This window comes from Roseiconus lacunae (genome assembly GCF_008312935.1).
GTDB lineage: Bacteria > Planctomycetota > Planctomycetia > Pirellulales > Pirellulaceae > Stieleria > Stieleria lacunae.
Genome location: NZ_VSZO01000022.1, coordinates 1 through 115343 on the forward strand (window position 1 = coordinate 1; position 115343 = coordinate 115343).

Genomic DNA, 115343 nt, shown 5'->3' on the forward strand with positions numbered 1-115343 from the left:
TGACTCAACAGGAAGCAACGCTTCAATTTCACCACCAAAACATCACGAAGACCCGCAGCGGACTGTCGCCAGCCGCTGCGGGTTTTTTCGTGCGCTTCTCCCGTAGCCGAATGCGCCGAGCGTTTCGGTCGGCCTGCCAAATCAATTGGCGTTCTCAGCAGACGCGTCAATGCGTAATTCTTTCAGTACCGCTTCAGCCCTGAGTCGCGTCAACCCTTTGCTCGTACCGATCGCCTGTCGCAAATTCTTTTCTGCGGCGGATCGCGCAAGCTGTCGAAAATCAGAATTTTCCGCTTGCCGAGAAAAAGTCACCCACTGCTGAGCCACCGAGATCCGTGCCAATGGATCAACTCCGGCATCAAGATCCTCCGCCGCAAGAGTTGCAATCGATGGATATGGCGATCGGCGTAAATGAACCAATCCTTGGCGCCAGTCTTTGTCCTCCAAACACATTTTTACCCCGCGTGCGTGGTGCACAGACGGCGACATTTGCTGATCCACGGCATTCGGAAGCAGCGGCACCAGGTCCCAGACACACAGACGTGTGATGGACTCGGTTTCCGCGACCGTTCCAACCAATCGCTTCGGGGAATCCAACACCAAAAACTGAGGTGTTGCCAACTGGGGACGTGCAATGATCGTGACCGACTTCTCGTCAAGATTGATCCACACCAGCTGCGAAGTTCCGACGGTCGCCAAAAGGTGATCGTTTCCGACGAATCGGTACTGATGCACGTGGCCGCCGCAATTGATCGAGCCCTCTAGAGTCATCGTCGTCATGTCACCAAGATCCAATCGCCCATGAGGTCGACAAGCAACGAATCTGGTTTGATCGGGGGACAGCCGAATCTCGGTGATTGAACGTAGCGGTAAATCCGAAAGGAGCGTCTCGTCGAGTTCAAACCCGGGAAAACGATGGATCGCAAGCGATTGCTTGCCGCCTCGATTACCAACGACCAACAACCGCGTTCCATTCTGGCAAAACCGCAGACGCACGACTCGATCGTATGGCGTTTCAATCTGGCCGATCGGTACTGGATTACCCGGTTGCCAGCGTTCGATCAACCGCTGCCCACCGTTGGATATCACCTCAGCCCGGCGGGGGTGAAACTGCCCCTGCCAAACAAGATGCCCCTCAGGAAGGGTGCTCGATCGGCGGTGCCGTGCAGCGTCCCAAATCTGAGCCCCGTAATCGATACCGACAGCGAGCAAGTTTCCATCGGGAGAAAAACTCAAGCTACCGGTACGGTTCTTCGAGCCAATCGGGCTCGGTGCCATGACCGATTGAAACGTCGACGTATCAACCAGTTGGAGCTGACGTGTTTTTTCGCCACCCGTATTCTCACCAAACCAGGCCAAGGCGATTGAGCTGCCTTCGGGGGAAACCTCCAGAAGCTCAAGCTGCCCGGAATACCGAACCGAATCGGCAAGCTTGGCCAGTTCGTGCTGCCCTACTCCATTTTCAGCGGAGGCTTGCCTTAGCACCCCGGTCGTATCGCCTAACGCGATGATCAAAATCACCAGAATTGGAACACAAACGCGCATTCCGCCCTCCCACTTCAGAGCAATGGCAAAGTTATTTTCAAACCACTTTAGCTCTTTGCGGCAACCGCTGCGCTGCGAAACGTCGCGACTGCTCCCTTGTGAAGACCGCTCAGCGATTGCGAGTAGGAGAAAACACAATCGGTGGCCGACAGTCCGACACAATCGCTAACTTTGTTGCCGGACTTCCTCAATCTTTCCTGTCAAACGCCACACTACTGAAAAGATTCTTTCCAGCGTCGTCGTAACAAAAGGGCAGATGGTTCGACAAAACTAGGGTATCGTTCCATTTGAAATTACCGGTTCGGCTCATCAGCCAACGGGCATTAGCTCCGGTGATTGCAACGAAACCGTGGCTAACGCCATGCGGCTAATCCTTATTTTGAAGGTTGACGAAGCACTAGCCCCCATGTCATGGTGACTCCACGGCACCGAAAGCCTCGGCGGCTTCCGCTACGATGGTGTGAACCATTCATCGATATCGCCAGCACCAACTGCTGATCAATTCCGAAACGAAGGCCAAGTCATCGGGATTAGATGCCAACAGATGATCCGCTCCAGCCAGGGCGACCAGGCTAACCGGCTTTGCTGCTTCCCGAGTCGAACCGTAGTACTCGGCAGAGGGCGGCTGCGAGAGAAGCGACATCAGGCGGACGGCATGGTCAAACGCGACCGTCTCATCAACCGGCGAATGCAGCAGCAACACCGGGCACTGAATTGTTGGCAAGACATCGGCCACCTGATACGAACGAAAATCGTCGATCATCTGCTTGGTGATCATCCATTCGATGCCACCGATCGAGACCTTCCCGGAACCTTTGCTGACGATCTCGGGATTCATTTTTTCGAGTAGAACCGCCAAGTGCGCCGAGTCACTCGGTGCGGCCAGCGTCGCGACCATCGACAAGTCAACTAATTCGGCAAGATGATGCTCGCTCGCTTGGTGTGCCCGCGCCGCGGTGACCAACGATGCGATCCCACCAAAGCTATGCCCGATCAGGCCAGTGACTGTCCCCAATTCATCGCGGGCAAATCGAATCGCTGAGGCGAGGTCGGCGAGATTGGTCGTGAAATTCGACTGAGAGAATTCGCCTTCGCTTCCGCCAAGCCCGGTCATATCGAATCGCAGCACCCCGATCCCGGCCTTTGCCAATGCGCGACTAATCCGAACGGTTGCTTTTAGATCTTTGCTACAGGTGAAGCAGTGTGAAAAAACCACCGCTGGCGGCAAAGATGCATCACCACGTGAATCGATCGACCAATCTTTGGGACGATCAATAATGCCGGCTAATTGGTGCGTCCCCAAACCACTCGAAAACTTCACGCGGTACGAAGTCGTCTCTTTCCCTGTCGTCCGCACGATTTAATTCATCCGAGTTGAATCGGAAATCCGACCGGCGCGAAACGCTTCGGCCATCGCGCGAGGCACTTCGGCTTCGGCAAGGACGAGCGCGGATTTGTTGCTGGCGACCTTAGCCCGCATCTGCTGCTCTTCGGCGACCGCTTCTGCGCGACGGCGCTCTGCCTGTGCTTGTGCCACACGGGTGTCCGCTTCCGCTTGATCGCTTTGCAGTCGGGCGCCGATATTTTCGCCAACATCGATATCGGCGATGTCGATGGAGACGATCTCAAAGGCAGTTTGTGCGTCCAACCCGCGTTCCAAGACGACCCGAGTGATCATGTCGGGATTTTCGAGGACCTTAAAGTGAGTTTCGGCTGACCCAATCGAACTAATGATTGCCTCGCCGACCCGTGCGATCACGGTGTCTTCGGTCGCACCACCGATCAATTGCTCCAAGTTTGTCCGTACCGTCACTCGGGCGCGAACTCGTAATTCGATCCCATTCTTGGTGATCGCACTGAGAGTCGTTTTGCCACTGCGAGATGGATCGGGGCAATCGATGACTTTCGGGTACACGCTGGTTTGGACGGCATCGAGCACGTCGCGTCCGGCCAAATCGATCGCCGCGGCCTGATCAAAGTCCAAGGGGATTTCGGCTCGCGCGGCGGCGATGATCGCGTGGATCACGTTCATGATGTTCCCGCCGGCAAGGTAGTGTGCTTCGAGCCTTCGGGTACTGATCCCACTTTTACGCCCGATGTCCAAACCGGCTTGGGCGGACATCACTTTTGCTTGGACAATCACGTTGGGATTGACCTTTGTGAAATGCATCCGAATCAGACTCGGTGCACTCACGTCGGCTACCGACATGTACGCTTGAATCCAGAGCTTGCCGTAGCGGAGCACAAAGAATCCAAAAATCATGCCGAACACGACCAGCATGATCCCGATCAAGATGATCACCAAGCCCGATACCGTGGACGTGTCGGCTAACAATCGTGCGTCAGCAAGTAACATCGAGCGTTCCAGTGATCCAACGGCAGCTTCGGTCATAACAGTCCTTCGATCAACATACAAACAACCTTCAACAGACATCAGCTCTAGTGTAGAGCCTTCGAGAAGTGATCTGCAACCTAATGGGCCGAATCCAAACACGCATCGAGACTTCAATCCAGCAGAATCGCTGGTAAAAATTTCGCCGGTGCTTCGTCAACCTTTGAAATCAGGATTGGCCGCATGGCGTTTGCCAAAGTTTGGTGCGATAACCGGAGCGAACGCCCGTCGGCTGATGAGTCGCCCCCCAATATTTGGCCCAGACGGAGCATTAGTGGCATCACGTTTGCAAAGAAACCGTGAAACTAACGTTGAAATGCAGTTTTCAACATGTTTTCAACTGTCCTACGCCCAAGTTTGTCTCTATGGTTGAATTGATCCCCCCCGGGATTGACCAGACGCGATGGTGGAGTGGACTTGATGTTGGATGTTGTTTTCTCGGTTCAATGTTGGGTCCGGATCGTGGTGGGAGCTACGAAAGCTTTCGATCACCTGGGGTGACAAACCGGCACACTCGGGGAATTTCCACCGCCCCAGAATCGAACGTAGACGCGGCACAAATGCATTGTTCGAGTTCGGTACCAGGTTGAACGCCAATCGGCAGTTCGACGAACTCCGAAGCTTTGGCCGCAGAAGAGTGCTGGGGCTGGGTTTCGGACGACAGATTGAAATTTGGACTGAGTCGAATCAGGAAAGTCAAATCAGGAAACTGAGTAGAAGATAGGAACTTGACCTATGCAGGCTAATTGGCGAGAAGGCGATTGGGCCGTTTATCGAAAGAGCAAACAGGGGGCGACACCGGGGCGTCGTGCGTCCCAGGTCATTGCGTCCAGTAAGGGCGAAACGTATCGCTACGTCGTCGACAAATTTTGGGTTGTCGACGAGGTTCTACCTGACGGACGCCTTCGCCTGATCACTGCTCGCGGAAAGGTACATACGATCGAATCTGACGACCCGAATCTACGTCGCCCGGGATTCCTGCAAAAGCTTTTATGGCGAGAACGCTTCGCAGTTGTCGAAGCAAGTCGAGACAATGTGTCGCACAGCGAGCGCCAGACAGGTGCGGTTGGGGCCTGAGTCGAACACGACGATCGATCGTGCACTTCACATTCGAATCACCGAACGGAAATGCCAGCTTGCACGTCAATCGTGCAAGCTGGTTATTTTTTGCGCACCGAGAGGCGATCGATGGCCTTTCGGAAATCGATTGAACAAGAAAATAAAAAATCGACTGACTCGATCGCAACGCAGCCTCAACTTGCCATCGCAGTGCGAGCTTTCTCCATCGACTTTTCCATGTCATCAAACATTTGTCGGGCACCATCGTGAAACACACGACCGATTAACACATCCGTTAAACAACTGCGATGTTCGGGGTGCTCTTTCATGAATCGGCCGATACTGAACTCATCGCTATAGAACGCGTGCACGAGCTTTCGAACCCATAGCGCGCCCTCTAGAAAGTCTTCCGTCCAGCAGCCGAGTTGGGCCCCCGATAAATCATTTTTACGAATGCCCTCGACGATCGCATCACCGGCACGCACGCCCATTTCGAGCGCGAAATAAACGCCGGAAGAATACACCGGGTCGATGAACCCCAATGCGTCACCGACGAGCACCCAACCATCGCCGGCGTGCTGAGTGGACATGTAAGAAAACTCTTTTGCCGTTCGCAAGCCACCAAGCTGAGTGGCATCCTTCAACCGAGATTGCAAGCCGGGGCAAATTGCTAGTTCTTCTTGATAAGTCTGCTCTTGTGGGCCACGTCCCTTGAGTAAGTAATCGTTGTCACCAACGCAGCCGATGCTTGTGATACCGCGAGAAAGTGGAATGAACCAAAACCAAGACTTCTTCGACTCGGTTTGCATGATGATCGTCGCACCTTCGTTGTCGCCGTCACCACGAATAGCGTCTCGGTAGTAGCCCCAAATCGCAGCTTTCTTCAGATCCGGATTAACTTTCTTGAGCCCAAGCTTATTTGCGAGAAACGATTGTTGCCCGGTCGCATCGACGACTACTTTTGCATTGATCTGACGAACGTTCCCATCTCGATCACGAACGGAAACGCCGATGGCGCGTCCCGATTCATCGAACATCACATCCGACAAGCGAGTTTCATCGTAGCACTCTGCACCTAACTCGGCGGCGCGATCGAACAGCATCTTGTCAAACTCGCTTCGCTCGACCTGCCAGGTATCGGCGCACTCGCGTTCGTCATGCTTTCGGAAAAAGAATGGGGCAGACTCTTTCCCATTGCCGGAAACGAACTGAACGCTTTTCTTCACCTGCCAGCCAGATTCCTTGACCTTTTCATTCAGCTGCAAACGTTGTAGTGGCCAGTAAGTTTCAGGCATCAGCGACTCGCCGACGTGAAACCGTGGCACGTGTTCGCGTTCGATCAACAGGGTGCTCAATCCGCCTTCGGCCGTGATCGAAGCGGTAGCTCCACCGCCAGGGCCGGCACCAATGACAACGCAATCGTACGCTGACTTCATCGATTCAAAATCCTGTCAATCCGAGTGCTAAATCCACAAGTGTGAGCAATCCGCCGCAGCAAAATCTATTCTTCTGCGACGTTCTCGCCGATACGAGGGTAACCGTGAATGAGGGTGAACCGCAACGCGCTTTCCTACCTTCGTTTTCCCATTCTACCAGCTCGAAAAGCTCCCGCAGTACTGCCCTAAATGACGAAACCAGCCCACCATTGCGGTGTGACAATTCGCCTATCCGTCATGACCTGTCCCACCGATGACGCTTTCCCAACGATGCCGCCACCAGAGCCATGTTTGCGACCTAGGGTGTTGCGAGACTGATCGTGTCAGGCCACGTCGGTCTGAACGCCACGTTGCAATCGAGAAACCGGACTTATTACCCATCACAGGCACAATTTCGATCGCTCATTGATTGATCTTGTTCAAGAACATGAACTGTCGCTCTATCGTTCTGGCCACGATGGTCGCCATCTGTTTGCTGGTGCCTTCGGGATGCAAGGAAGTGTCACAAGCCTTTGTCCATTTGGATAACGGACACGATCGCCCCGTCACAATCTTTGTCGACGGAATCTACGCGGGCAGAGTCGAATCAGGCCACTCGCGGCGACTGACGTTGCCACTCGGACACCATGAATTCTTCGTCAAAGACGACCAACGAGTGGTCTACTCGGCCGCACACCGTCTGGACTCAGGAGACCGCCCATACCGCACGCCGGTTTTTATCCTGAACCCCGATGGAAACAATCGGTACTGCGAACTGCAGCTAGCGATGCGTCCGATCGAGACCGGCCATGAAGACGGCTTGGTGACATTGACCAGTCACCAAGAGCCCCCACTCGATGACCAATGCATCCCAACGCAGGTCATCAAGACGCTGCCTGAGAAGACACTGCCTGAGAAAATACTGCCTCACGACATCACCACGGAGACACTTTCTGCCGCCGAAGTTAGGGCCCAATACAAAGCGATCCTGCGACGCTTTAATCTTCGATCACCGACAACGTTCTTTCAAGTTGAGCACGCCGAGCACCAATTCAGCCCGATCCCCATCGCCGCATTTCCCACCGAAGAGACGGAGCCTTCGCCGAGTGCACTGGCACGGATTCCTCATCCTCTGCATCGCTACTTGAGTGAAGCGTTCGCGGTGGATCACCCCACGAGGCAAGACTTAGAAATGCTTCAAAAAGCCGAGTCTGCTGCGATCGCCTGCGTTCCCGTTCGATAGTGCATACCTTGCGACAAACGTTTTCGCCGGTCTCGTGTCCTCCCACCATCGGAATTCAGGCTGGGTCAAAACCGACGACGGACGTTTGCCCCGGTTGTTGCCCGGGAACCGTCGCAAGCTCCATTCCGCAAACAACCACTTGAAAGGTTGACGAAGCGTCAGCGAAGCTCCAAGCCAATCAAAACCGGGTCATGGTCAGAACATCGAAACGCGTCCGGCCGGTAATAAACACCCTGTCCGTACTCGGTGTTGTAATCCAAACACCGTGGCTCATCTGAATTAATGTGCCAGTCGGCGATCCCGGTAACCTTAGTCGCAAGTGCCGGTGTTGCGAAACAGTGATCGAGCGATCCAGCTTGGCCAAAATAAACGTACGAGTAGGACTGACCGGTTGACTTCGTTTGACTGACATCGACCAAACCACCGGCTCGCAGGGTATCAATCGGATCTTCTTGGCTGTACGCGTTTAGGTCGCCAATCACCAGCGTTTCGATTTTACGATCGCGGAGGTAGTTAACGAGTGCCTGTGCCTGTGACTTTCGTGAGTCGTTGTACGAACCTTGGCCATCACGTTGATCGCGATTGGCGCCGGCCGCTTCGTTTGATCCTTTGGATTTAAAATGGTTGACGATTACGCTGAACGACGCTTCTCCCTCAGTGGCGCGAAACGTTTGGAGTAACGGTGTCCTGGCATTGGAAAACGCGCGGTCAACGATCATCTCGGGAGCTCCGACTGCATTTAAACGATCACGTCGATAGATCATGCCGACACGAATTCGATCGCCACCGCCGGGGGCATCTCGAAAACCGTCGGGCAGACCGCAGCCAACATAGACATCCTTGCCAAGCTTTCGATTGATCGCCGCCACCAGCGATTGTTCGGACTTGAGGTTGTTTTCCAGTTCCATGAGCCCGATTACATCCGCGTCGAGTCCGACGATCGCGGCGACTAACTTTTCTGTTTGCCGTTCGAACTCTTTACGATTGTCGGCGCCTCGAGCTCCATTAGACCCATCATCGAGTGTCGTGAAGTAATTCAGGACGTTAAAACTGGCGACAGTCACATCGGCAGCACCGACATCCGGACGTGCGGGACGCTCTGCCGGGACGAGGTCAAGCGGCAACTCCGGAATCAAATAGTACCGCCCACGTTCTTCCGTGATGGTCCCCACCAAGTTTTTGACTTTGGAACCAAGTCGGAGCGTTGGCAAATCCGTCCCGAACGCAGGAACTAATGGGACCGGATACTGGTTACTTCGCTTAACGCCGTCTTCGATCACGATCCAGTTGGCGTTGTTCGTTCGCTGCAGTTGGTTGACTGCTTTGGCATTCGTCTTGCCGGAAACACTATTCCCTTCGGCCGACGCATCGTTGGGATCGATCGTCTCGGTCGGGACGAACAGCCGCCGCGGCGCGACGCTGATTTGTCCGTTGCGGGCCAAGTTGTAGTTGTCGACCACCACCAATTCTCCCGGCAAACGAACCTTTTGGCCGATGTAGTCTTTCCAACGGATATCACTCAGTTGCCGTGTCAGATGGACAACATCACTACGTTCGACGGGCGGATTCGAAGCGGGATCCCCTGACGCTTCGATCGGCGTATTGGCGGGCCGTGTTTCAAACTCCGGAGCCGCAGTGACGTTGCTATCGGCCAACCCACTATCACCGGCACCGCCATCGTGTTCGACTTCATCGACATCACGAAGCAACAACGTGGCCAACGCGACCACTGCTACCGCAAGCACGGCGATGATCGAACGTTCGGCGGCACCGCGATGTAGAATCCCAAAACGAATTCGCGTGGACATGATCAGACAATTGGTGGAGAAGTGGTGACTTGGACGTGAAACGTGACGGCTAATTCAAGATGCGAATACTCTCACGAATCACGTCTGGTTTGTCAGTCGTAATCGAGACGACACCGAGTTCGGCGAAGCGACGTGCCTGTGCGGGGTCATTGACCGTCCAAACATGAAGCTGACCTCCGGACTGATTAATCTTCTCGACAAAAGCTTCGTCGATCACCGAAAGGTCGCCCTTGCTTCCCAAGCCGGATGCCTTGGTTCGCTGCAACGTTTCGACAACCGATGCGATCGTCGGCTTACCATTTTTATAGCTGGTCAGCCAATTGACACGGTACTGAGGCATCAACTTGCGAGCTTCGGTCACCACCTGCTTGTCAAAACAGATGATCGCGATTTGATCATCCTTTAAGCCCGAGTGCTCCAAGATGGGTTGCATCAGTGGCAAAATCTCGACGCCACACTTGATCTCAACAAAGATTTGCTTTCCTTCGGGAACCGTCCCCAAGACATCTTGCAGGGTCGGAATTCGTTCACCGGCATACTGTGGATCTTTCCATGAACCGACATCCAACTGTTGCAATTGTTTGAGCGTCGAATCGGCGACCTTCAATTCGGGTGAACCGGGAGCGGTACGTTTGGTCGTCTTGTCGTGGATACAAGCGATCTGATTGTCTTTGGTCACATAGAAATCACCTTCGATCGCATCGGCGTTCAATTCCCAGGCGCGTTTGAACGCTGAAATCGTATTCTCCGGCGCGACAAAGGACGCTCCCCGGTGGGCGACGATGAACTGGGCATTCGCGGAATCGGCAACCATGATGGTCACAATTAAGGCGAGGAAAACGGTCGAGAATTTCAAGGGTCTGTCCTTTAAAGTCTTGCGAGCAAGTTGTGATTCAGGAAGTTTTTTTTTACCGGCGGCTCGTATTCTGGTTTGCAGGTTTGGCGTCCTTAAAACCCTGCGAGTTGTTGCGTCGAATCGCCGAATTCGGTGATAGGCACTCCCATCCGATTCATCAACGACAAATACAAGTTGCAAAGTTTGCGTTCGTCATCGGGCCGATCGCTATAGTCAAGCGTTCGTCCTGTTGGCACCGTCCCAGCCAATCCGCCGACTTGGATTAACGGCACCTTGGAACTGTCATGATTTTTGCCGCTCCACATGTTGGACATGAACATCAGCATCGAATGATCCAAAACTGTAGAATCGCCTTCGGGCATCGCTTCGAGCTTGCCAGCCAAGTAGGCAACTTGTTCGATATAGTAACGGCAGATTCGCAAATAATCGTCAGTCGTATCACGGTGGGACGCCAAGTGGTGCGCCAGACGGACGTCCAGGAACGGATAGATCAAGCCGGAGATATCACGGCACAACAAGAGTGTCGCGACGCGCGTTTTGTCAGTTTGAAACGCGGTCGCGATGATGTCACACATCAGACGCATGTGATCGCGAATATCTTCGGGCAGGCCACTGTCGGGACGCGAAAGCTTCGCCGCTGCCTGTGACTTATTGCGAGCGTTTTCGGCGGCCTTGTCGCTCAGTCGTCGCATCCGTTCGATACGTTTCTCGATCTCACGGACGCTGGTCAAGTACTCGTCCAGCTTCGCTTGATCGCTATGGCTGACACGTCGCTGCAAGCTGGCGGCGTGTTCACGGACACGGTCAAGCACACTGCGGTTTCGCATCGCACCGCGATTTTCAAACAGGCTATCGAATGCGAGTGCGGGATAGGTTTCCATCGGCACCGGTGACGTCGCATCATGCCAAGAGATGTGCGAGCTATACGCCATCGAGAAATTGGTTTCGTGGTACCCCGTTGTCGGCTGCTCGCATCCCAACACCAAACTTGGCTGCAACGTTTCGGCGCCAACATGTTTGGCCAGCAATTGATCCATACTGACTCCGCCGCGAAGCTCGGCGCCTTTTTGCAGCTTTGCCCCCGACAACAAATTCCCCGTTTGACCGGGGTGAATCCCAACGCCAACAGCGGCCGGATTGTACAGCCCCTTGATGAAATTCAGCTTTTGTTTGAATGGTTCCAGCGGAGTCAAGCAATCGCCCAACTCCATCTCTGCGTCGTTACCTTTGGCCCACCAATGGTTGTAAGCGACACCGTTGGCCATGAACATGATCGCCAAACGTTGCGGGCATGCCGATGCGTCGTCGGAGTCTTCCTCACCCCAAACGGCGACGGACTCCAACCAAGGCAATGCCATCGAAACGCCGGTGCCTTGCAATAGCAATCGACGCGAAAGCCGCTGGTCGCTTGTGGTTTGATCGTGCATGGTGGTTGGTCTCATTTTTGGATACGGAGTCAAACATCGCTTCCTGACGCGAAGCGAAAACCGAGCGGGACGACGAAACGCCACAACCTTTGATTGCCGTGACTGAAAACGTCATCATCAATGGCCTCGGCGAAACAGAAACTGCTCGCTGGTGACAATGGTTTCGACCATTGTCGAAAAGGCAAACTGCTGTTCTTGCAATCGGTGTTTCATCGATTCGATCAGCGGCTCGTCGGACACGATCAGCGATCGCCCCAACGCGTAAGCGAGGAGTTTGCGACAAAGGTTGTCAACAAATTCTCCCTGCCGCTCTGATCGAATGTAGTCCTTCAGTCCGTCGACTCCGGAGTGCTTCGAACCATCGGGAAAGTCCGCAATGACGTCGACAGGATTACCTGCCAAATCAGTGTCCCGACGTTCTCCGATCGGCCCGTAGCCCTCGAAAACCAATCCGACCGAATCGAACTTTTCATGGCAACCGGAACAACTCTTGTGTTCACGATGTTTCGCCAAAACTTCGCGCAGCGTTAGCTCACCTAGCTTGGATTCGTCTTCGGGTAATTCCGGGACATTCGGCGGCGGGGCCGGAATATGTGTCCCCAATAACTGTCGCACGACCCAAAAGCCACGTTTGACCGGACTGGTCCGCAGCCCTGGCGAGTTCTTGGTCAAGAAAACACTCATCGGTAAAATTCCGCCGCGACCGAATCGCGACGCGTTATCGACCCGCACCCACCGGTTTGCGTCGATCGCTTGGTCGATGCCGTAGTGTTTCGCGAGCGTCGCGTCGACAAAGGTATGATCGGCGTACAAAAAGTCGAGCACTTGCCCATCTCGTTTTAGCAAGTCGGCGAAAAACGTGATCGGCTCTTCGAACATTGAGCGTTGTAGCTGGTCGTCGAATTGACTGAAGCGTTGGCGGTCCACACCGGTATGCGATTCGAACTGGCGGAAACCTAACCAATTACCGCCAAACTCAATCGCAAGGCGTTCGGCCTTGGCATCTCGCAGCATCCGTTTGCTTTCGGAACGAAGCACCGCGGGATCAGTCAATGTTCCGGCGGCGGCCAAGTCGAGCAACCTCCGGTCGGGAAGACTCGCCCACAGGAAATAACTCAATCGCGAAGCCAGCTCGTATCCGTCAAGCCGGACCAAGTCGCCCACCTGTCGCGGTGGGTGTGCCCGATAACAGAAGTGCGGCGAAATCAAAACGCTGACAACCACATCGCGGACCGCATCTTCGTGGCTCAGTCCGTCGACTTCGACGAGGTGCTGATAAAACTGCTGGATGTCCTGTCGCTCGGCGGATTGCAACGGTCGACGAAATGCGCGTTGTACCAATCGCAACAAGTGCCGTTTTTGGGCCTCGACCGCGGCAGCCTTAGCGTCAGTAACGGAGAGAACTTTTCGTTTGGTTTCGTCGAAGTGAAACCGCATCGCATCAAGGGCTTCGTCGCCGGCACCGATTCGCTCGGCCTTGGCAATGTAGACCTCCGCCAACGCCTCGATCATTTCGGGCGATGTCGCCTGTCGGTCGGCGGATCGAAAGGCGTCAAATTCCGAGTCGACTAGGTAGCGTCCTTCCGCCCGCTCAAACCAAATGAACCCCGAGTGCTGTCGTGAAGGAACATCGGCAACAAAGTTCAACTGAAACCACAAGCGATCGAGTTTGTCCTGCTGTGATGCGTCGAGCACAAGCTCTCGGAGAGGTTGGTCATCGCGAAAGTATCCCATCATGCTATGGAATCCGGCGCTCAACAGCCGGTACTCACTTTCTCGATTGAAATCATTGGGCTTTCGATTGACGTACTCGCGGCCACGACGATCGACGTAATAACGATCTGGAAACAAACGGCAAAAGGTTTCAAAGTCTCGCCGCAGCGTCTTGCTTGATTGACCGGAGGCCGTGTCTTCTTCAGCGGTCTCCTCGACTTTCCCAGCGCCGGCCACCAAAGCGATCTCGCTAAAACGCTTGGCTCGCAATCGATCATAGGCTTCGGGGTTCATCGTCATCCGGTGCGACGCCTTTTGCCGATTTCGCCACAACACTAACGGTTGGGACCCCTTGTTGATCCCCGAGACTTGCAAGTGCGGAAACTCAAACGTTAGCGAGTCTCGAAGCTTCGCAATGTCGTCGGCCAATTGTTTCGCCCCCGGCCCAAGGTCGTCTCCGGGTAATGATCGGATACGGTTAGCGATTTGAGCCAGTGGGCCTGCGGGATGCTTTTCTTCGATCCCGATGGCCGTCCACAATTGCGTCAGGTATTTGGCACTCAAACCATACCGCTTGGCGATTGCGGTGACGTCGCGATCGCCGATGACTTCACTTCCGGATCGTCGATCGAAATCTTCGAATAAGCTCCGCAGTGCCATCAGGTAGTCGGCGACCTCGGTATTCTGTGACTCATAGAAATCAACGATTTGCCGCACGCAATACTTATCGCGATCGGTATCGGTCACCACCGGATGCGGAGCGAACGCCAGCCCGTCCGGTAAGAACAGCAAGTGATCGGTGACCATTCGAGCCGCATCGATGTACTTGGACATCAATGACGGGGTCATCATCAGTGACTCACCCGAATTATCAAAGCCAGCGGTGTTGGAAGGATCAACCGGGAAGCTATCGGCCGGTCGCAAATTGACACCGGTCAAGTCTGCGATCGTGTAGTTGTATTCTGCCGCACTTAACCGGTGGGCCAGCACCTCGCCGGGGTCGCCTGCATGTCGACGGATAAAATCGTCGCGACGCTGCCCCAACCACATCAGGAATTGCGTTTTCTCTTCCGGTTCGAGTTCGTATCCCGAGTCTTCCGGGGGCATCTCACCGTCGGCCACCCGCTGGCGGATCAAATCCCACACGGCGAAGTGAGATTCGATCGGCGTGCCTGCATCAAACGCGGTCAGATCCAAGGCGCCGTCCGGATCGGTCGGTCCGTGGCAGTCGACACAGTAGGCTTGCAAAACGGGCTCGATGACGTCGGCAAAGCTCGCATCCGATTGCTCGGAGGTTTCCGGAACATCATGTCGCGCGTTTGACTGTTGCTCGCCTGTTTTCTGTGCGGCCAGCGGCAACGCCCCCAAGGCGGCTAAACAAATCAGACAGACGACCGAGCGTGAATGAGCGAGCGACCGCAGACCGAACGGCAAAACGTTCAACAACGTCGGCGAAACCAGCCTCCGGCGATAGGTTCGCGGGGCCAAGGGGCGTTTTGATCGCAAGGGCATAGGACAGGTGGGATTTTGGGTGGTGGGACCGCCATTGTAGTCCTATTTCGATGCTGGCAAGCCGGACAATTCTAGCGAGCTATCCGTACTAACGATTTGGCCACATGATTCCGAGAGTGAACCCCGCAAGGCGGTCTCTTGTGTTTTCGTGTAGGATGCGTAACGATCAGGTTTTCGATAGTTCCCCGAACGCTTTTCCCGTATGTCCGACGCCGCTCCCGCCAGCGAAAAAGATTCTTCCTACGTCGTCGTCGCCCGCCGCTATCGGCCGCGAAATTTTGGCGAATTGGTCGGCCAGGAACATGTCGGCCGGGCACTGGCAAATGCGATCGAAACCGGGCGTGTCGGCCATGCGTATTTATTCACCGGTGCCCGAGGGGTGGGGAAGACCAGCACCGCCCGCATTTTCGCCAAGGCGCTCAACAACCCCGACGGCCCGAGTGCCGAATTTGACGGTTCAAGCGACATCGCCCAGGCGATCGATGTGGGCGAAGATATCGATGTGATTGAAATCGACGGTGCCAGCAACCGCGGCATCGACGAGATCCGTTCGCTTCGCGCCAATGTGGGGGTCCGCCCCAGTCGATCTCGTTTCAAGATTTATATCATCGACGAAGTCCACATGCTGACGCAGGCGGCGTTTAACGCGCTGCTGAAGACGCTCGAAGAGCCCCCCGAGCATGTGAAGTTCATTTTCTGCACCACCGATCCGGAAAAGATGCCGATCACGGTGCTGAGCCGCTGCCAACGGTTTGATTTTGCCCCGGTCGAAGTGGCGAAAATCGTTGGACGACTGCGGGAAATTGTCACCGCCGAAAATGCCCAGGCGGACGATGAGGCGTTGGAATTGGTGGCCCGGCGTGCGGCCGGTTCGATGCGTGACAGCCAATCGCTGCTCGAACAAGTGCTCAGCTTCAGCGATGGTCATCTGACGGCGGACCAAGTCCATTCAATGTTAGGCACCGCCGACGATGAGCGACTGCATCGATTGGCGACGGCGATGTGTGATCGCGACGCCGCCTCGGCACTAAAACAACTCGACGCTGCGATCGATGCCGGTGTCGATGCGGGACGGATCGCCGAACAATTGCTCGGTTACTTTCGTGACTTGATGGCCGTTTCGGTCGGCTGTGATCCATCGCTGCAACGGCACACTGCTGCTTCGATGCACGACGAATTAAAAAAATTGGCTGACTCGTGGGGACTTCAAACGGTCCTCGCGGTCGTCGGGTTGATCGACCAAACGTTGGTTCGAATCCGGCACAGTGTCTACGGGCGCGTGCTGCTGGAATCGACGCTGATTCAGATTTGTAATCTTCCCGACTTGCAATCAATCTCCGACTTGGCGGCGGCCGCGAAAAGTGGACAAAGCCTTTCCGGTGCCGCTCGGCCTGGTGGCGAAAAAAAAAAGCTAACCAATAGCCCCCCCGTCACTGCCGAACCGGCACCATCACCGGCCGCAACGCGCGATCCGGCGCCGGCCAAGACGACGCCGAGTCCTGGTTCTGAAACGCTTGCGGACACCACGCCGCAACCGGCTGTTGCGGCACCAATGCCGCCTGCCGAAACGGCTGCGACACCGGCCCCTGCCGCCACAAACGGAACAACTTCGCCCCCAAGATCACCGGACGCTTCACCAGCGAATGATCCGCCAAACAGCGAATCAACCGGCACGGCGACCGCCACCTTGCCACGAATGGCGTTGGGAGCTCAAAACGTCGAGCAAGTATTTTCAGAAGCTCTCAAACACGTGCCGCAAATGACCGCGTCAATCGCTTCGATGGCGGATCTTCGGTACAGCCACGATGAAAAGAGTGGTAAACCAGTCATCGAGTTGGTGTTCCCATCGGACTCGGGGATGGCAATGCGGCGGATGAATTTGCCAGAACACCGCGGCACCGTCACTGAAGTTTTGGCCAACATTACCGGTGACTCCGTCAATCTGACACTGGTCGAAGGTGCGGCGCGACAAAAGGCGAAAAAAGTTGCTCCGGCATCCCCCAAAGCCACCGCGAAAGAGCGCATGGAACGGATTCGTGAGATCGAATCGCACCCCTGGGTTCAATCGGCTTTGAAAACGTTCCAAGCGGAATTGGTCAAGATCGATCCGAAGAGCTAATGATCACGGCCTGTGGATATAATCAGCCGCATACGCGATAGCGTGCGGTTCTTCGGCCGATCGTTGAACGCTCCATGGATTTAAATCAACAGGCCGATCAGCAACGCCGCCATTCTTTCCGCGAACGGGAGGCCCCAACGCACACCTCTCCGAGCCCATGAGACGAACGCCTAGCGTCGGGCCTGCGTCGCTAGAAGCCGGTCCAAACCAACGAAAAGCCGGGCACTCTGTTAGCGCGCCCGGCTCATGTTTTGGCTCCGATCACATTGACCGAAGTGTCTGGGTGTCACCCCGCCGGACTACTCCACGTCGTCAGCTCCGCGAGGATCGACTTGCAGACTTGACAGGTAAGCCACCAGGTCACGTAACTCGCGGGCGGTCATTTGCTTGATCAAGTCGGCCGGCATCGACGACTTGCCTTTTTTGCGGACCTCGATGTCATCCTGGGCAATCGTTTTTAGCGTCCCATCGGCCAGCATCAGTTCCAATACGTCATCATTTTCCACTCTGACGATCCCGCTATGAACGCGTCCATCGATATCGATGATGACGGCCGTTTCAAAGCCCTCGGCAATCTTGGCGTCGGGCAGGCAAATCGATTCGAGCAAGTAGCGAGGATCGCGTTGCTTGCCGATCACTGTCAGGTTCGGACCTACCTGGCCGCCGGACCGACCGACCTGATGGCAACGAACGCACGACAGTTCTGTCTTTCCAAAGAATAATTTGCCGCCAAGCTCAGGATCACCACCGGCGAGCGAGTCCAGCCAAGGTCCGAGCGGGTCGTCTTTGCCGAGTGATTCTCGATAGGCGGCGAGTTTCGATTGCAGTTCCGGATTGAGTTTCTCGCTCGCAGCCTCGATCACATTCAAATGCACACGCGGATCGAGCTTGCCATCTAAGTATTTCGCGACGGCGTTTTCGATCGCTTGTTTGGCTTGTGGGACAGATTGCTTCGCGAGGATGTCCCACGCCTTTTGTTGAACCCTAACGTCAGGGCTTGTCGAGGCCGCGACGAAGATATCGATCGAATCGGCGGGCGATCGCTGCGACAACACCGTCAACTTGGCCAATCCCATGTCACCAACGGTTGCTTCACCGGAAATACTCTTGGCGATCTTGACCGCGACCGCAGGATCTAGACGCGACAGCGCGACGAGTAACTTCGATCGTGACTCGACCGAACGCGCGGGATCTTGGACCTGCTTCTCGAGGACTTGAGCGATTTTCGCGATCCCCAGTTCCGACGCGGTGTCGATCGCTTTGAGACGCACTTTTTCGGGCGCCGCCATGAGCAGATCGATATGCGGCGTCAATGCGGTCTGGGCGACGATAGAACTTCGAGATGAGATCGGTCGATAGTCACCGATCACGCGATCAAGCGGATCCGGTTCGGCCCATTGGTTTAACATGTCCAAAGCTTCGATTCGCATTTTCGGATCGATGTCATTCCGCGTCGCAAATGTGGCCAAGGCAGAGGCCTGATCCGGCCCACCGAGTCGATAGTTTGCGTTGATCACCCGCCACGTGATCGCTTCCTGATCCAGGTTGCCGGAAATCAATTTTGCGAGAGCCGGCATCGCGACTGCGATCGGCTTGTCGTGAATCGCACGTGCGGCTTCGAGCACGACTTGAGGATCTTTGTCTTTCAAGAACGCGGCAACTTCGCCGCTGGATTGACGCCGGAGGGCGACGACGGCCAACCGGCGAACTTCGACTGACGGGTGTTTGGCCAAGGCGACTAGTTTCGCGCCGTCGGCGGCACGAGAAAGGTACATCGCTGCGGCATGCCGGATCGCGGCGTCTTTCATGTCGTCGCCGGTAATGCGATTTAACACGTCACTAATCGCATCGGTGGCTTTGATCCGACCGAGTGCATCGATGGCGGCATATCGCAAGCGAGCGTCGGACTCGCCGACCATCACCTGCGCGGCTTTGGCAATCTCGGTCCAGCCCTGCTCGCCGGCGATCGTCAGTACGGCAAATCGGACGTCCGCACTTTGATCAGAGAGCGACTTCAACAACGCCGATTTCGCTGCCGCGTCTTTGCCATTCTTACGGGCAATCTCGCCGAGTCCCCAAACTGCGTGCAAACGCGTCCTCGCGTCTGTGGCCCCGCCGGCCACTCCGGCAAGCGTCGGTACGTCGCCTCGCGCGGCCAATTCCCACTGGCTTTCCAATCGAACGCGTCGGTCAACATGCCCAAGAAAACTTGCCAACGAATCACTGTCAACGGTCGTCAGGTTGCTGGCCAGAATCTCTTTCACTTCGGTAACGATCGGAGTTTTTTGGTGCTCCGGATCGGTGATTCGATACAAGCGGCCTTTGCCCAAACCGTCCCAACCGTTAACCCAGTCGCTGACGTACAAACCGCCATCACTACCAAAGGCGACATCGGTCGCCAAGCACGTCCAAACCGGTTGCTCGTTTTCACCGAGCTTGTACGTCGCACCGTTGGGTTCCAACTTGAAGCTACGGATACCGCTGTTGCTAGGACCGCCGCGAAAATCACAAATCAAAAACGTATCGTTAAGGCGATCGCCGAATCCGGTCCCCGGGTAATACACCAAACCGCTGGGTCCGTCGGTAAAGTTTTCGACCGGCGGAACGATTGCCGCGGGTTGGTCGTCGTTCTGAGGATGCCAGATTTTCTCGCGATTGAATGGCCCACGATCGGGCAAGTACTGGTAGTACATCCGCCATCCGGTGTCGCTGTCTTGCAGCAAGTGCACGATCCGAGCTTGGTCGCCGCTGTCACTGTTATTGTCAACGGTGAACCAATCGCCGCGATCGTTGAACGCGATTTCTTGCGGGTTGCGAAGCCCACGGGCATAAACCTCAAGGCGACTGCCATCGAGTTCGCAGCGGAACATCGCGCCGCTGGCCGGATCGGACAGCATTTCGCCCTCTTGATTGCGGAGGTGGTAACCGCGATCGCCGATGGTGAAATAAAGTCTGCCGTCGTAGCCACGAATTAACCCGTGCATGTCATGACCGCGAAAAGCCACCCGCACGCCATATCCGTCGCTCAGCACGACACGTTCGTCGGTCCGGCCGTCACCGTCTTGGTCGACCAACTTCCAAAGCTTAGGGATGCAGGTGTAATAAACGTCGTTTCCGATCGCCAACACGCCCGCCCCGGTGCCTTCTTCGAGATGGTTGAACCCATCGGCGACAATCACACTTTCGTCTGCTTTGCCATCGCCATCGGTGTCCGCTAAACGACGAATTCGATCGTCGTGCTGGGCGTACGTGACTGCCCCATCGCCGAGTAGCCGCTTGTGATACTCGATTCGATCCTGGACCGTTTTGGCAGCCAAATCGGCCAACAGCCAATTTCGATCGTGCCCACGGTTGTCCGTGACGCCACGGTTTTGCCGAAACGTTTCGCAGACATACACGCGGCCTTGCCGGTCAATATCAAAGGCAACAACGTTGGCCAAATTCGGCTCTGCGGCCCATAAATTGATGTCCCAGCCTTCTGCCAATCGAATCGCCGCCATCGCTTCGGCAGGTTCGTCGGACGCTTCTGCGATCTCTGGTTTTAAGGGCTCGATCGCGTTCAAATCGACCGCGGAGGCGGTTTGCAATCCACCGGTGAATGCCAAAATCAACGCCGAAAAATGCAGACGTCGACGTGCCCCCGTCACGAGAGCAGCCCCCAACGAGAACGACGGACATTCAGACGAAAGAAGAGCTTGAAAGGATGTCATCAGCGATCAAATACAACGACGAAAAGTGATTTCCACTGGTTCAAACATTAGAATAGTCGCACCGGCATCGAATCAGCGAGGTCGGATTGCCAAACACAGGTGAAAAGTTTCCGACATGAACGGGCCCAACAGCGAAAGCAGCGACCAATCGATTCCCCCCCAAGTCGATCAGTCGAATGTATCCAGCGATCAAGCTCCCCCGTTTGTGGCCAAGCTGGTCGCGCAGCCTAACGAACCGGAAAGTCATGCCCGGCATGCCGGCGAAGAATCCGGCGGCGAAGAAATTCGTGTCGGATCGCCATTTCGTGTCGACCCGCCGCCTAGCACCACCGGACGTTCGCCGCGAACAGGTTCCGGAGAAGCTGCTTATGCAGACTTCGGGCCATTCCTCTACACCTCCATGGGTGCCGCGACGGCAGCGTTGACGATCGTGATCTTCGCCGCACTGGGCTACTTTTGGTTCCCAGCCGGCGGCGTGCTGGTCACCATGTTAGGAACCGGACTTTCGCTGATCGGACTGTTTTCGAACAAGCGTTTCCGCTTGGCAGCACTGGCAGCGCTGCCGATCCATCTCGGACTGTTCTTTCTGTGCTATAGCCAAGCGCTCGTTTAGCACGGGCAGGTGCCTGGCTAGTGCTTCGCCAACCTTTGAAAATTGGATTAGCCGTATGGCGTTTGCCACGGTTTCGGTGCAATAACCGGAGCTAACACCGGTCGGCCGATGAGCCGAACCCAAACATTCGGTCAAACGGAGCATGAGACGCACATGTCGGCGGAAGGCGCCGGGACAGCGTCTCTACGAAGCGAAGACGACGTTTTGCTAAATCGTGCTCGCGGTCACTCGGCTTTGATTTGGAACGTCATCGTGACACTGGCCGAAATCGTTTGCTCCCCCGGTGCGACCGGAACTGATCTTGCCTGAGCCATCATCATCATTTCGGGGCGTCGTGGTGATGGGCCGGCGCCGGCTTCATGGATTTCGATGACGTTGCCAAGCTCTGCACCCGCTGTTTCACACAACAATTTCGCTTTTGCCTGAGCGTCCTTGACGGCTTTGACACGAGCTTCACGCATCGCCGCTTCGTCATCCTCAACCGAAAACGAAATCCCATTGATTCGGTTACTACCACCCTGAATGACTGCGTCCAGGATTTCTCCGACCCGCGAGATCTCACGCACCTTCACACGAACATCGTTGGTGACCTGATAGCCGATGATTCGTGGTTTGTTGGGATCGACCGACCGACCGGGCTGTGGACGTTGATGATCATATTGTGGTGAAACGTTGAAGTGGGCGGTCTGGCGATCGCGTTGGTCGATGCCAAGTTTGTCGAGCTGAGCGAATAGATTTCGCATCGCCTCGTTATTAGCCGCCAATGCTTCCTTAGCCGTCTTGGCTTCGCTAACGACGCCGACGTTGACCATCGCCAAGTCAGGATCGGCAGACACCTCGCCTGTCCCGCTAACGGTGATACTGGGCCCGCGCACACTGTCGGCGTGGTTGTCCGCAAAAGCGGCAGGGGAGTTCACTATTGACGCAGTCAACATGGCGAAAGTGACGGCGGCAATCATCGGCAACCTCATTTTCGAATCGGTTGTCTTGTTCATGGATAGGTTCCTGAGAGAAAAAGTTGTCCTCGCATCTGTGGTTTTCCATCCGCCACGAGCAAGGATCGCCGGTGAATCATGGTTACAATAGTCTCCCCCGCCTCTCTCAAATTCAACCGGAAATAGTCACGCAAGGTCCCACCGATGCCCCAAGATCGCCCGGTTCCCCGATCGTTCAGCCCACGATCCGTTTGGCTGTTTGTTTTGTCATTCGCCTGTCTGGCTTTGCCGTCCGTCCGCAATGGCCACGCCGATGACCAAATTGATTACGTCAATGACGTTCTGCCGATTTTCGAAACTCATTGCATCGGATGTCATAATGCAGATGGTCCCGAGGGCGGATTTGCGATGGACTCTTTCGAAACATTGCTCCGAGGAGGCGAGTCGGGTATCGCGATCACGCCCGGCACGTCAAGCAGCAGTCGCCTGTTGTTGCTGGTGACCGGCAAGATGAACCCGATCATGCCGCCGGATGGCGAAGACGGCCCCAGTGAAAAAGAAGTCGAAACGCTGACGCGCTGGATCGATCAAGGGGCCCCCGGCCCACAAGGCGATCTTCCGATCAAACGAAAACTTCGCACCCCGGATATCAAAGCCAGTGAGAACGTCGCCAAGCCAATCACCGCCATCGCGGTCGCTCCCGATCAATCACGAACCGCATTCGCAACGTTCCAATCGGTTGAGATTCGGACCGATGATGTTACCACATTCACGATCGAGGACGATGATCTTGGCAAAGTCAATTCGCTTGCCTTTTCCAAAGACGCAACGCGAATCCTTGTCGGCAGCGGCTTAACCGGAGCCTACGGTCGCGCGGCAATCTATCGCACCGATGACGGGACGCTGGAGCAAGAATTTGTCGGCCACCGCGACACACTGTATGCCGCCGTGTTTTCACCGGACGAGTCACTGATCGCGACCGCCGGATATGACCAAGCGATTGTGCTTTGGGATGCCCGTAACGGTGAAGTAAAACGTGAATTAAACGGACACAACGGAGCGATCTTTGACCTCGCGTTTTCGCCTGACGGCAAAGTCCTCGCGAGCGCATGCGCCGACGAAACGGCAAAACTATGGAATGTCGCAACCGGCAAACGACTCGATACGCTCGGCCAACCCGAAGGCGAAGTCACCGCAATTGATTTTTCGCGTGACGGCCGATTCGTCATCGCTACTAGCGCCGACAACCGATTGCGTGTCTGGCAACTGCGTTCGATCGAACAACCGCAAATCAATCCTCTGATCGCGACCCGATTCATTGATGAAACGCCGCTGACAAACTTTGCCCTCTCGCCCGACGAACAGCTTCTGGTCGTTTTGGTTCAATCCGGAAACATCAAAGTCCTATCAACGAAAAATTGGCAGACGGTCGCGTCACTCGAAAGCCTTTCCGCCATGGGCACCGACTTGGCGTTCGCCGCCGATGGCGATTCTATTTCTGTCGCGACGATTGATGGCAACATCGTCCGGCGTAATCTGCCGACCCGACTCACGACACACGACTCAACACACTCCGTCGGCATGGCGGAGAAAATTTACCTGGACCTACCGGCTCCGACGTCGGTCAGCGAGCGCAAACTGCGAGACCTAGCCGGCGAGAACGTTCGGATTCTGGACGTCGGGCGCAGTGTTTCAGTTGAGGGCGAAATCAGCGATACCGGTCAAGCCGACTTTTATCGTTGGCCTTGCCACCGCGGCGAAGTCTGGGCGATCGATGCCGATGCGGTTAGCGACAGCCGACTTGATCCAATCGTCACAATCTTTGACGAAGACGATCGACCGGTGCAACGCGTTCGCCTGCAAGCAATCCGCGATTCGTACTTTACGTTCCGAGGCAAAGACAGTGAACAGAGCAATGACTTTCGTGTCTTTAACTGGCAGGAAATGGATCTGGGGCAGTATTTTTATGCCGCCGGTGAAGTGACCCGGTTGATGATGCACCCACGTGGTCCCGATTCGGGATTCAACGTTTACCCCGGACAAGGACAGCGATGGACGTATTTCGGAACCAGCGGGACCACCCATGCGCTTGGCGAACCGGCCTACATCGTGCGTCCACTTGGCACCGACGAACCGCCGTTGGCAAATGGCTTACCGGTCTTCGAGTTGACTTATGAAAACGATGACGACCCGATGCGATCAGCCGGAAAAAACAGTCGGCTAGTGTTCGTCGCGCCCCGCGATGCAACCTACACCGTCAGGATCACCGACACACGTCTCGAAGGAGGAGAGAACTACGCGTATCGACTGACGCTTCGCGCCGCTTCCCCTGGTTTTCGTGCCAGCACCGGCACGATCAAGAAACCACTTCGTCCGGCAACCGGTCGTGAATTTAGCGTGAACGTCGATCGGCTCGATGGCTTCCAAGGACCGGTGACATTCGAGATCGAAGGACTGCCGGATCAACTGGTCAGCAACTTCCCGCTTACGGTAGAAGCAGGACTCAAGTCAGCCAACGGCGTTGTTTGGGCGCCTCCGGGACTGCCCCACAATGAATCCGATCAAGAATCCATCCAAGACTCCGATGGTGAGGTTGCGTGGAGTGGCCTTGTCGAACCCAAAATCACAGCCTGGGCGATGATCAACGGGAAACGAGTCGAACGCCCCGCCGGGACGATCGGTAAACTAAGCGTGGAAGCATCGACGCCCCAAGTAATCCCTTCCATCCATCCGATCGATGGTGAGATCACTAAGTACGAAGACTGGGTCTTGCCAGTCAAACGTGGGGAAACGGTATCCGCCAGAGTTCAACTTGATCGCAAAGCCAGCTTCGTCAACGAAGTTTCGTTTGGCAAAGAGTTTTCTGGACGCAACGCGACCCAAGGAGTTTATGTCGACAATATCGGGCTGAACGGGCTATTGATTGTGCGCGGTGCGTCGCAGCGCGAGTTCTTCATCACCGCCGACCCAACCGCCAAACCAGGTCGGCGTTCGTTCTTCCTGACCGCCAATGTCGACGGCGGCCTGTGCTCACACCCGATCATCGTTGAAGTGAAGTAGCAATCGGTCACAACTTTCATCGACTTGCCTCGCCCAATCATGTTTCGCATTTGGCAGCACAATTGGCGTTGGGTTAGTGCTGGTGCGTGTATACCCAACCCTTCGATGCTGGCTAATGACGCAAACGGTTGCGAGCAAGACGATTTCAGTGAAGCTCAACAGCCCCTCCTCCCGGAAAAGTTGTTCCTGTCTAGCTTAACGGGCAACTCAGTTCCCTTGTGAAGATCCCCTCCAAGTCCACCGAACGTTCTGTTCGGAGAAACTTTGGCTGCGAAAGCGTGTTTGCGGGTCGAAACAGATTGAACGACGATTCATTAATCCCCCACTTGAATATTCAATGACTGTGAATAGACTCAATACTGCTCGTTGATGAGAATAACTCTCAACGGCATTCTCCCGCCAGCCAAGAACTATAGCGTCGCCCATCAGTGGTAGTTCGCTTATCCGGTTTTGTAGCCAGCCCATTTGACCATTAATTTGTAGGTTCAATGTCTCGCTGGCGCAAGACAGTTGGTTTCACATTGATTGAGTTGCTGGTGGTGATTGCCATCATCGGCGTACTCGTCGCTATTCTGCTGCCCGCAGCGCAGTCGGCGCGAGAGTCGGCGCGTCGGATGTCTTGCAGCAACAACCTTCGTCAAATCGGGCTGGCATTACACAACTACGAATCGGCTTACAAGAAGTTGCCTGTGGGATGGTCGATTTATTCACGCCCTCCCGTCGCTCCGATTTCGGTCAATGGGCTGTTCATTTCTTTGGCACCCTATTTTGAGAAGGGTGATCTCGTTCCCGGATACGATGAGATCAAGGGCTGCTATCACCCGGACAACCAAGAGATCGTCCAAAAGACGATTCCGACGCTTGCTTGTCCCTCCAACCCCGAAGCAGACCAATTGGTGGAACTCGAGGGCTTGGGCGTGCTGCACCCAAACATGCGGGGTGCGATTACCGATTACTTCGGCGTCCGTGACGTTCATGACAGCACCTATAGGCGCGAAAAAGGAATCATGCAGGAGATTTGGGGTCTGTCGAATCCTCCTGACGGCCACTACAGAGGCTTTCAGGACGTGATGGATGGACTAAGCACAACGATTTTCTTGGTCGAGAAAGCCGGTGGCGACTCACTTTGGCACCGAGGGCGTTACGTCGGCGAGCAACCTTATGCTTATTCAGCATGGGCGGGTCCGAATGGAGCGCAGTTCTATAGTGTCGTTTGCGATAGCAATCCCTTGTCGCCCTTTCCGTCCGGTCAGGATTTCTTGAACTGCCGCAACAATCACACGCCCTACAGCTTTCATCCCGGCGGCTTGCATATCCTTAACTGCGACGGTTCGGTCCATTTCATCACTGAGTCGATGGACTTTGATACTTGGTGGCGGTTAGCTCGTCACGACGATCGTGAAGTTGTCACGGAGGAGTTTTGATGTTGTCCAGATCCAAGACGCCCTGTTCATGGTTTGTAGTGCTGCTGATCGCGATCGTGTTGTCGTCGTCTGAGGGCTGCGGCGGTCGAGGTAACGAGCGAGTTGACGTCTATCCGGTAAGTGGCACCGTAATGTTCGAACGCGTTCCGGCCGCGGGAGTCGTACTCCAACTGATCCCTGAAGATGGATCCATTGCTGCGAAAGAAAACTTGAAACCCGGTGGCGTCACGGACGAGCGAGGTCACTACGACGTGATGACCTACGCTACCGGGGATGGAGCCCCAGCGGGGTCGTACAAACTGATCTTGTTTTGGCCACCCGAGATGGATGCCGATCCGATGGCGGAATTGACAAACAATACAGGTCGCGGCAAAGCCAAGACGCCTCCCATGATTCCCGATGGCCCGCCTGATCGATTTGCCGGGAAGTACTTCGATGCAAAGAAAACAGAGTGGAGCGTCAATGTCGCTGAACAAGAAGTGAACGAGATCCCTACGATTCAACTTTGATTCTTGCGCTAGGTATCTCAGTTTAGAGGATAAAGAATGAAACGATTTTTGATGGCGTTCGCAGTTACCTATGTGCTGATAGCTTTCAGCAGTCCCGCCATAAATGCGGAGACTGTTAGCCTTGCTAGTTCCATGAATCCAGCGGGGTATTTGGCTGAAAACCAAGTGACAGGTTCGTACTGGCGAATCAACAATGGCGATGGGACGCTGGGGACAGCCACGTCCACCGGAGACCGTGACGGCCCTGGCAACTACGCAGAACGAGAGAATCCATCGGACACAGGCACGGGCTTTGGCGATCCAATGGATATGTTCCCACGGGAAGCGAACTTCTTGATCGGCTCGTTTTCGTTTGACGAGACGGGGCTTACAGGAGTCGGTACGGAAACCAGGGTGATCACCAATCTGAATCCAAGCGAATTCTGGAAGAACGACCCGAATCGTACCAACCCCAGCTTGGGTCCGTCCGTGTTAAGCGACATCTCCGATCACGCCTTCGGATTAGCGTTCTTTGACGGCGATGGCGAGATCAAATTTGGCGGAATTGATGCAACGGATACGGTGACCTTTACCGATGGCGTTTTGACCAGCGTGGATTTTAACGTCACGACAACACTGTCATTCTCCGCGTTTACAGAAACGGTCACCTACGATGGTATCTTCTCAGCGACCGGCGACTCGATTAGCTATCAGATCGACGATACCGAGCCCATTGCAATTCTTGGTGGATTGCCGTCGACGTTCCAAGCGAACCTGAGCGGTACGATCAACCAGGTGGGAAGCTACTCAATCAGCGCGGTCCCCGAGCCCAACAGCCTTGTCATGCTTGTTGTTGGTACCGCAGCGGTTGCGTTCCGCAGAAGACGTCGGGGAGATGCGATACCGAAAGGTCCATAGTCGACGAATCACGATCAAATCCGTTTTTGTTAGCAGCAAGCCAATCCCAAGTGTTGAGATTTTTCTGGGACCAGCCAGCGAGTTGAAGTCTTTCTTTACACGAAGGTGAACCAGATGAAGAAGTTATTGGCTGCGGCCACCGCCGCGCTGTTAGTGAATATCACGGGCATGGCCGTCGCCGAGACGATCATTGAGCTTGGAGGGCCAGCGACGGGCTATTTGGCTATTTCAAATTTCAAGACGAGTGGCACACAAAACGGAATTGAAGGGAAAGACTCAATGGGCAATCCCGATCCGTCTCACAACGGGTTGCCTGACTACGCCAACTATCGCATGGCCGATGGCAGGTACTCCGCGATCATTGCTTCGCCGCAGTCCACGTCGTCGGACTATAGTGCTTTCGCTAATTTTGCTTCAGGCACATTTAATGGTGCACCAATCTCGATCAATAATCAAAACATCACCGACTCAAATTTCTCAACGATGAGTGCGGGACAGATTAGTTTTGATAGTTCGTTGATCACAGGATCTGGAATCGAGAATGTCGACGTTGGGGCACTGACATTTAATTTTGACACTTATAATTGGGACGGGACGACGAACGGTGACGGCGGACCCTATACGGTAGGTGGGGTCCCCAGTAATCCATTCCCTATTTCGCCGTTTTCAACGGTGTACAGCGAACACAACGATGGTTCCGGTGCGGGGAATGCATCCACGATCTACAACGTATCGCTATCAAATGTCACCGGCACGGGACTCACGTTTGAAGATGGAATCCTTACGTCCATGGACTTGGACGGCGACTTGTCGGTTCTGATGCGAATCGGGAACATACCGTTTCAAGATCCCCCCAACGCATTCACATCGACAACCTTCACTGGCGACTTCACCGCTTCGGGTTTGAATTACGCGTTCAATGTCGAGCAAACCCAAAGCGTAGCGATTTTCAGTGGCATCAACATGGTCTTCAATCGCAGTGGTATCGCCTCTGTGTCGGCCGTTCCCGAGCCGTCGTCGCTGGTTTCGTTGGGCTTGATCTTTGGGGTTGTTGGTTTGCGTCGTCACCGTCGCAAAGCCCCGATGAATTAGGTTTTGTACTTCCCGTACCGACGGCCTCTCTGCGGTTGAACATGATGCCGGCAGGCCCGGCCTGGGTCACCGAAAACGCGGAAGAATATACATCGAAAGGTATCACCGTGATTATGCAGTTGAACACGAATGATTCGGCTGAAGTCATTTCACTCTCCCACTGGGAGAGTCGGGCCTTCAGGCCCGGAGAGGGCCCCTCCCCGGCCGTTTGCTCGTCCGACCCTCCCGCAAGCGGGAGGGTGCTTTCCAGATGTTTAAACCTAAAGACTCGTGTTGACCTGCTTAAAACTCATGCCCCGACTATCGTTCGCACACGCCTCACCAGCGGATTCACGTTGATTGAACTGCTGGTTGTGATCGCAATCATCGGTGTGCTGGTCGGATTGCTATTGCCGGCGGTCCAGGCGGCTCGCGAGGCGGCGAGACGGATGCAGTGCAGTAACAACTTGAAACAGATTGGACTTGCCCTGCACAACTATGAGTCAACCTTCAAAAAGGTGCCGGTAGGTTGGTCTGTCTATTCTCGACCGCCGGTCGCGCCCATTTCAGTCAACGGAATGTACATTGCCTTGGCCCCCTACATTGAACAAGGCAATTTGTTGTCCAAATACGACGAGATTAAAGGCTGCTACCACCCAGACAATCAAGAGGTTGTCCGCAATCATGTTCCGACACTTGTTTGCCCATCGAACCCCGATGGTGATGGCACGATCGAATTGTCGGGCATCATGGGAGTCGTCGGAGGCGACATTCGTGGCGGCATCACCGACTATTTCAGTATCGCTCAAGTTCACGATTCGTCGTACACGCGAAAGTACGGTTTGATGCAATGGATTTGGGGACTGACGGATCCGCCACAAGGTCGCTATCGTGGCTTTCAAGATGTTCTTGATGGGCTAAGCAACACCATCTTTCAAGTCGAAAAAGCAGGTGGCGATTCGCTTTGGCACCGGGGCCGATACTTGGGCGAATCTCCTTACGCCTATTCTGCTTGGGCTGGCCCAAACGGCGCCCAATTTTACAGCGTGGTTTGTGATAGCGACCCGAATAACTTTTGGCCATCGGGGCCGGACTTTTTGAACTGTCGAAACAACCATACGCCCTACAGCTTTCATCCGGGCGGATTACACGTTTCGATGCTGGACGGTTCGGTCCGCTTCATCAGCGATTCCATGGATTTTGAAACCTGGTGGCATCTCGCGCAACATGATGACCGTCAAGTCGTTTTCTTGGATGACTAATCAGTGTCGGTTGTTTCGACAGTGCTCACCCGTTTCTTATCATTCATCCTATTTCCACCTACAACTAAGAAGCTACTACATGATCAAGAACGCCGGAAAATCGAGTGCATTGCTGTCAGTCGTATTCGTTTTACAGCTTGCGGTGAACACGGTTCGTGCAGAGACGACCGTGAGTCTCGCTAGCACGATGGATCCGACGAGCCATCTATATGATGAGCACCCTTTTTTATTCGCCTACTACGAGGTGGGGCGTCCTTGGAACGGAAGCCAGGTGGAAGACGGAGCATTTGATGCGACGAACGGTTTTGCTGAAACTGGAGGCGGAATCGATATTTGGCCGCGTGAGACGGCGTTTCAGGTTGGGAGTTTCTTTTACGACGAAACATCAATTGTTGGATCGGGAATCGAAACGACAATGATTACAGGGCTGGACACGAGCGGCTTCTGGACGCATGACCCGAACGGAGACGGAATAAACCCGGCGGGACCATCGGTCGAGTCAGACTTGTCCGATTACGGACTTAGTCAATACTTCAACACAGACGTGTTGATCACTTTCGGAGGACTCGATGCAAACGATACCGTCACGTTCACTGACGGCGTTCTTTCTAGCATCGATCTGAATGTCCTGACAACGATGTCGTTCTACGGCGTTGACTATGACGGTACATTTGGTGTCTCGGGAAATCAACTGAGCTATCAAATCGATGATACAGAACAAATCTTTGGTTTCGACGGAAGAATCGTCGCAAATATGACCGGTACGGTAAACGCAATCTCAGCGGTGCCTGAACCTTCAAGTTTGGCTTTTCTTGGGTTCGTCGGCTTTGGCTATGTGGTTACACGCAGGCGCGTGCGAGCATACGGGTAACAAACCAACCTAGCGGTCGGTCGCTCTAAAAGAGAATAGGCGGCTGAATTATAAACCGCGAGAAGCAACATCGACTTGGGTTGGTCGTCGTTAAAGAGTCTCAAGTTGATTTTCGCGATTAACGACCGGTGACAAACGATGGTTAAGAATCGGCATTTGGACGCCCGTTTGAAACGTTGGTTTTGGGCATGGCATTTCTGGATCGGGCTTGTCGCTAGTCCGGTCTTGGTTGTGCTAGCAGTGACCGGGGCGATCTACATCTTCAAGTCCGAGCTTGAGATTTGGTGGTACGCTGACCAAGTCGCGGCGGAAACCGAATTGATGACGCCCTCTGGGACTTCGATCGCGGTTCAACCCGTGGTCGACCAAGTCATGGAGTCGCTGGGTGACCAGTATTCCGCCTACGGAATGGAGATCGAAACGGGATCTGGTCGTGCGCCCGCGGTTTTGGCGATGAGCGACGATGGCAAACACGATCTGGTACGCCGTCACTTCGATCCGGCCGACGGCCGGTTGATGGGCGAGATTCCATCCAATCACTTTTTTGATTTCGTTCTCGATTTGCACCGGCGGCTAATGCTCGGGACCATCGGACGTGTCTTGGTTGAACTGACGACTGGCTGGACGATCGTCGTGGTCTTGATGGGGATCGTAATCTGGTGGCCTCGGTCATGGAAACAGGCGAGCGGAGTCTTTTGGCCTCGACTTCGCGCAAAACGCTATGTTCAACTGCGTGACTTGCATAGCGTTGGTGGCGTCTGGGCAGGAATCTTGATCGTATTGATCTCGCTCACCGGGCTTTTGTTTTCGATTGTCTGGGGCAGCAGCTTTCACGCGACTGCGTTTGTTACGGGGCAGTATGATGCTGCGTTATCACCACCTCAATCGGTAAGCTCGCCCGATCGCGATCACTTGGATGCCGATCGGATCTTGAAGATCGCCCGGAAACTTGAAATCCCGACCGGCCGCATGTCAGTCGACTTTGCGCGTACCGAAACCGACTCGATCAAGATCACCGCAGGTCACAAGTACGGTGCACAATCGACGCGCCTCGTGATCCTCGACCGAGCAAGCGGTGATGTGCTGAGCGATCATTCTTTATCGAGCTTGCCGCCGATGGCCGTTTACACGCAAATCGCTTATCCGCTGCACATTGGCACGATCGGAGGTCTGCCGACGAAGATACTTTGGTTGATTGCTTCGCTGATTTTGGTGGCCCTACCGTTTCTTGGGATCGCAATGTGGTGGACCCGTCGAAAACCGGGGGCTTCTGGTGCTCCGAATCGTCCCGCAATCAATCGACCGTGGTGGGTGACCGGCGCCGTGATTGTGTTGGGCATTAGCCTTCCCGTCGTGGGCATTTCGATGATTGCAATCACGATCATCGATTCCTTGATTCAACGCTTTCGTCAGAGGCCAATCATTCCTGATTCCAAGGGTTGATCAGGTCAATCGATGAATGATACAAATCGGCTTCGTCGGCGGCGAAACATTACCGAACTTGCCAGTCCCACCAGGAAGGCGAGCGACGAGGGTTCCGGGATGGCTGATACGTTGCTTACGTTGCCATGAACATCCCATCCCAAGCCGTAGAGTCCAAAGCCGTTCAGATCATCTTCGTCAACAACATTTAGATTCCATTGATCGCCAGAGAATGCGATGGTGCCATCGTAGTTGAGTTCATCTGCCAAACCAAAAACGTTGTAGTTAAAGTTGACGTCGGCGCCACCATCGATCGACATGACCTGGCCATCGAGTAGCGTGACCGATCCCCAAGCATTCGAAGCGGTCGAGACGTATGGACCGCTGATGTAGCCGAAGATTGGATCATCGTCCGCAACATCATTCACGAAATCCAATTGAAACCCAACGATTCCGGCAACCTCCATTCCACTGCCGATCAGGCTCGAATCGTCATACTCGACGGAATAGCTGTTGGAGAACGTGGTCTCTGAGCCATCATCACCGGCAAGAAAAACATCCCCGGTTTCTTCGTCGTATCGGCCCGTTTGTTCTGCGTACGCAGATGGAGAAAACGTTGCAGAGTCAAACTGGCTAAGGTCCGTTTGACCGGCCTGCGGGTCACCAGCCGGATGGGACGCGACACCTTCGTCCGCCAGGGAGTACATACCGTCACGTCGAGGCGCCCAGTCTTCGATCAACTCTCCAGTCGTTCCGTCACGCTGCTCATACGCGGGAGCACTTAACTCTGCGAACGTGTGGGCTCGGAAATCAAACCAGCGGCTGTCGCCGTCAGCGCGTAACTGCAGGGTAAACGTTTCCGCCGCCGATAGCGAATGGCTACCCACATCGACATTGACACCGAATAGGATGACACAGCAAACGATAGGAATATATCGACACATGGCGGGGACCTTATTGGACGAGTGCTCCGTCGAGACCCAATGTTTGGGTTCGACTCATTAGCCGACGGGCGTTAGCTCCGGGTATTGCAACGAACCCGTGACTAACGCCGTTCGGCTAGTCCTAATTTCATCTCTTGACGAAGCACTGGCTTGTTTTTTCTGGCAAGAAGGAAGTCTACGTGAACTGGGTCCCGTTTCTAGTGACGGCGGAAGTTTCACCACCGCTGATGTTTTTTTGACCGCGCCATCTATGTCTGCCCCACGGGCATGCGTTCGGCGATCTGACCGTCTTCCAAGGTCAGGACTCGGTCCGCATAGTCGGCGACAGCGGGATCGTGCGTGACAACAACTGTCGACCGTCCGGCGGTACTTGCGACGTCGCAAAGAAGCTCACAAACAGCATGTGTGTTTTTTCGGTCAAGACTACCGGTCGGTTCATCGGCCAGGATGAGCTTGGGTTGATTCACCAACGCGCGTGCCAAGGCGACACGCTGCTGCTCTCCGCCAGAAAGCTGAGCCGGTCTACTTCCCATTCGATGCGACATTCCCACATCATTTAAGCAATCCCGTGCAATCGGAACTGCCGTGCGCCGGCCCATGCCTGCCAATAGCAAGGGCAACGCGACGTTGTCGACGGCATCCAAGGTCGGCATCAGGTTGTAGGCTTGAAAGACCACGCCCATCGATTGACGACGAAGTGAAACGATGGCCGAATCAGACATGCGACAGATGTCGTTTCCTTCAAAATGGATGCTTCCCGAATCCGCCCGCTCTAGACCACCGAGCAACTGCAACAGCGTCGACTTCCCAGACCCCGAAGTACCCATCACGGCGATAAACTCTTCCGAGCTCGCCGTCAAATCCACCCCGCTAATCGCTTCAACGAACGCATCGCCACGGCCGTATCTCTTGTGCAACGCGGTGGCCACAATCACCGGAGATTCGCTGTCTGTATTCGTGGTCATGCGATGTCCTTGATCTTCAAGTTGAGCTTTCCCGACATCAGGCCTGCCGGTGTTCGCCGGCTGATCCGCCAGCCAGCGATTAATGCTGTGAAAACACAAACAAAAATCGTCATTACCCACCCGGGCCACAGCCACTGCCAGGGGACGAAAAATGAAGGACGAATTCCGGCGAAGTCTAAGCGGAACCCCACAATGCTGCTCACTTCCAACAGGATGAAAGCCCCCGTGACACCTACCAACGATGCAATCACCACCGCGGCGATTCCGATCAGCAGGCTTTCGCCCAATACCAGCCGCAACAGTCCAAATCGAGTGAGTCCGCAGCTTCGTAATACTCCAATTTCAAACGCGTGGGCGCGAAGCGATTCCTGGAGCGTTGCGCTAACGGCGATCAGACTCAGCAACAGAACCATCAATGGCCCCCATCCCATGCGTTTCGCAACTCCCGCCCCCCAATCACCCATCAATTCAGAACGTGTGCGATCAAGGTCGTCGACTTGAACGATTCGCTGTGTCAGTCGAACGGCAGTCCCACCATCGGGTTGGTACATGATGGGGCGATGTAGATCGATCCTCTTCGACAGAGCCGATTCCACCGCTTCGCGCTGGCGCGAGGCCAATTGATGGGCTTCAGCCTTTGGAAGGTCACTGCGGTAGCGTGAGATCGATCCCTCGGAGTCGGGCTTGGGCGAACCCAGTAAGTAGTTCGCATAGGCGACGGGGAAATCACCGCGAACCGTCTCGGCATCCAGGACGACCATCGCCTGATGTTTGTCGCCACGCAAACGGACTTTGTTGAGTTTCGTCATCATTCGCCAGCCACTCATTTCGACGATCGCCGCGACGGTGTACCGGCGCGATGTGGGACCGTCGATGTCGGGAACATCAATGGTGATCATATCGCCGACCTTCACGTCAGCGCTCCTGGCATACCAATCACTCAGCAAACAATGATGGCGATCGATCAAGTCCGAAATTGACTTCGAATGGTCGCCGTCGATCAGACGAATCGGTAATTCGGTCACTTCGTCTTGCAGTCGTTCCGAATCGATCCCCATGACGAGTGTCGGCACCGTGGATTCGTCTTCGCTCCGAATCCGGGTATCGAATAATGTCAGCGGTTGAAACCCTTGGAACTCTGATGCGGCGAGTATCTGTTCGGTCTCGTCTTGATCCAACCCGAAAGGATGGATTGAAACGAACCACCGGGGAATCGCTGGATCAATCATAAATGAATGAAGCATGGACGCCCCCCAGCACATCAACCACAAGAAGGCACCTATGCCGACGGAAATCGACAACACCGCACCTGCGCTTCGAGAACCATCACCGGAAACTTGGTTGGAAAGGACAAGGGGAGGCATACGGGTCAGCCAAGCGATCGGCACGACAAACACTCGGCAAACCAGCCAAATCACCAGTGGTGTCACGAGCACCGCGGCGATTACAAGTGTGGGTATCCCGGCCCATGCGGCAGCTCGTGCCCGATCAAGAGTCCCCGCGGGAGTCATCGAAATCGCGACAAACGAGATCAATCCGATTCCGATCGCAAAGGAAGCCAACTTACTCGCGAGACGAAGATTGGTTCTCGGATCAGAGTCGCTCGCCGTTCCCCTGACCGAACTCGTATAGCTCGCAACGAGTGCCGGCCTGGCACTTCCGATCAAGGCGCTTGCAAAGACCACGCCGCCCGTTTGGAAAACACTAAGCAAGTCCGGCTCGGCGCCAAGTTTTAAAAATGGAAGGTAGGAATTAACCAGTGCCAATAAGCCCCAACAGATGGCAACCGCTCCGGTCAATCCCGCTACGGAAAGCAGCCCAGCTTCGGCAAAGACGACGCTTGCTAGAGTTCCGCGAGTAGCCCCCAGAGCACGCAGTAGCGATAGTTGAGCCGTCCGCTCACGCACAGACGTCCCCTGCACGCCGACAGCAATAAAAACGACGAACGACGCCGACAACAGTAAAGCCGTATAAACGGCGGTTCGCGAAGCGGCAGCGCCCGATGTTTCGCGATTGGCACGTTGAATATCGGCGTTGTCCCAAATCTCAATGTGCCCCGGCAACTGAGAGACCCGCGCAGCCCAATTCGATTTGAAAGAATCCCGATCAGCGACACTGCCAAAGGTGAGGCGAGCGTCCGAAGGCGGCAATTTTCGACCGGCAAGTCTCTCCGCCGCCGCGCGACTAATTTGACGATACATGAATCGCACTTCGGGATGGGAATAGGTCGGAGAGTCCACCGATTTGGCGACCCCAACCACGTGCCCACGGAACACCCCTGCGTCACTTTCGAGACGACGCCAACTGTCGAGCGTCAGTCCTAACGCATATCCCTCCCGCACAACGATCTCGATCGGGTCCACTCCATCAGATGCAGGCCAACTTCCAGACGAAAGTTCTCCCTTGGGGCCACCGTCGTCCCAGGCGAGATACGCGTCTCGGCGACCGGATATCCATCCACCCATCCCGCCGCGTTCCATGCTGTTGAAACTCTCGCGATCCAAACCGCCAGACTCCAATCCCGGCATGTCAACCGCTCGGACAGTCATTGCCGTATGCAACTCAGCCACCCGAATATCGGCGCGCATCGCCTCTACCAAAGCTCTGTCGATGTACGGATGAACTGAGTCGGTCGCAGCCAGATGCAATTCGAGACGCCCCAGCAGCGCATCTGCGGTTCGCGGCGCTTGATCAAGTAGCGATCGTCGCCCCACTAAAGCAGAAAGCAGAATGCTAGCTGCGAAAGAAATCGCGATAGCACTTGCGAGCAGCCGCCCTCGATGGGAACGCACGCTGGCTCGCAATAGAACCGTGACCGCACCGGTAGGCATCAACCCCATCGGAGTACGCATCTCTTGTGAATCCAATCTGTCGAAAGGCTTGTTACTGCTTCCTTTGAGATCGCATCATGGAAACACAACCCAGAACTCCGAGCAGGGCAATTGATGAAGGTTCGGGTATCGCAGTGATCGTGCCTTGCAAGTCATACTCGACGGGACTTCCAAATCCGACGGTGGACACGAAGTTGCCATCGAAACGATCGCCGGAAATGTTAAAGCCTCCCGTTGCCTCCACGCCTGTGGTCGGGATAAACAGACTGCCTGTGGTGGTCAGGTCGATGCTAGACACCGCCCCCCCAATGAAACTGATTGTCCCCGAAAACGCATCGATCGTCGTGACCACATCGGTCCAACGACCGAAATTAATGTAGCTAGGATTGAGCGGGTCGGCGGTGATGCCAAGATTGACATCGGTGATTTGTGCCATGCCGTTGCCCCCGATAACCGAACTGTCATCGTAAGTCAGTGTCCCAAAGCGAAACCGTTCATCATTTGGGAAACCATCAAAGGCGAGGCTTCCAAACGTCACGCTAGGGTCAGCAATGGAATGAAATCGCTGCTGCGTCTCGCGCGGTGGAGGGTCGACTAAGTCCATGCGAAAGAACGCGTCGGATCCCCGTTCATAATAAGCCGTATCTGGATCGGCGATTCCTTGGATCGTGACAATCGCCGCATGGGTATTGGAGCCACCGAATAGACAAAAACAAGTGGCGACAAAGACAGAACGCATAAGGTGATGCACGAGAAACTCCAACTTTTCAATGGATGTAAATTATTTCAAAGATGTTTGTTCGAATTCGCTTTCGAAAGGTTGGCTGACCCGAGATGGCGGTTTCTCCATCGCAGACGGCGAAAAAATCGCCAAGATTGAATGCCACGTCGAGAAGTAATTCTCCGAGTAATTCCCCGACCGGTTGCGAAGACCGAGCCGGCTTCGCGCACCAACGCAAATGTCAGACCAATCCGGCACCACTAGCACAGATACGTTTTCGATGCACAGACTGACCGCACTGACAAACTGCAGTGGCGTTGCATCGATTTCATCGCAAAGACTTCAACAGCGTTGAATCACCCACCTTTGGAAGTGCCCCGTGTCGCGCGAATGACTGGACAGGGCTGCCTGGCAGAGCGACAGAACCGTCGTGATGCTACGGTTTGTCCGTGAGATGACGGGCAAACTTCTTGGCTAACGACATCGCTGCAGTTTCTTCGATAGGAATGAACTTTCCCCGGAGTAGTCGCGAATTTGAGGCGTTCAGGGCAAATTCAGAACACGTTCCGAAGCGATCGGAACAAGCGTCAGGTGGTTGAGCCGCATCAACTCGGTGCCTTCGCATTCTTTCACGACGATGTCGATTGCGGTCACGTCGGCGTTCAGTTGAATTGAACCGACGTCGAAAATTCCGAATTGATCCGCCGTCGCGGTCTGCCGGACCGTGTGCTCCAGAGATTGCGGCTGTGGCGTTTGCTGCCCCGCGATGATCAAAAGCTTGCCGCCGGCATCGGTTGGCTTGCATCCGTAACCGAGTTTGACCTGGTAGCGTCCTGGTGTTTTGACTTCGACTCGAAAACGCACGCGTTCGCCGGGCTGGCTCCAGCCCTCGATCGTGTCCCAGTCGTATCCGTCGAAAATGGATTCGATGTTAGCGCCTTCGATTTCGCCCCAACTGGGACCGATTCGAATCGCTTGATCGTCAATCGGTATGGCGATTGGCCGGTACTGCTGGCCTTCGGTCACGTCGTCGAACCAGCGAACGAATTCGGTTCGCAATCGATCGACCTGATCGGGGTAGCGTTTGGCTAGATTGCTCGTTTCGCCAGGATCATCGTCGACGTTGAACAGTCTCCACTGGCTGCGAGTCGCTTTTGCACCGGTCCGAACCTGGGCGAGCAACTTCCACGTGCCGTCGGAAATCGCCCAGCGTGAATCGGGGTTGGGGTGGTACCGATCCCAAGTGTGATAGACAAACCGATGATGCTGGGTAGCTGAATTTTCGGTCAACAGTTTGACCATGCTCTTTCCATCAATCGGCCGATCACCGGGCGGTTCGACCCCGGCGAGTTCACAAAAAGTCGGCAACCAATCCACGTGCGAGGTCAGCGCGTCGACGGCACGACCGGCATGGATCTTTCCGGGCCAACGAACAAAACATGGCGGCCGCACACCACCTTCGTAAACACTCGCCTTGTTACCGTTCAAGCCTGCTTTGAAGTGCTTGCTAACACCACCGTTGTCGCTGGTAAAGACGACGATGGTTTCGCGTTCGATCCCCTGCTGTTCGATCGATGCCAGCAGTCGGCCAAGGTTGTCGTCCACGCGTTCGATCAACGCGTAGATCCTTGCTTCCCGCATCGCCAACCCGCGCGCGAGGTACTTCGACAACAGCTTGTCGCCTTCGGGTTGCTGGTAATGAGAGGTCTCGAGCAGGAACGGGGAATGCGGCGCGTTGTACATCAAGGCACAAAAGAACGGCTGAATTCCCTGCTGCCGCGTCGCTTCGATAAAGTCGATCGCCGCGTCGGTGAAGAGATTCGTGACGTAACCTCGCGCCTCGACCGGTGTGCCGTTGTGATAAACCTGATCGGGAAAGTGATAGCGTTCCAGGTGACCGTGATAGTGTCCAAAGAACTCGTCGAAACCTCGATTTTGTGGCTGGTAGTCGGGGTATTTACCGAGATGCCATTTCCCGAACAGCCCCGTTCGATAGCCCGCCTGTTGCAACAATTGAGGCAGCGTGATTTCACCTAAGCCCATCGAATCGCCGCCGAGCCGTGTGTTGTACAAACCGGTTCGCAAGTAGTAGCGTCCGGTCATGATGCCGGCTCGCGTGGGTGCACACACCGGCGCCGCATAATACCGCCGGAGCTGCGTTCCTTGTTTGGCAAGGCGATCGATGTGCACGGTATCGATGTCCGCATTTCCGGTCGCGCCGGTGTCCCAATAGCCCTGGTCATCGGTCATGATGAAAACAATATTCGGACGCGGGTTCTCGGTCGATGTTTCCGCGACAAGTGTTCCGGCCATCAACATCAAGACGATCTGAGCGGCGGTTGACCTCGCAATCGACGACTGAATTAAAACGTTGTTCAGGTGAAACATGATGGAGGCCAAACGAGAGACGGGATTCCGGCGATGATCGTTGCGAAGCCGACAGCGAACCATCGACTCGGGGGCGCGCCGGTAACTCACGTTCGCCGGACGGTGCCCCTATCCTAAGCAGTAGGATCCATTGGTTGGGTGAAGAACGATCTGGTTCAGGAGATATCGACATGCGCGTCGCCGTGTTTAGCACTAAAAGTTACGACAAAGAATTCCTCGAATCCGCTAACGAGGGACGCCACGAGCTGACGTTTTTGGAGACCCGATTGACCGGCGAAACCGCGGCGTTGGCGAGTGGTCATGATGCCGTGTGTCTGTTCGTCAACGACGAAGCCTCGGGCGAAAACCTTCAAATCCTTGCTGATCTCGGCGTGCGATTGATCACGTTGCGTAGCGCGGGCTTTAACCACGTCGACCTGGAAAAAGCGGACGAACGAAACCTGACCGTTGCGAGGGTTCCTGCCTATTCGCCGCATGCGGTCGCCGAACACACCGTCGCTCTCATGTTGACGCTCAATCGCAAAATTCACCGGGCACACAACCGCGTCCGTGAAGCCAACTTTTCTCTCGAAGGTTTGCTGGGTTTTGACATGCGTGGTCGCACCGTCGGCGTGGTGGGCACCGGCGTGATCGGTCAAGCAACAATCAAGATTTTGCAAGGATTCGGCTGTCACGTCATCGCTTATGATCCGTTCCCCAGCGATGACGCCGATTTTCAATACGTTGATCTGCCAACGCTGTTCTCATCCAGTGACATCATCACGCTCCACTGCCCGCTCACCCCGGAAACGTTTCACCTGATCGACGCTGAAAGCATCGCCCAAATGCAACGAGGCGTGATGCTGATCAACACAAGCCGTGGGGCGTTGGTGGAAACGCAAGCCGTCATTGACGGACTGAAACGTGGGGACATCGGTTACCTAGGTCTGGACGTCTATGAAGAGGAAGCCGACCTATTCTTCGAAAACCTTTCGGGCGACATCATCCAAGACGACCAGTTCATGCGGCTAACGACGTTCCCCAACGTTGTCATCACCGGCCACCAAGCGTTCTTTACCGAAGAAGCGCTCAGCGCAATCGCGAAAACGACGCTCAACAATGTCAGCGATTTTGAAACCGGCGAAATCCCGGAAAAGAACATCGTCTCGGTCAATCAATACCGTCGCTAGCCCTTCGCAACATCGGTCGACCTACCCGATCGGAGAATTACTTGACGAGCGGGCTAGAAGCCGATACCTTGATGATATTGATTCTCAATACCACAAACATTTGAACACTGCCAGGAGATCGCGGCGGCACCGGGCCCCCCCGCACCGTGGTCAGCCATCATGCCCGACAGAAGGCGTGATCCGGCGAGGTTCGAAGATGGTTTGTCGCCGAAATATCGGTCATGCCGTCACCGCCCAAATAGCACCAGAACAGTCGCCCCCCAACCCCGGAGGCATCGCGATGTCACACATCGATTTGGTTTGGCTGCACGCCCTCGTGATCGGTGTTCCCGCCATAGCGACAACGATCCTGGTACCGATCACCCGACACGTTCGACGCCGGACGCTCTGGCGACACAACTCACGTTCCGTCTGAACCGCTATCTCCGATTCCTTATGCACCGTCACTATCCGCAGCGGGATCTTCAATCCGCCGCAGCCGAGTACTCGGTCGGTTGCTACAGCCGAACGATACAACTTTGCCAGTACGTGTTGGCCCGCGACGACGAGAGCTTTGAAGCGTTAGTCTTGTTAGGACTGTCGCTACTAGCAGTTAACGCGACAGAAGAAGGCATCTCCTCGCTCGAAGAAGCCGCGTTGATCCGACCGCTGGACACGCCGACCCAAATCGAATTGGCGATCGGATATGGCGCGAACGGGCGGTCAGCCCTTTCGCGGGACTTGTTGATGGGCATCGCGACCGGACATGCCGAGACATCTGACCAGATGTTGCGGATCGCGGTTGGGTTCGAGGCCCTCGACCAACCTCGACTGGCGATGGAGGCGTGCCGGAATGCCGGGGCACTGAATCCCGAGTCGGCTGAAGTTCATTTTCGGATGAGCTATTACGCGCGACAATGTGGGCATGCTGCCAGCACGATTGAAGCGTTGTTGCGACGAGCAATCGACTTGGAACCACGCAACGTTCACTATCGGGTTGGGTTAGCATCCCTACTGATTCGACTTGGCCAACCGAATAGCGCGCTGACAATCCTGCGATCGGTGGTTCCTGCGGAACTCGATCGAGTGACTTGCACGAGTTGCTTAAAAAGGATTGCCAATCTGTACTTTGATTTCGGTGAGGTGGCGATCGCCAAACGCTGTGCGGAGCGTCTTCAAGCCCTCGTGTCAGCTGCGAATCCATCATCGCAAATGAGCAACGAAGGTCACTCGGTATTGTTTTTCAACTGAGACACCATGTCTTATGGTGAGGTAACTGTCAAAGCGATCGTCTGGCGAGTCGTCTAGCCTGGTGTTTTGAAAACCAGGGCAGGCGGTTGGGAAACGATTGGAGTAAACTTTGTCCCTGGCATTAGCCAACGAGTCAAAGCTCCCCACACTTCCCGCGATAGCTACCCCCCAGCATGTTGATGATTCGCCGAATACTATTGCTCGCCCTTCCGCTGCTAACCGCCGTGGTTGGGTCCGCCGATGAACCTCGTTACTCCATTCTATTTAACGGCAAAGACCTATCAAACTGGAAAGGAGACTCTGAGTTGTGGTCTGTCGAAAGCGGCGTGATCGTCGGGCAGACCACTGATGACGCGCCGATTCCGGCCAACACATTCTTGATCTGGCAAGGTGGCGAGGTCGGGGATTTCGAACTGAAGTGTCTCGTCCGATTCGAAGGCAACAATTCTGGTGTTCAGTACCGAAGCGAACTCGTCGCCCCCGGTTCACTGGCCCTGAGAGGTTACCAAGCCGACTTACACCCTCGGCTTGACTACATGGGCATGATGTACGGCGAAAAAACAGGCCGTGGGATCATCGCCCAAGGTGGCAACCGCATCGTGATCGGCGGCGATGAAACAAAATCTGCCAGTGCACTTTCGCCGCTCAAAAACGTGGACACCGCCGCTTGGAATGAGCTGCGGATCGTCGCGGTCGGGAACCGCATGATTCATCAGATCAACGGCGTCACCACCGTGGATGTGACGGACAATCATCCCGACGCCAGACAAAAAGGCTTGCTCGGATTACAACTGCACCGCGGCCCGGCCATGAAGGTTGAATTCCGCAGCCTGCTGTACCGTCCGCTGGATCAGGCCGAAGGGCAATCGCTGATCGATACAGTCGTGAAAGCAACCGATTCGACAATCAATCAGTCGGGTGACGATGCGGAAACGGCCTCCGAGCCGTCGGTCTGGCTAAAGAAAAATCCTAAACCCAATTGGATCTGGGCGGCCCGTCCCAAAGACGGTCATAAAGTTGCGTTTCGAAAGTCATTCGCCATCGAAGGATCGATCGAGAAAGCTGACTTGTATGTGTCTTGTGACAACAAGATGCAGCTTTGGATCAACGGCAAACGTATCGCGTCGAGCGATAACTGGGAGCGTCCGTTGTTTCGGTCGGTAAAGGACGCGCTACGCGGAGGGCAAAACACGATCGCGATCGAAGGCGAAAACGCCGGAGGCATTGCGGCGCTGGTCGCCAGCTTGCGAGTCCAAACCACCTCCGATGTCTCCTTCATCGACACCGACGCGAGTTGGAAAATTAGCGAAAGCCCAGCGAAAGACTGGCACCAGGAATCCTTTGATGATTCACAATGGATTGTCGCAAACTCGGTCGGCGAACTCGGGCGAGAGCCTTGGGGCCTGCCCGGCGTGGCGGGTGGTTCGTCGGGTTCGCGACTGATCGATCCGAACGGCATCTTCGCCCCACCGGGGTTTGTCGTCGAACAGGTTTACCAAGTCCCTCGCGATCAAGGCAGTTGGGTCTCGCTTGCGACCGATCCGCAAGGCCGCTTATATGCGTGCGATCAAGGCGGGCAAGGGCTGTTTCGCTTGACGCTACGTGACGGCCAAACACCGCTGGTCGAATCGATTTCCGACGGACCGATTGCAGATTTATCCGGCGCCCAAGGCTTGCACTGGGCATTCGACAGTTTGTGGTTTCATCGAAACGGCGGACACTTGTATCGGCTAAGTGACACCGATGGCGACGGAAAACTGGATGCTTCCGAGCAATACCCCGGCGGCACCGGCGGTGGCGAGCATGGAAACCATGCGATTCTGACGACCCCGGACGGAAAGTCATTGTTTGTCGTCGGTGGAAATCATGCGCCGATCGCCGAAGGCAGTGAAAGTCGGGTGCCGACTTGGTATGAAGGCCTGTTGTTGCCGCGCATGTGGGATTCCGGCGGACATGCCCGTGGCTTGAAAGCCCCCGGGGGCTGGGTCACACGACTGGACATCGACAAAAAAACTCAAACGATTCAGACGATTGGGTTTCGAAACGAATACGACATCGCGCTCAATCGTCACGACGACCTGTTCACATTTGATGCCGACATGGAATGGGACTTGGGGTTGCCATGGTATCGTCCGACGCGGATTTGCCTGGTTGCCAGCGGTGCGGACTATGGCTGGCGAAGTGGTTCGGGCAAGTGGCCGGCCTACTATGAAGATTCTTTACCGTCGGTCGTTGACATCGGTCCCGGTTCGCCGACGGGCGTGGTTTCGGGCCTGAGCACCGCGTTTCCGACTCAGTACCGTGACGCAATCTTCGCTGCCGACTGGACCTTTGGCACGATGTACGCGATCCACTTGAAACCTCACGGCGCCGGCTACACCGCCGAGGCGGAACCGTTTGTCTTTGGCAATCCGCTTCCTTTGACCGACGTCACGATTGGCGGCGATGGAGCGATGTATTTCGCGATCGGCGGACGCGGCACCGACTCGGGTGTCTACCGCGTGCGGTATGTCGGCGATCAATCGACCGCGCCGCCCAGCCAAGTCGATCCTTCATCACAACAAGCTCGTGCATTGCGGTCTCAACTGGAAGCGTTTCACGGTCAGGAAAACAAGGCTGCGATCGAAGCCGCATGGCCGCACCTCTCTAGCAAGGATCGTTTCCTTCGACACGCCGCCCGTGTCGCCATCGAATGCCAACCGACCGAGCAGTGGGCCAGTCGAGTTGCAGGTGAATCCAATCGGCAGGCTCGCATTACCGCCACCGTCGCACTTGCCCGTGTCGGAACGGACGCTCACCGCGAAGAAGCGATCGCCGGCTTGCTCGACTTACAGCCGAAGTCGCTTGACGAAGGTGAAACGTTGGGATTGCTGCGGGCTTATTCGTTGATCTTTCAACTGCTCGGTCAACCGAACGAAGCAGAATCCGCCGCCGTGGTCGCACAAATCGATCCGCTGCTTCCCGCCGACAGCGACGACGTGAACACCGAACTGATTCGTGTATTGACTTACTTGCGCAGCGAAAGTGTTGTGCCCAAGGCGATGAAGTTGATCGTCAACCGTCGTCCTACCGAACCGCCGGCGTGGGCAGAGCTCGCCACACGGAACGCTCGTTATGGCGGCCCGATCAATCGCCTGATCGAAAATACCCCACCGATGGCCGAGATCGGCTTCGCGTTTCAATTACGGCAGATGCGAAACGGTTGGACGCTGGATCTTCGCCGGCAGTATTTCACGTTTTTAAACGAAGCGGCGAAAGCATCCGGCGGCGCTAGCTATACCGGCTACCTCACCCGACTACGCGACGAAGCGTTGGCCACATGCAGTGACCAGGAACGACAAGCCCTGGGTGATATCACCGGCGAAAATTTTGATCCCAAGCCCGACTTCCCGATCACCGAACCGGAAGGTCCCGGACAAAAGTGGACCGTCGACGCGGCACTGGCGACACTGCGTGGTGCCAAGAACTTTGAACGTGGTCGGTCATTGTACTTCAGCGCAAAGTGCGCTTCATGCCACCGTTTACGTGGACTCGGTGGTGCCATCGGTCCAGACCTGACCAGCATTCCGAACAAGTTCGACGAGCGTTATCTGGTCGAAGCGATCGTGCATCCGAGCAAACATATTTCGGATCAATACGGATCGTCACGCGTGCTGACAGACGAAGGCAACGTTTACACCGGTCTGGTGATCGAACAAGACAACGGTGACCTTTTGGTCTATCCGATCGAACCGGATGCCAAACCGATCGAGGTCGAAGCCGACACCGTCGAAGTCATCGAGCCATCGAAAGTCTCTCAGATGCCCGAGGCGTTGCTCGATCGACTGAACGCCGACGAAGTCCGTGACTTGTTGACGTACTTGATGTCGGCGGGTAACAAGAATGATCGCCGTTACCGATAGCGTTGGCGTTCTTTGGCACTGACATGGATGCCAAACTGTTGCTCGTAGCGGGCCGTCTCGTTGACGAAATCGATTTCGGTGTTTTGATTATCAAACCGAAATCGATCCACGGGCGGCGGATCGACCGGGCGAATGTTATACAGTTCCAATAGCGACACCATCGTTGACCGTGTCGTTTCTCCTTTGAGGGCCGGTTCGTCATCTTCATCGATCGGACGCTCGCCAAGGTGTTCGATACGGACCGGCAATCCCTTACCAAAATTCGTTTCAGGATCATCATGCTGCGCGATCGCGATGTTGATCCTTGTCGGATAAGTTTCCGGCCACGGCTGTTCGCCCAGCATGGTACGTACGATGTCGCGTCGACTTTGTTTCAGCGTGCCGATGACCACGACCAGCGGGCGCTCATTGAGCTGACTGGTGCCGAGGCTGAGGTCATATTGACCGCGCAGGCTATCGAGCATCTCGCCCAAACCACCGACCTTCATACTCGGCTTGATCGGCGAGTTGCGTTGCAGTGCCCGCGCGCCTTCGTTTAACCAACCGACGTCGACTCGACTTAAAGACACCTCTTCTGCGATCTGGCTACGCGTCCATGTCAGACGGCCATCGCTGATTTGCAGCATCGAATGTTTACCGTATCCGTCGTGAAGTTGGACACGAAAGATAAACCGCCCCGTGCCGTTTCCGACTTGCAAATAGTTTCCCACGCCGGTGATCTCAAGATCGGCCGTCCGGATTCTCTGCCGGACATTGCAATCAAAAGAAGCACCGTTTCCGAGCCGGTCGAGTACCTGATCGATGACTTTTGATGCGCGTTGATGTTGAAGCTGTGGGTCGACTTTTTCGGCTTCGTTGACCGGTTCCGCCGTTTGAACGTCAACGGGCGACATCGCAAATTTGTTGTCAAGCGAGATTTGTTGCGCGATCGCGGAAGCCGAAAAGGGCATCATCGCGATCACCGCGGCGGCCAGGATCGGACATGTGAAACTTGGCGGTTTCGTTCGCGTTGGTCCAAGCATCGATTGACGTTCGGTGGAGAAACGATCGGCAAAAACCGAATCGGCGGGCTCGTTGAGGAAGCATCGGGGACGTCGACCGGTCCGTTCATTTTCGCGGAGTTTCACGCGGCAATCACCAGAAGACGAGGACTTGAAAGTCGCACCGAGGGCCGGTTTCCGATCATGGCGATCAATCTTCATGGGCCGGTTGTGGCGAATTTTCCAAAGAATCAGGTCGCAACGTGCCGATTGACCAATCACGTGGCCAATTTCGGCACTGTGTCGGGTCGGATCGTAAAGGCGATCTGCCTGGCACGTCCAGTCGGAATTGGGTCCGAAAGAACAGCTTTGATATTTCAGCCCAGGCGGGAATAGCCCCGCGAGCCGCAGACGAGCGCGGTACTACCCAAGGAATGGGGGAAAAGATGAAACGATTCGTCACTCACTTGTCGCTGGTCGCGGCTGGTGCGATGGTCGCGACCGGATGCGTACCGACTCGCCACAATTTGCCGCCGGCTCAGCAAATGATGGAACCTGGACCTGGCGTTGGTGGCCCCGGCCCCGGCGTCCTGACTCCACCTCCCTATGCCATGGGAGCTGCTGGACCAGGTGCGATGCCCTTGGCACAGAACGACGGCTCCGGCAATGTCCCCGGTGACATGACCGGGGAAGGTTCGGAGATCGCCCAGGTCGGCTACCTTGCCGGATGCCAGGGATGCAATACCGGCAGCGGCATCCCAGCCGGCGGCGGTATCCTTGATGGCGGCATGCAAATGGCGCCAATGATGCAGCCTGTTCAGGTGACCTTTGGTCGCCCCGAAGGCATGCAGATTCGCTACGACCAAAGCGGCGGCGGAATGTTTGACAGCGAGCCATTGATTGCACCGGCTCGCCAGAACTTTCCCCAAGGCGGCTTGTTCCGAATCAAGCTGACCAACATTCCTGGTCGCGAAGGCGTCGAGCTTTACCCGACCATTGAACTGGCATTTTCGAATCCACGAACCGGGGCTTACCTGGCTCACAATTCGATCCCAATTCAGTTTGACGAAGAAGATTTCGATCAAGTGCTGACGGGTAACTTCGTCACGAAGGTGCTGTACCTGCCCGATCCCGATTTCCAAGGCCCCGCCTTGGCCGGTATCGATACCTTGGTCAGCACACGGCTTGATCCGGGCATCGACCCGATCGTCGAAGCCGACCGTCGTGGTTCGATCCTCGCGATCGTCCGCTTGGGTGACAAAGACATCGAAATGGCTGGAGCCGGTGGTATGACCGGCATGGCCCCGCCGATCGCTGGCTTGCCGGCGCCGTTCGCCCCGGCCTTGACCGACGGTTGCGGCCCCAACGGCGGAGTCTGCTCGACAACTCCGCCGCAATTGCCCGGTATGATCTCCGGTGTCAACGCACCTCAGTATGGCATGCCGATCAGTGGCACTCCGATCGGATTGCCCGGTCCGCCACACATCCCATTGGGATCGCCCGCGGGACTGAAGAAGCACGTGATGCGTAACCGCACCCCGATGCATCTGCCGCAACCGGTCGACAAGGTCAAGATGACCGTCCGTCACCAGCCCGGCTACAGCTATCCGAACCCGGTTAGCCGAGTCCGAGTCACCGAGCAAAACATCCATCCGGGTGTTCCGAATCATCCCGGCCTGATGCAACGAGCCAGTCAATCGGTTGATCCCGATTGCCAACCGTAGGCTCACGCGGGCTGAGTTGAGACTCAAAGCAACGTAGGCACGGACGACGTCGGCATCTGCTCCTCATCAGATGACCGGCGTCGTTTCATGTAGCAGCAACATAGACGAGCTAGTCGATCAATCTTTGCGAGACAATGAAACACTTCTTCTTCAACAAACGCTGGGAACACGCCGTCACGAGTTTCCGACTGTTGGCTGTTTCGTCCTGTCTAGCCCTGGTAGCCATGATGATGGCCTCGACGAGTGACGTGCTCGCCGCCGATCCATTGCCGATCAACAATGGTCACCCGCTGTATCACCGCATGCTGCCCCCGGGGGCGATCTGGGCCAGTCCCCATGCGACGCAAATGCAACAGTCGACCTTTCAACCGGTCGCCTTTTCCGGACCTGAAGGCACGAAGTTTTCGCTGCCCCTGGGCGCCGGCTTCGCCGAAGAAGAATCCGAATTGATGGCTGGCCTGATGGTCGGAGCCGTCTACCGGTTCCGTATAACGAACATCCCACAATCGGTCGGCGTCGAACTTTATCCGACCGTTGAATTGATCGGAAAGCTGAACCCGCCTCCGGGGAAAGAAACTCTGTTTCCGATCCCCATCAACCTCAGCGAATCCGATCTGCTGAACGCGTTGGACGGCAACTTGGTGACTCGCGTGATCTACCTGGAAGATCCACAAACGGCCGTCCCGCTAGCCAAAGAACGACAAGACGATCGCCCCATCGATATCCCGCTCGACCAAGACGCATTGGCAACCGCCGATTCACTCGGCCGCCCAATCGCGATCGTTCGACTGGGATCCAAAAGCCCTCCGCGAGTCGCCGAACTGCAACAAGCGTTTTACTTCGGGTATCCCTCTTGGGCTCCGATCTACCAAGACACATCAGTCCAAGAAACCGTCCTCGCGCCCTGATCGGCCCACATCGATCAGACGACGCTCCCGCGCTGATCATGACGCTACGGGCTCGCCCCAGACACCATTATTTTCTCAACAGCTTCGCAACCGACCATGAAACGCATCTCCGCATTCCATCGCTGCGTGACCAAGTTTGTTGCTCCCATCGCGATCGGATTGGGGGCCATCAGCGTCGGTTGCCAAACCTCATCGCAGTCCGCGAATCTTCGCCTACCGGGCACACCGGTCGCTTCCGATTCGTTGGCCCAAGCCATGGATCAACCGGGCGGTCGAAAGCCTGTCGGGGCCCTGGCGACTGCAATCAGTCCCCCGCCGCCGCAGAGCACTAACGTCACGTCAAGCTACGTCGGTGATGAACCGATCGCCCAAGTCGGCTTTGTCGATCGATTGCACCAACGGATCGCTTGTAATGCGGCGAACGGCGGCCAAGCGTGTGGTAGTTGCCAAACATGCGTCCCGACGTACGACGCGGCCATGTTGCAGCGGCGTGGCATCGACCCTCAAGAATGGCTGTGTAATGGTGGCGACCAGCCTCCTGCCGCGGCGTTGTTAGCCAGTGATCGCGTTGCCGGCGCGGAGCCACAAGATGCGATCGTGCACTACACCACCGAGGCAGGCGACATCAAAATTGCCGCCAGCAATCCGGTGTGCTTGTACTCGCCTCGCTTCGGTGCCGTCCGGCAAGTCTACTCCGCCGTCGCCGGCGAAAAATCGATCGGACTTGGCAAAACCTACCTGCCGGTCGGACCTGGTGGTGTCGGCCTTTCACAACCAAGCCTGGCAATCAACGACGTCGACGAACTTTCACATGCCAACGTCAGCAAACGAGTCGACGCGATGCGTGACCGAAATCGCGGCGTACCGGTGGAGAACATTGTCGGCCCTGTCTTCTTCGAAGATGTCTGGCAAGTCCTAGCCGCACTCGACCGACAAGCATTAATTCAACTGAACGAATCACAAATCGCCATCCTACAACGTGGTGCCGTCGCGGCTCAGTCATGGATGATTCGCGATGCAGTCGAAGTCATGATCGAATCGATGGCCCCACCGACGCTGATCCGCGATGCCGCCGTCGAAGGGTTCGTCGAATACGACTTCCCCGATGCGGGACGTCTTCAAGTCGTCAAGGTTGCCGACCGCGATCATGCGGTTCAAGGCGAAGAAGTGAACTTTGCGATCCATCTTCGCAACGTCGGTGACTCGCCCGTTGATCATATCGAACTGGTCGATAACCTCGTCGCTCGTTTGGAGTACGTTGCCGATTCTCAGAAGAGCGATCGTCCTGCCGAGTTCTCGAAGGCACTCAACGATGTCGGGTCTGAAACACTGACCTGGACACTGCGTGACGCCCTGCCGGTGGGTGAAACCATCACGATCGAGTTCACGTGTAAGGTTCGATAGCTTGTCGGCTGTGACATCGGTTTCGTTGCCGATGGCCGGCCGTCGTCCGACCAAGTAAACTAGCCTGCATCGACAACGGACTCGAAGAGTATCAGTTTCTAGGCATTCATCGTCGCGTTTCACTCCAAGTGCTTGGTTCCAGTTAAAAATACGGGTTAGAGTCATCAGCCGACGGGCGTTCGCCCCGGTCATTGCACCGAAACCGTGGCCAACGCCATGCGACTGATCTAAGATCGAGTTGAAACGAAGCACTCGGCTGTGGACTCATTAAAGTCGCCTTTCACTCCGCGAACGTCGCGTCCCTCGACGCAACTATTGCGGAGCATCAGGCGACGATGTGCCGCGAACGAGTCCGTTGGACCGAAATCAGATCCAACTTGGCAGGAACGTTTGTGGTGTTAAAAAAACAGCTCTTGGTACTGTTTCTCTTGTTCGGCTGCGTCACCGTTTCGTGTGATGCAGGTGCCGCGAAACCGAATGTGTTGATGATCGCCGTTGATGATTTGGCATGCACACTCGGCTGCTACGGGGACCCGCTCGCGAAAACACCACATCTTGATCGCCTGGCCGCGTCAGGTGTTTGTTTTTTAAACGCCTACAACCAATTACCACTGTGTAATCCGACGCGTGCGTCTTTGATGACCGGCCGCCGACCGGATCAAATCGGCGTCTATGATCTGGACCGTCACTTTCGTGACCAATTGCCTGATGTCGTGACCATTCCGCAGGCGTTTCAGAATGCCGGTTATTGGGCCGGACGAGTCGGCAAGATCTATCACTACAACGTCCCCGCATCGATCGGAACCGATGGCTTTGATGATCCGCCGTCGTGGAACCAAACCGTCAATCCGATCGGCCGTGACAAAGCGGACGAGCACTTGATCACCAACGCCGAGCCTCAGCGCAAGATCAGCGCGGCGCTGTCTTGGTTGGCCGCCGATGGACAAGACGAGGAACAAACCGATGGCATGGTCACAACCGAAGCGATCAAGCTGATGCGGCAACGGCGTGACCAACCGTTTTTTCTAGCCGTCGGATTCTTTCGACCCCATACACCGTATGTCGCGCCGAAGAAGTATTTCGATCTGTACCCGCTGGAGACCATTCGGCTGCCCTACTCACCGCCGAATGACCGCGATGATATTCCCGTCGCCGCGTTCGCCCACAACTGTCCCATTCCGAATTATGGATTGGATCCGCTGACGTTACGCCAAGCAACGCAGGCTTACTATGCATGTGTGTCGTTCGTTGACGCTCAAGTCGGTCGGCTGCTTGCGGCACTTGAAGAAAACGGACTGCGTGACAACACAATCGTGGTATTCTGGAGCGATCACGGCTATCACCTTGGCGAACATAACGGTGTTTGGCAAAAGCGGACCCTCTTCGAACAATGCGCCCGATCTCCGATGATCATCTCCGTGCCTGGAGCCGAGGGGAACGGACAGGCATGTCGCCGTGTGGTTGAATACGTTGATCTGTTCCCGACGCTCACCTCGGCGGCAAACGTTGCGGCACCGAATGAGCTGGCAGGGAATGACCTCGCGCCGCTGCTACATGATCCGCTCGCGACCTGGGATGAGGACGCAGTCACTCAAATACTTCGTCCGGCGGATGATCGCTTAGCAGACCCCGTAATGGGTTGTAGTATCCGAACTCAGCGATACCGATACACCGAATGGGCCGAGGGAACTGCCGGCGTCGAACTTTACGACCATCACGCCGATCCGATGGAGTTCGATAACCTGGCAATCGATCCGGATCAATCGCTTCAACGTGTGATGACAGATCTTTCACGGCGACTGAGCAAGAAGGCCAGTGGTAAAAGAACAACCGTCCCGGTGAACCCGGCACGGTTGTAGCGTTGAGCAGATGCTTCGTTTAAGTGAAATTGATCGGTCTTACGCAGCGATCTTCGCACCAGCTTGGTAATACGCCGCGATGCCTTCGACCACGCGATCCTGCTCGGCTTCGGTCAAGGTTGGGAAGATCGGCAGGTTCAAAACTTCCGCACAAGCTCGCTCGGTTTCCGGAAGCGATGCGGAATCAACCTTGAGGTGCGTGTAGCATTCTTGACGGTGAACCGGCACTGGATAATAGATTTCGCTACCGATGCCGCGCTCACCAAGGTGGCCGCGGAGGGAGTCTCGTCGGCCGCCGGCGACGCGGATGCCGAATTGATTCCAAACGTGAAATGCGTTCGGATCTACCGACGGCAATACGATTTGATCGGGTCCAACGAGACCGGCATCGCAAAGCAGGTTCATGTATCGGGCTGCGATCTGTTGGCGAGACTCCACGGCATCGTCTAAATGCCGAAGCTTGATCCGCAAGACCGCCGCTTGAAACGTATCCAGGCGGCTGTTGATTCCAACGGCCTGATGATAGTACCGCGGACGCATGCCATGGCCGGCCAATAATCGCAGGCGATCGGCAAAGGTCGCGTCGTTGCTGGTCAGCATGCCGCCGTCCCCCATCCCGCCAAGATTCTTGGTCGGATAAAAACTGAAACAACCCGCCAATCCCCAGCTGCCGGCGGGACGCGAGTGATAGGCCGCGCCGATCGCTTGTGCCGCATCTTCGATTACCGGAATGTCATGCTCGGTCGCAATTTGGCATATGCGATCGATCTGGGCACATTGACCAAACAAATGAACTGGAATGATCGCGCGTGTGTTATCGGTGATCGCATCGGCAACGCACTCGGGATCGACATTAAAGGTATCGGGGCAGATATCGACAAACACCGGGGTCGCCCCCAGTCGTGTGATGCAGCTTACCGAGGCAAAGAATGTAAAGCTGGGAACGATGACCTCGTCTCCCGGGCCGATGTCCAGTGCCATCAGCGACAGCAGCAGCGCGTCACTTCCCGAAGCACACCCGACCGCATGTTCGGCTTGGCTATGCGAAGCGACTTCTTTTTCAAGTTCAACGACATCCGGACCGAATAGAAATCGGCCACTGTCAACCACAGCGGTCAGTGCTTCAACAAATTCGTCGCGATGCGGTTCGTTATCGCGGTTGATATCCAATAGCGGCACTTGGGTCGAGCCAGTCATGGGAAAGCCTTCCTTGCTTTAAATCTGTAGGCATTGGGTGGTGTGTTAACCAAGGAGCTGGGGCAGGTCCGGTCCTCACGCCTTGATTTCACTGATTCTTTGCGGGGAATCGAGTGCTTGATACAGGGAAGGTGACGTGCAGGTCAAGAGAAATGCGGCATCGATTGCCCTCGACTTTCGACCTGCAGGAAGCGTCTGTCCGGGGCGAAGAATTGGCCGCTCGTCCAGTGCAATGAGCGATTAGCGGATCAAGAACAACACGTTGGCCATCTGATCGAGCCCCTCGCTAAGGCTGCCACTGTCGGCCGAACCGCCATTGGCAGGGCGACCGTCGACGGGATTGCGATTGCCAGACCGCATGGTATTCGGCATCCCAGCGTTGGCGGACATCCTGAGCTGCATCGGTTGGCCAGTCCCCATCGCCGAAACCATCGAAGCGGTCGCCGGCGTAATCGGTGCGAACTGACGATCGGCCAACTGGTTCTGCCATGCGGCAAACTGGTTCTCTGCCGAATCAGCCCCAACGAGTGGAATACCGCGACCTTCGTGTTGGATCCGCGTTGGGTCGGGGAGCCGGGCGGCATTGACCGCTTTCAAAATCGGCGCGTCATGACTTGCCGATAGCAAGCTGAACGAGACCGAATCGATCCGCCCCCGATCGCTTGCGAGGGTGTTGATCAGGCGGTCCAGTTTTTTCGCAGGCGATTCGAGCAGCAAAACACGCCCGTCCTGGGAAAGCTCGCCCGCCTCACTTTCGCCTCTCGCCGAGTCCGCCTCGACTGCGGCGGCAAGGGCAGCGTTGACGGGCCGTTCTTCGGTCAACTCGAACCTCAACGTCGATGTCGCTTCATCGAATGCATTTTCGGATCTCCCCGCGTCGGTCAGTTCGACTTTAACAACCATCAACATGTTCAGCGGGGCGACGGCCGTGGGTGTCTCGGCAGGAACAGTTCGAACGTCGGTCGGCTTTCGATCGTCCTTCGCGACCGATTCGCCGTCGGCGGAGGACGCGATCTGCGGTTCCGGCTCGGTCCCTCGAGGCGATTCGATCATCGAGTTGCCTCGATCGGCGGCGACGCCTTCAATCGCCGGCTCCGCCGTTTCACTCTCGCCGGAATCACTTTGTCGGCCGGGCTCCATCGTCTCGAAAGTAGCCCCATCCGGCGACACATCACCGCCAGCGGCCGCTGTGTGACCAACGGTATCGTTGCTAGCAATTGCTGACTCATCCGGCGTCGCGGTCACCTCTGGTTGAGACTGAGCGATCTGTTCGGCGTTGTGGACATCGGGTCGTTTCGGTGCGAAGAAGACGAACAACAGCGAGGCGGCCAATGCGACGAAGACGGCGGCAAGGACCGGTTGAATGCCCTTCGCGTGAGCGCGATTCGCTGGGGTGATGTCCGAGTTTCGCTCGGCGATCAAGAGCGGATGATTTTCGTCACCACCTTCCGATTTGACCCGATCGATCGCGGAGGCGACGACGGTTTCGGCGAAGTTATTTGGCAGTCGGTAGGGCGTCTGACGCCGCTGCGACGCCAGTTCGCGCAATCGATCACGCTGATCAACCAGCGATTGATACCGTTCGGCGACCGCCTGATCATCGGCGATCAACTGTTCCGCACGCGCACATTCATCCGAACTCGCCGCACCATCCAGGTACGCCGACAGTAGTTCGTCGAGCAGGTCGTTTGGTAAAGCCATTGAATCCAACCCATCATCGGTTTGCCGCGAATCAGTTCGTAGCACCGACCAAGAGGATAACGAAGTTTTCTGCAGCCACACCGATGACACAGGCAACTCTATTGCCGCGAATACGCCAAATCCGGCGATGGGATCAAGTGGACTGCCGGAGTTCGAGCCTGAAACCAGCCTCGCTCCGCAGTAACAATCGGATGAAATCGAAAGCCGAAAGTTCCCATTTTTTCAAGATTGCGCAGGGGAAATCCGCGGAGAACCTGCTTTTTCTCCTGTTTTTCGTAGGAAACTGATCGCTGCCCCCAACTGCTACTTGGGCATTGGAGGGGGCACGCCCACGATTCGGAGAATCGAGCGACAGTAACTGATTGGCGCCACCCGCCTAACAGTGCTGTAAATCCTGATCGATGCAGGCGAGCACACCGATGGACTTTTGTCGGCGTTGATGCGACAGCGAAGCTACTTCACGACAAGGTTGACCAAGCGGCCGGGGACGGCAATTTTCTTGACGATTGTTTTTTCACCGAGCAGCGAACGGACCCGGTCGTCCGACAGCGCCGCTTCGAGCATCTGGTCTGGTTTCGCGTCAGGCGGAAGCTGAATCTTCGCTTTGACTTTGCCATTGAACTGAACCGGGACCTCGATCGATTTTTGGACGAGCGCCGATTCATCCCAAACCGGCCACGCTTGCTTGGCGATCGATTCCTTTTCGCCAAGGATGCTCCACAGTTCTTCGCAAAGGTGCGGGGCATAGGGTGACAATAGAATCAAGAACGACTTCATCGCTTCGATCGGTCGCTTCTCACAGCGGGTGAAGAAGTTGGTGAACTCCATCATTCGCGCGATCGCGGTGTTGAAGCTCATCTCGTCAGTGTCTTCGGTAACTTTTTTGATTGTCCCGTGCAACATTCGCGCTTGGTCTTCGTCACAGGGTTGGTCGACGAGTGCGGTCTGCAGCACCAAGTCTTCCTCGTTGTCGTCGACAATCATCCGCCAGACTCGATCAAGAAAACTGCGCACGCCGCCGACGCCATCCATCGACCAAGGCTTCGTCGCTTCGAGTGGCCCCATGAACATTTCATAAAGGCGTAGCGCGTCGGCACCATAGTCTTTCACGACGACATCGGGATTGACGACGTTGCCGCGACTCTTGGACATCTTGTGGGCCCGACTTTCGACGCGGATCGCGGGATCATCGACGAGCACAAAGGACTCGCCTTTCTTTTTGACGGCGTCTTCGGCCACGGGTCGGCTATTAACGGGACGACCGTCTTTGGCTTGCCGGCCTCCTTCAGGAGCTTTACGAACGTCCTTTGCCGAAACGACCTGATCATTTTCGTCGTAATAGGCCGAGTATTCGACTTCGCCAAGAATCATGCCTTGGTTGACCAGGCGGCCAAACGGTTCCGGTGTCGACACGTGACCGCGATCGAACAGGACCTTGTGCCAGAAACGCGAATACAGCAAGTGCAGCACCGCGTGCTCGGCACCACCGACGTACAAGTCAACCGGCATCCATTTCGATTCAAGTTCCGGGTCGACAAGTGCGGTTTCATTGTGCGGGTCAATGTAGCGCAAGTAATACCAACATGAACCAGCCCACTGAGGCATCGTGTTGGTCTCGCGACGGTATTTGGTGCCACCGATCGTGACGTACAACCAATCATCGTCTGCTTTCGCTAGCGGCGGTTCGGGACGCCCGTGTGGCTTAAAATCTTCGAGTTCGGGCAGTCGGACGGGCAGGTCGCTCGCGTCGACCCCACGCATCCGTCCGGTTGGGTTACCAGCTTCGTCGAGTTCATGAAGGATCGGGAAGGGCTCGCCCCAGAAACGCTGACGACTGAACAACCAATCGCGAAGTTTGTAGTTGACGGCGCCCTTGCCGATCCCGCTTTCTGACAGAGACGCGGTGATCTTTGCTTTGACTTGTGGAGTTTCTTGCCCGTCGAACTCACCGCTATTGATCGCCTTTCCGACGGCTTCAAAGCATGCACGGCCGGCCAAGATTTCGTCGCGGTTTTCCAGCTCTGCGGGCGGATCAACTACCGCGATAACTGGCAAGTCATACGTGACGGCAAATTGGAAGTCTCGCCCATCGTGTGCCGGAACGGCCATGATCGCGCCGGTGCCGTAACCGGCCAAAACGTAGTCGGCGACCCAAACCGGAATCGGTTGTCCGTTGACGGGATTGATCGCTTGAGAACCGGTAAAGACGCCGGTCTTTTCTCGGTCGCCCTCGGTTCGCTCGCGGTCGGACTTGAAGGACGCTTTCTCACAGTACTGACGAACGGCATCGGCTTGATCGTCGCTGGTCAATCGATCGAGCATCGGGTGTTCGGGCGAAACAACCATGTAGGTAGCGCCGAACAGCGTGTCGGGTCGCGTGGTGTAAACGCGTAACGCATCGTCACCAGGATCAGCCGGAAAACCACTCGCCGACCGAGCTTGCTTCCAACGTTCGTAGTGCTCGTCCGAGCCAACGTAGAAATCGACTTCCGCGCCGGTGCTGCGACCGATCCAATCAGACTGCAACTTTTTGATCCCCGCGGGCCACTGAAGATCGTCCAAACCTTCGAGCAAGCGTTCGGCGTAATCGGTGATTCGCAGCATCCATTGACGCAGAGGTATTCGTTTAACCGGGTGCCCCCCGACTTCGCTCTTGCCGTCGACCACTTCCTCGTTGGCCAACACGGTTCCCAAGTTGGGGCACCAATTGACGAGCGCGTCATCTAAGTATGCCAAGCGATGTTCGTCTTGAAACTTGGCGACCGCCTGTGGGCCTTGCGATTGAACGTCCTCGGGAATTGGCAGCTCGTCGATCGGCCGTCCCTTTTGCTGGTCGTGATCAAACCAAGTGTCAAACAGAACCAGAAAGATGAACTGCGTCCAGCGAAAGTACTGCTCATCGGTCGTCGCCAACACACGGTCCCAGTCGTAACTGAACCCGAGCATTTTGAGTTGACGAGTGAAGTTATCGATGTTGCGTTGGGTTTGGATCCGAGGATGCTCACCAGTGCGGATGGCATGTTCCTCTGCCGGCAACCCGAACGCGTCAAAGCCCATCGGATGCAGCACGCTTTCCCCCCGCATTCGGGCAAATCGAGACACGATGTCTGTTGCGGTGTACCCCTCGGGGTGCCCGACATGCAAGCCGTCGCCACTGGGATAGGGGAACATGTCCAAAACGTAGCGTTTCGTTTCCCCGGGGGATTCAGGGGTCGCAAACGTTTTGTGCTCGTCCCAGTAGGCTTGCCAACGGGGTTCGATTTCAGAGGGGTTGTAGCGTGGCATTTGAAAGTGACGTTAAATGTGACGGTAGGCCGGAGGAAGGGCCCACTCGCGGTGATCGGTTTGGTCCGGCGGCGACGATTCTAGAAAAAACGTGAAGACGCAATAAGCCGACAGCATGGCGAAACTGTACTTTTACTATTCGGCAATGAACGCCGGGAAATCGACGATCCTGCTGCAGTGCAGTTACAACTACCAGGAACGCGGGATGCAAACGTTGATTTTGCTTCCCGAAATCGACACCCGCGACCAGCCCGGAATGGTCACCAGCCGAATCGGTTTGGCGGCCAAAGCATTGACGTTTAACACCGCCGACAACCTGCTTTCGCTCGTTAAAAAGCGTCTCGAGGACGCCCCGCTGGACTGCATCTTGGTGGACGAAGCCCAGTTTTTGACCGCCGGACAGGTCAAGCAACTCAGCGATGTGTGCGATTGTCTGGAAATTCCCGTGATGGCCTATGGGTTACGGACAGACTTTCAGGGAAATTTGTTCGCCGGCAGCCAAGTTTTGCTCGCCTGGGCCGATACGCTCTCGGAAATCAAAACGATCTGCCACTGCGGCCGCAAGGCAACGATGGTGCTACGAGTCGACGACGCCGGTCGCCCGATCAAGGATGGGCGGCAAATCCAAATCGGTGGCAACGAACGCTACGTCTCAGTCTGCCGACGACATTTTAAAGATGGGATGTGCGAGCGCACGCCGGACGAATTGCCACTGCTCGATTCACTGGAGTGACCGCTCCGCTACTGCCTAGTCCGATTTGAAAACGGGTTCGAGTCATCAGCCGACGGACGTTGAGCCCCCGCTAGTGCACAAAAACCGTGGCCTACGCCATGCGGCTCATCCTAAAATCAAGTAGGAACGAAGCACTCGCCTGACATTCTAGCGTTGGCATCCCCTGAAAAGCCAATCGACTTGGTCGAGGATGAATGGTTTCGAATGCGTCTAGTTCGCCGCTGCCACTTGCGGTTTGCCGTGTAGCCAAATCACGTTGACAACGCCGGTCGGTTCGGCGATCAGAAGTTTTTCACTGTCAGGACTGAACTCGATCGAGATCACGTTCGCTTTTCGCGGCCCGATCGAAACCAACTCCAATCCGCTGCGGGTGTCCCACACTCGAATCACATGAGCTTCGTCAACGGTTGCGATTCGAGTCCCATCGGTGTTCACCGCGATCTCGGTCACCGGCAGCGTACTGACCATCAATTTTGCCACGACTGCCCGCTCGTCAGAGTCACTCGCGTTGCCCTGCACCGCACCTACTTTTGCTGCTTTGCCAGCGCCAGAATTGTGCGTGGCTGCCTTGTCAGATGCTGCGGGACCCTGCGTGGCCGCTTCAGGCGGTGCCACGGTTTGCGTCGCAGGACTTTCGGAAACCTGAACGAGTTCCGGGGCAGGTCCCGATTGCTTTGTCGAAGCATCCGATTCACCCGCAGCGATCATCTTCGCTAAGGTTGGTAACGACCAGATCCTGCAGATGCCATCACGACCGACGGAGGCAAGACGATCACGATCGAGCAGGACCATTTCAAGCACGCCGCCGCGATGGCCTGGGATTCGGTTCGGTTCTAAATTCGAAAACCCCGTTCCGACGGCGCCATCAGAAACCTCTTCGATCACCGGCATGTCTGTGGTCGTATTGCTCGATTCGTTCGATCGCTTGACGGTTCGATCGGCCGTCGCCGCGATCACGGGATCGAATGGCAGTGTCAATATGCCTCCACGCGCGGTACCGATCAGTAGCAGAGAATGGTCACGTGAATGGACAAGTGACGAGACATACTCACGACCGGGCAATTTAAGTTGCTTGATCGATTTTGGATGTTGCAAATCATACAACCAGAGGTGCGCGTGACGCTCTCGGACGACCAACTCCGTTGCGGGGGCGCGGGTGACCCGGAAAACACGCGCCGTTGCCGCGATTAAAAATCGTTGGTCAATTAAAGCAAGCGCGGTGAAGGTCGTCTTTGCCTTGGGGACAACGGGGGCATCAAATTGATGCAAGGGTTTCGCGTTGCCTGGCTGCAGAATAAAGATGCGTTCGGAACACATCGCTGCGAACGGAGCGTTCGGTGCGTCAGAGAGAATTGTCTCGAGGGTCAACGCCTCGTCGCTTGGCAATAGCGACAACTTACGTGCGTGTTTAATGGTGCGATGATCGATGCCTATCGTTCCGAGCGATCGTGGTTGATAGCTGGGAAGAAAACTTTTGCGATGGTTATTGCTCAGCGTCACAAGTCGATCGTTGGACAACCACTTCGCATCGTACAAACCATGATTAGGTACTTCGGTGGTTGCGATGCACTGATGATCTTCATGCCCCCACTTCAAGACATCACCATCGTCGGCCGCTGTGATCAAATAAGCCAGCGGATAATAACTCTTTTCCTCACGCGGCTTCAACATTGGCGGCGGCAAATAAACCAAATCGCGCACCGCGGCTTCGTGCCCGAAGTAGTCTTTGACGTGCCGGACGTCTTCCATTGGTTGCGATCGACTCGGCGGCTCAGTCGATGTCGCTTGCCCGTCTGACGTTTTTGCGGTTTCGATGGCCCCATCAGATGACTCAGCGATCGGCTGCGTCTCCGCTTGTTTAGGATCAGCGTTTGGCTGCGTCGGTCGATCGATGGGAACCGGCAAACCGATCTTCCAACGTGACACGCCGCCGTTCACATTCGTCACGGCAAGCTCTTGACCGCTGGGGGCGAATCGAACCTGGGTGATCGGGACCGTACCGGCACGAAAATGGCACATCGACTTGGCGGTATCGTTGTCGAGTGAACGAACAAAGACGACGCCATCTTCGCCGCTCCATGCGATCCGATTGCTCGGTGCGTGAAAATCCAGTCCGTTCATCGCACCGCCGCGCCAGACCACCTTTTCGGGACGCATGCGATCTTCGGTGATCGTCCACCGTTGCACCAATCCGGCATCACTGAAGTCCAACAATTGCCCGGTCGCGACGGGTCGACCCCGCGTACAATAGAACTCGTCTGGGCGTGTGAACACCAGCGAAGTGACTGCCGGACGATCCCAGCGCTGACGATCCGCTTGGACGAACCGCCGATCATCGGAAAGACGAAAACGACTTAACCAACCCGCCATGTCCGCCGCCCGGTTCGCCGTTTTCTTGGCACCACCGCCGATGACCAGTTGCTTTCCGTCAGGCGAGAACGCAACCGCATAAGCGTTGTTCAAACCGGTTTGTTCAATGGTCTGGGCCAATTCATTTTCGGTCAAATCCCAGATCCGCACGCGACCATCAGAATCGCAAGATGCCAACCAATGCCCGTCAACACTGACCGCCAAGTCTGTCGTGCGCACCGTATCGTCGATCATCACTTCGGGTCGTTCGAACCGAGGTCGCTGACGTGGATTTTTTAAAAACAGACGCTTCGTATCGGGCAGCTTCCAGCGGAGCACTTTGCCGTCTTCGGTAGCCGCAAAGAGGCTCTTGCCGGCAAGACTTAATTCGAGCGCATTGATCGCCGCACCGAAATCTTTGTAGCGTTCGCCGTCTAAGATCGCTTCGGCAGGCGAATGAGACATCATGTCGAGAAGTTCCCATTCCCACCGCCGCGCTTGTGGGGGAATGTCACGGAGCAATGCCAAGCCACGGCTACGATCGCCGCCGGAAAGTTCCTGCGACGCTCGTGCTAACTGCACCATGTAACGCTCACTGACCAGCTCTCGATTCTCGTCGCTTTCTTCGATCAGCTTATCGACAAGACGGCTTTGTTGAGAGCGGGAAACGACCAAAAACATCGCCAGCATCAAAATCAACGGCACCATCGTCCAGAGCAATGACGCGACGGGGTGCAAGCGTGCCCAAACAAGGATGTTTTCGAGCGGCGAAACTTTGCGGGCGCGAATCGGCTCCCTGCGACGGAATCGCTGCAGGTCGTCTCGGAGTTCCGCGGCGGTTCGATACCTTGCCGCCGGATTCTTTGCCAAGCAACGGAGCGTGATCGTCTCTAAATCGCGTGGCACGCCGGCCCGTCGAGATCGCGGTGACACCGGAATGGTGTTGCGGCTCGCTTGTAGAACTTCGCGAGTCTTACCGACGAACGGTGGCGCCCCGGTCAGCATTTCGTACAAGATCACACCGATCGCATAGATGTCCGTCGTCGGCTTGTTGGCGTCTTCGCCACCGTCGGCCTGTTCGGGACTCATGTATGCCGGCGTTCCCAACAGTGTTCCTTCGCTGGTCAACCCACTCGATAGCTGCGGATAGCTGGCCAGACCGAAGTCCAAGACCATCGGCCGGTTCTTATCCAACATCACGTTGGCAGGTTTCAAATCACGATGGACGATGCCGCAGTCATGCGCCGCCGCAACGGCATCGCTGACCTGGGCCATCCAGTCGGCAGCCAACTCAAACTCGATCGGCCCGTGTTCTTTCAAGTACTGAGCCAACGAGGGTCCGTCGATCCATTGTTGAATCAAAATCGGCAAGCCGTCTTCGATCAGGACCTCATGTACCTGGACGACGTTGGGATGACTGATCGCCGCGGCCGCGCGGGCTTCGGTTTGAAAACGTGCCGCACTGGTTTCGCTCATCACCCGTGTCGCGTGCGGGACCTTCAGCGCGACCCAGCGAGCCAATCGAGCATCGCGGGCACACCAGACACTGCCGGTCGCACCGGTTCCCAACCGCTTACGGATCTCGAAACGCCCCAGCCAAACCTTGTCCGAATCCAAGGTTGCCAATTCGGCGAGTCGACTTTGTTTGGGAAGTCGACGGCTGCCTACCTCGCCGGGCGAAGCGGTAACGGTTTGCTCACGTGTTTCCTTGGCATCACGATACGCGGCATCGATCGCGTCAAGTTCTTGAGTGAGCTGGTCGCGCCACGAAGGGGGCACGCCGACAAGAAACGGTGCCCGTTCTGCGCGTCCCTCTTGGAGCGACGCCTCGTAGGCATCACAGAGTCGATCGATCGTGATCCATTTTTCACGAGAATCCTCGACCGGATCGTTTGCCGGATCAGGCTCGCCGCTGTTCATCGGCATTCTCCAAAATCGGAATCCACAACCGTCGGATTAAATTCAGCTTCCGCTCAACCGTCCGGGTGGCACATCCGAGTTTGGACGCAATCTCTTCGTTGGTAAATCCCTGGAGTTTCAACGAAACGATGCCGCGCAACGTCGCTTCGGACAACGCTTCCAAGAATCGTTCCACCAGTTCGTCGGACGCAACCTGTTCATCGCCACTGCGTTGATTGCGATCCCTCACCGCATCGAGCGGGTACTCTTCACGGCGACCGACACCGCCACGATCATCGAGCCGCCTTCGGATGGCGGTTTCGCTCGGGTCTGCGATACCGAGCCGGTTGGCGCCCCGCGGGCCAGCGTTCTTTGCCGAAACTCGCGTTTCGCTGGTCGAGGCTGAATGCTCAGACGCGGTACTACGGCAAGCCGCTTTCTGTTCTGCCGCTAACTTTTCGGCGGCAAGTTGTTCGGCCGCCATCTGCTCGGCGGCGACTTGTGCCCCCCGGCGTGAGCCTTCGCCGCCTCGGCACAACGCGTTGTCATAACGCACCGAGTCAATCGCTTTATTGCGCGTCAGCCGGGCTAGGATCGCCCACGCCTGGCCACCGTTGACCAACGCATCAAGCTGCCCCGTTTCGATCCGGTCAAAGAAACTGCGAAAAGCACTTTGGGCGACGTCTTCCTCGTCCGCCAACCCGCCACCGGGGCTGAGTCGGCCGCGAGCAATCTTTTCCACGGGGGCCCGGTAACAACGATACAGTTCCGCCGCCGCCGCTTGACGTTCGTCTTCCGTCATCGCCTTGCGCAAACGATTCAGGATCAATGTGATGGATCTTTCTGACATCGAATTGGAGGCGGGAGAGAAGAATTAGATTTGCCCTCAACGTCGAGCCGCCAGCCCTCGACGCTATGATTTTGACATAAATACACCGTTTGTGTCAAAGAAATCAACGTTCTCTTGCCCCGATTCCTGTCGGTCGCTGGGGTTCGTTGCCGGACAATCGCCAAATCCCTGCGCGTTGAAGTAGAAACATACGCACTCGGGCAATCGGCTGTGGTCGCATGTTCATCTACGAAAGTGTTCAAATGCGTTCCAGGAAACCCGCACCCCCAATTCGTCGGTGAGGCGATTTCGATCATCGCCGCCCTCGCGTAGCACTTCGCCCGTGCGAGTTTGAGTTGCGATTGCGGCCGTCGCAATGAATCCGGGCCGTGGTTGATGGCAAACGAAGTGCCAATTGCGTCCGTCATCAAGCGTTGGGTTGAGGAAGCGAATCACCGGCTGTTCGGTTTCGATCGAGGTGAACGCGAAATCAGCCAGCGGCGTATGAAGCCCCGTCCCGATCGCTTTGATGTAGGCCTCTTTGAGCGTCCAGATTTTTAAGAAGTAAAACTTTTGATCGCATCGCGGCTGAGATCGCAAGAAGTCGATTTCGGGGATCGAAAAGTATCGATCAGCCACCTCGGTCGTCGTCCGACGATCTAACGATTCAACGTCGACACCGATTTCTTGAACTTGCATCTCGGCGACTTGTTGGTCAGCGACCGCACATAGCACGAGCCCATCGGTATGAGCGATGTTGAATGGGCGTTTGACCTGATCGGGATAGTCGACCTCGGGCTTGCCGTGCTGACCCGATGTGAACCGAATCGACTGTGGCGAGACCATCTGCGCAGTCCCGTTGCCGTCGGCCAGCAGACGCCGCGCCATCGCGCGGCCGATGACATGTTGATTACGACTGCGAATCAATCGGTAACGATCGGCGCCACGTCGTTCTTCAACCGGAAGCCATCGCTCGCAGTCGAGTTCGAATGCCCCCTGTTGCTCACGGTCGGCCGGGGCGTGCCAGACATCTAGCCGCAGCGATTGCATCTTGTTGCTTGGCATCATGAATAGTTTGGATCACCGCGCCTGCGGCGACGGGTGTCGGTGGTAACGGCCACAGGTTAGTGACCACCGAGTACGTCATCTGTCGAAGCCGGATTCACGATCGACTCAGTAGCCGTTCGGCCCGATGATCAACGTGCGCGTCCGGATCACACAACCGCATGATCTCCTGACGCAGTTCACCGGCGAGATAAAACGAGCCACAAACCACCACGGTCCCCGGGACGGGATCGCCAGAAGCCGAAGGGGCTTGATCACCGGCGCTGAGTTGTGCTTGCTGTATTCCCGCCTGCTGTAGCCCACTGTGTTGCATTCCGATTGCCTGCCAGAGGGCCGCGATCGGATCACGGATCGATTCGAGTTGTAACTTTGCGGTTCCGGCAGTTTCGCGAAACGCGGCTTCAACGTCTTCAACCAGCATCGCGCGAGGATTCGTTTGATACTGCGTACAAATGATCTGGTCGGCGAGCGCAGACAATTGCTTGGTCATCGCTCGGATGTCTTTGTCGCGACTGGTGCCGAAGACCAGCACGATAGGATGGGCGAAGGCGGCTGAATCGGGTTTCAACCCAATCCGTGATCGAATTGCCTGGCACAACGCCAAAATCGAATCCGGATTGTGGGCCGTATCGAGCACCAGAGTTGGACGTCCGTCAGGTAATTGAAACCGTTCGAGCCGACCGACACAGCAGACATTCCGCAGCCCGGTGCAAATTGCTTCGTCGGTCAAACGCTCGGCAAACGAGCGAAGCGCACTCGGCGCGTGACTAGCGTCCGCGTCGATCTCAGCCGAGGTACCGCAAGGCATATCAGCATCCACTGACTGTGAAAGCCGTTGTCGCAGCAGACGACAGATCGAAATCGCCGTCGCGGCATTCTCGGCTTGGTGGTGTCCGACCAAAGGCAACTCGATGTCAAGATTGACAGAATCACCGAATTTGGCGTGACCTGGCACCGCTGGCTCAACCGTCCGATAGCGAAAACGCAACCCCGTCGCGGTCTCGATAGGCCGGCCCACGTCGTAGTCCGTTTTCACACAAACGATCGGTGCCGCGTTCGTTTTGGCGACGTCCGAGATAACGTTCAGTGGCCCAGGATCACGGACACCACAGACCACAGGGGTATTGGGCTTGATGATTCCAGCTTTTTCTCTCGCGATCGCTTCGACGGTGTCGCCGAGCACGTTTTGATGGTCCAAGCCGATCGAGGTGATCGCCGTGACGGTGCTGGCGCAAACGTTCGTGCTGTCGAGTCTCCCGCCCAAGCCGACTTCGAGCACCACCGCGTCACAGTGTCGGCGCTGAAAATGAAGCGCCGCCATCGCGGTCGTCAACTCAAAGAACGAGGCGTGTTGGCCTTCCTCGTCAAGCGTTTCGACGGTCGGACGAACGCTCGCGACCAAATCGGTCAATTCATCATCGCGGCAAGGGATTCCATCGACGCGAAAGCGTTCGTTTAATCGAGTTAGGTGAGGCGAGGTGTAGAGTCCGACCCGCAGACCGGCGGCGGAAAGAATCGCGCTGACCATCGTCGAGGTCGAGCCTTTACCCTTGGTCCCGGCAACATGCACGATCGGGATTGACTCCGGAGCCGGTGACCCTGGTGCAAGTGATTCAACAGCCGGCACGGACGGCTGGCTGGCCGCCGACGATGCTAGATTCGCGTCGGCCTGCTGGTAGGCCTTATGCAGGAACCGGGAGAGCCCCAGCCGCCGGAAGAGTTCGGCCGTCCGATCAAGTCGAAAGTCGGGCTGGTTGTCACCGGGGGCGAATCGCTCGTAGTCGATCCGTCCGAAGAGGTACTCGATAGCTTCGTCATAACCCGCGAGATCGCCGGTTGGGCGGCGTTCGGGATTTAAGCCGTGCGGTTCATTCGTTCCGGGCACGTCGTTTTGCCGAGGGCGGTCGTGAAGGGGAAGTGGATCATCGTCAGTTTTCTCACCGTCGCAGTTGAGCGGCATTGTGGCAGGAAAAACGTGATTTTGGCAACGACCGATCTTTCACACTCCCCCCTTGGCTGTGCCGCCGACCGCCGATTGTGGGCGGCGACTAAATTGCCTGCGAAAATGTCCGAACCGGTTTCGCATCGCCCGCGTAGCGTAACAATCCTCGATAATCCACTCGAATTCATCACCTCCTCTGATACGGAACGCTGTTCGTGGACACCGATTCAACAGCTGTCGCAGGCTCAACCGAGGCTGGCGCCGACAACGCAACTGCAACCGCGCCAAGCCAATCGACCGGTAGCGACGTCGTCATCGAAACCCGAAACCTGAACAAGATTTACAAGGATTTCTGGGGCCGAAAGAAGGTCCACGCGGTCAAATCGCTTGATATCGAAGTCCGCAAAGGCGAAATCTTTGGCCTGCTGGGCCCCAACGGTAGCGGTAAATCAACGACGATCAAACTGATCCTTGGACTCCTGTTCCCCACCACCGGGCGAGTCTTGGTGTTTGACAAGGATGCGACGGAGACAAAAAAGAACGAGCGAATCGGCTACCTCCCCGAAGAATCCTATCTGTATCAGTTTCTTAACGCCGAAGAGACGCTCGATTTTTACGGACGACTGTTCGATATGTCCGGCGCCCAACGCCGCGAACGTGTCAATGAGTTGCTGTCACTGGTCGGATTGCAAGCCGCCCGCCACCGTCAGCTTCGCGAATACAGTAAGGGGATGCGTCGCCGCGTCGGCTTGGCACAGGCCCTGATCAACGACCCCGATTTGGTGCTGCTAGACGAACCGACCACGGGCTTGGACCCGATCGGGATCCGCGAAATGAAAGACCTGATCATCGCGTTGCGTGACCAAGGCAAAACCGTTCTGTTGTGCAGCCACCAACTCGGCGACGTCCAAGACGTTTGTGACCGGGTGGCCATCCTGCACCAAGGCGAGCTGAAAGAACTCGGCCGCGTCACCGACCTATTGAAAGTTCGCGACATTACCGAAGTCCACGCGACCGGGCTAAGCGAAGACGCCAAAGCAGAAATCCGTGACGTGATCAGCCGCCACGGTGGCGATCTGAAGTCGATGGATAATCCGACGGCAACGATGGAAGACTTGTTCCTTGACATCGTCCGCGAAAGCGAAGCTCGCCCCGGTGCCCGCCGAGTCTCCGCGTCGATGGGCGAACCTTCCAGTGACGCCGCCGCAGGACAAGAAGACGCCGTCGCCTCCAAAGATGAGGCCGACCGGTCATGAGCTTACAACCCGATGATTTTTGGACGTTCTCGGAGTGGTTGCTGCGTCCGGGAGCATTCCTAGAGAGCGCGCTATTGAAAGGCTGCGTCCTAGTCGTCTTAGCAATCGTTTTGGGATTGCTGGTCGGCTATGTCATCTCGGCAGCCCGCTATGGCCCCGGCGAAGGCTTCTATGCTGTCGCCCGTGCGGTCCGTGATTTCTTCACCACCGACATGCCGGGCACCAGCCCGCGACGGATTTTCGCACTCGCGCGACTGGCCTTTAAAGAAGCGATCCGTCGCCGCGTGCTGTTTGTCTTTGGGCTCTTTGTGGTGCTGCTGTTGCTCGCCGGATGGTTCCTCAACCCCGACAGCGACGATCCTGCGCGGCTTTACATCAGCTTTGTATTGACGGCAACAAACTACTTGGTGCTCGCGTTGGCACTGTTTATCAGCGCGTTCTCGCTGCCTCAGGACATCCAGTCGCGAACGATTTATACGATCGTGACCAAACCGGTCCGCCCCAGCGAGATCGTGCTCGGCCGAATGCTTGGATTCATCGGCGTCGGAACGCTGATGCTGGTACCGATGGGCTTGCTCAGTTATTTGTTCGTCCGTCGTGGGCTCGATCACTCGCATGTCGAAGTGGTCGACGCGACCCGAGACGAAGATGGCACCGTGACGGGGAAAACCGATTACGTCCGCAAACACGAACATTCCTTCACGATTGAAGCCGGCGAGACCGTCGGACTTACCGATTTTGTTCGCGGTCACCGCCACGTCGTCCGACAAATTGACGACCAAACGTTTGAGATCGGACCTCCGACCCAGCACCTGCGAGCCCGCATCCCTGTCTACGGCGAGATTCAATTTTACGATCGCGCCGGTGCCCCCAAAGACGCCGGGATCGACGTCGGTGCCGAAAAGACTGACGGCGGATACGGATCGGCGGGGATCTCACGCCTAATCGGAATCGCCCGCGGCCCGCGAAAGCTCGAACACGGTTACGTCGAAGGCGGCACGCTGGGGATGGCCGAGTTTACGTTTGATAACGTCGTTGAATCACTGTATCCCGATGGTATCCCCGTCGACTTGTCGATTCGTGCTTACCGTTCCTACAAAGGTGATATCGAATCCGGAATCCGCGGATCGCTGACGATGAAGAACCCCGACACGGGCGCCGAATCGAATCCGATCCCCTTTGTCGTCGATGAATACCAAGTCGACGAGCGAACGCTTCCGCTGCAAATCGAAGGAACCGACGGCGAAGGCGCGACGCGTGAACTAAGCGTTTACGACGACTTGGTCACCGAAGACGGTCGCATGCAAATCATGTTGCGATGCTTGGACCGCAGCCAGTACCTGGGGGTGACCAAGAGTGGGGTCTATCTGCGTCCCGCCGAATCGTCCTTTGAGTGGAATTTTACCAAGGCATACATCTCGATTTGGTTCCAGATGACCATGATCATCGCCTTCGGTGTGATGTTCAGTACGTTCCTTAGCGGTCCGGTCGCGATGGTCATCACCGCCGTGTGCGTGTTGATGGGCTTCTCCGCCGAAGCCATCTATGACACCCGGCACTTCATCGATTCGCCGATCGAACGTGGGGGCGGACCGATCGAATCCTTGGTCCGTCTGGTCAAACAGGATGCGATGACGACACAGCTTGATGTCGAAGGCGTCGCCAACACATTGATCAAATCTGCCGATGCGGGCATCGTCTACACACTTGATGCGGTCGCGACGGCCGTGCCCAACTTGCCGCGCATGGTGAGCACGGCGGAGTATGCTGCCAGTGGTGTCAACATCTTCGGTGCGGTGCTCGCCCGACATGGTGTCGCGACACTGGGATATTGTTTGTTGGCATTTCTAATCAGTTACTTTTTATTGAAATCTCGCGAGATCGCGGCATGAACCAGTCGACTGCATTCCGTCGCAAGATCGTTTACCTGGTCATTCTTGTTGCCACCTTGGTTCCGTTGTACCTGCTGGGTCGGCCGTCCGATGGGACGCCCGACTCTGGCGGCCAACTGGCACTGATGCGGCAGAAGTATGGCATCGCAGAAAGCGATCTTGGTGAAATCAGCCCTGCAAGCGAAACGATGAAGCTTGCGTCCCTCGGCCTTCGCGGGGTCGCCGCGACGCTGCTGTGGGAAAAAGCTCACGACTATCGAGTCGCCCATGAATGGGATCGCTTGAAGGCATCGTTGAACAACATCGCGCTGCTGCAGCCCCACTACGACAAAGTTTGGGAACACCAGGCACACAACCTGGCGTATAACGTCTCGATCGAATTCGATGACTACCGCCAACGTTATGAAATGGTCCGCGAAGGGACCGAGTTTTTGACGCGCGGCGTTCGCCAGAACCGCAAGGCACCTCGACTGATTTGGTACACCGGTTGGTTCTACGGCCAAAAGATCGGTATGTCGGATGAGAAAAAACAGTTCCGTCGTTTGTTCTCCGAAGACAAAGTTCTGCACGACTCGCTTGCCAACGAAGGCATCGCGGTCGACAGCAACGAAGCGAAAGGCCCCGATCAAAAGCCGGACAATTGGCTGGTCGGTCGACTCTGGCTTGATCACGGCTACGACATTGTCGACGCCGGTGTGAAAATCCGTCGCCAATCGCCGATCAACTTCTTCGAAACCGGTCCTAAATGGCTGTTCAAACATGCCGAAGCGATCGAAAAAGAAGGTGTCCTCGATGAACGTGCCGTTCGCGCTTACACCAAGTCCTCCGAAGGCTGGGAGCAATTCGGACGACGTAGTATCCCCACCAACGATGGCTTCTCGATCAAACTCGGATCGCTCGACGACCTGAACGCCCAAAAGAACGAAAAGCTCGAACAGTTCCGTAAAGTCGCCGGCGACGTCTACGAAAAAATGCGAGACGAAAAAGTCGCCGCACTGCCGGTCGATGTTCGAAAGGTCTACGAAAAGGCTCCCGAAGAACGCACCGAAGCTGGCAAACAAGCAATGCCCGCGATCTTGGCGTCGATCGAACCCAACCGCGACCAAGTCCTGAAACAGCTGCCCCAGTCGGCTCAGTTGACCGCGATTCAATTGATCGATGAAATCAAAGACCTGGATGCCCGTATCCAGAAAACGGATAGCTATCGGCGTCAGATCAACTACGTCTACTGGCAAAGCTTGGCGATGGCCGAGCAGGAAGAACGAACCGTCCAGGCACGTCGCTTGGTCTACGAAGCCGAAAAAGCAAACGCGGACGCCGAAATCTATTTGGCGATCGAAAAGTACAAGCAGGCATTCGAGATCTGGGCGGAAATCTTTGACGATTACCCGATCCTCACGATCGACGACTCCGCCGAAGATCTTTACATGTCGATCCGCCGCTACATGATCGCGATCGACTCCGAAGACCTGCCCGAGGACTTTCCGTTGGCAACGTTCGCTCGCATGATGAATTCCGAAAACGGAATCCAGAACGCCGATGCCTACAAGCTGGTTCGCGAACAACAAGTAGATCTCGCGGCGAAACGAAAGAAGGAACTCGAAGAAGAAGAGCGTGCCCGTGAGTTGGAAGCGATGAAGGCGGCCGAAGCCGAAAAAGCGACCGAGGAGCAGCCCGAGGCGGAATCGGATCCATCCGAGGACGCCGAAATGAAATCCGATGAGTCCAACGATCCAGAATCTGCCGAAGCACAGCCCGCCGAAGCACAGCCCGCCGAAGAAATGAAGCAGGAAGAAACTGACTCGCCCGAAGAGCAATCCGACTCCGAAGAGCAAGCCGAACAAGCCGAACCGGCCGAGCCTGACAGCCCGGATGCGGACGGTGATTCTGCCGAAGACACCGACTCAAAGGCCGACGCGGAATCAGCCCCCCAAGAGGCCCCCGCTTCGACCGATGACTCTGGCTCGGGTGACTCTGGCTCGGATGACACGCCGGGTTCCGACGACGCGTCTTAAGTCAGTCCGCTCAGTGGCGATCGATCTTCAACGTACGCATCCGTGATGCCAACGTGGTCGGCTTGATCCCCAACAGTTCGGCCGCACCTGCTTTGCCATAGATCTTTCCGCCGGCTTGCTTGAGCGCCCGGCGGATGTTCGCAATCTGTAGCTCGACCATCTCCGCTTCGGTCATGATCGCTTGATCTTTCGTAAACGACGCGGGGGCTGCCGCAACCGCTCCGCCCACCGACTCGAGTCCGGAAAGGTCGAACCGCAACTTGCCATCAAGTGAAACGATTGCGGCGCGTTCAAGGACGTGTTGCAGCTCGCGGATGTTGCCAGGCCAATGGTATCGCTGCAGTTGTTGCACATTGGCGAGTGTCAATCGAAACGGTTTGCGTCCAAGCTTGCGGCTGATTATCTGCAAAAAGTGTTCGGCCAACAGCGGGATGTCTTCGCTTCGCATCCGCAACGGCGCAAGCTCGATCGGAAAGACGCTCAACCGATAATAAAGATCCTGACGGAATCGCCCTTTGCCGGCCTCGTCTCGCAGATCACGATTGGTCGCCGCGATGATCCGCACGTCGACGCGCCGCGTCTGCTCTTCGCCGACTCGTTCCAACTCGCCTTCCTGCAACACCCTCAGCAATTTCGATTGCAAATCCAAAGGGATCTCGCCGACCTCGTCAAGAAACAGCGTGCCGCCGTCGGCAAGTTCGAATCGGCCGGCGCGATCTCTCAGTGCCCCCGTAAACGATCCTTTGCGGTGACCGAAAAATTCGCTTTCGTACAACTCACGCGGAATCGCGGCGCAATTGACCTTGATCAGCGGCCGACCACAACGCGCACTCCGTCGATGCACCTCTCGGGCGATCAGCTCTTTTCCCGTACCACTTTCGCCCAATACCAACACACTTGAATCGGTCGGGGCCACCAAGTCGATTTGGCGGACGATCGTTTGCAGCGGCGCGCTGCTGCCGACCAATTCGCCGAAGGAGACTTCGCCGACCTCTTCACGAAGGTATTCATTTTCTTGTTCTAATCGGTGCCGCAGATTCTCAATCTCGTCGACCGACTGCGCGTTCGCAATCGCGGCGGCCAATTGATCCGAGATCATCATCAACCACTGATCGCACGATGGCCCGATGGGCACTCGCGAAAAGATGCCGAGCACGCCAAGCGTTTCGTCGCGATACCGAAGCGGCATGCCCTGAAAAGCGACGATGCCTTCACGCTCGATCCAGTCGGGACGAAGAATCCAATCCGATCCACTCGATAAATTGATCCGAATCGGTTGCCCGCTCGCCGCAATATGCCCCACCTTCCGAACCCCCAACGGCATCCGGCGAAAATCCCCCTCCGTCCCCGTCCAGTGCTCTGACGGTTCGGTGCGACTGTTCCCGTAGCTCGCGGCGAGCTGCAAACACCGACTGCGGTCACGGCACTCGTTAGCTAGTAAGCAACGTTCACAATCGGTCGGCGTCGGTGGTTTAAGCAGCCACAATCGCACCAGTGCGATTTGTGAATCCCGCCCCAATTTTCGCACCGCCAACGGCAGCAATTCAGGCAAATGGTGCATGCCCGAGATCGACAGCAGGATGTCTTTTGGGTCGCCAAAAACGGCGTAGGTATCGAGTCCCATCGGACGCCTCTGAACACACAAACGCAACGATATTTCGTGGCATGAAACGAAATTAAATGATACCACGAAATTTCGTTGCGACAGACCAGACGCCAGAATTCATGTAAGCCTCTTCAGATAAACGACTTACGACTACACGAGACATTTGGCACGGAGCGTGAATAGGAGAACGTCAGAACGAAACGCTGCGAAATAAGTTGTTTCGCCAATCCACTTTCTTCTAAGGAAACTCAGAGATGTCACGTCTATCCCAAGTTGCCCCCGAACAAGCCAACGACAAAGTCCGCCCCCTGTACGACGCGGTCAACAAGAAGCTGGGCATGGTTCCGAACATGATGAAAACGATGGGTCATTCCGCGGCGACGCTTTCGGCGTACCTGCAGTTTAGCGGTCAACTCGCCGGCGGCGTGCTGACCGCCAAGGACCGCGAACTGATCGCCTTGGCGGTCGGCCAGTCGAACGAGTGCAACTATTGCTTGGCAGCCCATTCGGCACTCGGCAAGCACGCCGGCTTGTCCGACGAGCAAATCATTGATGCCCGCCGCGGCAGTGCGGTCGATTCCCGCGACGATGCGTTGGTGCAGTTCGCCAAAGCGATCGTTCAAAAGCAGGGCCGTGTCAGTGACCAAGATTTAAGCGAAGTTCAGTCTCATGGTTTCCAAGAGGATGCAATCACGGAAATCATCGCGGGGGTCGCATTGAACCTGTTGACCAACTACTTCAACCACGTGGCCGACCCTGTCATCGATTTCCCCGCCGCCCCGGAACTGGCGGTGGCTTAGACGAGCCGCTGAATCGTTGCCGATCGATCAACTCTCTTTTGCTGAGGGAGAGTTGATCGGGGAGTTAGAGCAACGTCTTGATGCCAACGAAAGCCTGGATACCGATCTGGTGAATGCCAAGGAACAACGTTTGGCGAACGCTTTCGGTTCGGAGAACCGAGCGACAATGTCGTTTCGCTCTCCGAGCTGACAACGCAATCCATTCAAGATGTTTTCAAACGTCTTTGGCTCAGGCGGCCAAGCCTGATTACCAGTTCGGCTTCACCGGCACTCGGATTTCTTCCGTCAGAAAACGCATCGCTTGCGTGCGAGCGGGACAGTTTTTATCGCCATGTTTGCGGTTAGTGGCATGGCTGCGGCAAAGGAAGAATTTGGCGTGCGCTAATCAATCTGAAATCGAATTGATTTGATCGTACCGTCGAATCGACGAGTAGGTCCTTCCGGGTCGACGGGCATCTTGCTATCGAACGCAATCGACAACTCTTCTGCGGGATGTCTCAGCAATCGCCCATCGCCCTGCCAAACCTCTGCTCGGTTGTCATTGACTTTCAGCCGAATCGCCGTCGGTGTGACCGAAGCGACGATCGTCCAATCACTTGCAGGTCCCAGCGGTAGGGAGACGCGTCGAATCGTGTCCCCGGATTGCCGAATTGCGAACGTGAGTTGACCATCATGCAGGTACATTGAATACCCGGTCAGCGTCCCACCGTGGGCCACGACGACGCCACTGGCCAAGTCCCCGGAAAGCTTGCACGTCAACGTGAACGGTTGCTTGACCAAATTCGCAACAGAGCTTGAGGGGTAGGTTTTTCCGGGTTCAACCGTAGCCCAGTCCAGAGGCGCGACGTTGCTGTTCGATCGACGCCCCGGAGTGCCGGGACGACTGGGTGACAACGCATCCTTGGGCCGAATCAGGTCGGCGGCGGGACGTCGATTGGCAGACAGCTCCTTGTTGTGAGCTTCCCAAGCCGCCTGCAGACGTTGAACGACACCGGGATGTTCATTCGCAACATTGCGTGTTTCCCCGATGTCGGCGACGGTGTCATAAAGCTGAACGCTGGGTCGGTCACCCTGATTTTGATCGCGAGCTGACCGATCGGCCTTGCGCCCCGACTGGCCTTCGGGCCACGGATAATACTTCCATTTTCCTGAGCGCACCGTGCCCGGACCGTGGGTCAGGCAATAGGTTTGATGCGGACTGGTCGCCCCTTTTGCGCCGCTCATCAGAGACCAGATGTTGTGTCCGTCGATCGGACGTTGCGGCAATTCTGCTCGACAGAGCTTGGCCAGTGTCGGCAACACATCGATCGAGGCGGCGACTTCGCGGCAGACCGTTCCGGCGGGGATTCGGCCCGGCCAACGCATGACGGTTGGCTCGCGGATACCGCCGTCGTACACACTGCCTTTTTTGGCCCGTAGCGGCAACGACGAACCGACGGCGGCGCCGTTGTCACTGGTAAAGATCACCAACGTTCGTTCGTCCAAGCCGGCACGACGAAGCTCGCCAAGGATTTCGCCGACCGACCAATCGACTTCTTCGATCGCGTCCCAGATCAATTTACCGGTGCGATTTTTGAATGCGTCGGAAACCGCCAGCGGCAAGTGTACCATCGTGTGGGGCAAGTACAAAAAGAATGGCTCGTCGCGATGTTGCCGGATAAAGCGAATCGACTCTTCGGTGTAACGCTTCGTGATGGTGGATTGATCGACAGGGTATTCGATCACCTCTTCGTCTCGTATCAAAGGCACTTGATTCTTTTGTTTTTCGCCCGCGCGTAATTGTTCCAGCGTGACTCCTTCGCGAAGCACGATGTCATCGGCCAATCGATTCGCCGGATCGATCCACATGTCATTGCTATAAGGGATTCCAAAGTACGACTGAAACCCTTGGTAAGTCGGTAGGCAGGGCGGTAGATGCCCGAGATGCCACTTGCCGACGCACTTGGTCGCGTAGCCGGCGTCGAGCAACATGTCAGCGATCGTGACCTCGTCGGGATGCAGACCTTTGTTGCTGTTGGGAAACAAAACCGCGGCCATGTTCAAACGCTGATAATGCGTCCCCGTCATCAGCGCCGTGCGCGACCCCGAGCACACGGCACAGCCGACATAGAAATCGCGAAACTGCATCCCCTCCCTGGCCATCTGATCGAGATGCGGTGTCTTGGGGCCGGTCGCTCCGTTGAAGCCGACATCGCCGAACCCCATATCATCGATAAAGATGATGATGACGTTGGGTCTTTCGCTGCCGGAGGTAGCGGCGTCCTGGCCCAAAGAATTCGGCACGAACAGAACGAGGCTACACAACAACAGCCCCACGCGAAGCGGGCACGTCAGCAGCAAACGAATCACCGGTCGGTACATCACGAGGTCCTGGGGAGGTGGGACGAATCGGGGAGCGTCGATCTCAGAACTTACCAAAACCGGAGTGCCGCCGAGGGAACCCGTCGGGATTGATGGGTTGATCGAATGACGTGGGCGCCTTCACTATCGACTAGGCCGACCGGCAGATTGCCCTGCCGATGCGCGTCTTTGCTAAACTCAGATACGTCGATTCGAAGGCCTTCGTGACAAAGTTGCCGAAAACGAACGGCGCTCCCAACCGCCACACCGCTCCGTCGGCCTTGCGTTCCCTCCCCCCTGATCCCCCGACTTTGATTCCGCGATGAACCGATTCATTGGATTGTTTATTGGTGCTTTAAGACAACGAGAATGGTCGTCAAGCATGGCCGCCGGCACGCTGATGGCGACCGGATTCTTCTTGCTCGGCGAAGCATCGATGGCGGCGGCGGAATCCTCGCCTCGCCCGAACGTCGTCGTCATCTTGGCGGACGATTCCGGCTGGGGCGATCTCAGCCTGCACGGCAATCCAAACTTGGAAACGCCCCACATTGATGCACTCGCAAAGCAAGGCGCCCACATCGAGAATTTTTATGTCTGCGCGGTGTGCTCACCGACCCGTGCCGAATTTCTGACCGGGCGTTATCACAATCGCATGGGTGTTTACAGCACCTCATCGGGAGGCGAACGGTTTGATGCCGACGAACAAACCATCGGCCAACTATTTCAGCGTGCCGGTTACAAGACGGCGGCCTTCGGAAAATGGCACAGCGGGATGCAATGGCCTTACCATCCCAACGCACGTGGATTCGAAGAGTTCTATGGATTCTGCAGTGGACACTGGGGGCACTACTTTGATCCGATGCTTGAACACAACGGCAAGATCACCTCGGGCAAAGGGTTCATCATCGATGACTTGACCGACCATGCGATCGAGTTCATTGATGCCGCCGGCGAGAAACCTTTCTTTGTTTACCTGCCGTATAACACGCCACACTCGCCGATGCAGGTTCCGCAGGAATACTGGGACGACTTTCGGTCGAAAGATCTAACGCCAGATCCGAAACCCGAAAACGCGAAACGCCAAGACACACCGCATGCCCGGGCGGCGTTAGCGATGGTCAAGAATATCGATGACAATGTCGGACGACTCGTCAGCCACCTCGAATCGACCCGGAAGGTTTCCGACACCATCGTTGTCTACTTCAGCGACAACGGACCGAACGGCTGGCGTTTCAACGGGGGCATGAAAGGCCGGAAGGGAGCGACCAACGAAGGCGGACTGCGTTCGCCGCTGATGATTCGCTACCCCGCTAAAGTCACCGAAGGAACACACATCAGTACGGTGTGTGGGGCGATCGACCTACTGCCGACCCTGGCTGATTTGGCGGGAATCCCTTGGGAGCAACAACAGATCGAAGGCAAGCCGGTTGACGGGATTTCCTTCGCACGCGAACTAACCGGTTCTGATCGTCGACTGGCCGCCGATGATCGAATCCTGTTCAGTCGGTGGAAGAATCGCACAACCGCGCGAACGCAATCGTATCGGATTCACAGCAGCGGAGAACTGTACGACATAGAATCCGATCGTGGCGAATCAACCGACATCGCGAAAACTCGCCCCGACATCGCCGCGCACCTCGGCAAAGAACTCCTCCGCTGGCAACAGTCGATCGGTGACCCAAAGACCGACGAACCTCGTCCGTTCCCAATCGCCCATCCCGATGCGACATGGACACAGCTTCCGGCGCGGGATGCGACCTTCAACGGATCCATCAAACGTAGCAACCGCTTTCCCAACTGCACCTACCTGCACGACTGGAGCGATACCGAAAGCCGGATCGAATGGGATGTCGATGCGTTGTCGGCCGGTCGGTACGAAGTTCAGTTGTATTACGTGTGCCCCAAAGAGGACGTCGGCGCGACGCTAAAGCTGGCCCTTGAAAGCGACGGCGGCGCGACCACGTCGAACACGGCTTCGTCGATCACCGCCAAGATTGAAACTCCGGTGGAAAGCCCAACCATCGGTGCCGCCGAGGACCGCGTCGAACGGATGGAAGGTTACGTCAAACGTTGGAAACCGATGACACTGGGCACCATCGACATCCGGCCCGGTCGGCAAACGCTGTCGCTTGTGGCGACCGAGATCCCCGGATCGCAGGCCTGCGAAATGCGATTGCTGATGCTTCGCAAGTTGGACTGACAGGAAAGTGGTAACGCGCGGCAGCGAGCCGACGGCGCTAGCCGCGGGCCTTGCAACCCTAAATTTCGCAAAACGGGTGATGCATGAACGATCGAATAACGTCGCTCATTACATGGAAAACTTATGGCACTTGGTTGCCGGGCGACATGCGAGGCTGGCGAAAACGCAAGGGCGGAGAGCGATTGCCACGTCCTGGACAGTGAAGACGAGATTGATCAGGCCGTGTTTTATGTCAGCGAAGCACAAGATCGCATGGGTTTGGAAGCGGAGGACGTAGGGCCCGACGCTAGCGTGTACGGCTCACGGTGAGTTGCCGATTTGGCGGGCAACTCAATCTCGATCAATGCCCCGGCGCGGTGTAGGATGTCGGGATGAAACCTTCATCTCAGCCATTGTCACGACCGTTGCCCGGACAGTCGACGGCGCGGCACGTCCAGGTGTCGCAATGCTTGATTAGCTTCGGCAGCAATCTCGGCGATCGACATGACTTGATCGCCGCGGCGGCCGAAGAGATTTCACGGTGGGAAATTATTTCGGCCGAGAAACCGCTGGAGACAAGCCGCCTATTTGAAACGCCTCCGATCGGTGGCCCCGGGGGGCAAGAGCCGTTCCTCAATGCAATTGGCGCTTTCGAAACGACCGCACCGGCTCGCGAGATTCTCGATCGACTGCAAGAGCTGGAAACACGCCTTGGGCGACAACGACGAAGGCGGTGGGACGCCCGATCGATCGACCTCGATGTCGTCCTTCATGGACGGCTCGTCGGCGGGGCAACCGGATTAGTGGTCCCACACCCTCGCTACACGGCGCGTCAATTTGTCCTCCGCCCGGCATGCGACGTCGTGCCACATTTCTGCGATCCACGGTTCGGCTGGACGATGGCTCAGATCAGCCAGCATTTACTCCAAGGAGCCCCGTCACTTGCCCTGGTGACCGGTTCGCAAGCATTACGAGAGACCCTTTGCCGCCGACTGGAGGCTGAGCATGGGATTGAGTACCGGCGTTTTTCCCCCGTTCAACCTAGTCTCGATCAATCGGGCCTCGATCAACTGGACCTAGCTCAACCTAACCCAGACAAAACCGGCGCGATTGCCGAGTCGGACGAACCCGCGAGTACGACCTTGCCTTGGGTCACCGACGGCCTGAGCCTGCCATCGCAGCGATTTCACAGCCACAGCGAATCGGTCGATGGTCACAAGACGCTGACACCACAGGGCAACGCAATGCCGCGTCTTTTGGTGCGAATCCACCGATCAGAAGACAACCTTCGTTGGCCGGCACCGCATTTAATGTGGCCGAGTGGCTGGCAGTGGCCGGAATACCGTCTCGAATGCAGCGACCTGGACTGGGCAGTCAGCGAATTGTCCTCAGCATTTGACTCAATGCGATGTGAAGTCAAACCGGTCAGTGAAGACGGACGTTGGTGGAAGAAATAATCGACTGAATGAAAGCAACCGTTTGAGCCGATCAATCCAATTCAATGCGGAACGTGATCGTCAAAGTCGACTGTTTTTTACCGACGGATCAGCGCTGCGACGATGAGCCACACGACTTGCGGTGGAAACTTAGCGACACAATGTCGCTCGGCCCAACGATGCCCTTGTCAATTAGCCCGCGATCACCCGATACTTCCAATCCTCAAAAGTACCCGTCGAACTTTTCTGCGCGAAAAAGCGTCCGGCAAGCCGCCGGTCGATGATCATGGAACGTTTTCTATTCCCGCGGTGGACTAACCCTTTCCTCCTCGTCCTCGGAGCTGCGATTGGCGGCGGTGGGCTGTTTGCAGCTGCGATGGGAGGTTTAATCACCGACCCCGTCACGCTGAATATTGGCTATGAGCCAGAGCAGCCGGTGCCCTTTAGCCACGCAATCCATGCCGGACAGTTAAAGCTGGACTGTAGGTATTGTCACAACACCGTTTTCGAAGCATCACACGCTGCGGTTCCGCCGACAGCGACATGCGTCAATTGCCACAGTCCTCGCAACGAGCAAGGCCAGACCTCGCTCGCCGCGGTGCATGCCGATAGCGTCAACTTGAAACCAATTCATGAGAGTTGGAAGACCGGTAAGAGCATGCAGTGGATTCGTGTCCACAACCTCCCAGAGTTTGTCTACTTCAACCACTCTGCCCACGTTAACTCCGGAGTGAGCTGTGTTTCTTGTCACGGTCGAATCGACCAGATGGAAACCGTTTACCAGCACGAGCAGCTCTCGATGGCGTGGTGTATCGAGTGCCACCAGAATCCGAACGAACACCTCCGCCCGCGTGAGTTTGTCACCAAGCTCGACTGGGAGCCGTCGGAAGACTTCTGGAAAGAGCATTACGACGTCGCGAACCAAGAAGAATTCGCGAAGATGATTCGAGACAAAGAAAACATTCATCCCCAGCGACACTGTGCGGTGTGCCACCGGTAGTTCGGTCATTCGTGGCGTGATTGCCAAAAAGCTAAACGCCGTGTCACAAATCGCTTGTGTAGTGAAATTGGTGTCGATCGATCGCTTTGTTTGGCGTGACGTCGCACCTGAATCAAAACCGGGTCGCCGAGCCAACCGTTCGGCCCCACTTTCCAAACCAGTCCCGGCGGCTAGGACGTTCTAGCTTGGCCAGCAACTGATCGATTCAATCAAAGATGACGCAAAAGCAATCCAGCGAGAACAGCCAAGCTCCCAACTACTGGCGTAGTCTTTCGGAGTATCACGGCAGTTCGGAGTTCAAGGAAAACTTTCTACACCGCGAATTTCCGGTTGCGGCTTCGGAGTTCCCCGAGGGTGTGTCTCGGCGGCGTTGGATGCAATTGATGGGTGCGTCACTGGCAATGGCCGGCGTCGCAGGTTGCCGGTATCCCGAAGAAGTGATCGCGCCTTTTGTGATCCGCCCCGAAGGCCGGGTTCCCGGCGAATTTTACGACCGGGCAACCAATATTGAGATCGCCGGTGGCGTGCACAACCTGCTGATTCGCTGCTTCGATGGCCGCCCGCAACACGTCGAAACCAACCCATCACACCCTTCATCTGCCGGCACCAACACCTACGTCCAAGCTTCGATCCTGTCGCTTTATGATCCGGATCGCTCGCGTGGTGATGACGGCCCCGTTCTTAAACGAATCGGTGACGCCCGCAAACAAGAAACCTCGTGGGAAGATTTCCTGGCGGTCGGCCGAGCCGCGATCAAAAAGGCTGCCAGCAACGGTGACGGAAAAGGCTTCGCACTGCTGACCTCGCCGACAGCGTCACCGACGACCGCGCGACTTATCGGTGAGCTGCAAGCGAAACTGCCCCAAGCAACGATCGCCACGATGGACACCATCGACGGCGGGGTGATGCGTCAAGCGACCAAAACGATGCTCGGGACCGAATGCGATCAAGCACTCGACCTCAGTGAAGCCAAGGTTATCTTCGTGCTCGGCGGAGACCCGCTCGGCAGCGACCCCGGATCGCTGCTGGCATCACGGAGCTTCGCCAAGAAACGTGACCCCAAGCAGGGCGAAATGAGTCGACTCTATGTCGCCGAGGCTGGCTACAGCGTCACCGGCACGATGGCCGACACGCGTCTGGCCGTCCGTCCCAGCCAAATGCCGGCCATGCTAGCCGAAGTTGCACGGGCGGTGGAAAAGCTCAACGCGGGTGAATCGCACGATCACCCCGCAGACGAATTGCCCTTCAACCACCCCGATATTACCGCCTCCGAGCGACAATCGCGATTCATCGACTGCCTTGCCCACGACATCGTCGAAGCAGGTGACAAGGCCGTCGTCATCGTCGGTTCCGCCCTCGGTGCCGAGACCGTCGCCGCCGGCATTGAGATGAACCAGAAATTGGGTTCACTCGGAAGCATTCAATCGTTCACGCCCTGCGTTGACCGGGACCTCGATACGAAGTCAATCGGTGAACTGGTCCAGGCGATCGACGCCGGCGATATCGAGACTCTGTTGATCGCTGGGGGCAACCCTGTCGTGACAGCCCCTGGCGATATCGACATAACGTCTGCGATCGACAAGGTCGAGCAAACGTTTTACCTAGGCGAGTACGACGACGAGACCGCAGTGATCTGCAACTGGTCGCTCCCACTCGCACATCCGCTCGAATCCTGGGGCGACACCGTCAACCTACAGGGCTTCTATGGAGTGGGTCAGCCACAGATCCTTCCGTTGATGGGTGGCCGAACATTGCCCGAAGTCATCGCGTTGATGATTGAAAGCGATGAAACCGACCCGATGATGATGGTTCGCCGAACCGCCGGTGAAGTCGCCGGTCAGCCGCTGAAAGAACGTGAGTGGCGACAACTGCTGCACGACGGCTTTGCCGACGCGGTCAAAGGTCAGGCGGGGATCACCGAAGTCAGTGGCTCGGCGAAGCCGCTGCCTGAAAACGCACCGGCCGCCGTGACTCCCGAAGACATCGATCCGAACGACTTCGAGGTCGTCTTTACCGTCGCCGATGGCCTATACGACGGACGCTTCGCGAACAACGGCTGGCTGCAAGAATTACCCCAGCCGATTACAAAATTGACCTGGGGCAACGCCGCCCTGGTCGGCCCCGGGACGGCTAAGAAACTTGGCGTGAAGCATGGCTACTATGTCACGCTCCGCCGTGGCGAAAGGAAGGTCGAACTGCCCGTCTACGAGGTCCCCGGAATTGCCCCGGGCGTCGTGACTGTATCGATCGGGTACGGCCGCACACGTGCTGGGATGGTCGGCGGAATGACCGACCACGGCATCGACGCAGTTGGAATTGACGTTTCGCCGATCCGCACCGCCGACGCAATGTCAGTCGCGTACGGCGTCGAAGCGAGACCGAATTACAACGAGTACGACTTCGCGACCACACAAAACCACTGGGCAATCGACGAACTGGGAAGGAAAGAGACCGAGCGGCGAAGCTACAACTTGGTCCGTGAAGGGACCGTTGAACTGCTCGATAAGGTCCCCACCTTTGCCAACGAACAACCCAAGGCCCCGCACGTCCCCAAAGTCGGCGAGTACGGTTCGCTTCAATACGAACCGATCCAAGAGATCCGTAAGGAAGAAGCGTTTGACTTCGTGCCTCAATGGGGCATGGCGGTGGACCTTTCCAAGTGCATGGGTTGCAACGCCTGCGTGGTCGCTTGCCAAAGCGAGAACAACGTGCCCATCGTCGGCGCCGAACAGGTTCGCAACAGCCGTGAAATGCACTGGCTGCGAATTGACACGTATTTCCAAGGGGACGCCGACGACGCCCAGGTGGTCCACCAACCGATGGCGTGCCTGCACTGCGAAACGGCCCCCTGCGAACAGGTCTGCCCCGTTGCGGCAACGGTACATACCAACGAAGGCCTCAACGCGATGGCCTACAACCGCTGCATCGGAACGCGGTACTGTGCCAACAACTGCCCCGTGAAGGTTCGGCGATTCAATTACTTCAACTACAACGAAGACGTTGGCGTCGGCTACGGCGTTAAGGCCTACCCCGGCAGCATCGAAAGTGCGAATCGCAAGCTACAAGCACTTGTCTTGAATCCGGAAGTCACGGTGCGTGGCCGTGGGGTCATGGAAAAGTGCACGTACTGTGTTCAACGGATCGAAAAGGCAAAAATCGCTGCCCGCCAAGAACACCGCAGCATTCAGGACAGCGAGATCACGTCCGCTTGCCAAGCGGCATGCAGCACCGACGCGATCTCCTTCGGAAACATCGACGATCCAAATTCGGACGTCGCCAAGATGCACGCTGATAACCGAGCCTACGGCTTGCTGGAGCAGCTCAACATCAAGCCACGGACGATGTACCTGGCCCGGATCCGCAACCCGCACCCGCGACTGAAAACCGTACAACAGATCACCGACCTGGAAACGATCGAGTCGCACCACGGACACGGCGACCACGGTCACGACGATGAGCATGGTCATGGCTCCGACGGGCACGGCTCCGACGACCATCATGATGCCAAAGCTTCCGGCGACCACGGTGACGACGCCCACTGAGACGTCAGACAAAACTGAAGTAACAAATCAAGACGCGGCGCAAGAAGCCGCCGCGACCACCAGACAATCCAGACGAAGACCTCTTCAACCAATAAGAACGTTTCATGTCATTGGCCATTCCAAACGGACTGGATAACACCGTCGAACGACCCGGCGAACGCGCCCCGCTCGTTCTTGGTGAAACGACTTTCCACGACATCACCGAATCGGTTTGCCAGGTTGCCGAACGCAAACCGAGTGCCGGCTGGGTCGGTGGCTTTTTGATCGCATTTGCGTTGCTGCAAATGCTAGGTTTACTGATCTTGTATTTGATTTACACCGGTGTCGGTGTCTGGGGTAACCGGGCGCCGATTTTCTGGGGATGGCCGATCGTTAACTTCGTTTTCTGGGTCGGGATCGGTCACGCGGGAACGTTGATTAGTGCGATTCTTTATCTGTTCCGGCAAGAATGGCGGACGAGTATCAACCGAGCGGCCGAGGCGATGACGATTTTTGCCGTCGCGTGTGCGGGTACGTTCCCGGGCATTCACGTCGGTCGCGCCTGGCTGGCGTTCTGGCTCGCCCCCTATCCCAGTTTGAACCTCTGGATGTGGCCGCAGTTCCGTAGCCCACTGTTGTGGGACGTTTTTGCGGTTTCGACCTACGGCACCGTATCGTTGCTGTTCTGGTACATGGGGATGGTGCCCGACTTGGCAACGTTCCGTGACCGCAGCAAGAACAAATGGCGACGGATGATTTACGGCATCCTTTGCCTGGGATGGAGCGGCTCTTCGCGACACTGGATGCGATACGAAAAGGCCTACGCGATCCTCGCCGCGCTCGCGGCCCCGCTGGTATTGTCGGTTCACACGATCGTTTCGTTCGACTTCGCGGTCTCACAGGTTCCCGGCTGGCACACGACGATCTTCCCACCGTACTTTGTTGCCGGGGCGATCTTCAGCGGCTTCGCGATGGTGCTCACGCTGATGATCCCCGCCCGAAAGATGCTGAACCTGGAAAAGCTGATCACCATTCGGCACTTGGAAAACATGTGCAAGATCATCTTGGCGACGGGAACGCTGGTCGGGTTAGCCTACGGTACGGAGTTCTTTATCGCTTGGTACGGCCAGGTTCCGGCCGAGCAGTTTGCGTTCGTCAACCGAGCTTTCGGGCCTTACTGGTGGGCGTATTGGACGATGGTTTCCTGCAACGTGATCAGCCCTCAGTTGTTCTGGTTCAAGAAACTTCGAACGACGCCTTGGACGATCGTCGTGATTTGCATCTTCGTAAACATCGGGATGTGGTTTGAACGATTCGTGATCACCATTACAAGTTTGTCACGCGATTACCTGCCCAGTGCCTGGGCTTACTTTTCACCGACCTGGGTCGATTGGGGAATGCTAATCGGTTCGTTCGGTTTGTTCTTTACCCTGTTCTTGCTGTTCTGCCGTACGTTGCCTGTGATCAACATGGCCGAAGTCAAATCGACATTGGCCAAGCAACACCACATGGCCCATGCGGCCGCAGAGCACAGTGAAGGCGGACACTAAACGGGCGACGATTCACAGAGTCAGAGCTTTTGGCGCGAAGTAACGAAACAACTTAACAAGCACTTGTGATCTGTTTCGATGGATCAGGAAAACATGTCGGATACCAAATCTGAAAAAATCGTTCACGGAATGATGGCCGAGTTTACGACGGTCGATTCGTTGCTGAGCGCCTGCCGCCGCATCCGTGACGCAGGTTACACCAAGACAGACGCCTTCACGCCGTTTCCGGTACACGGGATCGACAAGGCACTGGGTATTAAACCAACCGTCCTGCCCTGGATCTGTTTCTTCGCGGGCATAACCGGAACCTGCATTGCCTTGACGATGGAGATTTGGATGAACGGTATCGACTACCGTTACATCATCTCCGGCAAGCCGTTTATCTCGCTTCCGGCGTTCATCCCTGTCGCCTTCGAACTGACGATCTTGCTGGCATCGTTCGGTGCCTTCTTTGGGATGTGGGCGCTCAACGGGCTGCCGCGATTCAGCAACCCCGTCTTCACCGATCCGCGATTTGATCGCGCAACCGACGACCGTTTTTTCCTGTATATCGACGCCAAGGACGACCGCTACGATGCCGCCGGTGTACGTTCACTGCTGACCGATACCGGCAGTGATTACATCAACGAAGTCGTCGAAGATGATTCTCCAAAGGCGGTGCCTCGGCCGATCTACATGATCTGGGGTGCGGCCGTCGCCGCGTCGATCATTCCGCTTCTGTGCGTCCTGTTGATGCGGGTGACCAACAGCAGCCAACCCCGATTTCACATCTTCCCGGACATGGACTTTTCGCCGGCGAAGGATGCCCAGCAAACGACCAGTTTGTTCGGTGATAATCGGGCGATGCGTCCAGACGTCCCCGGCACCGTCGCCCGCGGTCAGCTGATCGGATCGCTGGACGTGATGACCGGAATCGACGTCGATTCGCTGCAAGCGATGAACGCACCACGAGCCGAACGATTGGTTGCCGCGTTCATGCAAGACGACCAAGCCGCCGTCGCCGAAGAAGTTACCGAAGTGGCAACCGAAGAAGAAGAACAGGCCGAAGCAAGCGTAATGCAGACCACACCGTGGGTCAAAGACAACCCGCTGACGGTCGACCAAGCGTTGCTCTCCCGCGGTCAGCTACAGTTCGGTGTGTACTGCAGCGTTTGCCACGGGATGGATGGCCGGGGTAACGGTTTGGTGAATCAACGGGCCCAAGAACGCGGCTTTGACACCTGGGTCCCCCCGTCCAATATGCACGAAGACACGCTCTACAGTGACAAGTACCCCGACGGCAAATTGTTCTCGACCATCAGCAACGGGATCCGCAAGATGCCGGGCTACGCCGGGCAGATCACCGTTCAAGACCGATGGGCCATCGTGGCCTACGTCCGGGCATTGCAACTGAGCCAAAACGCGTCGCTCGATTCGGTTCCCGCGTCTCGCAAAGACGAAGTCAGCCAAGCGGTCGAATCGGCGAAGAAAGAATTGCAACGACAGGCCGAAGAAGCCGCGCAGGCCGCGGCCGCTCGAGAAGAAAAGTAAGCCAACCGCGATACGACCAGACACTCAATGACTCGCGCCGCGGTGCGAGTTTAAAACAACGACTGCCGCCGGCAGTCCATTCACGAACAACCTCGCTTCAGTACAGTTACTTCCAGTCCAAACATGTCTGAACACGCCGAACCGAAGTTTAAGCCAGCGGATAACCCGACGTTCAGTCTGCCGTCATCGTTGGCCAGTTTGCAATTGCCGCTGCTTGGCGGCGGGCTTGTGGCGCTGATCATCGGCGTGGCAATGGGCTTCGCCGCCGAAAGCGAAGACATGCCTAGGTTTGGTTTTTCGACCTACCTGACGGCGTACATGTATGTACTTACACTGTCGCTCGGATCGCTCTTCTTCGTCCTCATCCAGCATCTGGTGCGGGCAGGGTGGAGCGTCGTGATTCGGCGGATCGCGGAATGCTTCATGATCCTGCTGGTACCGCTAGCGATTCTGTTCTTGCCCATCCTATTCTCGCTGTTCTTTGAAGGACGCTTGTTCGTCTGGACCGACCCGAACTATGCCAGCGAGCATGGCCTGGACAGCAAGATGTGGGAGAACAAGCAGATGTTCTTGAACGCGCCGTTCTTCATCGGCCGCGCGATCTTTTACTTCGTCGTCTGGGGTGGACTGGCGGTTTATTACTGGCGTGGCAGCACCAACCAAGACGAAACCGGTGAACGCGCCGCGACCGATCGGATGCAATATTGGTCCGGCCCCGCCGTCATGGCATTCTCCTTGACGACGTCCTTTGCCGCCTTCGATTGGGGCATGAGCCTTGCCCCGATGTGGTTCTCCACCATGTTCGGTGTCTATATCTTTGCCGGTGCGATCTTAAGTGCCCATTGCTTGATCACCGTCGTGACCTATGTGCTGCAGCGTCACGGCGCGATCAAAGATGAAGTGTCGGTGGAACACTACCATGACCTCGGAAAATACATCTTCGGGTTTGTCGTTTTCTGGACTTACATTTCGTTCAGCCAGTATTTGCTGATCTGGTACGGAAACATCCCCGAGGAAACCGAGTGGTTCTACGCCCGTCAGCGGGGTCTTTTCGGCGGACTATCGCTTGTCTTGATCCTTCTGCACTGGCTGGTGCCTTTCCTGGGGACGATGAGCCGCCATGTTCGCCGTCGCCCCGGTTTGATGGCATGCTGGGCGGTTTACATTCTGGTCATGCACGCGGTCGATATTTACTGGATCATCATGCCGGAAGCCCGTCATTTGGTTCACGGCAACATTCCTTCGATGGGCGGAGCGGTCGGCTTGATCGCCAGCGTGCTATCGATTGTCGGGATGACCGCCTTGTTCGTCGGTCTCGGTTTGCGAGTGGCCAGTGGTAACCGCGTGATCGCGGTCCGCGACCCACGCCTGCGTGAATCGATCGTGTTCGAGAATTTTTAGGACGTTTTAAGACAAGAGGGAGCAGGACAGCACGTCGCATCACGCTGTTTTCGCCTCCGCAGTTCGGCCTTATCCCGATAGAATCAGACAGACAAAGCCATGGCTAAATACGACGACCTAGATACCCGCCAGATTTTCGTCATCGGAATCGGTTCCGTACTTGTGACGATCGTCACCATTTTGGCGGTTCAATACGTGTATTACCTGCTGGTCGACGCCCATCAAACGCAATTGCAGGCCGACAGCAGCTACAGCCGACAAAACCAGATTTTGACTGACCAATCCGAAAGCATCTCTCGCTACGGTGCAGACCCGGCGACCGGCAATGCGATCATTCCGATCGACAAGGCGATCGAAGAGGTCATCAAAGGGGCGAACTCCGAAACACACGCTGATGAAAACGAAAGCGAGTCAACCTAATTATCGACGGCATGCATTGAGACCAATGCGCGTCGCTGGTTTCAACACAATCGCCATCCTGGCGATCGTGCTGCACTTGTGCGCCGGTACGACAGGCTTGACACCGTCGGCGTCGGCACAGGGAGCATTTGGCGATAGCAGCGACGTGAATCTGAACGACGGACTGCCCCGCGAAGCCGAAGGCATCACCGTCGATCAAAATTTGGGACAACAGGTCCCGCTGTCACTTCCATTGATCGATTCGAACGGAAAATCGCTCAAAGTCGGCGATGTCATTGACGGTACGGTCCCAACGATCGTCACCATGAACTACAGCAACTGCCCAATGTTATGCAGTGTGCAACTGAACCAACTAACGGCGTCACTCAATCAGCTGAAACTGAAACTCGGCGAAGACTTTCGAATTTTGACGGTCAGCATCGATCCGACCGAATCGACGGAGCGAGCCGCAGAGACAAAGGCAAAATACGTCGATGAAATTTTGAATCAACCATTGGCGAACCGCGGCTGGACGTTTGCGACCGCAAAGCAACCGGTGATCACCAAACTCGCCGACGTGTTGGGGTTTCGGTACCGATACGACGAATCGATTCAACAATACAACCACCCGGCGATGCTGGCATTCGTTTCGCCCGAGGGCGTGATTACCCGTTACTCACTTGCATTGAACTTCCCGGCCGATCAATTGCGTCTGGCACTTGTCGAGGCGGGCGAGGGAACGGTCGGGAACGCCGTCGATCAATTCATCATGTGGTGCTACAGCTATGACCCAGACTCAAATTCGTACACGCCGCAAGCATGGCGCATCATGCGATTGTGCGGTGCGGGTTTTATCGGTGTCATGCTTGCCGCGTTGGTGCCCTACTGGGTCGGCCGCAAGGGCGGACCGCAATCGGACGCCGCGGGGGCCACTGATTCAGATGCCGAAGGCGGCCCGTCTGTAGTCCCCCATTCGAACGAACAATAAATCAAACTCACCTTTCGAAATGTTGAATATGATTCCTGCTGCGATCATGCCGCTTGCGGACTACACCGATAGCAAGCTGTCGTTCTTTCCAGAGTCGGCATCGACGTTTTCGTCGGATTCTGACTGGATCTTCTACTTCATCTCCATCGTCGCGTTGATCTTTTTCATCGCGATCGTAATTGCCCTGTTTGGGTTCACGGTGAAGTACAAGAAAGCGAAAGGCATGGCTGCCGAAAGCCAAACCGATCACAACACGACGATCGAGTTGGTTTGGTCAATCGGTCCTTCGTTCCTGTTGATCGTGATGTTCTACTTCGGTGCCCAAGGCTACCTCGCCCACCGCACGATTCCCGAGGGCTCTTACGAGCTTGGCGTCGATGCTTACAAATGGGGCTGGGGAATCAATTACGGCAAGTTTGTCATTCACCCTGAATTGCACGTCGTCGCTGGCGAGCCAACGAAGTTGACGATGACCAGTAGCGATGTCATCCACAGTCTTTACATCCCCGCGTTCCGCGTCAAAAAAGACATCGTTCCGGGGCGGTACAACTACATGTGGTTTAAGGCGACCAAGCCAAGCGAAAAGGTCGTAACCGACGAAGAGCTCGAACAGTTGGCAGCCAAAGACGCCGAGACAAATGCCAGTTGGAACTATGACGAGCGTCAGTTCACCCCCGACGGGTACACCTTCTACGATTTGTACTGCACCGAATATTGCGGAACGAATCACTCCGAAATGCAAACCGTCGTCGTGGTCCACGAAACCCGCGCCGACCTTGACGCCTGGATCAAGAAATACAGCAAACGGGCATCAACCGAGTCGCCCGCCAGCTATGGCCAAAAGCTGTATGAACGACGTGGTTGCAAGACCTGTCATTCGATCGACGGTACCAAAGTCGGCTACGTCGGCCCGACTTGGAAGGACTTGGCCGGGACCTCCCGACCGCTTGCAAATGGCGACGAAGTTCTCGCGGACGAAAACTACCTTCGTGAGTCCATCCTGAATCCGAAGGCCAAGATCGCCGCGGGTTATCAGCCGGTCATGCCCAGTTACAAAGGGCAACTAACCGACGACGATATCTACAGTCTCGTCGAATATATCAAGTCACTCAGCGAATCCGGCTCCGGTGGTGAAGCCGAAGCCGATGCCGGCGAAGGCACCGAAGAAGACACGTCGCCCGGGGCGAATGACGAACAAGCCGGTGATGAAGCCGCACAATAGTCCACCCAGGACTGCCGCAAGGGCAGCTGGTGGCGACCAAATTCCAAAACAATTTAGAAGCACAGCGAATTCACGTTAAACTCTTTCTCGCACCCGACTTGTCGGCAACGCAAGGCGAACCGAAAGAGCCAATCGTTCGAGGTACACAATGTCTGTTGGATCAGTCCCAGCCGGATACGAAGTGAAGGATCCGGGTTACCCGACTCCCGAAGAGAACTACCTGACCAACTCGCGCGGCTTGTTGACCTGGGCGTTCACCCTGGACCACAAGCGGATCGGGGTGATGTACCTCGTCGGGGTCTCGGTGTCATTCTTGGTCGCCGGCCTGCTGGCGCTAGGGATTCGACTGCACCTTTTTGCGCCCGAAGGCTGGTTGTTCAACAACAGCTTTTTCAAGTGGCTTGCCCCAGACAAGGCTCCCAACGACATCTACAACCAGGTGTTCACCCTTCACGGGGCCATCATGGTGTTCCTGTTCATCATCCCGAGTATTCCGGCGGCACTGGGGAACTTCCTTGTTCCGGTGATGCTAGGTGCGAAGGACGTCGCTTTTCCAAGACTGAACCTCAGCAGTTTCTATCTCTGGGTAGCGGGTGCGGTTTTCTTCGTCATGGCGTTGCTTGCCAGCGGATTAGATACAGGCTGGACGTTCTACACGCCGTACAGTACGACGACCGACACCTCGGTGATCATGGCGACGACCGGGGCGTTTATCCTCGGCTTTAGTTCGATTTTTACCGGACTTAATTTCATTGTCACGATCAACACCATGCGTCCTCCGGGGATGACGTGGTTCCGTATGCCGCTTTTCCTGTGGGCGACATACTCGACCAGTATCATCCAGGTACTCGCCACGCCGGTCCTTGGGATCACGTTGTTGCTGCTGATCGCCGAGCGAACCATGCACATCGGGATTTTTGATCCCGAATACAACGGCGACCCCGTCACCTACCAACACTTCTTTTGGTTCTACAGCCACCCGGCTGTTTACATCATGATTCTGCCTGCGTTTGGCGTGATCAGTGAATTGATCAGCGTCCACTCGCACAAGCGAATCTTCGGTTATCGCTTCATCGCTTACTCGTCGATCGCGATCGCATTGCTGGGCTTCCTGGTTTGGGGGCACCATATGTTTACCGCCGGGATGGGTCCGATGACGACCATTATCTTTAGTGCCTTGACGTTTACCGTTTCGGTGCCTTCGGCGATCAAAGTGTTCAACTGGCTTGCGACGATGTACAAGGGGGCAATCAGCCTGACGACCCCGATGTGCTACGCGATCGCGTTTATCTTCTTGTTCACGATCGGTGGTTTAACCGGGTTGCACCTGGGAACGCTCGCGACCGACATGCACTTGCACGACACCTATTTCGTCGTTGCCCACTTCCACTACGTGATGGTCGGCGGAACGTTGGTCGCATTTCTAGGAGCCGTCTTCCACTGGTGGCCAAAGATGTTTGGCCGGATGTACAACGAACTGTGGGGACAGATTTCTGCGGTGATCGTTTTCCTAGGGTTCAACCTGACATTCCTGCCACAGTTTGTTCTTGGTAGCCGTGGGATGCCGCGACGATACGCGACCTATGACCCAGAATTTGCCGGCCTGCACGCGATGAGCACCTGGGGAGCGTTGCTATTGGGCGTCGGGTTGTTCGTCGCCCTGATCGTTCTGTTGGTATCGCTGTTCAAAGGCAAGAAAGCACCCGCCAACCCATGGGGAGCGGCAACGCTTGAGTGGGCCTGCACCTCACCACCGCCGTTCTACAACTTTGAACGAGCCCCAGTCGTAGGCGATCCCTACGAGTTCGGCGATATTCAGTGGGACGGAGCTTCGGATCGTTACGTCAAGGTCGAACCGAAGCGAGAGACCATTCCGACAGAAAAACCCTCGGAAAGTCCAGCACACGCCGGGGAGTGATCCCGGGCTTTATGAAACAATTACCGCATTGAACTGGTGATGCATCGAGCCTGCCCGAGGGGGCGTTCGAATCGTCGCATTGGGATGACGCCTTGGAGGCGCACCTGATATTCTCTGCCTTTCCACCATTCACATTTCCCCTGCACGGTTGACTCTACTGATGGCTACCACTGATGCCGGGCACGCCGCCACGGCCGACCATTCAGCCGATTCACATGGTCACGATCACGACCATCCGTCGTACCTCGCCCACCACTTCGATACCCCAGAGCAACAGTTCGATAGTGGCAAGCTGGGAATGTGGATTTTCCTGGTCACTGAAGTCTTATTCTTCAGCGGAATGTTTTGCGCCTACGCGATCTTTCGGGCTTGGCGTCCGGAGGTGTTCGAAGGCTGCAGCCAGTTTTTGAACACCAAACTCGGTGCGATTAACACCGGCGTCCTGCTATTCAGCTCCTTCACGATGGCTTGGGCCGTTCGTGCTTCGCAGCTCGAAGAGCACAAAAAGACAGCCATCTTGATCGCGTCGACGCTCAGTTGTGCGATGATCTTTTTGGGTGTCAAGGCGATCGAATACTCGCACAAATGGCACATGGGCTTGCTGCCTGCCGGATTGTTCAGCTACGACCCGAACAATCCGCACCCCGAAGGTGGACCGAATTATCTGGCCTACATCTGCGCCCCGTTTGCGATCGCGACCGTGGGAATCGCAATCTGGTTGGTCGTCAGCTTCGTTCGGGGCGCGAAGTTCCAATTCGCCGTTGCTAAACCGATCCTGGTTGTCTTCTTGTGCTTCTTCGTCGGTGTCGGCCTTGGTACCATTCTTGAGTCTGGTTCCGGTGGTGAGCACGCCGCCCACGCCGAAGGCGAGCATCACGACGCTAGCGAACACAGCGCGGATGAACACCACGCAGATGAACACAGTGAGGGCGAGCACGCGTCCGAAGAAGCATCCGTTGCCGAAGCTTCCCCGGCCGAGTCAGGAGAAGCAATCTCTGGTCTGGTCGCCCCGGGCGCAATGGTCGCCAGTGATGACAACCTGAACGTTGTCAAACGATTGGCATCGGACAACACCAACACGGGCTTGCAGAGCGAACTCGCCGCACGCCAAGCCCAAGACGAGATGTCCTACGGGGCAATCACGTACAACGTCAGCGATGATAGCTCGGCGACAGTTGCGTCGACAGAAGACGACGTGATGCGTAAAAGTCGAGCGGGTGTCTTCTTCAGCATTTACTACTGCATGACCGGCGTCCACGCGATCCACATTCTCGCGGGGATCGGTGTTTTGATTTGGTTGCTCGTCAGGGCAATGCGAGAAGACTTCAACAAGAACTACTTTGGTCCGGTTGATTACGTCGGTTTGTACTGGCACTTGGTCGACTTGATTTGGATCTATCTCTTCCCGTTGATGTACCTGATTCGATAAGGCCGACCGGCAGTCCCGCGGCCAGCCAACGTTTTCAACAAGCCAATTTCACTCGCGAACTATCTAAATACTCACCATGTCAGCACACGAAGGCTCACGCGAAGGATACGATTTCGCGCACCCGTTGCCATTGCCGCTGTTGTTCGGTGTCTTTGTCGCCCTGACTGTGCTGACGGTGATCACCGTGTTCCAAGCGAATTTTGACCTGGGCAGCTATGACATCATCGTCGTGATGATCATTGCCTCGATCAAAGCGTTGCTGGTCGGCGCGTTCTTCATGCACTTGGCATTCGATAAGCCAATGAATGTGATCTGGTTCACCGGATCATTTGTGTTCGTCGCCTTGTTCATCATCTTCACGCTGTTCGACAACCGAGCATCCCATAAAGACGACATCCCGGTTCTTAACGATACCGTAGCAGCCGCGTCCGCCGAGGGTTAGCGTTCCATCGTCATCCGATCGATGGTCGACGCTGTGCGGAAGAACCAAGAAGCTTTCTTTTAATCGGACATGCGCCGTCGAGATTCAATGTTTTGATTCGGCTCATCAGCCGACGTCCGTTAGCCCGGTTATTGCACTGAAATCGCGGCTAATGCCATGCCGCTAATTCTAGAACCGAGCTTGAACGAAGCATTAGTCCATTGACCAAGGGCTGCTTTCACTTGGAAGGCAGCCTTTTTTTGTGCGCCGATGGCTTGCTAAGCATTCATCATTCGCCAAGCGACGCCCGCAGTTCCGCCTCGTCATCGGTGTTAATGGCTTTGAAGACATCCCAGGCCGGTTTGGGCTTTCCGATCGGATGGCCGGCGGATGGTAGTCCGCGAAGCCCCAACCGAAGCCCACCTTCGTTAGGGTGGTCGACCGGTCGGTGATAGTCGTACGCCAGAATCGACGGGCATTGCCGCAGAATCTCCCACGTCTTTAACAGAGCGATCGACTGCGTCCTCAGTTGCTCCGGCTGATCCTCCACGGCGTGATAGCCCTGTTCGCTGCAGATCACCGGACGTACGCTGAAATCTTGCTTTCGCACTTCCGAACGATGCATCCATCGGTCTAACACCGTCAGATTTTTCATTGTGATTAACGGTGTCTGGTCTGTCTGATCGAGATGTGTGTCGTTCCAAAAGTCGGCGTTCCAAAGACTTTGAGGGTAAGGATGATAGGCGACCCCCCAAGCAAACTCTCCGTGTTGCTTCGTGTCTTCGACCAAGCGTGAAAGCATGTCTCGCGGCGGATAGGTCTTCCATGGCAAACAATCCGTTGCATTCCAGCGATGGGTGAGGGAGATAAAAACGTGCGCATGTGGATTGTGCTTCCGAGTCACCGCGTCGATCAATCGCATCGAACGCAGGTAATGATCAGTAAACACATCCATCGGCTGCTCTCCCATGTTGGTCCATTGCCACCCATAGTCGACTTCGTTGTGCGCAATCCAGTGGTCGATCCGGCGATCTGGATTTGCTCCGCCGTAGCGTTCCGCCAAAACCTCTAAGATGGCGGCGTACAGCCGAACGGATTCGCGACTGGTCAGGTTTGGCATGGTGTAACTGCCTTCGTCGCTGGCTTCGGGATGCGTTAGGCTGCCCGTCTCGTTTTCATCTGACCTGCCCTCAGGATGAATAAGCAGAATTCCTGCGACCACACAGCCCGCTTTTCTCGCCCGTTCAATGTTGCGGTCGTAACCGACCAGACGCTGCTCATTGACCCACCATGTCTTTCCAGCGATCGACCGCTTCTCCCATCCTTGCCTGGGCGATGCGCTTACAAGTCGGTTGAGCAGCATGTTGACCGAAGCATGTTTCAAACCAAGGTCACGAAGCATCTGTGAACTAAACCGCGTATCGACACAGGTCAAACCTTTGGCTGCGTGCAATTTCGGCGGCGCGTTGCGCCGAACGTTCGTCGCGATCTCCGGATAGACCTCGGCGGAAATCGGTTCGTAGCCGCCATCGACGAGGCTAGCCAACTGCAATCGTGTGCCGGGCAGCCAGTCTTGCCCGCCGATGGCTAGCTCCATTTCGAACTCACCCGTTCCGACAGCCTTTTTGACTGGCCAAACTTTCCCGTCGGATCGCCTCTCAATCGGATTGGCTGCAATTTCATGAGGCTCACGAGCGACGATAACCACCGCCCCATCACTCGGTGGCCCCTGCCCGACGACGATCATTCGATCACCACTAGGGCGGACTCGATTGATGGTCGCCGGCCATGAACGAGAGTGATGGTCGGCGATCCGTTTCGCGAGTTGTTCTTTGGCGACCCGACGCTCGCGAGCGGTACGCTGCAAAGCCTCTTCGTGGTCACTGATCGGCCGGATGATCGCTCGGCGAATATTCAACCGCACGTCAGGGCGAGCCCCCAAGTCGACTCGAACCGAAATGGCATTCGAAGCTGGCAATTGCTCGCCCAGCAGCTCATTTAAATTGACGGTGTAGCGCGTCCAGCCTTCCGCCTTTGGAACCGGTGGCAAATGCCAAATCGGAGACAGGCCGGCATTGTCCCCCATCCGCCATTCCAAGTGCTTGATACCGGATGGGCAGAAGTATTCTGCTTCCAGAATCCAATCGCGTGACTTCGATGGCAACGACGGCAGTCGAAACCAAACGAATGGGTCGGTGCCTTGAGTCCGAAACGTGACCGCTTGTTGATTGCCGACCGAGCGTTCATGCGTCAATTCGACATGATGATTGCGATGAGCGAGCTCATCCAAATCCAAGGCAAACTGCTGGCCGCTCGCGTTAAGATTTGCAAGCAGGATGACTTGGCATCCTAGACAGAGGGCCGCACCGCCCCACGTTTCGATTCTCATAGAGTCCACGTTGATTTCGCTGAGTGATGATCAGCGAAAATCTTAGCAGATCGGTCGAACGTGCAATCGATCGTCTTCGGCACGCAGGACGTTGGCGTGAATCAACTGTCCTGGTTCAGTTCCGATCGCATCGGTGACAAACTCGGCGGCGGCATAGCGGCACGTTGTCCCCCGCACAACCGTTTGGTTCGGCGAGGATTGCAGCGACACCATCCGCTTTGTTGACTCAACCAACAACTGCACCGGCTCGCCGACCAGGCTGCCATAATATTCGCGTCGCAGCTCCGCTTCGAGTTCACCGAGCCGACGGATACGATCTTGCTTGACGTCACCGTGAACTTGGTTGGGCATTTCGGCGGCGGGTGTTCCACGCCGGGCGCTGAACGGAAACGCGTGGATTTTCGAAAAGCCAGCGTTTCGGCAGGTCTGGATCGTTTGCTCGAACTCTTCGTCGGTTTCACCGGGAAAACCTGCGATGATGTCCGTCGTGATCGCGGGCTTGACGAGCGATTCACGTAACAGCCGGCAGCGATCGAGAAACATTTTGGTTCCCCAGCGACGCCGCATCCGCCTCAAGACTGAATCACTTCCGGCCTGCAAACAGAGATGCAGGTGCGGAACGACGCGGTCAGCATATTCGTTCATCACGGCGATCAAGCTGCGTGTCACTTCGGTCGCCTCGATACTGGAAAGCCGAATCCGGAAGTCACCGGGCAATTCGCAAAGTTGCTGAACAAGATCAGCCAACCGTGTCCAATCTTCTCGTGGCTTGTTTCGATTCCAATCGACGCCGTAGTGGCCGAGATGAATTCCGGTGAGCACGACTTCGCGGTGTCCGGCTTCGGTTAGTCGTCGAACCTCATCGACGATATGGTCCAAGGGGCGTGATGTGAGCGCTGGCCGGACGTGTGGGATGATGCAATAGCTGCAACGCAGCAAACAACCGTCTTGGACTTTGACATAGGCCCGATGCCGCCCCGAGAATCCATCCAGTCCCGTGGGGACATCGACGACGCCAAAGCGTGTCATCAGATCAGGCAATTCGCGTTTGTCGGTGACCACATCGACAACGCCGGGCAGCGCCGCGACTTCGTCGGGTGCGCGCGTCGCGTAGCATCCCATCACGACGATGCGGGCATTGGGATTGTCGCGTGACATTCGACGAATGACTTGCCGGCTTTTCGCGTCGCCCTGATTGGTCACCGTGCAGGTATTGACGATGCACACGTCGGCTTGGTCACCCTCATCGCAATCGGAAAAGCCGACTTTTTGAAGCCCTTGTCGAACGAGTTCAGTTTCGTATTGGTTGACTTTGCAACCGAGCGTGGTCACTCGCAGTTTTGCGGTCATGAAAACTTGTCGCTGTTTATCCTTCGACCGGTTCGATCGTCGCGGACATACTGCCCTTGCAACGCGGAATTAGGTCGTCTTTGCCAAAGGCGTGAATCTGGTCTCGTTTTAGTTCGGCATGTTCCAGGGTGGTGGTCAAACAAATCGCCTTCCCCCGAAAATCAACTTCGGTCGCGATCTCGAACCCCTTTTCGACCGGGTGGCGGAACAGTTTCCGCATCATCATGACGACGTATTGATAGCTATGATCGGAGTCATCCCAAAGGATGACGTTGTACATCGGTTGGCGTTTCGGCTTCGTACGTTTCTTATTTTTGGTCGCCGTCTTTTCTTCGGTGGTCGGCTCAGCCACCACGACATCATTTTCTGACATACTCGAGTCAATGCTCCCTGCTGGGCTTTCGGCCGGGTCGCACGCATTCCGGTGTGTGCAAGAGCACGGACCGGACCCAGGCGGCGAACGTCACCGTTGGCCCTCTGTTACTAACCCCAAGCCGGCTCTATTGTAGCGCCCCGTGTGAGTCACGGCAGACCCTTTTTTCGAAGCATTGCCGCGTTTTTTGCCTTTGCCAAACCACTCGCACAGGCACACCACTGAACCCCAACCGTGAAGGTCCGATGTCCAACGACGAAGCTTTCCACGATCTGCTCGCTCTATTGCAATCGAATTCACAGCAATCCCTTGACGACTTGGTGGAATGGCTGCGGATTCCGAGCGTGAGTAGTGATAGCGGTAAAATCGCCGAGGTTCGCCGCGCCGGTGATTGGGTCTATGAAAAGTTCAGTGCCGCGGGGCTGCAAACACGGATCATCGAAACCGAAGGGCACCCGTTCGTCTTTGCCGAAACCCCCGCCGTGGATGGCCAACCCATCGTGTTGGTTTACGGCCATTATGACGTCCAACCCGCCGAACCCCTGGAGGATTGGATTTCAGGGCCGTTCGACCCGACCGTTCGCGACGGCAACCTTTACGCGCGCGGGGCGACTGACGACAAAGGCCAAGCACTGACGCACATTCAAAGCGTTTGCCAATGGCTCGCCGCGGGTAACCCGCTGCCGCTGCAAATCAAATTTTTGATCGAAGGCGAAGAGGAAGTCGGAAGCGGCAACCTGGAACGATTGCTACCCGAGTTGGCCGACGAGCTGGCTTGCGATTGCGTCGTCATCAGCGACAGCGGTCAATATGCCAACGGGCAACCGGCAATTACCTATGGCTTGCGAGGCATCGCGACCTACGAATTGCATGTTCAGGGACCCAGCCAAGACCTGCACAGTGGCTCGTTCGGTGGTGCGGTGATGAACCCAGCGATCGCTCTCTGCAAAATGATCGACTCCATTGTCAACGGCGACGGTGTGATCCAAATCCCGGGTTACTATGACGCCGTGCAACCGCTCTCCGATTCCGAGCGACAGCAGTGGCGGCAATTGCCACAGACGGACGAAGCATTCGCGGCCGGCGTTGGCGTCAACGAACTCTTCGGCGAAAAAGGCTACTCGACCGACGAACGCCGCTGGGCTCGCCCGACGTTTGATGTCAACGGATTGACCAGCGGCCATCAGGGCGAAGGAGTCAAGACGATTATCCCGGCGGAAGCGTCCGCAAAACTCAGCTTTCGTTTGGTTCCCGATCAAGATCCGGTCAAGCTGACGGAACAACTCGAACAACACCTCCGCAATCACACGCCCCCCGGCGTGACTTGGAACTTGAAATCCGATCACGGCGCTCCCGGAATGCTGGCCGCGACAGACACACCTTTTGTCGATGCGGCCAATGTCGCGATCGAAGCGGCGTTCGGCACCAAACCGGTGATGATTCGCGAAGGTGGCTCGATCCCAATCGTGACCCGATTCCAAGAAGTTCTCGGATGTGATTGCTTGCTGCTCGGCTGGGGGTTGTCCGACGACAACGCCCACAGCCCCAACGAAAAATTCTGCGTCGCGGATTTTCATCGCGGGATCGAAGCCTCCGCTAGGCTCTGGCACGAGATCGCAAAACGGGCACAATAACGGCCCGGCGCCGTTTCGCGGCAATCCGCCCGGTCTGGGGAATCATCCCAACCCTGTCGACATCTTCCCTGCAACGCTTTCCCGATAACTGACCCAAAATGCTCGATCGCAAGTTCATCCTGCAAAATCCCGACTTGGTTCGCGACAACTGCGAGAAACGTGGCGTCCCCTGCGATATCGATCAGCTCGTCACGCTCGAATCACAGCGGATGGAGCAATTGCAATTGGCTCAGGAGCTCAACCGACAAGCCAACGAGGTGAGCAAGTCGATCAAAAGCGCCAGCACCGACGAACGCCCAAAAATCATCGAGCGTGGACGGGAACTTCGTCAACAAAAAGACGACGCGCAAGCGAAGTGCGACGAGCACGAAGCGGCGATTCTCGAAATCCAAAAGCAAATCCCCAACCTCACCCATCCTGACGTCCCTGCCGGTGGTGAGGACGACGCCAAGGAACTCGCGTTCGGCAAGACACCCAAGCCCGAGTTCGATTTCACACCGCTGGATCACTTGCAACTCGGCGAGAAGCACGACTTGTTCGATTTCGAAGGTGGGGCGCGCGTCGCCGGCGCGGGCTTTTACTTCTTACGCAACGCCGCCGTCCGTTTGGACCTGGCGCTGCAGCAGTTCGCCGTCTCGTACCTTTCCGGCAAAGGCTTCACCCCGGTCTCGACCCCCGACTTGGCACTTACGGAAGTGCTGCAAGGCACCGGTTTCAATCCCCGTGGCCCCGAAACACAAATCTACAGCATCGAAAACACCGAACTGAATCTGGTCGCAACCGCCGAAATCACCTTGGGTGGGATGATGAGCGGCCAAACGGTTCTCGATCAAGAATTGCCGCTCAAACTTTGCGGTCTTAGCCATTGCTTCCGGACCGAAGCCGGTGCGGCGGGACGCGCGTCCAAGGGCTTGTACCGCGTGCACCAATTCACCAAAGTCGAGATGTTCGCGTTCACGTTGCCCGAACAAAGCGACGCGATCCATGAAGAGATGCGTGAATTGGAATGCGAAATCTTTGACGCCCTGGAAGTTCCCTACCGCGTGATCGATACGGCAAGTGGTGATTTGGGCGGCCCCGCCTATCGCAAGTACGACCTCGAAGCCTGGATGCCGGGCCGTGGCGAGGTCGGTGCTTGGGGCGAAGTGACCAGCACCAGCAACTGCACTGACTATCAATCACGGCGTCTGAACGTGCGTTACAAGACCGCCGGTGAAAAGGGCACCAAGTTCGTTCATACGTTAAACGGTACCGCCATCGCCACCGGCCGAGCGATGATCGCCGTGCTGGAAAATCACCAACGTGCCGATGGTTCGATTGCCGTTCCCAAGGCGCTCCAGCCCTGGATGGGATGCGAAGTAATCGAAGCCGCGTAAGGGTTCAAGTTCGACACGTTGCGGACGCCTTGTCGATTTGACAACTTGTAGCGGGCCTCTTGCGAGCCGGCGGCGCTAGCCGCGGACCCTGCTTTTTGCACGTTCTTGCGGCTTAGGCCCGATGCTAGGGCGTTCGGTTCAAGGTTTGTTGAATGAATCGCATTGAACGGTTCATCGACCGGCCGACGGGCATTCTCCCAGGTTTGCGCGGAAGAACCGCATGCTATGGCGTTTGCGGCTAATAAAATCAACCAGCCGTTCATGAATTCCGCCGCCGCACAACAAAAACCAATCGCAAGCACTCGTCGGAACAGCGGACACTCAACTCTATCCATCGCGGAGAATTCTCATCGGCTATAATCGCGCCGCCACGTACCTTTCTTCCCGCCACGATATTTCCGATGCCCAAGCCAATCCTATCGCTGCTGCTGCTGACGCTGATCGCCGCACCGAACGCGTATTCGCAAACTCCGACATTCCCGGAAACCGATTGGCCTTGGTGGCGTGGTCAGACACGACAGGGCGTTGCCTTCGCGGCGAAGTCACCACCGACTCGGTGGAGTGAAGAGGACGGCGTGGCTTGGAAAACGCCGATTCCGGGACGCGGACACGGCGCCCCAATCTTGCTCGGCGACCAGATCTTCTTGATCACCGCCGACGAATCACGACGTGTTCAATCCTTGCTCTGCTTAGACCGCAACAGCGGAAAACAACTTTGGGAAACCGTCGTTCATCAAGGCGAGTTTTACAACGTCGGCAAGCGTGAAGCGAATCAAAAATCGTCGTGGGCTTCATCGACACCGGCGACCGATGGCAAACGCGTGTTCGTCAACTTTTATTGTGACAAAGCAGTTTACACCAGCGCCGTGGCGCTCGACGGCGAGCTGCTGTGGCAACAACGACTTTGTGATTACGAAATCCATCAAGGTTATGGATCGTCACCAGCAATCCACCAAGACCTAGTCATCAGCTCGGCCGACAACAAGCTTGGCGGTGTGGTCGCGGCGATGGAACGCGAAACGGGGGAGTTCGTTTGGAAGCACCAGCGCCCGGAGCTGCCAAACTATCCTTCGCCCATCATCCTGAATGTCGCCGGCAAGGACCAGGTGATCATGACCGGATGCGACTTGGTGACCAGCTTGAACCCACGTACCGGCGAGGTGAACTGGGAAATCGAAGGTGCGACGACAGAGTGCGTGACATCGACGGTGACCGATGGGACCCATGTTTTCACCAGCGGCGGCTATCCCAAAAACCATGTCTCGGCGGTCGTCGCCGATGGATCGGGAAAAATCGCTTGGGAAGTCAACACACGCAACTATGTGCCTTCGATGTTGGAGAAAGATGGCTACCTATACATGTCGCTCGATGCCGGTGTCGCGACCTGTGTCGATGCCAAGACCGGCGAAACGATGTGGAAGAGCCGCCTCGGCGGCACCTTCACCGCGTCGCCCGTGCTGGCCGGCGGAATGATCTATGCGACCAATGAAGAAGGCGAAACCTTCATTTTCAAAGCGGACCCAGACAAGTTTGAACTGATCGCAGAAAACAAATTGAATGGCACCACATTCGCTACGCCGGTGATCTGCGACGGAAAAATTTACCTTCGCGTGGCTAAGGCTGGCGATGGACAGACGCAGGATTATCTGTACTGCATCGGACCATCAACCGCATCGCCCTAAGCAGTTGAACCCGAATGAATCGGCTTAAGTCATTTCATTCTCCCCGCGTCGTCGCAAGCTCCTCCGCGACCCTCCCGGAGGAAGGATGAAGTCATAAACGCCTGTTAAATCAGTGGTTAAAAACTGCACGACCTCCTAGCGGGAGGGTGTGATCCGGATGCTTCACCCCAAAGACTCGTGTTTACCTGCTTTGCGTGCGGCTCGCCCCCGGACTGGAACTTTACTTCTGGTCCTTCGCTTCCGATTCATCCGTCCCCGAAGGTTTCGGTTGCGGATCGTCGGAACTCGGTTCCTCGACCGACGGTTTCTTCGCTTGCTCACCAAGCTCGGTCTGGTTTGCCTTGGCAGCGACCTCGTCATTCGTCGTAGGTGCCCCAGGACTGGTCGACTGGACCGTGGTCTGTTCGGGCAGCGTAAGTTGCGTCGTCGCCTTCGCAAATCGACGAAGTACGACATAGAAAACCGGGGTGAAGAACAATCCGAACAAGGTGACTCCCAACATCCCGCTAAAAACGGCGGTCCCCAAAGCTTGCCGCATTTCTGCACCGGCCCCGGTAGCGATCACCAGAGGAATCACGCCCAGGATGAACGAGAACGCCGTCATCAAGATCGGGCGCAATCGCAATCGGCAGGCTTCGACCGCTGCGGCAAACCTGTCTTTGCCTTTGTCCTCTTCCGCTTTGGCAAATTCGACGATCAAAATCGCATTCTTGCACGCCAACCCTACCAGAACGACAAATCCGATCTGAGTCAGGATGTTGTTGTCCATCCCGCGAAACCAGACGCCGTAGATCGCACAGAGCAAACACATCGGAACGATCAAGATCACCGCCAGTGGCAGAAGCCAGCTTTCGTACTGGGCTGACAGGGCGAGAAAAACAAACAAGACACAAAGCGGAAAGATATAGAGCGCCGTGTTACCCGCTGCTTTCTGTTGATAAGCGATATCAGTCCATTCGTATCCAAACCCTGGTGGCAAATGCTCATCGGCCAATTGTTCCATCCGCTTGATCGCTTGGCCACTACTGAATCCCGGTGCGGTATCGCCGTTGATATCCGCGGCGGGGAAGAGGTTGTAACGCACGACCCGATCGGGGGCGGTCGTGCTTCGCATGGTGACCAGTGAACCGAGCGGTACGACCGAACCATCGGCACTTCGTGTCTTTAGCTTCACGATGTCGGATTCTTCGTCGCGAAACTGAGCATCCGCCTGGGCGGTCACCCGATAAGTCCGACCGAGGAAATTAAAGTCATTGATGTAGGCAGATCCCAGATAAACCTGTAACGCTTCGAAGACATTCTCCATCGGAACGTTCATCATGCGAACCTTGGTCCGATCGATATCGGCATACAACTGGGGTGTCCCGGAACTGAAGTTCGTAAACACTTGAACCAGCCCCGGTTCTTTTTGTGCTTCGGCTACGAGCTTATTCGTCGCTTCTTGGAGGGCATCCAGTCCGGCGCCGGATTTATCCTGGACCTGAAACTTGAAACCACCTCCGGTGCCGATTCCTCGAACCGGCGGGGGTTGGATCGCGAAGACCAATGCCTCGTCGATCGCGCTAATTTTCTTCCGCATATCAGCTAGGACGACATCCATCGTCCGCCCGCGTTTCGCTCGTTCTTTTGCATCCTCCAGGACCGGGAAGATCGCCGACGCGTTCGAACTACGCGCACGCGTGGCTCCGGAAAAGCCGACGAACGAAACGGCGTCTTCGACCCCGTCGACTTCGAGGGCAAGCTCGGTCGCCAGTCGTGTCACTTCATCGGTCCGCTCCAAATTGGCCCCCGGCGGCCCCTGGATCGCGATGATCAAATACCCTTGATCTTGTGCGGGGATGAAGCCTCCCGGGACTTGCCGGAAACCGACGTAGGTCAAACCGAGCAAGCCGACATAGACGATCAACATCAACGCACTGACGCGGATGATTCGTGAAATCGTTCCCGCATAGGCATTTTCTGCGAACGAAAACGATCGATTAAACAATCGAAACGGCCAGCCCAAAACTCGGTCAATCAATCGTCCGAGTTTGTTCTTTGGCAAATCATGTGATCGCAGCAACAACGCACACATGGCTGGTGTCAACGTCAGCGAAACGAACGTCGAAATCGCAGTCGATACCGCAATCGTAATCGCGAATTGCCGATAAAACTGTCCGCTAATTCCCGGCAAGAATGCCGTCGGCACGAACACCGCGATCAACACCAAGGTCGTCGCGATCAGTGCCGAACCGACTTCATCCATCGCCTTGCGAGTTGCCTCGCGGGGCGACATACCTTCGGCGATCAAACGCTCAACATTTTCGACCACCACGATCGCATCATCGACGACGACACCGATCGCGAGCACCAGTCCGAACAGCGACAGGTTATTCAAACTAAAACCGATCGCTTGCATCAGGGCAAAGGTACCAACCAGCGAAATCGGGATTGCGATGACGGGAATGATCGTCGATCGCCAGTTCTGCAAAAAAATGAATACGGTCAACACAACCAGCAAGCCTGCTTGCCAGAGCGTCGTAAAGACTTCGGAGATCGATTGCTCGACGAAAGCCGTCGGGTTGTAAATGACTTGATGCTTCAGGCCGGGAGGGAAACTCTTGCTGAGTTCGTTCATCTTGCTCAAGATCCCATCGGCGGTCTCGATCGCGTTCGAACCGGGGCGTTGGAACATCGCCAACGCGACTGCATTTTTTTCCTTGAGGTAACTGCGCACAGAGTAGTCAACGGCGCCGAGTTCGACGCGGGCGACGTCGCTCAATCGGACGATTCTCCCGTCATCACCGGATTTCAGAATGATGTCGCCGAATTCCTCCGGGGTTTGCAACCGCCCCTGAGTGTTGACGTTCACCTGGAAAGCGTTGGCCGGTTCGATCGGTTGCTGCCCGACAACACCGGCGGCAACTTGGATGTTCTGACCACGCATCGCAGCGACGGCATCACCGGCCGTCATGTCCAACGCGGCCAGCCGATCGACATCTAGCCAAACACGCATGCTGTACTCGGTCGCACCGAAGACCTGGATATCGCCGACACCATCCAGACGTGCGAGCTGATCACGTATCTGCAAGTAGGCATAGTTACCGATGTAAAGCTGGTCGCGGGAATCATCGGGCGAAAACAGGTGGACGACCAGCATCAGGTCGGGAGAACTTTTCCGGGTCGTCACACCGATCTGACGGACCTCTTGAGGCAACCGCGGTTCGGCGATCGAGACACGGTTTTGGACCAACACTTGTGCCTCGTCGACATCAGTGCCCAACGCAAACGTCACGGTGATCTGAAGGGACCCATCCGCGGTCGCTTGCGATTCCATGTACAACATGTTGTCGACGCCGTTAATCTCTTGTTCGAGAGGCGTCGCAACGGTCTTAGAAATCGTATCCGCCGTGGCCCCGGGATAGCTGGCCTGGACCGTTACGGTCGGCAACGCCACCTCGGGATACTGGCCGACGGGGAGCTGAAAGTAGCTGATGGCCCCAACCAATACGATCAGCGTCGAGAGGACCGTCGCGAAAATGGGCCGGTCGATGAAGAAATGAGGGAGCCTCATGGATTGCTCCTTGGCAGTTTATTCGCTGCCGAGTCCATCGCCAAAGGTTCGTCGTAAAACGTGTCGTTCGACTTCACACCAATCGGAGCGTCGGCCGGGGCGCGGGTCAACCATTGGTCTTCAGGAACAGGCGAGTAGGAGTCCGGTAGAGAGCTGGTTTTCGGCTGTAAGGTCTGCTCCGTGGCGGCGACCTTGACCCCATCGAAGATCCGCTGCAAACCGCTCGTCACGATTCGCTCGTCTCCCTCCAAGCCATCGCGCACGATCCGCAAGCCGTGTGACATCGCCCCAAGTTCAATGTTCTTTCTGACAATGGTTTCATCCGGGCCGACCACATAAACATACTTTTGCGATTGATCGCTGATGACCGCACTGTCGGGAATCATGATCGCGTCATAGCGGCCACTACCGGGCAAACGAACCTTTGCAAACAGACCAGGTGTTAATAATCCCTGCTCGTTTTTCAGGATCGCCCGGCCGCGCATCGTTCCGGTGTTGGGATCGATGCGGTTGTCAACAAAGTCCATGTGCCCTTGGTGCGGATATCCCTGCTCGTCGATCAACGAAACAAAGACTGGATTCTTGACGTTCCTCGAACTCTCTCGCTTGCCGGCGTTGGCTAGGCGAACGTACTTCAAAAACTCTTGCTCGTTCGCATCGAAGTAAATATGGATCGGCGACACTGAAACGATCGTCGTCAGTAGTGTCGACATTTCGCTTCCGCCGCTAATCAAGTTGCCTTCGGTGACCAGGCGACGACTGATCAATCCCGTGATCGGTGCGCGAATCTCGGTGTACTGCAAGTCTAATTCGGCAGAGGCCAAGTTGGCTTTTGCGGTCTCGATCGCGGCCGTTGACGTCGCGATCGCGGCACGAGCTGACTCAATTTTTGCGTTGGAGGCTTCCAAAGCGGCGGTCGCTTGCAGAGTCTCACTACGACGTACTTCCACTTCTTCGTCCGAAATCGCTCTTTGCTCGGCCAGTTGATTCGCTCGGTTTAAGCGCGACGTCGCCAGCGAAAGCTGTGCCTCGGTGTCCGCTTTTTCAGCAACCGTTTGCTGCAGCACCGACTCGGCTTCCTTCAAACCAGCTTTCGCTTCTTGCAACCGCGCCTTCGCCGCATTGACCTCGGCTCGAAACGGCCGTGGGTCGATGATCGCCAACAGATCACCCGCATTGACCATGTGCCCTTCTTCGAAGTGAGTTGATTGCAGATAACCACCCACCCGCGAACGAATTTCGACTGAATCGATCGCATCAAATCGGCCGGTGTATTCATCCCACTCGACGATCGGCATCATCACCGGCTTGGCGACCGAAACGGGGGTTGCCGGAACTTCGGCAGAGGGATCTGTTGACGGAGGAGACTCCTCCTGACGGCATCCTGCCGCGACGACTGTCATGGCAAGGACTAGAGCAATTCCTGGTTTCATTATCTCAATCGCTTGTGTCTAAATTCGGTAACACCTGGGGTTACTTCTCCGTCAGCCAGCGCTTACACCCCCATCGGAAAAGTTTTCTCGCGGTGCGAATACTTCGATGAAGGGATCGGTAGAAAAGCGCAATGCCCAATGAACAGCGTTACCGACAGACTCGCAAAACAACATTTACGCAGCGATCTCTCCCGCAAACCGACGCTTAGTCCCAGAAGATGGACGACGGGGCAAACCACAATTCAAATTGCGTCTTTCCTGCCAATCCGTCTCTCGTGCGAGCCCTGCCCCTAAAGCAGGCCGGATTAAATCTGATTTCGAAACCGGCACCGTGCCTTAGTTCTCTGTTCCGTTTGAAAGCACTGGTTCGCCTCATCAGCCGACGGACGTTAGCCACGGTGATTGCATTGAATCCGTGGCTTACGCCTTGCGGCCAATCCGAATTTCAAAGATTGGCGAAGCACTAACTTGCCACTTTTCTTGCACGAAAGACGTTCCTGCGCAGAAAACGTCGCCGTTACGAAGACGCGATGCTTCTCGCCACCCTGCTAAAAGGGGAGCGTCTGCTGGTGATCCCTTCACCGGACATTTAGATGTTGATTCCTTTAGCTGTGTGAGGTCCTTTGTGTTGTCTGGACCGTGCGGTGCCGAAAAGGTTCACCAATCAAGCAAAGGTTTTACAGAAACTTCGCTTATCCCCTCGGTTTTGCAATGCTGTGTGAACGTCGTGCGTCCTTTGCAGAACCCGCCGTTAACCCGCTGGACCGAGATGAAGATGAATCAACTTCCGTTGGTCTTGCTCCAATCGTTTGCCTTGAGCCTATCGGCCACGGGTGTTTCCGGCGCGGACGCTTTGGCCAAAAACTACGATTCTTTACAGGTCGACTCTGGAGACACTATTTCGATCAAAGAAATAGCGGTGAACGATTCGTCGCGCGACCGTGAAATCCCATTGAGAGTTTATCTCCCCGCATTCAAAACTCACATCTTGCAACGTGCGTCCGGCGACATCCCACTACGATCACGGATTTCTAACGTCGCTAGATTACTGATGCTCACGAATGAAATTGACGACCTCCTGCGGGCGGGGGATGTCATTGACGATCAGTTCCATGTCGTCTTGCCCCGCGCTCGAAATCGCGATGTCACCAAATGCGAATGCTCGCTCGAACAAGCTCTGACTGACCTGAACGTTTCGAACATCACCGTGCCGCACTTCGCTCGAACGGCGATGAAGAATTCCCTCGGTGTATACCAACCTCTGGTTCGTTAAGCTCAGCGATTGAAACCGGCTTTGCAAATACCACTTTGTCAGGAAAAATGCGGCGACCAGAAAGACGACCCCGCTCGTCACCAGTAAGACTGTCGAGTGCAGACCGCCAATTGGTCGCCCAGATAAAGCGAATGCAATCCCAATGATTGCAACAAGACAGCCGACAACGGCAATCATGCTGCCAACGAAATGCCGTCGAAATACGACAGGATGGATCACCATCTCGACCGACTCGGCACCAACGACATCCTCGCTAGAGACCGCCCGCGAGCCTGGCTCGCCGCTGTCTGTCGAATCGATGCCGATCGGCAGTGCCTGCGGCGGCGTGACCTCGAAAGGACGTTTACAAGATGGACAATCAATGGTTTCACCAATGTAGTGCTCATTGATTTCGACGGCCGTCTTGCACATCGGACAGCGGTAAAGGAGGGGAGAGTCAGCAATCGCATCCGCTGGCATTCAGTAATCCTCGTTTCGAATGAAAGTGGCTGCCTTCCAACGCGAGTGAACACGAAAGAAAGCATCTATCTCTACTAGTGCTCCGTCAACGTTTCGATTTAGGATCGGCCGCTTGGCGTTAGCCACGGTTGTTGGTCAACAACCGGGTAGCGACCGTCGGCTGACAAGCGGCCCCGAACACTGGGTTTAGACGGAGCACTAGGCCGTCGACCTGCCGCCGGAAGCCGACGGCAGTGACAAACGATCAATCCTTGTCTTTTCCAGATGGAAACGGCGACAGAATCAGTCGTCGATCCGTTCGAGCTGATCGGCCTCTTGTTCACCTTGCTCTTCAATTTGATCGGCCTTTTGCTCACCTTGCGACTCAACGGCATCGGCTGCATTCTCGGCTTGATCACGAAGCGCTTCGGCCCGTTCTTCTGCGTTGTCTTCGACGGCGGGTTTAGCGGATTCGTATCGCTCTTCGATGTTGTCGGCCCGTTGCTCTGCCGACTCTCGCATGTTCTCAGCGGTCTGTTGCGAGCTATCACGAACATCTTCGGCGAGCGATTGAGTGTTGTCCCGGACCGCGTCCGCTTGTCGATCGGTGGGGCTATCGTTGCAGCCGACAAGTGCGACGACGGCGAACAATCCGGTAAGCAGTTTAAGAGAAGATCGCATGGTTGGTTCCTTTGCAGAATTGGTTGAAAGGTTCAATCGGCGAGCAGCGAGACTCGCGATCGATTCGAACAACCCGGTGAGTGGCAAACGCTGTGCCGGACGGCAACCAATCTCGTCGAGGTGGTGTAAGAGCGGTCGAATCCAGTGCCGTGAACCTGCATAAGTCACGTTTCGCTCGACGCAGAAAACACCCCAATGCACCGGTACAAACCCGCTAGCCAAACACGCAACGGTGCGTCAGCGTCGCCAAATTCGGGCAACCAAGGCGACGGCAACTTACGTTAGTGGGTGATCTGCCAAACAACTTCGGGTTTTTTCACGACGCCATCGTTCGTGCGTTAGATCGCCGAAGGTCGCAAACCTGTTCGATTTCCAACCAGCCTTGCGGTTAAATTTGAGTTAGCTGATTGTTTATTGACCGAACCATCGAGCCAATACGAGAACGATGCAAAATCGTCCGGTAACGTCCGCGTGGTGATCAACCACATCAGCATGTCAATTCCGGCACGTTTCACGAAGCGGGCGATTGCTCGATTCGTGTCCTTTCGCAGACTTGATTGAGAGTTTCGTCGAGGTAGGCGAGTCGAAACGGTTTCGCGATGCACGCGTCTGGCCGGGCGAGACACCCCTCGAGACGCTCGTCGACTTCGTTGATCACCCCGCTGCAGATAATCACCGGCAACGATTGATCATGTTCTTTCATTCGCTCAAGCGTTTCCGCCCCCGAAACTTGAGGCATGATCAGATCGAGAAGCACGACATCTGGTCGTAAACCATTGCGTAGCTGACTCATTGCATCTGCGCCATCGACGGCCGGTGTAACGCGATGTCCGAGTGTCTCCAGGCTCAACATGGCGGCGCGGCGGACCTCATGATCGTCATCGACCAACATGACGTGAAGGCTCGGCATCACGTCAGAATGACCATCGGTCGTTTCCGAAAGATGATGTGAGTCCGGTATCAGCGGCGAAGCCGCGACGTCGGTCCGCCGTATGGTTTGGGGTGAACTTGATCGTTGATTGGACTGCGCATTCGCCGGATGGTCGCACTGATCCATCACCGGAATCCGGATCGTGAAGGTGGTGCCGGATTCGACCTTACTATCGCATTCGATTGTGCCGTGATGCTGTTTGACGATGCCATAGGACAGCGACAGTCCAAGCCCGGTCCCGGCCCCGACTTTCTTTGTTGTGAAAAATGGTTCAAAAATGCGTGGGCGAATCTCCGGAGCGATTCCCATCCCATCGTCATGGCAACGAATCACCGCAAAGCCCGGGCCTTGGTTACCGTCGGTCTGGTATTGTGTTTCGATCGTGATCGTTCCCCGTTGGCCGTCATAGGCGTCTTTCGCATTGAAACACAAATTCAAC

At 56.1% G+C, this 115343-nt stretch carries 76 protein-coding genes (1 of these 76 running past the window's edge); 43 read left to right on the forward strand and 33 right to left on the reverse strand.

Annotated elements, in window-relative coordinates:
- Positions 1–141: 141 nt before the first annotated feature.
- The 3 genes from FYC48_RS21325 to floA all read right to left on the reverse strand — a co-directional run bounded on the left by FYC48_RS21325 (position 142) and on the right by floA (position 3937).
- Positions 142–1545: a WD40 repeat domain-containing protein gene (locus tag FYC48_RS21325; protein ID WP_149498829.1), complete on the reverse strand. Its 1404-nt coding sequence runs from the start codon at positions 1543–1545 to the stop codon at positions 142–144.
- 469 nt (positions 1546–2014) lie between these two features.
- Positions 2015–2866 (reverse strand): alpha/beta hydrolase family protein, encoded by an 852-nt coding sequence (locus tag FYC48_RS21330; protein ID WP_230779660.1) that lies wholly within the window; start codon positions 2864–2866, stop codon positions 2015–2017.
- 39 nt (positions 2867–2905) lie between these two features.
- Positions 2906–3937, reverse strand: coding sequence for a flotillin-like protein FloA (gene floA, locus FYC48_RS21335; RefSeq protein ID WP_390622152.1), 1032 nt, complete (start codon positions 3935–3937; stop codon positions 2906–2908).
- 735 nt (positions 3938–4672) lie between these two features.
- Between floA and FYC48_RS21340 the strand changes: the two genes are divergently transcribed.
- A complete protein-coding gene (locus FYC48_RS21340; RefSeq protein ID WP_149498830.1) occupies positions 4673–5014 on the forward strand; it encodes a hypothetical protein in 342 nt (113 codons plus the stop codon).
- A 176-nt stretch (positions 5015–5190) separates the two neighbouring features.
- On the opposite strand, the gene FYC48_RS21345 is transcribed toward FYC48_RS21340, so the two are convergent.
- Positions 5191–6432 (reverse strand): NAD(P)/FAD-dependent oxidoreductase, encoded by a 1242-nt coding sequence (locus tag FYC48_RS21345; RefSeq protein ID WP_149498831.1) that lies wholly within the window; start codon positions 6430–6432, stop codon positions 5191–5193.
- Between the two features lie 457 nt (positions 6433–6889).
- Here FYC48_RS21345 and FYC48_RS21350 point away from each other — a divergent pair, with 457 nt between their 5' ends.
- Positions 6890–7654: a hypothetical protein gene (locus FYC48_RS21350; protein WP_160149685.1), complete on the forward strand. Its 765-nt coding sequence runs from the start codon at positions 6890–6892 to the stop codon at positions 7652–7654.
- A 158-nt stretch (positions 7655–7812) separates the two neighbouring features.
- Here FYC48_RS21350 and FYC48_RS21355 read toward each other — a convergent pair whose 3' ends face one another.
- The 4 genes from FYC48_RS21355 to FYC48_RS21370 form a co-directional block, all read right to left on the reverse strand.
- Positions 7813–9462, reverse strand: coding sequence for an ExeM/NucH family extracellular endonuclease (locus tag FYC48_RS21355; RefSeq protein ID WP_149498833.1), 1650 nt, complete (start codon positions 9460–9462; stop codon positions 7813–7815).
- Between the two features lie 49 nt (positions 9463–9511).
- Positions 9512–10318, reverse strand: coding sequence for a glycerophosphodiester phosphodiesterase (locus tag FYC48_RS21360; RefSeq protein WP_200836670.1), 807 nt, complete (start codon positions 10316–10318; stop codon positions 9512–9514).
- 92 nt (positions 10319–10410) lie between these two features.
- A complete protein-coding gene (locus FYC48_RS21365; protein ID WP_235034354.1) occupies positions 10411–11745 on the reverse strand; it encodes a DUF1552 domain-containing protein in 1335 nt (444 codons plus the stop codon).
- A 117-nt stretch (positions 11746–11862) separates the two neighbouring features.
- Positions 11863–14970, reverse strand: coding sequence for a DUF1592 domain-containing protein (locus tag FYC48_RS21370; RefSeq protein ID WP_149498834.1), 3108 nt, complete (start codon positions 14968–14970; stop codon positions 11863–11865).
- 202 nt (positions 14971–15172) lie between these two features.
- Between FYC48_RS21370 and dnaX the strand changes: the two genes are divergently transcribed.
- Positions 15173–17089, forward strand: coding sequence for a DNA polymerase III subunit gamma/tau (dnaX, locus tag FYC48_RS21375; RefSeq protein WP_149498835.1), 1917 nt, complete (start codon positions 15173–15175; stop codon positions 17087–17089).
- 299 nt (positions 17090–17388) lie between these two features.
- Here dnaX and FYC48_RS21380 read toward each other — a convergent pair whose 3' ends face one another.
- On the reverse strand, positions 17389–20799 hold the full coding sequence (locus FYC48_RS21380) for a PVC-type heme-binding CxxCH protein (protein ID WP_149498836.1): 3411 nt from the start codon (positions 20797–20799) through the stop codon (positions 17389–17391).
- Positions 20800–20914: 115 nt separating this feature from the next.
- Here FYC48_RS21380 and FYC48_RS21385 point away from each other — a divergent pair, with 115 nt between their 5' ends.
- Positions 20915–21412, forward strand: coding sequence for a hypothetical protein (locus FYC48_RS21385; RefSeq protein ID WP_149498837.1), 498 nt, complete (start codon positions 20915–20917; stop codon positions 21410–21412).
- Positions 21413–21636: 224 nt separating this feature from the next.
- On the opposite strand, the gene FYC48_RS21390 is transcribed toward FYC48_RS21385, so the two are convergent.
- On the reverse strand, positions 21637–22407 hold the full coding sequence (locus FYC48_RS21390) for an SIMPL domain-containing protein (RefSeq protein ID WP_149498838.1): 771 nt from the start codon (positions 22405–22407) through the stop codon (positions 21637–21639).
- A gap of 144 nt (positions 22408–22551) precedes the next feature.
- Here FYC48_RS21390 and FYC48_RS21395 point away from each other — a divergent pair, with 144 nt between their 5' ends.
- The 8 genes from FYC48_RS21395 (at position 22552) to FYC48_RS21430 (ending at position 32884) form a co-directional block, all read left to right on the forward strand.
- Positions 22552–25407, forward strand: coding sequence for a WD40 domain-containing protein (locus FYC48_RS21395; protein WP_149498839.1), 2856 nt, complete (start codon positions 22552–22554; stop codon positions 25405–25407).
- A gap of 488 nt (positions 25408–25895) precedes the next feature.
- Positions 25896–26831, forward strand: coding sequence for a DUF1559 domain-containing protein (locus FYC48_RS21400; protein ID WP_149498937.1), 936 nt, complete (start codon positions 25896–25898; stop codon positions 26829–26831).
- On the forward strand, positions 26831–27340 hold the full coding sequence (locus tag FYC48_RS21405) for a hypothetical protein (protein ID WP_149498840.1): 510 nt from the start codon (positions 26831–26833) through the stop codon (positions 27338–27340). The genes FYC48_RS21400 and FYC48_RS21405 overlap by 1 nt, the downstream gene beginning before the upstream one ends.
- A gap of 36 nt (positions 27341–27376) precedes the next feature.
- Positions 27377–28237, forward strand: coding sequence for a PEP-CTERM sorting domain-containing protein (locus tag FYC48_RS21410; RefSeq protein WP_149498841.1), 861 nt, complete (start codon positions 27377–27379; stop codon positions 28235–28237).
- 114 nt (positions 28238–28351) lie between these two features.
- The gene (locus FYC48_RS21415) at positions 28352–29329 is read left to right on the forward strand and encodes a PEP-CTERM sorting domain-containing protein (RefSeq protein ID WP_149498842.1); all 978 of its coding nucleotides are present in this window, start codon (positions 28352–28354) and stop codon (positions 29327–29329) included.
- Between the two features lie 335 nt (positions 29330–29664).
- Positions 29665–30570 carry a DUF1559 domain-containing protein gene (locus tag FYC48_RS21420; protein ID WP_160149686.1) on the forward strand — a complete coding sequence of 302 codons (906 nt, stop codon included), beginning with the start codon at positions 29665–29667 and terminating at the stop codon, positions 30568–30570.
- Between the two features lie 79 nt (positions 30571–30649).
- Positions 30650–31441 (forward strand): PEP-CTERM sorting domain-containing protein, encoded by a 792-nt coding sequence (locus FYC48_RS21425; RefSeq protein ID WP_160149687.1) that lies wholly within the window; start codon positions 30650–30652, stop codon positions 31439–31441.
- 138 nt (positions 31442–31579) lie between these two features.
- Complete coding sequence (locus FYC48_RS21430) at positions 31580–32884, forward strand: PepSY-associated TM helix domain-containing protein (protein ID WP_149498845.1); 1305 nt, start codon at positions 31580–31582, stop codon at positions 32882–32884.
- A 5-nt stretch (positions 32885–32889) separates the two neighbouring features.
- On the opposite strand, the gene FYC48_RS21435 is transcribed toward FYC48_RS21430, so the two are convergent.
- The 4 genes from FYC48_RS21435 to FYC48_RS21450 all read right to left on the reverse strand — a co-directional run bounded on the left by FYC48_RS21435 (position 32890) and on the right by FYC48_RS21450 (position 38342).
- On the reverse strand, positions 32890–33807 hold the full coding sequence (locus FYC48_RS21435; RefSeq protein ID WP_149498846.1) for a PEP-CTERM sorting domain-containing protein: 918 nt from the start codon (positions 33805–33807) through the stop codon (positions 32890–32892).
- A 248-nt stretch (positions 33808–34055) separates the two neighbouring features.
- On the reverse strand, positions 34056–34772 hold the full coding sequence (locus FYC48_RS21440; RefSeq protein WP_149498847.1) for an ABC transporter ATP-binding protein: 717 nt from the start codon (positions 34770–34772) through the stop codon (positions 34056–34058).
- Positions 34769–37624: an ABC transporter permease gene (locus tag FYC48_RS21445; RefSeq protein WP_149498848.1), complete on the reverse strand. Its 2856-nt coding sequence runs from the start codon at positions 37622–37624 to the stop codon at positions 34769–34771. Before FYC48_RS21445 ends, FYC48_RS21440 begins: the two co-directional genes overlap by 4 nt.
- A gap of 31 nt (positions 37625–37655) precedes the next feature.
- On the reverse strand, positions 37656–38342 hold the full coding sequence (locus FYC48_RS21450) for a PEP-CTERM sorting domain-containing protein (RefSeq protein WP_149498849.1): 687 nt from the start codon (positions 38340–38342) through the stop codon (positions 37656–37658).
- 31 nt (positions 38343–38373) lie between these two features.
- On the opposite strand from FYC48_RS21450, the gene FYC48_RS28670 reads away from it, so the two are divergent.
- Entirely contained in the window at positions 38374–38502 is a 129-nt protein-coding gene (locus tag FYC48_RS28670; protein WP_261345082.1) for a hypothetical protein, read from the forward strand.
- Positions 38503–38867: 365 nt separating this feature from the next.
- Here FYC48_RS28670 and FYC48_RS21455 read toward each other — a convergent pair whose 3' ends face one another.
- On the reverse strand, positions 38868–40712 hold the full coding sequence (locus FYC48_RS21455; RefSeq protein WP_160149688.1) for an arylsulfatase: 1845 nt from the start codon (positions 40710–40712) through the stop codon (positions 38868–38870).
- A 170-nt stretch (positions 40713–40882) separates the two neighbouring features.
- Between FYC48_RS21455 and FYC48_RS21460 the strand changes: the two genes are divergently transcribed.
- From FYC48_RS21460 to FYC48_RS21470, 4 genes are all read left to right on the forward strand, one after another.
- Positions 40883–41881, forward strand: coding sequence for a 2-hydroxyacid dehydrogenase (locus FYC48_RS21460; protein ID WP_149498938.1), 999 nt, complete (start codon positions 40883–40885; stop codon positions 41879–41881).
- A gap of 280 nt (positions 41882–42161) precedes the next feature.
- Positions 42162–42296, forward strand: a complete 135-nt coding sequence (locus tag FYC48_RS28675; protein ID WP_261345083.1) for a hypothetical protein — start codon at positions 42162–42164, stop codon at positions 42294–42296.
- A gap of 20 nt (positions 42297–42316) precedes the next feature.
- Positions 42317–43111, forward strand: a complete 795-nt coding sequence (locus FYC48_RS21465) for a tetratricopeptide repeat protein (RefSeq protein ID WP_149498851.1) — start codon at positions 42317–42319, stop codon at positions 43109–43111.
- Positions 43112–43290: 179 nt separating this feature from the next.
- Positions 43291–47013: a family 16 glycoside hydrolase gene (locus FYC48_RS21470; RefSeq protein ID WP_160149689.1), complete on the forward strand. Its 3723-nt coding sequence runs from the start codon at positions 43291–43293 to the stop codon at positions 47011–47013.
- On the opposite strand, the gene FYC48_RS21475 is transcribed toward FYC48_RS21470, so the two are convergent.
- Positions 47004–48035, reverse strand: coding sequence for a hypothetical protein (locus FYC48_RS21475; protein WP_149498853.1), 1032 nt, complete (start codon positions 48033–48035; stop codon positions 47004–47006). The genes FYC48_RS21470 and FYC48_RS21475 overlap by 10 nt on opposite strands.
- Before the next feature lie 404 nt (positions 48036–48439).
- Between FYC48_RS21475 and FYC48_RS21480 the strand changes: the two genes are divergently transcribed.
- The 4 genes from FYC48_RS21480 to FYC48_RS21495 all read left to right on the forward strand — a co-directional run bounded on the left by FYC48_RS21480 (position 48440) and on the right by FYC48_RS21495 (position 53888).
- Complete coding sequence (locus FYC48_RS21480) at positions 48440–49717, forward strand: hypothetical protein (protein ID WP_149498854.1); 1278 nt, start codon at positions 48440–48442, stop codon at positions 49715–49717.
- 134 nt (positions 49718–49851) lie between these two features.
- Entirely contained in the window at positions 49852–50625 is a 774-nt protein-coding gene (locus tag FYC48_RS21485; RefSeq protein WP_230779616.1) for a hypothetical protein, read from the forward strand.
- Between the two features lie 96 nt (positions 50626–50721).
- On the forward strand, positions 50722–52029 hold the full coding sequence (locus FYC48_RS21490; RefSeq protein WP_149498855.1) for a DUF11 domain-containing protein: 1308 nt from the start codon (positions 50722–50724) through the stop codon (positions 52027–52029).
- 413 nt (positions 52030–52442) lie between these two features.
- Positions 52443–53888, forward strand: a complete 1446-nt coding sequence (locus tag FYC48_RS21495; protein WP_235034364.1) for a sulfatase — start codon at positions 52443–52445, stop codon at positions 53886–53888.
- A gap of 39 nt (positions 53889–53927) precedes the next feature.
- Here FYC48_RS21495 and FYC48_RS21500 read toward each other — a convergent pair whose 3' ends face one another.
- The 3 genes from FYC48_RS21500 to leuS form a co-directional block, all read right to left on the reverse strand.
- A complete protein-coding gene (locus tag FYC48_RS21500; RefSeq protein ID WP_149498857.1) occupies positions 53928–55085 on the reverse strand; it encodes a DegT/DnrJ/EryC1/StrS family aminotransferase in 1158 nt (385 codons plus the stop codon).
- A 240-nt stretch (positions 55086–55325) separates the two neighbouring features.
- Positions 55326–56786, reverse strand: coding sequence for an anti-sigma factor family protein (locus FYC48_RS21505; RefSeq protein ID WP_149498858.1), 1461 nt, complete (start codon positions 56784–56786; stop codon positions 55326–55328).
- 453 nt (positions 56787–57239) lie between these two features.
- The gene (gene leuS / locus FYC48_RS21510; RefSeq protein WP_149498859.1) at positions 57240–60071 is read right to left on the reverse strand and encodes a leucine--tRNA ligase; all 2832 of its coding nucleotides are present in this window, start codon (positions 60069–60071) and stop codon (positions 57240–57242) included.
- A 115-nt stretch (positions 60072–60186) separates the two neighbouring features.
- Here leuS and FYC48_RS21515 point away from each other — a divergent pair, with 115 nt between their 5' ends.
- Positions 60187–60804, forward strand: a complete 618-nt coding sequence (locus FYC48_RS21515; RefSeq protein ID WP_149498860.1) for a thymidine kinase — start codon at positions 60187–60189, stop codon at positions 60802–60804.
- A gap of 210 nt (positions 60805–61014) precedes the next feature.
- On the opposite strand, the gene FYC48_RS21520 is transcribed toward FYC48_RS21515, so the two are convergent.
- The 4 genes from FYC48_RS21520 to FYC48_RS21535 form a co-directional block, all read right to left on the reverse strand.
- Positions 61015–65073, reverse strand: a complete 4059-nt coding sequence (locus FYC48_RS21520; RefSeq protein WP_160149690.1) for a WD40 repeat domain-containing serine/threonine protein kinase — start codon at positions 65071–65073, stop codon at positions 61015–61017.
- Positions 65054–65902: an ECF-type sigma factor gene (locus FYC48_RS21525; protein ID WP_149498862.1), complete on the reverse strand. Its 849-nt coding sequence runs from the start codon at positions 65900–65902 to the stop codon at positions 65054–65056. Before FYC48_RS21525 ends, FYC48_RS21520 begins: the two co-directional genes overlap by 20 nt.
- A 222-nt stretch (positions 65903–66124) precedes the next feature.
- On the reverse strand, positions 66125–66949 hold the full coding sequence (locus FYC48_RS21530; RefSeq protein WP_235034355.1) for a 4'-phosphopantetheinyl transferase family protein: 825 nt from the start codon (positions 66947–66949) through the stop codon (positions 66125–66127).
- A gap of 94 nt (positions 66950–67043) precedes the next feature.
- Complete coding sequence (locus FYC48_RS21535) at positions 67044–68906, reverse strand: bifunctional folylpolyglutamate synthase/dihydrofolate synthase (protein WP_149498863.1); 1863 nt, start codon at positions 68904–68906, stop codon at positions 67044–67046.
- A gap of 197 nt (positions 68907–69103) precedes the next feature.
- On the opposite strand from FYC48_RS21535, the gene FYC48_RS21540 reads away from it, so the two are divergent.
- Genes FYC48_RS21540 through FYC48_RS21550 form a run of 3 tightly spaced genes read left to right on the forward strand, consistent with a single transcriptional unit; the run spans position 69104 to position 74051 of the window.
- On the forward strand, positions 69104–70144 hold the full coding sequence (locus FYC48_RS21540) for an ABC transporter ATP-binding protein (RefSeq protein WP_149498864.1): 1041 nt from the start codon (positions 69104–69106) through the stop codon (positions 70142–70144).
- Positions 70141–72036 carry an ABC transporter permease gene (locus tag FYC48_RS21545; protein WP_149498865.1) on the forward strand — a complete coding sequence of 632 codons (1896 nt, stop codon included), beginning with the start codon at positions 70141–70143 and terminating at the stop codon, positions 72034–72036. Before FYC48_RS21540 ends, FYC48_RS21545 begins: the two co-directional genes overlap by 4 nt.
- Positions 72033–74051, forward strand: a complete 2019-nt coding sequence (locus FYC48_RS21550; RefSeq protein WP_149498866.1) for an ICP22 family protein — start codon at positions 72033–72035, stop codon at positions 74049–74051. The genes FYC48_RS21545 and FYC48_RS21550 overlap by 4 nt, the downstream gene beginning before the upstream one ends.
- A gap of 10 nt (positions 74052–74061) precedes the next feature.
- On the opposite strand, the gene FYC48_RS21555 is transcribed toward FYC48_RS21550, so the two are convergent.
- The gene (locus tag FYC48_RS21555; RefSeq protein WP_149498867.1) at positions 74062–75675 is read right to left on the reverse strand and encodes a sigma-54-dependent Fis family transcriptional regulator; all 1614 of its coding nucleotides are present in this window, start codon (positions 75673–75675) and stop codon (positions 74062–74064) included.
- 236 nt (positions 75676–75911) lie between these two features.
- Between FYC48_RS21555 and FYC48_RS21560 the strand changes: the two genes are divergently transcribed.
- Positions 75912–76457 (forward strand): carboxymuconolactone decarboxylase family protein, encoded by a 546-nt coding sequence (locus tag FYC48_RS21560; RefSeq protein WP_149498868.1) that lies wholly within the window; start codon positions 75912–75914, stop codon positions 76455–76457.
- Between the two features lie 381 nt (positions 76458–76838).
- Here FYC48_RS21560 and FYC48_RS21565 read toward each other — a convergent pair whose 3' ends face one another.
- Positions 76839–78818 (reverse strand): sulfatase family protein, encoded by a 1980-nt coding sequence (locus FYC48_RS21565; RefSeq protein ID WP_149498869.1) that lies wholly within the window; start codon positions 78816–78818, stop codon positions 76839–76841.
- A gap of 301 nt (positions 78819–79119) precedes the next feature.
- Here FYC48_RS21565 and FYC48_RS21570 point away from each other — a divergent pair, with 301 nt between their 5' ends.
- The 14 genes from FYC48_RS21570 (at position 79120) to FYC48_RS21635 (ending at position 97812) form a co-directional block, all read left to right on the forward strand.
- Complete coding sequence (locus tag FYC48_RS21570) at positions 79120–80997, forward strand: arylsulfatase (protein ID WP_235034356.1); 1878 nt, start codon at positions 79120–79122, stop codon at positions 80995–80997.
- Positions 80998–81120: 123 nt separating this feature from the next.
- A complete protein-coding gene (locus FYC48_RS21575; protein WP_149498870.1) occupies positions 81121–81306 on the forward strand; it encodes a hypothetical protein in 186 nt (61 codons plus the stop codon).
- 62 nt (positions 81307–81368) lie between these two features.
- Positions 81369–82433, forward strand: coding sequence for a 2-amino-4-hydroxy-6-hydroxymethyldihydropteridine diphosphokinase (gene folK, locus FYC48_RS21580; protein ID WP_149498871.1), 1065 nt, complete (start codon positions 81369–81371; stop codon positions 82431–82433).
- Positions 82434–82698: 265 nt separating this feature from the next.
- Complete coding sequence (locus FYC48_RS21585) at positions 82699–83412, forward strand: cytochrome c3 family protein (protein WP_149498872.1); 714 nt, start codon at positions 82699–82701, stop codon at positions 83410–83412.
- Positions 83413–83627: 215 nt separating this feature from the next.
- Complete coding sequence (locus tag FYC48_RS21590; protein ID WP_149498873.1) at positions 83628–86954, forward strand: TAT-variant-translocated molybdopterin oxidoreductase; 3327 nt, start codon at positions 83628–83630, stop codon at positions 86952–86954.
- Positions 86955–87058: 104 nt separating this feature from the next.
- Positions 87059–88483: an NrfD/PsrC family molybdoenzyme membrane anchor subunit gene (gene nrfD / locus FYC48_RS21595; RefSeq protein ID WP_149498874.1), complete on the forward strand. Its 1425-nt coding sequence runs from the start codon at positions 87059–87061 to the stop codon at positions 88481–88483.
- Between the two features lie 93 nt (positions 88484–88576).
- Entirely contained in the window at positions 88577–90013 is a 1437-nt protein-coding gene (locus tag FYC48_RS21600; RefSeq protein WP_149498875.1) for a quinol:electron acceptor oxidoreductase subunit ActD, read from the forward strand.
- A 123-nt stretch (positions 90014–90136) separates the two neighbouring features.
- On the forward strand, positions 90137–91414 hold the full coding sequence (locus tag FYC48_RS21605; protein WP_149498876.1) for a hypothetical protein: 1278 nt from the start codon (positions 90137–90139) through the stop codon (positions 91412–91414).
- Positions 91415–91513: 99 nt separating this feature from the next.
- Complete coding sequence (locus FYC48_RS21610) at positions 91514–91834, forward strand: hypothetical protein (RefSeq protein WP_149498877.1); 321 nt, start codon at positions 91514–91516, stop codon at positions 91832–91834.
- A complete protein-coding gene (locus FYC48_RS21615) occupies positions 91809–92801 on the forward strand; it encodes an SCO family protein (RefSeq protein WP_235034357.1) in 993 nt (330 codons plus the stop codon). The genes FYC48_RS21610 and FYC48_RS21615 overlap by 26 nt, the downstream gene beginning before the upstream one ends.
- 19 nt (positions 92802–92820) lie before the next feature.
- On the forward strand, positions 92821–94023 hold the full coding sequence (locus tag FYC48_RS21620; RefSeq protein WP_149498879.1) for a cytochrome c oxidase subunit II: 1203 nt from the start codon (positions 92821–92823) through the stop codon (positions 94021–94023).
- 148 nt (positions 94024–94171) lie between these two features.
- Positions 94172–95941 carry a cytochrome c oxidase subunit I gene (locus FYC48_RS21625; RefSeq protein ID WP_149498880.1) on the forward strand — a complete coding sequence of 590 codons (1770 nt, stop codon included), beginning with the start codon at positions 94172–94174 and terminating at the stop codon, positions 95939–95941.
- Between the two features lie 160 nt (positions 95942–96101).
- The gene (locus FYC48_RS21630; protein WP_149498881.1) at positions 96102–97370 is read left to right on the forward strand and encodes a cytochrome c oxidase subunit 3; all 1269 of its coding nucleotides are present in this window, start codon (positions 96102–96104) and stop codon (positions 97368–97370) included.
- A 76-nt stretch (positions 97371–97446) separates the two neighbouring features.
- A complete protein-coding gene (locus FYC48_RS21635) occupies positions 97447–97812 on the forward strand; it encodes a cytochrome C oxidase subunit IV family protein (protein WP_149498882.1) in 366 nt (121 codons plus the stop codon).
- Positions 97813–98080: 268 nt separating this feature from the next.
- Here FYC48_RS21635 and FYC48_RS21640 read toward each other — a convergent pair whose 3' ends face one another.
- The 3 genes from FYC48_RS21640 to FYC48_RS21650 are packed head-to-tail and all read right to left on the reverse strand — an operon-like array spanning position 98081 to position 101903.
- Positions 98081–100180, reverse strand: a complete 2100-nt coding sequence (locus FYC48_RS21640) for a DUF5722 domain-containing protein (protein WP_149498883.1) — start codon at positions 100178–100180, stop codon at positions 98081–98083.
- 42 nt (positions 100181–100222) lie between these two features.
- Positions 100223–101530 carry a tRNA (N(6)-L-threonylcarbamoyladenosine(37)-C(2))-methylthiotransferase MtaB gene (gene mtaB / locus FYC48_RS21645; RefSeq protein WP_149498884.1) on the reverse strand — a complete coding sequence of 436 codons (1308 nt, stop codon included), beginning with the start codon at positions 101528–101530 and terminating at the stop codon, positions 100223–100225.
- A 16-nt stretch (positions 101531–101546) separates the two neighbouring features.
- Positions 101547–101903, reverse strand: coding sequence for an ATP-dependent Clp protease adaptor ClpS (locus FYC48_RS21650; RefSeq protein ID WP_149498885.1), 357 nt, complete (start codon positions 101901–101903; stop codon positions 101547–101549).
- A 245-nt stretch (positions 101904–102148) separates the two neighbouring features.
- Here FYC48_RS21650 and FYC48_RS21655 point away from each other — a divergent pair, with 245 nt between their 5' ends.
- The 3 genes from FYC48_RS21655 to FYC48_RS21665 all read left to right on the forward strand — a co-directional run bounded on the left by FYC48_RS21655 (position 102149) and on the right by FYC48_RS21665 (position 106595).
- Positions 102149–103537, forward strand: a complete 1389-nt coding sequence (locus FYC48_RS21655) for a dipeptidase (protein WP_149498886.1) — start codon at positions 102149–102151, stop codon at positions 103535–103537.
- Positions 103538–103635: 98 nt separating this feature from the next.
- A complete protein-coding gene (gene serS / locus FYC48_RS21660) occupies positions 103636–104913 on the forward strand; it encodes a serine--tRNA ligase (protein WP_149498887.1) in 1278 nt (425 codons plus the stop codon).
- A gap of 401 nt (positions 104914–105314) precedes the next feature.
- Positions 105315–106595 (forward strand): outer membrane protein assembly factor BamB family protein, encoded by a 1281-nt coding sequence (locus FYC48_RS21665; protein WP_149498888.1) that lies wholly within the window; start codon positions 105315–105317, stop codon positions 106593–106595.
- Positions 106596–106815: 220 nt separating this feature from the next.
- Here the strand turns inward: FYC48_RS21665 and FYC48_RS21670 are convergent, their stop codons facing one another.
- The 5 genes from FYC48_RS21670 to FYC48_RS21690 all read right to left on the reverse strand — a co-directional run.
- Positions 106816–110148: an efflux RND transporter permease subunit gene (locus FYC48_RS21670; protein WP_149498889.1), complete on the reverse strand. Its 3333-nt coding sequence runs from the start codon at positions 110146–110148 to the stop codon at positions 106816–106818.
- On the reverse strand, positions 110145–111551 hold the full coding sequence (locus FYC48_RS21675; protein WP_149498942.1) for an efflux RND transporter periplasmic adaptor subunit: 1407 nt from the start codon (positions 111549–111551) through the stop codon (positions 110145–110147). Before FYC48_RS21675 ends, FYC48_RS21670 begins: the two co-directional genes overlap by 4 nt.
- A gap of 1075 nt (positions 111552–112626) precedes the next feature.
- Positions 112627–113265 carry a PH domain-containing protein gene (locus tag FYC48_RS21680; RefSeq protein ID WP_160149691.1) on the reverse strand — a complete coding sequence of 213 codons (639 nt, stop codon included), beginning with the start codon at positions 113263–113265 and terminating at the stop codon, positions 112627–112629.
- A gap of 330 nt (positions 113266–113595) precedes the next feature.
- Positions 113596–113973, reverse strand: a complete 378-nt coding sequence (locus FYC48_RS21685; protein ID WP_149498891.1) for a hypothetical protein — start codon at positions 113971–113973, stop codon at positions 113596–113598.
- Between the two features lie 511 nt (positions 113974–114484).
- A protein-coding gene (locus FYC48_RS21690) for a hybrid sensor histidine kinase/response regulator (RefSeq protein ID WP_149498892.1) crosses the window boundary here: on the reverse strand, positions 114485–115343 show its 3' portion. It continues 2012 nt past the right edge of the window; 859 of the gene's 2871 nt are visible here — the last part of the coding sequence; its start codon lies beyond the right edge, outside the window; it ends in the stop codon at positions 114485–114487.

Coding starts and splice junctions, on each gene's coding strand:
- FYC48_RS21500 (WP_149498857.1), bottom strand. CDS start 55,085: ATGACTGGCTCGACCCAAGTGCCGCTATTGGATATCAACCGCGATAAC.
- FYC48_RS21630 (WP_149498881.1), top strand. CDS start 96,102: ATGGCTACCACTGATGCCGGGCACGCCGCCACGGCCGACCATTCAGCC.
- FYC48_RS21485 (WP_230779616.1), top strand. CDS start 49,852: ATGAAACACTTCTTCTTCAACAAACGCTGGGAACACGCCGTCACGAGT.
- folK (WP_149498871.1), top strand. CDS start 81,369: ATGAAACCTTCATCTCAGCCATTGTCACGACCGTTGCCCGGACAGTCG.
- FYC48_RS21490 (WP_149498855.1), top strand. CDS start 50,722: ATGAAACGCATCTCCGCATTCCATCGCTGCGTGACCAAGTTTGTTGCT.
- serS (WP_149498887.1), top strand. CDS start 103,636: ATGCTCGATCGCAAGTTCATCCTGCAAAATCCCGACTTGGTTCGCGAC.
- FYC48_RS21405 (WP_149498840.1), top strand. CDS start 26,831: ATGTTGTCCAGATCCAAGACGCCCTGTTCATGGTTTGTAGTGCTGCTG.
- FYC48_RS21440 (WP_149498847.1), bottom strand. CDS start 34,772: ATGACCACGAATACAGACAGCGAATCTCCGGTGATTGTGGCCACCGCG.
- FYC48_RS21390 (WP_149498838.1), bottom strand. CDS start 22,407: ATGAACAAGACAACCGATTCGAAAATGAGGTTGCCGATGATTGCCGCC.
- FYC48_RS21505 (WP_149498858.1), bottom strand. CDS start 56,786: ATGGCTTTACCAAACGACCTGCTCGACGAACTACTGTCGGCGTACCTG.
- FYC48_RS21530 (WP_235034355.1), bottom strand. CDS start 66,949: ATGATGCCAAGCAACAAGATGCAATCGCTGCGGCTAGATGTCTGGCAC.
- FYC48_RS21465 (WP_149498851.1), top strand. CDS start 42,317: ATGCACCGTCACTATCCGCAGCGGGATCTTCAATCCGCCGCAGCCGAG.
- FYC48_RS28670 (WP_261345082.1), top strand. CDS start 38,374: ATGGATGTAAATTATTTCAAAGATGTTTGTTCGAATTCGCTTTCGAAA.
- floA (WP_390622152.1), bottom strand. CDS start 3,937: ATGACCGAAGCTGCCGTTGGATCACTGGAACGCTCGATGTTACTTGCT.
- FYC48_RS21650 (WP_149498885.1), bottom strand. CDS start 101,903: ATGTCAGAAAATGATGTCGTGGTGGCTGAGCCGACCACCGAAGAAAAG.
- FYC48_RS21535 (WP_149498863.1), bottom strand. CDS start 68,906: ATGCCGCTCAACTGCGACGGTGAGAAAACTGACGATGATCCACTTCCC.
- FYC48_RS21515 (WP_149498860.1), top strand. CDS start 60,187: ATGGCGAAACTGTACTTTTACTATTCGGCAATGAACGCCGGGAAATCG.
- FYC48_RS21655 (WP_149498886.1), top strand. CDS start 102,149: ATGTCCAACGACGAAGCTTTCCACGATCTGCTCGCTCTATTGCAATCG.
- FYC48_RS21605 (WP_149498876.1), top strand. CDS start 90,137: ATGTCTGAACACGCCGAACCGAAGTTTAAGCCAGCGGATAACCCGACG.
- FYC48_RS21585 (WP_149498872.1), top strand. CDS start 82,699: ATGGAACGTTTTCTATTCCCGCGGTGGACTAACCCTTTCCTCCTCGTC.
- FYC48_RS21610 (WP_149498877.1), top strand. CDS start 91,514: ATGGCTAAATACGACGACCTAGATACCCGCCAGATTTTCGTCATCGGA.
- FYC48_RS21400 (WP_149498937.1), top strand. CDS start 25,896: ATGTCTCGCTGGCGCAAGACAGTTGGTTTCACATTGATTGAGTTGCTG.
- FYC48_RS21475 (WP_149498853.1), bottom strand. CDS start 48,035: ATGCTTGGACCAACGCGAACGAAACCGCCAAGTTTCACATGTCCGATC.
- FYC48_RS21565 (WP_149498869.1), bottom strand. CDS start 78,818: ATGTACCGACCGGTGATTCGTTTGCTGCTGACGTGCCCGCTTCGCGTG.
- dnaX (WP_149498835.1), top strand. CDS start 15,173: ATGTCCGACGCCGCTCCCGCCAGCGAAAAAGATTCTTCCTACGTCGTC.
- FYC48_RS21395 (WP_149498839.1), top strand. CDS start 22,552: ATGCCCCAAGATCGCCCGGTTCCCCGATCGTTCAGCCCACGATCCGTT.
- FYC48_RS21570 (WP_235034356.1), top strand. CDS start 79,120: ATGAACCGATTCATTGGATTGTTTATTGGTGCTTTAAGACAACGAGAA.
- FYC48_RS21670 (WP_149498889.1), bottom strand. CDS start 110,148: ATGAGGCTCCCTCATTTCTTCATCGACCGGCCCATTTTCGCGACGGTC.
- leuS (WP_149498859.1), bottom strand. CDS start 60,071: ATGCCACGCTACAACCCCTCTGAAATCGAACCCCGTTGGCAAGCCTAC.
- FYC48_RS21435 (WP_149498846.1), bottom strand. CDS start 33,807: ATGTGTCGATATATTCCTATCGTTTGCTGTGTCATCCTATTCGGTGTC.
- FYC48_RS21445 (WP_149498848.1), bottom strand. CDS start 37,624: ATGCGTACTCCGATGGGGTTGATGCCTACCGGTGCGGTCACGGTTCTA.
- nrfD (WP_149498874.1), top strand. CDS start 87,059: ATGTCATTGGCCATTCCAAACGGACTGGATAACACCGTCGAACGACCC.
- FYC48_RS21385 (WP_149498837.1), top strand. CDS start 20,915: ATGAACGGGCCCAACAGCGAAAGCAGCGACCAATCGATTCCCCCCCAA.
- FYC48_RS21480 (WP_149498854.1), top strand. CDS start 48,440: ATGAAACGATTCGTCACTCACTTGTCGCTGGTCGCGGCTGGTGCGATG.
- FYC48_RS21575 (WP_149498870.1), top strand. CDS start 81,121: ATGGCACTTGGTTGCCGGGCGACATGCGAGGCTGGCGAAAACGCAAGG.
- FYC48_RS21470 (WP_160149689.1), top strand. CDS start 43,291: ATGATTCGCCGAATACTATTGCTCGCCCTTCCGCTGCTAACCGCCGTG.
- FYC48_RS21340 (WP_149498830.1), top strand. CDS start 4,673: ATGCAGGCTAATTGGCGAGAAGGCGATTGGGCCGTTTATCGAAAGAGC.
- FYC48_RS28675 (WP_261345083.1), top strand. CDS start 42,162: ATGTCACACATCGATTTGGTTTGGCTGCACGCCCTCGTGATCGGTGTT.
- FYC48_RS21355 (WP_149498833.1), bottom strand. CDS start 9,462: ATGTCCACGCGAATTCGTTTTGGGATTCTACATCGCGGTGCCGCCGAA.
- FYC48_RS21460 (WP_149498938.1), top strand. CDS start 40,883: ATGCGCGTCGCCGTGTTTAGCACTAAAAGTTACGACAAAGAATTCCTC.
- FYC48_RS21520 (WP_160149690.1), bottom strand. CDS start 65,073: ATGAACAGCGGCGAGCCTGATCCGGCAAACGATCCGGTCGAGGATTCT.
- FYC48_RS21345 (WP_149498831.1), bottom strand. CDS start 6,432: ATGAAGTCAGCGTACGATTGCGTTGTCATTGGTGCCGGCCCTGGCGGT.
- FYC48_RS21555 (WP_149498867.1), bottom strand. CDS start 75,675: ATGGGACTCGATACCTACGCCGTTTTTGGCGACCCAAAAGACATCCTG.
- FYC48_RS21685 (WP_149498891.1), bottom strand. CDS start 113,973: ATGCGATCTTCTCTTAAACTGCTTACCGGATTGTTCGCCGTCGTCGCA.
- FYC48_RS21625 (WP_149498880.1), top strand. CDS start 94,172: ATGTCTGTTGGATCAGTCCCAGCCGGATACGAAGTGAAGGATCCGGGT.
- FYC48_RS21350 (WP_160149685.1), top strand. CDS start 6,890: ATGGTCGCCATCTGTTTGCTGGTGCCTTCGGGATGCAAGGAAGTGTCA.
- FYC48_RS21600 (WP_149498875.1), top strand. CDS start 88,577: ATGTCGGATACCAAATCTGAAAAAATCGTTCACGGAATGATGGCCGAG.
- FYC48_RS21415 (WP_149498842.1), top strand. CDS start 28,352: ATGAAGAAGTTATTGGCTGCGGCCACCGCCGCGCTGTTAGTGAATATC.
- FYC48_RS21525 (WP_149498862.1), bottom strand. CDS start 65,902: ATGTCAGAAAGATCCATCACATTGATCCTGAATCGTTTGCGCAAGGCG.
- FYC48_RS21640 (WP_149498883.1), bottom strand. CDS start 100,180: ATGAGAATCGAAACGTGGGGCGGTGCGGCCCTCTGTCTAGGATGCCAA.
- FYC48_RS21590 (WP_149498873.1), top strand. CDS start 83,628: ATGACGCAAAAGCAATCCAGCGAGAACAGCCAAGCTCCCAACTACTGG.
- FYC48_RS21380 (WP_149498836.1), bottom strand. CDS start 20,799: ATGACATCCTTTCAAGCTCTTCTTTCGTCTGAATGTCCGTCGTTCTCG.
- FYC48_RS21560 (WP_149498868.1), top strand. CDS start 75,912: ATGTCACGTCTATCCCAAGTTGCCCCCGAACAAGCCAACGACAAAGTC.
- FYC48_RS21615 (WP_235034357.1), top strand. CDS start 91,809: ATGAAAACGAAAGCGAGTCAACCTAATTATCGACGGCATGCATTGAGA.
- FYC48_RS21675 (WP_149498942.1), bottom strand. CDS start 111,551: ATGACAGTCGTCGCGGCAGGATGCCGTCAGGAGGAGTCTCCTCCGTCA.
- FYC48_RS21430 (WP_149498845.1), top strand. CDS start 31,580: ATGGTTAAGAATCGGCATTTGGACGCCCGTTTGAAACGTTGGTTTTGG.
- FYC48_RS21620 (WP_149498879.1), top strand. CDS start 92,821: ATGTTGAATATGATTCCTGCTGCGATCATGCCGCTTGCGGACTACACC.
- FYC48_RS21665 (WP_149498888.1), top strand. CDS start 105,315: ATGCCCAAGCCAATCCTATCGCTGCTGCTGCTGACGCTGATCGCCGCA.
- FYC48_RS21370 (WP_149498834.1), bottom strand. CDS start 14,970: ATGCCCTTGCGATCAAAACGCCCCTTGGCCCCGCGAACCTATCGCCGG.
- FYC48_RS21450 (WP_149498849.1), bottom strand. CDS start 38,342: ATGCGTTCTGTCTTTGTCGCCACTTGTTTTTGTCTATTCGGTGGCTCC.
- FYC48_RS21410 (WP_149498841.1), top strand. CDS start 27,377: ATGAAACGATTTTTGATGGCGTTCGCAGTTACCTATGTGCTGATAGCT.
- FYC48_RS21635 (WP_149498882.1), top strand. CDS start 97,447: ATGTCAGCACACGAAGGCTCACGCGAAGGATACGATTTCGCGCACCCG.
- FYC48_RS21545 (WP_149498865.1), top strand. CDS start 70,141: ATGAGCTTACAACCCGATGATTTTTGGACGTTCTCGGAGTGGTTGCTG.
- FYC48_RS21325 (WP_149498829.1), bottom strand. CDS start 1,545: ATGCGCGTTTGTGTTCCAATTCTGGTGATTTTGATCATCGCGTTAGGC.
- FYC48_RS21455 (WP_160149688.1), bottom strand. CDS start 40,712: ATGTTTCACCTGAACAACGTTTTAATTCAGTCGTCGATTGCGAGGTCA.
- mtaB (WP_149498884.1), bottom strand. CDS start 101,530: ATGACCGCAAAACTGCGAGTGACCACGCTCGGTTGCAAAGTCAACCAA.
- FYC48_RS21550 (WP_149498866.1), top strand. CDS start 72,033: ATGAACCAGTCGACTGCATTCCGTCGCAAGATCGTTTACCTGGTCATT.
- FYC48_RS21680 (WP_160149691.1), bottom strand. CDS start 113,265: ATGTGCAAGACGGCCGTCGAAATCAATGAGCACTACATTGGTGAAACC.
- FYC48_RS21425 (WP_160149687.1), top strand. CDS start 30,650: ATGATCAAGAACGCCGGAAAATCGAGTGCATTGCTGTCAGTCGTATTC.
- FYC48_RS21365 (WP_235034354.1), bottom strand. CDS start 11,745: ATGCACGATCAAACCACAAGCGACCAGCGGCTTTCGCGTCGATTGCTA.